Source organism: Herbiconiux daphne (assembly GCF_024979295.1).
GTDB lineage: Bacteria > Actinomycetota > Actinomycetes > Actinomycetales > Microbacteriaceae > Herbiconiux > Herbiconiux daphnes.
In genome coordinates this window covers 57,672-169,965 of record NZ_JANLCJ010000006.1, presented here as the reverse complement: position 1 = coordinate 169,965, position 112,294 = coordinate 57,672, and the positions used below count along the sequence as shown (strand labels likewise).

The 112,294-nt window shown below is 68.9% G+C and carries 113 protein-coding genes, 3 tRNA genes and 1 pseudogene (2 of these 117 only partly in view); 60 read left to right on the top strand and 57 right to left on the bottom strand.

Annotated elements, in window-relative coordinates:
* Positions 1-202: the beginning of an ATP-dependent DNA helicase gene (locus N1032_RS16860; protein WP_259540344.1), read on the bottom strand. It extends 1,073 nt beyond the left edge of the window; only the first 202 of its 1,275 coding nucleotides appear in the window; the start codon lies at positions 200-202; the stop codon falls past the left edge of the window.
* An 89-nt stretch (positions 203-291) separates the two neighbouring features.
* Between N1032_RS16860 and N1032_RS16855 the strand changes: the two genes are divergently transcribed.
* On the top strand, positions 292-1,323 hold the full coding sequence (locus N1032_RS16855; RefSeq protein ID WP_259540343.1) for a hypothetical protein: 1,032 nt from the start codon (positions 292-294) through the stop codon (positions 1,321-1,323).
* Position 1,324: 1 nt separating this feature from the next.
* Here the strand turns inward: N1032_RS16855 and N1032_RS16850 are convergent, their stop codons facing one another.
* The 14 genes from N1032_RS16850 to N1032_RS16785 form a co-directional block, all read right to left on the bottom strand.
* A complete protein-coding gene (locus tag N1032_RS16850; RefSeq protein ID WP_259540342.1) occupies positions 1,325-3,295 on the bottom strand; it encodes a bifunctional copper resistance protein CopD/cytochrome c oxidase assembly protein in 1,971 nt (656 codons plus the stop codon).
* Positions 3,296-3,381: 86 nt separating this feature from the next.
* Entirely contained in the window at positions 3,382-3,669 is a 288-nt protein-coding gene (locus tag N1032_RS16845; RefSeq protein ID WP_022897485.1) for an HU family DNA-binding protein, read from the bottom strand.
* Between the two features lie 104 nt (positions 3,670-3,773).
* Complete coding sequence (rpsN, locus tag N1032_RS16840; protein WP_259540341.1) at positions 3,774-4,079, bottom strand: 30S ribosomal protein S14; 306 nt, start codon at positions 4,077-4,079, stop codon at positions 3,774-3,776.
* A gap of 3 nt (positions 4,080-4,082) precedes the next feature.
* Positions 4,083-4,250 (bottom strand): 50S ribosomal protein L33, encoded by a 168-nt coding sequence (gene rpmG, locus N1032_RS16835; RefSeq protein ID WP_022897487.1) that lies wholly within the window; start codon positions 4,248-4,250, stop codon positions 4,083-4,085.
* A complete protein-coding gene (gene rpmB / locus N1032_RS16830; RefSeq protein ID WP_259540340.1) occupies positions 4,250-4,486 on the bottom strand; it encodes a 50S ribosomal protein L28 in 237 nt (78 codons plus the stop codon). Before rpmB ends, rpmG begins: the two co-directional genes overlap by 1 nt.
* 160 nt (positions 4,487-4,646) lie before the next feature.
* Positions 4,647-5,045, bottom strand: coding sequence for a Fur family transcriptional regulator (locus N1032_RS16825; protein ID WP_259540339.1), 399 nt, complete (start codon positions 5,043-5,045; stop codon positions 4,647-4,649).
* The gene (locus N1032_RS16820) at positions 5,042-5,902 is read right to left on the bottom strand and encodes a metal ABC transporter permease (protein WP_259540338.1); all 861 of its coding nucleotides are present in this window, start codon (positions 5,900-5,902) and stop codon (positions 5,042-5,044) included. Before N1032_RS16820 ends, N1032_RS16825 begins: the two co-directional genes overlap by 4 nt.
* The gene (locus N1032_RS16815) at positions 5,902-6,858 is read right to left on the bottom strand and encodes a metal ABC transporter permease (RefSeq protein WP_259540337.1); all 957 of its coding nucleotides are present in this window, start codon (positions 6,856-6,858) and stop codon (positions 5,902-5,904) included. The genes N1032_RS16820 and N1032_RS16815 overlap by 1 nt, the downstream gene beginning before the upstream one ends.
* Positions 6,859-6,863: 5 nt before the next feature.
* On the bottom strand, positions 6,864-7,703 hold the full coding sequence (locus N1032_RS16810; protein ID WP_259540336.1) for a metal ABC transporter ATP-binding protein: 840 nt from the start codon (positions 7,701-7,703) through the stop codon (positions 6,864-6,866).
* Between the two features lie 4 nt (positions 7,704-7,707).
* Positions 7,708-8,748 carry a metal ABC transporter substrate-binding protein gene (locus N1032_RS16805; protein WP_259540335.1) on the bottom strand — a complete coding sequence of 347 codons (1,041 nt, stop codon included), beginning with the start codon at positions 8,746-8,748 and terminating at the stop codon, positions 7,708-7,710.
* 62 nt (positions 8,749-8,810) lie between these two features.
* A complete protein-coding gene (locus N1032_RS16800; RefSeq protein ID WP_259540334.1) occupies positions 8,811-10,214 on the bottom strand; it encodes a dihydrolipoamide acetyltransferase family protein in 1,404 nt (467 codons plus the stop codon).
* A 33-nt stretch (positions 10,215-10,247) separates the two neighbouring features.
* Positions 10,248-11,270 (bottom strand): alpha-ketoacid dehydrogenase subunit beta, encoded by a 1,023-nt coding sequence (locus tag N1032_RS16795; RefSeq protein WP_259540333.1) that lies wholly within the window; start codon positions 11,268-11,270, stop codon positions 10,248-10,250.
* Positions 11,267-12,391, bottom strand: coding sequence for a thiamine pyrophosphate-dependent dehydrogenase E1 component subunit alpha (locus tag N1032_RS16790; RefSeq protein ID WP_259540332.1), 1,125 nt, complete (start codon positions 12,389-12,391; stop codon positions 11,267-11,269). Before N1032_RS16790 ends, N1032_RS16795 begins: the two co-directional genes overlap by 4 nt.
* A 3-nt stretch (positions 12,392-12,394) precedes the next feature.
* Positions 12,395-13,480, bottom strand: coding sequence for a histidinol-phosphate transaminase (locus N1032_RS16785; RefSeq protein WP_259540331.1), 1,086 nt, complete (start codon positions 13,478-13,480; stop codon positions 12,395-12,397).
* A gap of 112 nt (positions 13,481-13,592) precedes the next feature.
* Here N1032_RS16785 and N1032_RS16780 point away from each other — a divergent pair, with 112 nt between their 5' ends.
* Positions 13,593-14,600, top strand: coding sequence for a TolB family protein (locus N1032_RS16780; protein ID WP_259540330.1), 1,008 nt, complete (start codon positions 13,593-13,595; stop codon positions 14,598-14,600).
* A 385-nt stretch (positions 14,601-14,985) separates the two neighbouring features.
* Positions 14,986-15,939: a cell wall-binding repeat-containing protein gene (locus N1032_RS16775; RefSeq protein WP_259540329.1), complete on the top strand. Its 954-nt coding sequence runs from the start codon at positions 14,986-14,988 to the stop codon at positions 15,937-15,939.
* Between the two features lie 19 nt (positions 15,940-15,958).
* Here N1032_RS16775 and N1032_RS16770 read toward each other — a convergent pair whose 3' ends face one another.
* Positions 15,959-16,549, bottom strand: coding sequence for a GNAT family N-acetyltransferase (locus N1032_RS16770; protein ID WP_259540328.1), 591 nt, complete (start codon positions 16,547-16,549; stop codon positions 15,959-15,961).
* 50 nt (positions 16,550-16,599) lie between these two features.
* On the opposite strand from N1032_RS16770, the gene N1032_RS16765 reads away from it, so the two are divergent.
* From N1032_RS16765 to purB, 3 genes are all read left to right on the top strand, one after another.
* Positions 16,600-17,001 carry a phage holin family protein gene (locus tag N1032_RS16765; RefSeq protein ID WP_259540327.1) on the top strand — a complete coding sequence of 134 codons (402 nt, stop codon included), beginning with the start codon at positions 16,600-16,602 and terminating at the stop codon, positions 16,999-17,001.
* Positions 17,002-17,101: 100 nt separating this feature from the next.
* Positions 17,102-17,632 (top strand): low molecular weight protein-tyrosine-phosphatase, encoded by a 531-nt coding sequence (locus N1032_RS16760; RefSeq protein WP_259540326.1) that lies wholly within the window; start codon positions 17,102-17,104, stop codon positions 17,630-17,632.
* 25 nt (positions 17,633-17,657) lie between these two features.
* Positions 17,658-19,046 carry an adenylosuccinate lyase gene (gene purB / locus N1032_RS16755; RefSeq protein ID WP_259540325.1) on the top strand — a complete coding sequence of 463 codons (1,389 nt, stop codon included), beginning with the start codon at positions 17,658-17,660 and terminating at the stop codon, positions 19,044-19,046.
* 103 nt (positions 19,047-19,149) lie between these two features.
* Here the strand turns inward: purB and N1032_RS16750 are convergent, their stop codons facing one another.
* Genes N1032_RS16750 through N1032_RS16740 form a run of 3 tightly spaced genes read right to left on the bottom strand, consistent with a single transcriptional unit; the run spans position 19,150 to position 22,139 of the window.
* Positions 19,150-19,398, bottom strand: a complete 249-nt coding sequence (locus N1032_RS16750; protein WP_259540324.1) for a DUF687 domain-containing protein — start codon at positions 19,396-19,398, stop codon at positions 19,150-19,152.
* Positions 19,395-19,976 carry a hypothetical protein gene (locus N1032_RS16745; protein WP_259540323.1) on the bottom strand — a complete coding sequence of 194 codons (582 nt, stop codon included), beginning with the start codon at positions 19,974-19,976 and terminating at the stop codon, positions 19,395-19,397. The genes N1032_RS16750 and N1032_RS16745 overlap by 4 nt, the downstream gene beginning before the upstream one ends.
* A gap of 39 nt (positions 19,977-20,015) precedes the next feature.
* Positions 20,016-22,139 carry an MMPL family transporter gene (locus N1032_RS16740; RefSeq protein WP_259540322.1) on the bottom strand — a complete coding sequence of 708 codons (2,124 nt, stop codon included), beginning with the start codon at positions 22,137-22,139 and terminating at the stop codon, positions 20,016-20,018.
* A gap of 73 nt (positions 22,140-22,212) precedes the next feature.
* Between N1032_RS16740 and N1032_RS16735 the strand changes: the two genes are divergently transcribed.
* A complete protein-coding gene (locus tag N1032_RS16735; RefSeq protein ID WP_259540320.1) occupies positions 22,213-22,734 on the top strand; it encodes a MarR family winged helix-turn-helix transcriptional regulator in 522 nt (173 codons plus the stop codon).
* A 53-nt stretch (positions 22,735-22,787) separates the two neighbouring features.
* Here the strand turns inward: N1032_RS16735 and N1032_RS16730 are convergent, their stop codons facing one another.
* From N1032_RS16730 to rpsF, 6 genes and pseudogenes are all read right to left on the bottom strand, one after another.
* Positions 22,788-23,015 (bottom strand): hypothetical protein, encoded by a 228-nt coding sequence (locus tag N1032_RS16730; RefSeq protein ID WP_259540319.1) that lies wholly within the window; start codon positions 23,013-23,015, stop codon positions 22,788-22,790.
* Between the two features lie 10 nt (positions 23,016-23,025).
* Complete coding sequence (gene dnaB, locus N1032_RS16725) at positions 23,026-24,396, bottom strand: replicative DNA helicase (protein WP_259540318.1); 1,371 nt, start codon at positions 24,394-24,396, stop codon at positions 23,026-23,028.
* A gap of 402 nt (positions 24,397-24,798) precedes the next feature.
* Complete coding sequence (rplI, locus tag N1032_RS16720; protein WP_259540317.1) at positions 24,799-25,251, bottom strand: 50S ribosomal protein L9; 453 nt, start codon at positions 25,249-25,251, stop codon at positions 24,799-24,801.
* 12 nt (positions 25,252-25,263) lie between these two features.
* Positions 25,264-25,527: a 30S ribosomal protein S18 gene (gene rpsR, locus N1032_RS16715; protein ID WP_022895757.1), complete on the bottom strand. Its 264-nt coding sequence runs from the start codon at positions 25,525-25,527 to the stop codon at positions 25,264-25,266.
* A gap of 33 nt (positions 25,528-25,560) precedes the next feature.
* Positions 25,561-26,088, bottom strand: a complete 528-nt coding sequence (locus N1032_RS16710; protein WP_259540316.1) for a single-stranded DNA-binding protein — start codon at positions 26,086-26,088, stop codon at positions 25,561-25,563.
* Positions 26,089-26,213: 125 nt separating this feature from the next.
* Positions 26,214-26,558: pseudogene (gene rpsF, locus N1032_RS16705) on the bottom strand (30S ribosomal protein S6); the annotation flags it as partial.
* A gap of 159 nt (positions 26,559-26,717) precedes the next feature.
* Here rpsF and N1032_RS16700 point away from each other — a divergent pair.
* The 3 genes from N1032_RS16700 (at position 26,718) to N1032_RS16690 (ending at position 29,889) form a co-directional block, all read left to right on the top strand.
* Positions 26,718-27,932 (top strand): glycosyltransferase, encoded by a 1,215-nt coding sequence (locus N1032_RS16700; protein ID WP_259540314.1) that lies wholly within the window; start codon positions 26,718-26,720, stop codon positions 27,930-27,932.
* On the top strand, positions 27,929-28,717 hold the full coding sequence (locus tag N1032_RS16695; protein WP_259540313.1) for a PIG-L family deacetylase: 789 nt from the start codon (positions 27,929-27,931) through the stop codon (positions 28,715-28,717). The genes N1032_RS16700 and N1032_RS16695 overlap by 4 nt, the downstream gene beginning before the upstream one ends.
* A 95-nt stretch (positions 28,718-28,812) precedes the next feature.
* Positions 28,813-29,889 carry an inositol-3-phosphate synthase gene (locus N1032_RS16690; RefSeq protein ID WP_259540312.1) on the top strand — a complete coding sequence of 359 codons (1,077 nt, stop codon included), beginning with the start codon at positions 28,813-28,815 and terminating at the stop codon, positions 29,887-29,889.
* Positions 29,890-30,010: 121 nt separating this feature from the next.
* On the opposite strand, the gene N1032_RS16685 is transcribed toward N1032_RS16690, so the two are convergent.
* Complete coding sequence (locus N1032_RS16685) at positions 30,011-31,444, bottom strand: CCA tRNA nucleotidyltransferase (protein ID WP_259540311.1); 1,434 nt, start codon at positions 31,442-31,444, stop codon at positions 30,011-30,013.
* A gap of 147 nt (positions 31,445-31,591) precedes the next feature.
* On the opposite strand from N1032_RS16685, the gene N1032_RS16680 reads away from it, so the two are divergent.
* From N1032_RS16680 to N1032_RS16655, 6 genes are all read left to right on the top strand, one after another.
* A complete protein-coding gene (locus N1032_RS16680) occupies positions 31,592-33,985 on the top strand; it encodes a DUF6049 family protein (RefSeq protein WP_259540310.1) in 2,394 nt (797 codons plus the stop codon).
* The gene (gene murJ / locus N1032_RS16675) at positions 33,978-35,594 is read left to right on the top strand and encodes a murein biosynthesis integral membrane protein MurJ (protein WP_259540309.1); all 1,617 of its coding nucleotides are present in this window, start codon (positions 33,978-33,980) and stop codon (positions 35,592-35,594) included. Before N1032_RS16680 ends, murJ begins: the two co-directional genes overlap by 8 nt.
* Positions 35,595-35,687: 93 nt before the next feature.
* Positions 35,688-36,656 (top strand): thioredoxin-disulfide reductase, encoded by a 969-nt coding sequence (gene trxB / locus N1032_RS16670; protein WP_259540308.1) that lies wholly within the window; start codon positions 35,688-35,690, stop codon positions 36,654-36,656.
* Positions 36,657-36,716: 60 nt separating this feature from the next.
* Complete coding sequence (gene trxA / locus N1032_RS16665) at positions 36,717-37,040, top strand: thioredoxin (protein ID WP_259540307.1); 324 nt, start codon at positions 36,717-36,719, stop codon at positions 37,038-37,040.
* 125 nt (positions 37,041-37,165) lie between these two features.
* Positions 37,166-38,485, top strand: a complete 1,320-nt coding sequence (locus tag N1032_RS16660) for an aminotransferase-like domain-containing protein (protein WP_259540306.1) — start codon at positions 37,166-37,168, stop codon at positions 38,483-38,485.
* Positions 38,486-38,489: 4 nt separating this feature from the next.
* A complete protein-coding gene (locus N1032_RS16655; RefSeq protein WP_259540305.1) occupies positions 38,490-39,458 on the top strand; it encodes a D-alanine--D-alanine ligase family protein in 969 nt (322 codons plus the stop codon).
* A gap of 77 nt (positions 39,459-39,535) precedes the next feature.
* On the opposite strand, the gene N1032_RS16650 is transcribed toward N1032_RS16655, so the two are convergent.
* The 8 genes from N1032_RS16650 to rpmH all read right to left on the bottom strand — a co-directional run bounded on the left by N1032_RS16650 (position 39,536) and on the right by rpmH (position 44,661).
* Positions 39,536-40,516 carry a ParB/RepB/Spo0J family partition protein gene (locus tag N1032_RS16650; RefSeq protein ID WP_259540304.1) on the bottom strand — a complete coding sequence of 327 codons (981 nt, stop codon included), beginning with the start codon at positions 40,514-40,516 and terminating at the stop codon, positions 39,536-39,538.
* Positions 40,506-41,420 carry a ParA family protein gene (locus N1032_RS16645; protein WP_259540303.1) on the bottom strand — a complete coding sequence of 305 codons (915 nt, stop codon included), beginning with the start codon at positions 41,418-41,420 and terminating at the stop codon, positions 40,506-40,508. The genes N1032_RS16650 and N1032_RS16645 overlap by 11 nt, the downstream gene beginning before the upstream one ends.
* A 113-nt stretch (positions 41,421-41,533) precedes the next feature.
* The gene (gene rsmG, locus N1032_RS16640) at positions 41,534-42,157 is read right to left on the bottom strand and encodes a 16S rRNA (guanine(527)-N(7))-methyltransferase RsmG (protein WP_259540428.1); all 624 of its coding nucleotides are present in this window, start codon (positions 42,155-42,157) and stop codon (positions 41,534-41,536) included.
* 83 nt (positions 42,158-42,240) lie between these two features.
* On the bottom strand, positions 42,241-42,876 hold the full coding sequence (locus N1032_RS16635; RefSeq protein ID WP_259540302.1) for a Jag family protein: 636 nt from the start codon (positions 42,874-42,876) through the stop codon (positions 42,241-42,243).
* Complete coding sequence (gene yidC, locus N1032_RS16630; RefSeq protein WP_407933048.1) at positions 42,873-43,841, bottom strand: membrane protein insertase YidC; 969 nt, start codon at positions 43,839-43,841, stop codon at positions 42,873-42,875. The genes N1032_RS16635 and yidC overlap by 4 nt, the downstream gene beginning before the upstream one ends.
* A gap of 8 nt (positions 43,842-43,849) precedes the next feature.
* Entirely contained in the window at positions 43,850-44,158 is a 309-nt protein-coding gene (gene yidD, locus N1032_RS16625; RefSeq protein WP_259540301.1) for a membrane protein insertion efficiency factor YidD, read from the bottom strand.
* Complete coding sequence (gene rnpA / locus N1032_RS16620) at positions 44,155-44,493, bottom strand: ribonuclease P protein component (protein ID WP_259540300.1); 339 nt, start codon at positions 44,491-44,493, stop codon at positions 44,155-44,157. The genes yidD and rnpA overlap by 4 nt, the downstream gene beginning before the upstream one ends.
* Before the next feature lie 30 nt (positions 44,494-44,523).
* Positions 44,524-44,661 carry a 50S ribosomal protein L34 gene (gene rpmH, locus N1032_RS16615; protein ID WP_055810406.1) on the bottom strand — a complete coding sequence of 46 codons (138 nt, stop codon included), beginning with the start codon at positions 44,659-44,661 and terminating at the stop codon, positions 44,524-44,526.
* Positions 44,662-44,903: 242 nt separating this feature from the next.
* Here rpmH and dnaA point away from each other — a divergent pair, with 242 nt between their 5' ends.
* The 11 genes from dnaA (at position 44,904) to N1032_RS16560 (ending at position 56,865) form a co-directional block, all read left to right on the top strand.
* A complete protein-coding gene (gene dnaA, locus N1032_RS16610) occupies positions 44,904-46,469 on the top strand; it encodes a chromosomal replication initiator protein DnaA (RefSeq protein WP_407933047.1) in 1,566 nt (521 codons plus the stop codon).
* Positions 46,470-46,827: 358 nt separating this feature from the next.
* Complete coding sequence (dnaN, locus tag N1032_RS16605; protein WP_259540298.1) at positions 46,828-47,973, top strand: DNA polymerase III subunit beta; 1,146 nt, start codon at positions 46,828-46,830, stop codon at positions 47,971-47,973.
* 56 nt (positions 47,974-48,029) lie between these two features.
* Entirely contained in the window at positions 48,030-48,917 is an 888-nt protein-coding gene (gene gnd / locus N1032_RS16600; protein WP_259540297.1) for a phosphogluconate dehydrogenase (NAD(+)-dependent, decarboxylating), read from the top strand.
* Positions 48,918-48,936: 19 nt separating this feature from the next.
* The gene (gene recF, locus N1032_RS16595) at positions 48,937-50,118 is read left to right on the top strand and encodes a DNA replication/repair protein RecF (RefSeq protein WP_259540295.1); all 1,182 of its coding nucleotides are present in this window, start codon (positions 48,937-48,939) and stop codon (positions 50,116-50,118) included.
* Positions 50,111-50,599 (top strand): DUF721 domain-containing protein, encoded by a 489-nt coding sequence (locus N1032_RS16590; RefSeq protein ID WP_259540294.1) that lies wholly within the window; start codon positions 50,111-50,113, stop codon positions 50,597-50,599. Before recF ends, N1032_RS16590 begins: the two co-directional genes overlap by 8 nt.
* A gap of 136 nt (positions 50,600-50,735) precedes the next feature.
* The gene (gene gyrB / locus N1032_RS16585; protein WP_259540293.1) at positions 50,736-52,709 is read left to right on the top strand and encodes a DNA topoisomerase (ATP-hydrolyzing) subunit B; all 1,974 of its coding nucleotides are present in this window, start codon (positions 50,736-50,738) and stop codon (positions 52,707-52,709) included.
* Between the two features lie 78 nt (positions 52,710-52,787).
* On the top strand, positions 52,788-55,349 hold the full coding sequence (gene gyrA / locus N1032_RS16580) for a DNA gyrase subunit A (RefSeq protein ID WP_259540292.1): 2,562 nt from the start codon (positions 52,788-52,790) through the stop codon (positions 55,347-55,349).
* Positions 55,342-55,749 carry a DUF3566 domain-containing protein gene (locus tag N1032_RS16575; RefSeq protein ID WP_259540291.1) on the top strand — a complete coding sequence of 136 codons (408 nt, stop codon included), beginning with the start codon at positions 55,342-55,344 and terminating at the stop codon, positions 55,747-55,749. The genes gyrA and N1032_RS16575 overlap by 8 nt, the downstream gene beginning before the upstream one ends.
* A gap of 71 nt (positions 55,750-55,820) precedes the next feature.
* Positions 55,821-55,894: transfer RNA gene (locus N1032_RS16570), tRNA-Ile, on the top strand.
* A 29-nt stretch (positions 55,895-55,923) separates the two neighbouring features.
* Positions 55,924-55,996 (top strand) — tRNA-Ala (locus tag N1032_RS16565).
* A 134-nt stretch (positions 55,997-56,130) separates the two neighbouring features.
* A complete protein-coding gene (locus tag N1032_RS16560; RefSeq protein ID WP_259540290.1) occupies positions 56,131-56,865 on the top strand; it encodes a hypothetical protein in 735 nt (244 codons plus the stop codon).
* Between the two features lie 67 nt (positions 56,866-56,932).
* Here the strand turns inward: N1032_RS16560 and N1032_RS16555 are convergent, their stop codons facing one another.
* Positions 56,933-57,484, bottom strand: coding sequence for a hypothetical protein (locus N1032_RS16555; RefSeq protein WP_259540289.1), 552 nt, complete (start codon positions 57,482-57,484; stop codon positions 56,933-56,935).
* Between the two features lie 143 nt (positions 57,485-57,627).
* On the opposite strand from N1032_RS16555, the gene N1032_RS16550 reads away from it, so the two are divergent.
* Complete coding sequence (locus N1032_RS16550) at positions 57,628-58,167, top strand: peptidylprolyl isomerase (RefSeq protein WP_259540288.1); 540 nt, start codon at positions 57,628-57,630, stop codon at positions 58,165-58,167.
* 31 nt (positions 58,168-58,198) lie between these two features.
* Positions 58,199-59,041, top strand: coding sequence for a rhomboid family intramembrane serine protease (locus N1032_RS16545; RefSeq protein WP_259540287.1), 843 nt, complete (start codon positions 58,199-58,201; stop codon positions 59,039-59,041).
* Between the two features lie 130 nt (positions 59,042-59,171).
* On the opposite strand, the gene N1032_RS16540 is transcribed toward N1032_RS16545, so the two are convergent.
* On the bottom strand, positions 59,172-59,438 hold the full coding sequence (locus N1032_RS16540; RefSeq protein WP_259540286.1) for a cell division protein CrgA: 267 nt from the start codon (positions 59,436-59,438) through the stop codon (positions 59,172-59,174).
* A gap of 103 nt (positions 59,439-59,541) precedes the next feature.
* Here N1032_RS16540 and N1032_RS16535 point away from each other — a divergent pair, with 103 nt between their 5' ends.
* From N1032_RS16535 to N1032_RS16525, 3 genes are read left to right on the top strand one after another with little or no spacing between them, the layout of a single operon-like run.
* Positions 59,542-60,363, top strand: coding sequence for a class E sortase (locus tag N1032_RS16535; protein ID WP_259540285.1), 822 nt, complete (start codon positions 59,542-59,544; stop codon positions 60,361-60,363).
* 3 nt (positions 60,364-60,366) lie between these two features.
* Complete coding sequence (locus N1032_RS16530) at positions 60,367-60,528, top strand: hypothetical protein (protein WP_259540284.1); 162 nt, start codon at positions 60,367-60,369, stop codon at positions 60,526-60,528.
* Positions 60,525-61,163, top strand: coding sequence for an anthranilate synthase component II (locus tag N1032_RS16525; RefSeq protein ID WP_259540283.1), 639 nt, complete (start codon positions 60,525-60,527; stop codon positions 61,161-61,163). The genes N1032_RS16530 and N1032_RS16525 overlap by 4 nt, the downstream gene beginning before the upstream one ends.
* 33 nt (positions 61,164-61,196) lie before the next feature.
* Here N1032_RS16525 and pknB read toward each other — a convergent pair whose 3' ends face one another.
* From pknB to N1032_RS16490, 7 genes are all read right to left on the bottom strand, one after another.
* The gene (gene pknB, locus N1032_RS16520; protein WP_259540282.1) at positions 61,197-62,897 is read right to left on the bottom strand and encodes a Stk1 family PASTA domain-containing Ser/Thr kinase; all 1,701 of its coding nucleotides are present in this window, start codon (positions 62,895-62,897) and stop codon (positions 61,197-61,199) included.
* A 73-nt stretch (positions 62,898-62,970) separates the two neighbouring features.
* Positions 62,971-64,719 (bottom strand): serine/threonine-protein kinase, encoded by a 1,749-nt coding sequence (locus N1032_RS16515; protein WP_259540281.1) that lies wholly within the window; start codon positions 64,717-64,719, stop codon positions 62,971-62,973.
* Entirely contained in the window at positions 64,716-66,167 is a 1,452-nt protein-coding gene (locus tag N1032_RS16510; protein WP_259540280.1) for a peptidoglycan D,D-transpeptidase FtsI family protein, read from the bottom strand. The genes N1032_RS16515 and N1032_RS16510 overlap by 4 nt, the downstream gene beginning before the upstream one ends.
* A gap of 4 nt (positions 66,168-66,171) precedes the next feature.
* Positions 66,172-67,584, bottom strand: a complete 1,413-nt coding sequence (locus N1032_RS16505; protein ID WP_259540279.1) for an FtsW/RodA/SpoVE family cell cycle protein — start codon at positions 67,582-67,584, stop codon at positions 66,172-66,174.
* A complete protein-coding gene (locus N1032_RS16500; RefSeq protein WP_259540278.1) occupies positions 67,584-68,921 on the bottom strand; it encodes a PP2C family protein-serine/threonine phosphatase in 1,338 nt (445 codons plus the stop codon). Before N1032_RS16500 ends, N1032_RS16505 begins: the two co-directional genes overlap by 1 nt.
* Positions 68,922-68,924: 3 nt before the next feature.
* Positions 68,925-69,530, bottom strand: a complete 606-nt coding sequence (locus tag N1032_RS16495) for an FHA domain-containing protein FhaB/FipA (protein ID WP_259540277.1) — start codon at positions 69,528-69,530, stop codon at positions 68,925-68,927.
* A gap of 9 nt (positions 69,531-69,539) precedes the next feature.
* Positions 69,540-70,313, bottom strand: a complete 774-nt coding sequence (locus N1032_RS16490) for an FhaA domain-containing protein (RefSeq protein ID WP_259540276.1) — start codon at positions 70,311-70,313, stop codon at positions 69,540-69,542.
* Positions 70,314-70,522: 209 nt separating this feature from the next.
* On the opposite strand from N1032_RS16490, the gene N1032_RS16485 reads away from it, so the two are divergent.
* Both N1032_RS16485 and N1032_RS16480 read left to right on the top strand, forming a co-directional pair.
* Positions 70,523-70,606 (top strand) — tRNA-Leu (locus N1032_RS16485).
* Between the two features lie 89 nt (positions 70,607-70,695).
* Positions 70,696-71,808, top strand: a complete 1,113-nt coding sequence (locus N1032_RS16480) for a hypothetical protein (RefSeq protein ID WP_259540275.1) — start codon at positions 70,696-70,698, stop codon at positions 71,806-71,808.
* On the opposite strand, the gene N1032_RS16475 is transcribed toward N1032_RS16480, so the two are convergent.
* The 3 genes from N1032_RS16475 to N1032_RS16465 are packed head-to-tail and all read right to left on the bottom strand — an operon-like array spanning position 71,769 to position 74,739.
* Positions 71,769-72,608, bottom strand: a complete 840-nt coding sequence (locus tag N1032_RS16475; protein WP_259540274.1) for a hypothetical protein — start codon at positions 72,606-72,608, stop codon at positions 71,769-71,771. The two genes, N1032_RS16480 and N1032_RS16475, sit on opposite strands and share 40 nt — an antisense overlap.
* Positions 72,609-72,657: 49 nt before the next feature.
* Entirely contained in the window at positions 72,658-73,434 is a 777-nt protein-coding gene (locus N1032_RS16470) for an alpha/beta hydrolase (RefSeq protein WP_259540273.1), read from the bottom strand.
* A gap of 15 nt (positions 73,435-73,449) precedes the next feature.
* Positions 73,450-74,739 carry a hypothetical protein gene (locus N1032_RS16465; RefSeq protein ID WP_259540272.1) on the bottom strand — a complete coding sequence of 430 codons (1,290 nt, stop codon included), beginning with the start codon at positions 74,737-74,739 and terminating at the stop codon, positions 73,450-73,452.
* Positions 74,740-74,902: 163 nt separating this feature from the next.
* On the opposite strand from N1032_RS16465, the gene N1032_RS16460 reads away from it, so the two are divergent.
* On the top strand, positions 74,903-76,171 hold the full coding sequence (locus tag N1032_RS16460; protein WP_259540271.1) for a choice-of-anchor D domain-containing protein: 1,269 nt from the start codon (positions 74,903-74,905) through the stop codon (positions 76,169-76,171).
* A 71-nt stretch (positions 76,172-76,242) separates the two neighbouring features.
* Here the strand turns inward: N1032_RS16460 and N1032_RS16455 are convergent, their stop codons facing one another.
* Positions 76,243-76,914, bottom strand: a complete 672-nt coding sequence (locus N1032_RS16455; protein ID WP_259540270.1) for an HAD hydrolase-like protein — start codon at positions 76,912-76,914, stop codon at positions 76,243-76,245.
* A 58-nt stretch (positions 76,915-76,972) separates the two neighbouring features.
* On the opposite strand from N1032_RS16455, the gene N1032_RS16450 reads away from it, so the two are divergent.
* Positions 76,973-78,145 (top strand): SLC13 family permease, encoded by a 1,173-nt coding sequence (locus tag N1032_RS16450; RefSeq protein ID WP_259540268.1) that lies wholly within the window; start codon positions 76,973-76,975, stop codon positions 78,143-78,145.
* Positions 78,146-78,243: 98 nt separating this feature from the next.
* Here the strand turns inward: N1032_RS16450 and N1032_RS16445 are convergent, their stop codons facing one another.
* The 3 genes from N1032_RS16445 to N1032_RS16435 all read right to left on the bottom strand — a co-directional run bounded on the left by N1032_RS16445 (position 78,244) and on the right by N1032_RS16435 (position 80,741).
* Positions 78,244-78,645 carry an SseB family protein gene (locus N1032_RS16445; protein WP_259540267.1) on the bottom strand — a complete coding sequence of 134 codons (402 nt, stop codon included), beginning with the start codon at positions 78,643-78,645 and terminating at the stop codon, positions 78,244-78,246.
* A 70-nt stretch (positions 78,646-78,715) separates the two neighbouring features.
* Positions 78,716-79,411: an endonuclease NucS gene (gene nucS / locus N1032_RS16440; RefSeq protein ID WP_259540266.1), complete on the bottom strand. Its 696-nt coding sequence runs from the start codon at positions 79,409-79,411 to the stop codon at positions 78,716-78,718.
* 94 nt (positions 79,412-79,505) lie between these two features.
* Positions 79,506-80,741: an MFS transporter gene (locus tag N1032_RS16435; protein WP_259540265.1), complete on the bottom strand. Its 1,236-nt coding sequence runs from the start codon at positions 80,739-80,741 to the stop codon at positions 79,506-79,508.
* Positions 80,742-80,806: 65 nt separating this feature from the next.
* Here N1032_RS16435 and N1032_RS16430 point away from each other — a divergent pair, with 65 nt between their 5' ends.
* From N1032_RS16430 to N1032_RS16420, 3 genes are all read left to right on the top strand, one after another.
* A complete protein-coding gene (locus tag N1032_RS16430) occupies positions 80,807-81,865 on the top strand; it encodes a LacI family DNA-binding transcriptional regulator (protein ID WP_259540264.1) in 1,059 nt (352 codons plus the stop codon).
* Between the two features lie 155 nt (positions 81,866-82,020).
* Complete coding sequence (locus N1032_RS16425) at positions 82,021-83,694, top strand: MFS transporter (protein WP_259540263.1); 1,674 nt, start codon at positions 82,021-82,023, stop codon at positions 83,692-83,694.
* Between the two features lie 41 nt (positions 83,695-83,735).
* On the top strand, positions 83,736-84,569 hold the full coding sequence (locus N1032_RS16420) for an MBL fold metallo-hydrolase (RefSeq protein ID WP_259540262.1): 834 nt from the start codon (positions 83,736-83,738) through the stop codon (positions 84,567-84,569).
* A gap of 79 nt (positions 84,570-84,648) precedes the next feature.
* Here N1032_RS16420 and N1032_RS16415 read toward each other — a convergent pair whose 3' ends face one another.
* Positions 84,649-85,977 (bottom strand): MATE family efflux transporter, encoded by a 1,329-nt coding sequence (locus N1032_RS16415; protein ID WP_259540261.1) that lies wholly within the window; start codon positions 85,975-85,977, stop codon positions 84,649-84,651.
* Positions 85,978-86,119: 142 nt separating this feature from the next.
* Between N1032_RS16415 and N1032_RS16410 the strand changes: the two genes are divergently transcribed.
* From N1032_RS16410 to N1032_RS16390, 5 genes are all read left to right on the top strand, one after another.
* Positions 86,120-86,548, top strand: a complete 429-nt coding sequence (locus tag N1032_RS16410; RefSeq protein ID WP_259540260.1) for a DUF6325 family protein — start codon at positions 86,120-86,122, stop codon at positions 86,546-86,548.
* A gap of 82 nt (positions 86,549-86,630) precedes the next feature.
* Complete coding sequence (locus tag N1032_RS16405; RefSeq protein ID WP_310795958.1) at positions 86,631-86,981, top strand: SHOCT domain-containing protein; 351 nt, start codon at positions 86,631-86,633, stop codon at positions 86,979-86,981.
* A 284-nt stretch (positions 86,982-87,265) separates the two neighbouring features.
* Positions 87,266-88,360, top strand: a complete 1,095-nt coding sequence (locus tag N1032_RS16400) for an ABC transporter ATP-binding protein (protein WP_259540258.1) — start codon at positions 87,266-87,268, stop codon at positions 88,358-88,360.
* Between the two features lie 104 nt (positions 88,361-88,464).
* The gene (locus N1032_RS16395; protein WP_259540257.1) at positions 88,465-90,492 is read left to right on the top strand and encodes a M13 family metallopeptidase; all 2,028 of its coding nucleotides are present in this window, start codon (positions 88,465-88,467) and stop codon (positions 90,490-90,492) included.
* A 67-nt stretch (positions 90,493-90,559) separates the two neighbouring features.
* Entirely contained in the window at positions 90,560-91,531 is a 972-nt protein-coding gene (locus N1032_RS16390; protein WP_259540256.1) for a serine hydrolase, read from the top strand.
* Between the two features lie 12 nt (positions 91,532-91,543).
* On the opposite strand, the gene N1032_RS16385 is transcribed toward N1032_RS16390, so the two are convergent.
* On the bottom strand, positions 91,544-92,491 hold the full coding sequence (locus tag N1032_RS16385) for a LysR family transcriptional regulator (protein ID WP_259540255.1): 948 nt from the start codon (positions 92,489-92,491) through the stop codon (positions 91,544-91,546).
* 81 nt (positions 92,492-92,572) lie between these two features.
* Between N1032_RS16385 and N1032_RS16380 the strand changes: the two genes are divergently transcribed.
* Positions 92,573-93,673 carry an aminotransferase class V-fold PLP-dependent enzyme gene (locus N1032_RS16380; RefSeq protein WP_259540254.1) on the top strand — a complete coding sequence of 367 codons (1,101 nt, stop codon included), beginning with the start codon at positions 92,573-92,575 and terminating at the stop codon, positions 93,671-93,673.
* A gap of 94 nt (positions 93,674-93,767) precedes the next feature.
* Here N1032_RS16380 and N1032_RS16375 read toward each other — a convergent pair whose 3' ends face one another.
* From N1032_RS16375 to N1032_RS16365, 3 genes are all read right to left on the bottom strand, one after another.
* On the bottom strand, positions 93,768-94,196 hold the full coding sequence (locus tag N1032_RS16375) for an NUDIX hydrolase (RefSeq protein ID WP_259540253.1): 429 nt from the start codon (positions 94,194-94,196) through the stop codon (positions 93,768-93,770).
* Between the two features lie 65 nt (positions 94,197-94,261).
* Entirely contained in the window at positions 94,262-95,608 is a 1,347-nt protein-coding gene (locus N1032_RS16370) for a glutamyl-tRNA reductase (RefSeq protein ID WP_259540252.1), read from the bottom strand.
* A gap of 46 nt (positions 95,609-95,654) precedes the next feature.
* Positions 95,655-96,911: a hypothetical protein gene (locus tag N1032_RS16365; protein WP_259540251.1), complete on the bottom strand. Its 1,257-nt coding sequence runs from the start codon at positions 96,909-96,911 to the stop codon at positions 95,655-95,657.
* Between the two features lie 142 nt (positions 96,912-97,053).
* On the opposite strand from N1032_RS16365, the gene hemE reads away from it, so the two are divergent.
* The 9 genes from hemE to N1032_RS16320 all read left to right on the top strand — a co-directional run bounded on the left by hemE (position 97,054) and on the right by N1032_RS16320 (position 104,636).
* On the top strand, positions 97,054-98,193 hold the full coding sequence (hemE, locus tag N1032_RS16360; RefSeq protein ID WP_259540250.1) for a uroporphyrinogen decarboxylase: 1,140 nt from the start codon (positions 97,054-97,056) through the stop codon (positions 98,191-98,193).
* Positions 98,194-98,195: 2 nt separating this feature from the next.
* Positions 98,196-99,689 carry a protoporphyrinogen oxidase gene (gene hemG, locus N1032_RS16355; protein ID WP_259540249.1) on the top strand — a complete coding sequence of 498 codons (1,494 nt, stop codon included), beginning with the start codon at positions 98,196-98,198 and terminating at the stop codon, positions 99,687-99,689.
* An 82-nt stretch (positions 99,690-99,771) separates the two neighbouring features.
* On the top strand, positions 99,772-100,206 hold the full coding sequence (locus N1032_RS16350; protein ID WP_259540248.1) for a YtxH domain-containing protein: 435 nt from the start codon (positions 99,772-99,774) through the stop codon (positions 100,204-100,206).
* Positions 100,203-100,610 carry a phage holin family protein gene (locus N1032_RS16345; protein ID WP_259540247.1) on the top strand — a complete coding sequence of 136 codons (408 nt, stop codon included), beginning with the start codon at positions 100,203-100,205 and terminating at the stop codon, positions 100,608-100,610. The genes N1032_RS16350 and N1032_RS16345 overlap by 4 nt, the downstream gene beginning before the upstream one ends.
* Positions 100,607-100,909: a DUF3618 domain-containing protein gene (locus N1032_RS16340; RefSeq protein ID WP_259540246.1), complete on the top strand. Its 303-nt coding sequence runs from the start codon at positions 100,607-100,609 to the stop codon at positions 100,907-100,909. Before N1032_RS16345 ends, N1032_RS16340 begins: the two co-directional genes overlap by 4 nt.
* 35 nt (positions 100,910-100,944) lie before the next feature.
* On the top strand, positions 100,945-101,688 hold the full coding sequence (gene hemQ, locus N1032_RS16335; protein WP_259540245.1) for a hydrogen peroxide-dependent heme synthase: 744 nt from the start codon (positions 100,945-100,947) through the stop codon (positions 101,686-101,688).
* Entirely contained in the window at positions 101,685-102,851 is a 1,167-nt protein-coding gene (locus N1032_RS16330) for a ferrochelatase (protein WP_259540244.1), read from the top strand. Before hemQ ends, N1032_RS16330 begins: the two co-directional genes overlap by 4 nt.
* A complete protein-coding gene (gene hemC, locus N1032_RS16325; RefSeq protein WP_259540243.1) occupies positions 102,832-103,848 on the top strand; it encodes a hydroxymethylbilane synthase in 1,017 nt (338 codons plus the stop codon). Before N1032_RS16330 ends, hemC begins: the two co-directional genes overlap by 20 nt.
* Positions 103,845-104,636 (top strand): uroporphyrinogen-III synthase, encoded by a 792-nt coding sequence (locus N1032_RS16320; RefSeq protein ID WP_259540242.1) that lies wholly within the window; start codon positions 103,845-103,847, stop codon positions 104,634-104,636. The genes hemC and N1032_RS16320 overlap by 4 nt, the downstream gene beginning before the upstream one ends.
* 36 nt (positions 104,637-104,672) lie before the next feature.
* On the opposite strand, the gene N1032_RS16315 is transcribed toward N1032_RS16320, so the two are convergent.
* A complete protein-coding gene (locus N1032_RS16315) occupies positions 104,673-105,305 on the bottom strand; it encodes an alpha-ketoglutarate-dependent dioxygenase AlkB (protein WP_259540241.1) in 633 nt (210 codons plus the stop codon).
* 107 nt (positions 105,306-105,412) lie between these two features.
* On the opposite strand from N1032_RS16315, the gene N1032_RS16310 reads away from it, so the two are divergent.
* The 6 genes from N1032_RS16310 (at position 105,413) to N1032_RS16285 (ending at position 111,017) form a co-directional block, all read left to right on the top strand.
* Positions 105,413-107,122, top strand: coding sequence for an FAD-dependent oxidoreductase (locus tag N1032_RS16310; RefSeq protein ID WP_259540240.1), 1,710 nt, complete (start codon positions 105,413-105,415; stop codon positions 107,120-107,122).
* A 56-nt stretch (positions 107,123-107,178) separates the two neighbouring features.
* The gene (locus N1032_RS16305; protein ID WP_259540239.1) at positions 107,179-107,808 is read left to right on the top strand and encodes an ArsR/SmtB family transcription factor; all 630 of its coding nucleotides are present in this window, start codon (positions 107,179-107,181) and stop codon (positions 107,806-107,808) included.
* Between the two features lies 1 nt (position 107,809).
* On the top strand, positions 107,810-108,046 hold the full coding sequence (locus N1032_RS16300; protein ID WP_259540238.1) for a hypothetical protein: 237 nt from the start codon (positions 107,810-107,812) through the stop codon (positions 108,044-108,046).
* A 111-nt stretch (positions 108,047-108,157) separates the two neighbouring features.
* Positions 108,158-109,156, top strand: a complete 999-nt coding sequence (gene hemB, locus N1032_RS16295; RefSeq protein WP_259540237.1) for a porphobilinogen synthase — start codon at positions 108,158-108,160, stop codon at positions 109,154-109,156.
* Positions 109,153-110,529 carry a glutamate-1-semialdehyde 2,1-aminomutase gene (gene hemL, locus N1032_RS16290; RefSeq protein WP_259540236.1) on the top strand — a complete coding sequence of 459 codons (1,377 nt, stop codon included), beginning with the start codon at positions 109,153-109,155 and terminating at the stop codon, positions 110,527-110,529. The genes hemB and hemL overlap by 4 nt, the downstream gene beginning before the upstream one ends.
* 113 nt (positions 110,530-110,642) lie before the next feature.
* Entirely contained in the window at positions 110,643-111,017 is a 375-nt protein-coding gene (locus N1032_RS16285; RefSeq protein ID WP_259540235.1) for a hypothetical protein, read from the top strand.
* Positions 111,018-111,386: 369 nt separating this feature from the next.
* Here N1032_RS16285 and N1032_RS16280 read toward each other — a convergent pair whose 3' ends face one another.
* A protein-coding gene (locus tag N1032_RS16280) for an MDR family oxidoreductase (protein ID WP_259540234.1) crosses the window boundary here: on the bottom strand, positions 111,387-112,294 show its 3' portion. 88 nt of this gene lie beyond the right edge of the window; 908 of the gene's 996 nt are visible here — the last part of the coding sequence; its start codon lies beyond the right edge, outside the window — the gene reads right to left on this strand; it ends in the stop codon at positions 111,387-111,389.

Sequence of the window (112,294 nt, the reverse complement as noted above, 5' to 3'; positions counted from 1 at the left end):
GGATGGTCTGCCCGCCCACGTTCAGCGCGGCGACACCGGTAGGCGCCGAGATCACGAGTTGCTTCTCGGTGTTCCACGACAGGTGGTTGAGCAGGGTCGACTTGCCGGTGCCCGCCCGGCCCGTCACGAACACGTGCTTGCGGGTGCCCTCGATCAGCTCGAACACCCGCTGCTGCTCGGCAGAGAGAGTGGGGCGCACCATCGGGGGCAATCCTTTCGCGGGGGCGGAGGCAACACCCCAATGTACCTGCCGCGCGAGGCCCGGATCGGGGGCCCGCCTAAACTGTGCACATGAGTTCGGCGGACGGGGACGAGCGCACCGCGCTCCACCGCTCCATCGTGATCTGGGCGGGGATCTTCCTGCTGACGGTCGCGGCCGCGTTCTCGGCCGTCGGCATCCTGAACCGCGAGCTGTTCAGCGCCTCGGCGTTCGTGCGCATCTACCTCCACACGCTCGCGCAGCACGACGTCGCCGGCGCCCTCGACATGCCGGGGGTCGATCTCGCCACCGACGACGAGCCCGGCACCGGCGAGGCCGCCCTGGTGTCACCGGATGCGATCGGCACCGTCACCGACATCCACGCGGTGAGCGACACCGAGATCGCGCCGGGATGGCACCGCATCGTCTACTCCTACACACTCACCGGGCTCGATCAGCGCACGGCGCGAGGGCAGACGGAGTTCGACGTCGAGCAGAGCGGCACCAGCTGGCTGTTCTTTCCCGAGTGGCAGTTCCGTCGCGCGCCGACCGCGACGCTCGGCGTCACCGTCTCGCACGCGGGCGAGTTCACCGCCGGCACCGCCGAGGTGGCGACATCCGACCCCGCCGCCTTCCACGCCACCGAGCGCTACCAGGTGCTCGTGCCGAGCCTCTACGTGCTCTCGCACGACTCGGAGTACCTCGGGGCGAGGCCGGTGTCGGCCGCCGTCACCGCCACCTCGAGCACGGTGAGCGCGATCGTCGACGTGCAGCCGACCACCCGCTTTCTCGACCGGGTGCAGAACACGGTCGACGACTTCCTCGACGACTGCGCCGCCCAGCCGGTGCTCTATCCGCCCGGCTGCCCGTTCGGGCAAGACGTCAACGACCGCATCGCCTCCGACCCGGCCTGGTCGATCGAGCACTACCCGACGCTCACGATCCTGGCCGGGCAGAACACCTGGGTGGTGCCGAACGCCGCGGGCAGCGCACGCATCGCGGTCGACATCCGCTCGCTCTACGACGGAACCGTGACCACGCTCGACGCGTCGGTGCCGTTCGACGTGACCTTCTCGCTCAGCATCCAGCCCGACAACTCGATCACGTTCGCCCCGCGGGCCTGACTCATCTCGACTGGCCGTCGTGCGCGGCGAGCCGCTCGAGCATGGCGTTGTACTCGCCGAGCTCGGCCTCGCCCGTGCGGTCGGCGTTGCGGTCGCGCCGCTTCGTCTCCTTCTTGTCGCTGCGGCTCCATTGCACCGCCACGACGAGGGCGAGGATGAAGGTGGGGATCTCGCCGATGCTCCACGCGATGCCGCCGCCCGACTGCTGGTCTTCGATCGCGCTCGGCCCCCACGCCCGCCCGGTGGCGCCGAGCCAGTCCGAGAGCAGCAGCCCGGTGCCGCTCATCAGCGCGAGACCGAAGAAGGCGTGGAAGGCCATCGTGCCGAGCAGCAGCAGCAGCCGGAACGGGTAGGGCAGCTTGTAGGGCACCGGGTCGATGCCGATCAGGGCCTGCACGAACAGGTAGCCCACGATCAAGAAGTGCACGATCATCCACTCGTGCCCGATGTGGTCTTCGGTCGCCCAGCGGAACAGCGGGGTGTAGTAGAAGGCCACCAGGCTCGTGGCGAACAGCACGCCGGCGACGATGGGGTTGGCGATCACCGTCGCCACCTTCGAGTGCACGGCGAGCAGGATCCACTCGCGCATGCCGCGGCTGCCGTCGTCGCGCTTGCGGATGGCGCGGAGCGCCAGGGTGACGGGCCCGGCGGGCACGAGCAGCAGCGGCACCGCCATGCTGAGCGTCATGTGGCCGAACATGTGCGCGCTGAACAGGAACTTCTCGTAGACGTTCAGCCCGCCGTTGGTGACGTAGAACAGCAACAGGATGCCCGCAATCCAGAACACCGTGCGATACCACGGCCACCTGTCGCCGCGGCGGTGCAGTCGCACGACGCCCGCGGCGTAGAAGAAGATGGCGAAGGCGCACACCAGCACCCAGATCAGGTCGAAGTTCCACTGCGTCAGGAAGTTCTCGACGGTGAGCTCGGGCGGCAGCGGCGAGCCGGTGAGGATCTCGGCGGCCGTCGGCGTGGTCGGCACCGTCTCGGGCACCGGGGTGGCGGTGCGGGCCAGGGCCGCCGCGAAGCCGGTCGCGATGCCCATGAAGCCGAGTTCGGCCACGATCAGCCACCAGAAGTGCCGGCGCCGCCCGGTGTCGCCGAGCTTCTTGATGACGTATCGGCGGTGCAGGGCGCCGAACACGCCGAGGGCGATGAGCGCGCCCACCTTCACCAGCACGAGCAGCCCGTAGGGGGTCAGCAGCCGGTCGAGCGAGCCGATCCGCAGTTCGGCACTGACATAGCCGGATGCCGCCACCACCACGAAGCACACGATGGCCACGCTCGAGTACCGCCCGACGATGTCGACGAGCCGGGTGTTGTCGAGCTGGCGGCTGAGCAGCGCGATCACCACGAGCCCGCCCAGCCAGGCGGCGGCGAAGATGAGGTGCAGCCCGAGGGCCGTGATGGCCGCGTCGTGGCCGGTGGCTCCGGCGGCGTGGCCCTGCTGCGCCATCGGCACGAGGGAGGCCACGGCGACGAGCCCCACGAAGAAGAGCGCCGTCTGGTTGCGCACCGCGAAGCAGAGCACGGTGACGACCGCACCGATCAGCGTGGTCTGCAACCAGGCCTGGCCGAGGGCGATCTGGGTGAGGAACTGCCCGAGGCCCTGGCTGAAGGCGTCGTCGAAGCTGAGCGCACGCGCCGTCACGCTGAGGTAGCTGAAGAACCCGGTGAACGCGGCGGCGACGGTGAAGACCGCGGCCGAGCCGGCGGCGACGTCGAGCGACCGTCCGTAGGCGGGCGTGTCGGCGGGAATGGCGAACAGCACCAGGCCGATGGCCCCGATCATGCCGGCCGCCGAGATGTTGACGACCATCGACGAGATCGGCAGCCCGAAGCGCACGACGGCGCCCGGGTCTTCGAGCAGCTGCGGTGCGGCGCCACCACCGATCGCGAGCGCTGCGAGGAGTGCGACGAAGGCAACGGCCACCAGCGTGGCCGGCCCGGTGATGCGAACGACTCTCAGCACCTCATTACCTTACGCGTCGGTTCCTGGGCTTAAACACGGAAGGGCGACGACCGAAGTCGTCGCCCTTCCGGCGTCTGGCGGGGCTACTACTTGGCAGCAGCCTTCAGCTTCGAGCCGGCCGAGATCTTCACGGAGTGGCCCGCGGGGATCTCGATGGTGGCGCCGGTCTGGGGGTTGCGGCCGGTGCGGGCAGCACGCGAGGTGCGCTCGACAGCGAGCCAACCCGGGATCGTGACCTTGGTTCCCGAGGCAACCGAGTCGGCCAGCGTGGAGAAGAGAGCGTCAAGAACCTCGTTGACGGAAGCCTGCGTCTGGCCGGAAGCGGCGGCGACGGCTGCGACGAGCTCGGTCTTGTTGAGTGACTTGTCAGCCATTTAAGGTGTCCTCCTCGGACCTTTTCGCTACGGGTGTAGCTGTTTACATGGAACGGTCCCGGCCACCAGGGCCAGTTCGGTTGGTCGGTACGACCGTGGGTAATTTACCAGCTGGACTTCGTAATGCCCGGCAATTCGCCCCGGTGCGCCATATCGCGGAAACGCACACGCGAGATGCCGAACTTCGTCAGCACACCACGGGGGCGGCCGTCGACGGCGTCGCGCGAGCGCACGCGGATGGGCGATGCGTTGCGGGGCAGCTTCTGCAGGCCGAGGCGGGCGGCTTCGCGCTCGTCGTCGGTCGATGCGGGGTTGACGAGGGCCTTCTTCAGCTCGAGGCGCTTCGCGGCGTACCGCTCGACGATGACCTTGCGCTGTTCGTTACGGGCGATCTTGCTCTTCTTAGCCATGTGTTACCGCTCCTCTCGGAAGTCGACGTGCTTGCGGATGACCGGGTCGTACTTCTTCAGCACGAGACGGTCGGGGTCGTTGCGGCGGTTCTTCTTGGTCACGTAGGTGTAACCGGTGCCTGCCGTCGAACGGAGCTTGATGATGGGACGGACGTCTTGCTGCTTTGCCATTAGATCTTCACCCCACGAGCGAGAATGTCTTTGACCACGGACTCGATGCCACGGGCGTCGATGACCTTGATGCCTTTGGCGGACACGTTGAGGGTGACGTTACGGCGAAGCGACGGCACGTAGTACGTCTTCTTCTGAACGTTCGGGTCGAAGCGGCGCTTGGTGCGCCGGTGCGAGTGCGAGATGTTGTGACCGAAGCCGGGAACGGCTCCTGTCACTTGGCACACTGCTGCCATTGTTTCCTCCATTGGTTACCGTGAGACGAGTGCCTCACCCAAGATAACTTGTCGGCAAGGTGCGCCATTTCGGGCACCTCACAATGGGCGGAGGATTCCACCCAACCTGGCTATCTTAGGCCAGGCGCCTCGTCACGGCAAATCAGCCCTGTGACGGCGATCAAGATGCGGCGGGCACCGTCGGCACGCACGCCGAGCAGAACCCGAAGATGTCGACCACGTGCTCGGGCCGGCTGAAACCGTGCAGGCTCGCGGTCTTCTGCGCCCAGGCCTCGACCTCGTCGGCCTCGATCTCGATCGTGAGCCCGCAGCTGCGGCAGATCAGGTGATGGTGATGCGCCATCGAGCACGCCCGGTAGAGCGCCTCGCCCTCGGGCGACTGCAGCGAGTCGGCCTCGCCCTCCTGGGCCAGATCGGCGAGGGCGCGGTAGACCGTCGCCAGGCCGATCTGCGACCCGGAGCCCTTGAGCGACGAGTGCAGGCCCTGCGCGCTGACGAACCCCATCTGGGTGCCGAGCGCGCTGCGCACGGCTTCGCGCTGCCAGGTGTTCCTCTTCACGGCCGCACCACCTCACTCACCACGGGCATCCCGGCCGGGGACGCGCCTTCCCCCGCCGATCGACTCAACCGTAGCTGGCGAAGCTTCGAGATTCCTAGGGCGAGCACGAAGAACACAGCGGCCGTGAGCGAAACGGCGGCGCCGGCCGCGACGCCGAGCGACCGCGACGCGAGCACGCCGATCACGCCCGAGAGCGCCCCGATCACCGGCGCGATCACGAAGATCTGGGTCGTCGTGCGCGCCACCAGCCGGGCCGCGGCGGCCGGCGCAGCCACCAGGGCGAGGGCGAGGATGGCGCCGATCGCCGGCATCGTGGTGACCACCGTGATCACGATCAGGCCGAGGGTGACGACCTCGATGACCCACTCCCGGTAGCCCGCCACCCGGAAGCCGAGCGGATCGAGGGTCGAGAACAAGATCTCCTTGCCGGTCAGCAGCAGGGTCACCACCGCCACCAGCAGCACGACGACCGCCGCGACGAGGTCGGCGTCGGTGGTGGTGAGGATCGACCCGATCAGATAGCTGTCGACGTGGATCGGCAGGTCGGGAAAGAACGCCTGCAACCACACGCCGAGCGCGAACCCCGCGGTGAGCACGACTCCGGATGCCACCTGCGAACCCTGCCGGCCCACTCGGCCGATCAGGGTCATCGCCACGATCAGCACCACGCTCGAGGCGACGGCTCCGATCATGATGTTCACGCCGAGCGCCGCGGCCAGCACGGCGCCCGGGAAGGTGGCGTGGGTCAGCGCCTGCGTGAAGAACGCGCGGCGGCGCAGCACGACGACCGCGCCGACCAGCCCGCAGAGCACCCCGATCACGATCGCGATGAGCAGTGCCCGCTCGAAGTACCCCATCAGAGCACCGCCCCAGCGCCGCGGTGATGGTCATGGTCGTGGTGCAGCCGGTCGTCGACCTCGTCGCCGAGCTCGCGAGAGGGCACCGGCGCACCCGCCCGCCGTCGTGCCGCGGCATCCGTCACCACCCGGCCGACCAGCACCACGAGGTAGGCGGCCACGATCGTGAGCACCACGGTGGCCCCGCTCGGCGCCGTGATGCCGGCGTCGACGCTCAGCGCGAACGACAGGCAGAGGCCGATCCAGCCGAAGAGGGCGGCGAACGCGGCCGCGATGGCGAAGATGGCGCCGAGGCGGCCCGCCACCAGACGGCCGACCGCGCCCGGCACGATCAGCACGGCGAGCACGAGCAGGTTGCCGACGGCGTTCGAGGCGGCCACCACCACGAGGGCGATCGCCACGTTGAGCACCAGGTCGAGCGCGAGCACCCGGTAGCCGGCCGCCGCCGCTCCGTCGGCGTCGAACGCGCGGAACACCTGGCCCTTCAGGGTCACCACCACGAGCGCCAGCGCGATGCCGCACACCACGATCGTCTGCACCAGGTCGGCGTCGGTGACCGTGAGCAGGCGGCCGAAGAGCAGCTGATCGAGTTGGCCCACGTAGTCGCTCTGGGTCGACACCACGATGATGCCGATCGAGAACATCGCGGTCAGCACGATCGCGGTCGAGGCGTCCGACGTCGCCGCTCGGCGCGCGAGCAGGGTCAGCACCACCGCCGCCGCCACGGCCGCCACCACCGCGCCCACGTAGAGTCCGCTGCGACCGGCCACCACGAAGCCGATCACGAGGCCCGGAAACACGGCGTGCACCAGCCCGTCGCTGACGAACTCGAGCGAGCGCAGGTTCACCAGCACCCCGATGAAACCCGCGACCACGCTCAGCACCAGCAGCACCCCGAGCGCCTTCGCCATGAACGGCAGGGCGAACGGGGTGAACAAGAAGTCGACGACATCCATGATCGTCAGCGGCTTCCGTCGGGCCCGGGGGCGGCGGCTCCGGATGCCCCGGACCCGTCGGTCGCGGGAGGCACCCGTTCGACCACGCCCGTCCACGCCGGCACCCCCTGGGCGCCGATCTCGACGTCGCTGAAGGTGTTGTGCACGTTGGGCAGGGTGAGCACGCTCTCGCGGTCGCCGAACGCGACCTGCCGCCCGTTGAGCAGCAGCACCCGGTCGCAGACGCGGCGGGCGAGGTCGAAGTCGTGCGTCGACACGAGTACGGCGACCCCGTCGCGCTTCAGCTCGAGCAGCGTGGCGATGAGGGCCGCACGGTTGGTCTGGTCGAGGCCGTTGAACGGTTCGTCGAGCAGCAGCAGCTTCGGTCGCGACACGATAGAGCGGGCCAGGATGCCGCGCTGCTGCTGACCACCCGACAGGTCGCCGAACCGCACCCGCGCGCGTTCGGTGAGGCCGACTGCCGCGATCGCCGAGGCGACGGCGGCGCGGTCGGCGGCACCCGGCATCCGGAACCAGCCGATGGAGCGGTAGCGGCCCATCATCACGACCTGCTCGAGCGTGACCGGGAACTGCGGGTCGAGGTCGTCGTGCTGCGGCATGTAGCCGATGCTCGAGGCGTAGCGGCGCAACGAGGTGAGTCCGGCGACCTCGATCGAGCCCGCCACGAGTGGCACGGTGCCGAGGATGCCCTTGAGCAGGGTCGACTTTCCGGCGCCGTTCGGGCCGATGAGGGCCACCGCCTCGCCGGGCGCCACCTGCATCGTCACCCCCTCGAGCGCGATGCGGGCGCCGTAGGCGAACGAGGCGTCGTGCAGCCGCAGCACGGGGGCGGCACGCTCGGTCATCGCGTCAGTCTTCCAGGTCTGCCGGCACCGCGCTCGGGGTGGCGCCCCACGACGAGAGGATCACGGTGGCGTTGTGCAGCTGCGAGGCGATGTAGGTCGCGCCGTCGCTGCCGGCCGGGCCGAGCGAGTCGCCGTAGAGCGCCTCGTCGCCCGAGTAGACCTTCACCCCGGCTTCGGCGGCGATCGTGTCGGCCGCCTTGGGCGAGATCGACGCCTCGGAGAAGATGGCTTTCACGCCGGTCTGCTTCACCTTCGCCACGAGCGCGTCGATCTCGGCGGCGCTCGGTTCGGCGTTGTCGTCGAAGCTCGGAATGATCGAGCCCACGTAGGTGATGCCGTAGGCCGACACGAAGTAGCCGAAGGCGTCGTGGTTCGACACCAGCAGGCGCTCCTCGGCGGGCACCTGGTCGATGTTGCTGCGGATCCAGTCGTCGAGCTCGGTCAGTCTGCCCTGGTAGGCCGAGGCGTTCGCGGCGAACGCGGCCTCTTGAGCCGGGCCGGCCTTTTCGAGGCCGTCGGCGATGTTCTGCACCATGATGACGGCATTGGAAGGGTCGGTCCAGATGTGCGGGTTGCCGGCCGCGTGGTCGTGGGCGTCGTCGTCGGTGTGGGCGGTCTCGTCGTCGTGGCCTTCGTCGTGCCCTTCCTCGTGCTCTTCCTCATCGGCCGCGTCGTCGGTGAGCGCGATGCCGGTGCTCGAGTCGATGGTGACGCCGTCGAAGCCCGACGCCGAGATGGCGTCGTCGAGCCACTCCTCGAGGCCGGCGCCGTTCACGACGAGCACGTCGGCCGAACCGAGGGCCGCGAGGTCGGCGGGCGACGGGTCGTAGCTGTGCGCGCTCTGATTCGGCTGGATGAGCTGCGTGACGGATGCCGCCGACCCGGCCACCTCGCGGGTGAAGTCGGCCACCTGGGTCGTGGTGGCCACCACCGAGAGGCCGTCGGCAGCAGGGGTGGAGCCCTGCGAGGGCGACGACGCGCACCCGGCGAGCGCGAGGGCGGCAGCCGCGGCCAGGGCGGGCAGGAGGAGGACGTGCTTCTTCACGTGTGGAGCCTGTCTGATTCGGGGACGGCTCCACGTTAGCTAATTGATAATGATTTTCAAAATCAGTCGAGCAGCAGTGCCGGCTCCTCGATGATCGATGCCACGTCGGCCACGAACCGGCTCGCGACGTCGCCGTCGACCACGCGGTGGTCGAAACTCGCGCCGATGGTGGTGACGAACCGCGGCCGCACCTCGCCGTCGACGACCCACGGCTTCTGCTTGATCGTGCCGAGGGCGACGATCGCCACCTCGCCGGGGTTGAGGATGGGGGTGCCGGTGTCCATGCCGAACACGCCGATGTTGGTGACCGTGATGGTGCCGTCAGCCATGTCGGCCGGCGAGGTGCGGCCCTCGCGCGCGGTGAGCGTCAGCTTCTCGAGCGACTCGGCGAGCCTCAGCATCGAGAGGTCGTGGGCGTCTTTCACGTTCGGCACGATCAGGCCGCGCGGGGTGGCCGCGGCCACGCCGAGGTTCACGTAGTTGCGCACGATGATCTCCTTCTCGGTGAACGCCGAGTTGACCATCGGGTTGCGCCGCACCGCCCAGATGATGGCCTTCGCCATGATGAGCAGCGGCGACACCTTGACCCCCGCGAAGTCGGGCGAGGTCTTGAGCCGCTTGACGTATTCCATCGTGCGCGTGGCGTCGACGTCGACGAACACCGACACGTGCGGGGCGGTGAACGCGCTCGCCACCATCGCCTTGGCGATCTGCTTGCGCACGCCCTTCACCGGAATGCGCTCCTCGCGCACCGGCGCCCACTGCGGGGTCTCGATGTTGTGGAACACCTTGGCCTGATCGGCGTGACGGATGACGTCGTCGCGCGTGATGTCGCCGATCACGCCCGTGGGGGTCACTTCGTTGAGGTCGACGCCGAGGTCTTTGGCGAGCTTGCGGATGGGCGGCTTCGCGATCACCGGCACGCCGGGGATGGGCTGATGGATGCGCGCGAGCCGCTGCGTCGGGCGCTTCGCCTCGGGCGCCTCGCCGATGGCGGGCACCGCGGCGCGGGCGCCGGCGCGACCGGTGCGGCGGCTGGCCACCTGTCCCTTGATGCCGTAGCCCACGAGCACGGCCCCGGGCTTCTCCTCGTCGCGCGCGACCTTCTCAGCCGTCGACGCGAGCGTCTGCGTGGCGGTGAGGTCGGCGGCCGCGGCGACGGCCGGGGCGGCCGGCGGCAGGTGGTGATCGACCACGGGGGGCGGCGGCGGCGCTTCCTGCCCGTCGGTGGCGGTGACGGCGATGATCGCGGTGCCGACATCCACGGTCGTGCCCTCGTCGACGAGAAGGCCCTCCACCGTGCCGGCGAACGGCGACGGCAGCTCGACGAGCGACTTGGCGGTCTCGATCTCGACGATCACCTGGTTGATCTCGATGGTGTCGCCGGGGGCGACCTTCCACGAGACGATCTCGGCCTCGGTCAGGCCCTCACCGACATCCGGCAGGTGGAACTGCGACGTGGTCATGCGCTGATCTCCTTCTGGTCGTTCACGCGCACGTCAGTACGCCATCGCCCGGTCGACTGCCTCCATGACGCGGTCGGCGTCAGGCAGGAACAGCGTCTCGAGTTTCGCGGGCGGAAAGGGCGTGTCGAAGCCCGAGACCCGCAGCACCGGGGCCTGCAGCGAGTAGAAGGCGCGCTCGCCCACGGTGGCGGCGATCTCCGAGCCGACGCTCGCGAAGCCGGGGGCTTCCTGCGCCACCACCAGGCGGCCGGTCTTCGACACGGAGTCGATGATCGGGCCGTAGTCGACGGGGCTGAGCGAGCGCAGGTCGATGACCTCGGCGCTCACGCCTTCTTCGGCCGCGATCTCGGCGGCCTGCATGAGAACACTCACCATCGCGCCATGGGCGAGCAGGGTGACATCCGTTCCCGTGCGCACCACGCGGCTGGCGTGCAGCGGCGCGGCGGTGCCGGCGAAGTCGACCAGGCCCTTGGGCCAGTAGCGGCTCTTGGGCTCGAAGAACATGACGGGGTCGTTCGAGGCGATGGCCTCCTGGATCATCCAGTAGGCGTCGTTGGGGGTCGACGGGCTCACGAGTCGCAGGCCCGCGGTGTGCGCAAAGTAGGCCTCGGGGCTCTCCTGGTGGTGCTCGACGGCGCCGATGTGGCCGCCGTAGGGCACCCGCACCACGACGGGCATCGAGAACGCGCCGCCGCTGCGGTTGGTCAGCTTGGCCAGCTGCGAGGTGATCTGGTCGAAGCCGGGAAAGATGAAGCCGTCGAACTGGATCTCGCACACCGGCCGGTAGCCCGCCATCGCGAGCCCGATGGCCGTGCCGATGATGCCCGACTCGGCGAGCGGGGTGTCGACCACGCGGTCTTTGCCGAACTCGGCCTGCAGGCCCTCGGTCACCCGGAACACGCCGCCGAGCGGGCCGATGTCCTCGCCCATCAGCAGCACCTTGGGGTCGTCGGCGAGCGCCTGGCGAAGGCCGGCGTTCAGCGCCTTGGCCATCGGCAGCTCTTCGACGCGGGCGGCGGGGCGCGCGGCGGGCGCGCTGGTCTCGATGGAACTCATGCCTGCTCCTCTTCGAACATCGCCTCGTAGCGTTCGAGCCAGAGCTTCTGCTCCTGCATCACGGGGTGCGGCTCGGAATAGACGTTGTCGAACATCGTGGCGGGCGCGGGCGGCGTGAGCGCCAGCGTGCGATGCCGGATGTCGGCCGCGAAGTCCTCGGCCTCGATGCGCACCTCGTCGAAGAACGTGTCGCCCTCGCCGAGCGAGCGCAGGTACTTCTCGAACCGGATGATCGGGTCGCGCGAGACCCAGAAGTTGTGCTGCTCGAGGTCGTGGTACTTGGTGGGGTCGTCGCTCGAGGTGTGCGCGCCGATGCGGTAGGTGAGGGCCTCGATGAATTGCGGGCCCTTGCCGCTGCGGGCGTCGTCGAGGTGCTTCGCGCTGACCGCGTAGCTCGCGAGCACGTCGTTGCCGTCGATCTGCACGCTCGGGATGCCGAAACCGCGCGAGCGCAGATAGAGCGGAGTGCGCGACTGCACCGTGACCGGCACCGAGATCGCCCAGTGGTTGTTCTGCAGGAAGAAGACGTTGGGCGTCTGGCTGGAGGCCGAGAACACGAACGCCTCGCTGACGTCGCCCTGCGAGGTGGCGCCGTCGCCGAAGTAGCAGAGCACCGCGGCATCCACGTCGTCGTCGCCGGTGCCGACCACGCCGTCGCGCTGGAGGCCCATGGCGTAACCGGTGGCGTGCAGGGCGTGCGAGCCGATCACGAGGGTGTAGCCGTGGAAGTTGCCGTTGGTGGGGTCGGTCGGGTCCCAGCCGCCGTGGGTGTTGCCGCGCAGCAGTTCGACGACCGCGAGCATGTCGATGCCCCGGATGAGGCCGACCGCGTGCTCGCGGTAGGAGGGGAAGATGTGGTCCTGCGGCTTGGCGGCGAAGGCGGAGCCGACCTGGGCGCCCTCTTGACCGTGGCTCGGAACCCAGAGGCCCATCTGCCCCTGGCGTTGCAGGTTGGTGCCCTCTTGGTCGAAGCGTCGCACGATCGCCATCTGGCGGTAGAACTGCCGCAGGTCGTCGTCGGTCAGCCGGTCGAGGTAGGAGGAGTACTCCCCGGCGGATTCGGTGGGGGCGAGTTCGCCCTCTGCGGAGAGGAACTGAACCGTGGGCGTGGTGTCTGACACCTGCTACCTCCCGATGATCTCTTGCGAAGCGTATAGGAGTTTCTGCACAGACTCCTCCTCGCCGATCGTGACTCTCACGCCGTCGGGGAGGTAGGCGCGGGCGATGATGTCGTGCGAACGGAACACCGCCATCGCCTCGTCGGTGCGGGCCCCGGTGGGGAACCAGACGAAGTTGCCGTGGGGGCGGGGAACATCCCACCCCTGCTCGACGAGCGCGTTCCAGACCTGGTCGCGCCGAGCGACGATGTTCGCGACCCGCTCGTGCAGTTCGTCGGCGCGATCGAGCGAGGCCACGGCCGCGGTCTGGGCGTGGTCGGTGAGGCTGAGCGGCATCACGGTGGTGCGGGCGGCGGCGAGCACGGCGGTCGGGCCGATGCCGTAGCCGATGCGCAGGCCCGCAAGGCCGTAGGCCTTCGAGAAGGTGCGCAGCATGACGAGATTGGGGTAGCGGCGCACGAGCTCGCGGCCCGACACCGCTTCGGGGTCGGTGACGAACTCGGCGTAGGCCTCGTCGAGGATGACGAGCACGTCGCTCGGCACCGCGGCCATGAACACCTCGAACTCGGTTTTGGTGACGACGGCCGAGGTGGGGTTGTTGGGACTGCACACGATCACGAGGCGGGTGCGGTCGGTGACAGCGGCGGCCATCGCCACGAGGTCGTGCCGGTGATCGGGCGTGTTGGGCACGGGAACCGCGGTGGCGCCGGGCAGCACCGTCATCCACGGGTAGGCCTCGAACGACCGCCAGGAGTAGACGACCTCGTCGCCCTGGCCGGCGGCCGCGAGCGTGAACTGCACGAGCAGGGCCACGGATCCGGCGCCGACGATCACCTCGTCGGTCTCCACATCCCACGAGGCGGCGAGGCGCGCGGTGATCTCTCCCGCCGAGGCGTCGGGGTAGCGGTGCATCCGTCGCGTCACGGCGTCGACCGCGTCGAGCACCCCGGGCAGCGGGTCGAACGGATTCTCGTTCGACGACAGCTTGAACCCGGTGGCCGCGGCCTCGCCCTGCTTGTAGGCGGGCAACGCCACGATCTCGGGCCGCAGCCGCACGGGGCTGCCGGCCGGCGTCAGGGGAGCGGAAGTCATCCCTCCATCCTATTTCGCCCTACGAAAGCGCCTCGGGCATATGTCGGGCCCGCCACTCGTCTTCGGTCGATTCTCTTGGAGTATTCATCACTTTGGCCTACGATCTGCTTCCATGACCTATCCTCACTTATTCCGCTTGGCTTCTTCGGCGCGGGTTCTCGTCGTGACGGGAGCGGTGATCGCGGCGATCGCGGCCACGATCGTGGCGCCTGGCTCGGCCGCCCAGGCGGCGGCTCCCGGCCCATCGCAGACGCAACTGGTCAGCGTCACGCCGTCGACGCCGGCGACCGGTGGCAACCGGGCGAGCAGTGACAACGATGCAACCGGTGCACCATCGATTTCAGGCGATGGGCGTTATGTCGCCTTTTCGTCATTCGCAAGCGACCTCACCGCAACCGCGGTGCCCGTGGGCTCCAGCCAGATCTACTTGCGTGACACCGTCGCCGGCAGTACTCGTCTCATCAGCGCCAGCGCTGCCGGGGTCGCCGGAGATCGTCAATCCTTGTTTCCCTCGATTTCGGCCGACGGGAACCGGATCGCCTACGTGTCGTTCTCGACGAACATCACTCCCGGCTACACGGCGGGCCCACCACAAGCCCTCTTGTTCGACAGGGTCTCCGGGTTGACCACGGTCGTCAGTGTCTCGAACGCCTCGCCGCTCGTCCTCGGCGACGGAGCCACTCAAACCGTCGCGATCTCGGCCGACGGTGATGTCGTCGCCTTTGAATCGAATTCGACGAACCTCACGAACGATGACTCCCGCGGCCAGATCCAAGCGTTCACCCGCACGATCTCGACTGGAGTGACCGAAATGGTGAGCTTGGATACATCGTGGGCCGGGCCGGCCGGGGCCGAGAGCGGAGTGCTTACCGGGGCAGGGAGCCTCGCGATCAGTTCGGATGGCGGAATCGTCGCGTTCCTTTCATCGTCCAAGCTCTCATCCGTCGACAATCGAAGCTATTACGAGGTGTACCTTCACACACCAGGCTCTAGAACTCCAGAAATCGCCAGTCTTGACGTCGCGGGTCTGGCAGCGGCGAACGATCACGTCACGTACGTGTCTCTCCGGGGATGGTCGATTGGTGGCCTTCTCATCGAAGGCCACCAATCTGACTCCTGACTCAATGCGGGGGGGAACGACAGCGATCTTCGTGCGGGATCTACGCGCGCAGTCCACCCGGCTCGAATCGCGTGACTTCACAAACGCCTCACCGGCGGATTATGAGTCATTTGCCCCTGTACTCTCTGCCGATGGCGAGCACCTGATCTTCGTCACATCCTCGAAAAATCTCACGCGCGACGGCTCGACGTTCCCGACGGATCCGCCATCGCTACTGCAAGTCGTGAGTCGAGACCTGCGGATCGGCCAAAATGATGTGGTCAGTCGCCCGGTCTCAGGGTCAGGTGCAGGCGACCTCACTTCCGCTCGACCAGCCGTCAACAGCGACGGAACGTTCGTAGCCTTTGCATCACTTGCTCGTAATCTCGTCCCTGAATCCCTTCCTGTGAACGTCAGCCAGGTGTACGTGCGGAACACCGCCGCCTCGCACGACGTGATCCGCATCGGCGGTGCGGATCGCTATGACGTCTCCGCTGCGGTATCGGCAGATCGGTTCATGCCCGATCTTCTGAATAAGGTGTTCGTGGCTTCAGGTGCTGTCTTCCCCGACGCGCTCTCCGCTTCCGCAGCGGCCGGCGCTCTCGGCGGCCCCGTGCTTCTCGCGACTCGGGACGCTCTTTCCCCGACCGTGGAGGCGGAACTCACAAGGTTGACCCCCGACACCATCTACGTGCTCGGCGGGACGAATACCATCAGTGCTGCCGTCGAGGCGCGACTCAAGGACTTCGCCTCGGTGTCGGTGCAACGGCTCGGGGGCGCCGACCGGTTCGAGGTGTCGGCCGCGATCTCCGCAGCACTGTTCACGCCCATGGTGCCCGTCGCGTATGTCGCATCGGGCGAGACCTTCCCCGATGCCCTGTCGGGGTCCGCGGCCGCGGGTCAGGGGAAAGGGCCGGTGCTCCTGACCTCGAGAACCAGCACGTCGAAGGCGGTCACCGATGAACTGACGCGGCTTCAGCCGAAGAAGATCGTCGTGCTGGGTGGAGAGAACACCATCGCGAGCTCTGTGCTGACCTCCTTGCAGGCGGTCGCCCCGACATCGAGGATCGGCGGCGCCGACCGCTTCGAGGTGTCGGCCGCGGTGTCGGCGTCGGTCTTCGCGCCGAACACCGAGACGGTCTACGTCGCATCCGGAGCGGTCTTCCCCGACGCCCTGTCGGGTTCGGCGGCCGCGATCCGAAGCGGATCGCCTGTGCTGCTCGTGCTCAACGACCGCGTGCCCGCATCCGTCGCCGCAGAACTCCGGCGGCTGAAGCCGAACCGGGTTGTGCTCCTGGGAGGCACGGCGACGGTTTCCGACACCGTTATGAACGACCTCAAGGCGATCATCTCCGAGTGATGCTGGCGCGAGGCGAGGGCTAGCGGGCCGAGCCGCCGGCGCGGCCGGCCCGCCACTCGTCTTCAGTGAGGGCGAAGACGAGGTCGTCGGTCCACTCGCCCTTGAAGAAGGTGGCGCTGAGGTGCACGGCCTCCTGGCGCATGCCGAGGCGACGGAGCAGGCGAGCGGATGCCTCGTTGCGGGCGTCGAGGCGGGCGATCACGCGGTGCAGGCCGAAGCTCTCGAACGCGAGCTTGAGCACGGCGCGGGCGGCTTCGGTCGCGTAGCCGTGGCCGGCCATGTCGGCGGCCATCGCGTAACCGAGCTCGCCCCGGGCATCCGTCTCGCTGTCGTATTTGAGCAGCACCTCGCCGATCACGCGGCGCGTCTCGCGCACCTCCATCGCGAGCACCAGCCACTGGCCCGGCTCGAAGACGGTGCCCTGGCGAGTGCGGGAGGCGAGGGCTTCGCGCGTCTGCTCGGGGGTGCGCACCGGCCAGGGGATGTAGCGCACGACCTCGGGGTCGGAGTGGTAGATCGTGAGGTCGTCGAAGTCGCCGAGGCGGTGCGGGCGCAGGGCGAGGCGTTCGGTGAGAACGGGGTAGTGCGGCGCCCAGGGGATGTGGACCATGCAACGATTCTCTCTCGCGGCGGCGTGGCCGGAAGTGGGATAGTGAGTGCATGCGCAGATTCCTGGTGTCCCTGGTCGCGAACGCCATCGCCCTCTGGCTCACGACCCTGATCGTGGCGGGGGTGAAGGTCGACGCCTTCGGCACCGACGACGGCGTGCTCTCGACCGTGCTCACCTACCTGTTCGTGGCGCTCATCTTCGGTGTCGTCAACGGCATCATCGGCACGGTCATCCGGGTGGTCGCGTTCCCGCTCTACATCCTCACGCTCGGGCTGATCTCGCTCGTCGTGAACGCCCTCCTGCTGCTGCTCGCCGGCTGGATCTCGTCGCTGTTCGGCTTCGGCCTCACGGTCGACGGCTTCTGGTGGGCCGTGCTTGGGGCCCTCGTGCTCGCCATCCTCAGCGCGATCATCGGCGCCATCCTGCGGCCCCTCGCCGGCGACCGCCGCTAGCGCCCGACCACCGCAGGCAGCTCGCCACCGTCGGCATCCGACCACCGCAGGCAGCCCGCCGCCTACCGGCGCGCCGCCGCCGGGTGCGACAATGGGTTCCATGCCCCGCGACCCCGATGAGCCCCTCGACGGCGCGTTCCGCATCTGCATGGTGTGCACGGGCAACATCTGCCGGTCGCCGATGGCCGAGATCGTGCTGCGCGATCTGGTCGAGAAGGCGGGCCTCAGCGATCAGGTGATCGTGAGTTCGGCGGGCACGGGGGAGTGGCACGTCGGCGAACACGCCGACCCCCGAACGGTCGCCGCCCTCGAGTCGCACGGCTTCGACGGCCAGCAGCATCGGGCGCGGCAGTTCGACCCCGACTGGTTCGACTCGCTCGACCTCGTGGTGGCCCTCGACCGCAGCCACGAGCGCGTGCTGCGCTCCTGGGCACGCTCCGACGACGACCGGGCCAAGATCCGGTTGCTGCTGAGTTTCGATCCCGAGTTCGCGGGCCGCTCCGACGTGCCCGACCCCTACTACTCCGACGCCGCCATGTTCGACTCCGTGCTCAGCATGGTCGAGAAGGCCAGCCGCGGGCTGTTCCGTCAGCTCGAGCCGGCATTCCACCGGTCGCGCCTGGCCCTCTGACCACCCAATCCGACCGAAAGCCCGCATGTCTCCTCTGCCCCCTCAGCCCATCAGCCCCCTCGACGGCCGCTACCGCCCCGCCGTCGCCGAGCTCGGCGAGTTCCTCTCCGAAGCCGGGCTCAACCGGGCCCGCGTGCACGTCGAGATCGACTGGCTGCTCTACCTCACCGATCATTCGATGTTCGGTTCGCAGCCCATCGACCCCGAGCTGTCGCGCAAGTTGCGCAGCGTCATCCAGGATTTCGGTCAAGACGACATCGACCAGATCGCCGCGCTCGAAGCCACCACCAAGCACGACGTCAAGGCGGTCGAGTACTACGTGCGCCGCAAGCTCGCCGATCTCGGCCTCAACGAGATCGCCGAGCTCACCCACTTCGGCGCCACGAGCGAAGACATCAACAACCTCTCCTACGCGCTCACCATCCGCGAGGCCGTCACCGAGGTCTGGATGCCGGCCTTCGACGCCGTCATCGCCCGCCTCCGGGCCCTGGCCGTCGACCACCGCGACGACGCCATGCTCGCCCACACCCACGGTCAGCCGGCCACGCCCACCACCATGGGCAAGGAATTCGCGGTGTTCGTGCACCGGCTCGAGCGCGTTCGCGCTCAGATCGAGGGCACGGAATACCTAGGCAAGTTCTCGGGCGCCACCGGCACCTTCGCGGCCGACCTCGTGGCCGACCCGAGCGCCGACTGGCAGGCCGTGGCGCGCGGCTTCGTCACGTCGCTCGGCCTCACCTTCAACCCGCTCACCACCCAGATCGAGTCGCACGACTGGCAGGCCGAGCTCTACAACCGCATCAGCCATGCCAACCGCATCCTGCACAACCTGGCGACGGATGTCTGGACCTACATCTCGATGGGCTACTTCACCCAGATCCCCGTGGCCGGCGCCACCGGCTCGTCGACCATGCCGCACAAGATCAACCCCATCCGGTTCGAGAATGCCGAGGCCAACCTCGAACTCTCGAGCGCCCTGCTCGACTCGCTCGCGGCGACGCTGGTCACCTCACGCCTGCAGCGCGACCTCACCGACTCCACCACACAGCGCAACATCGGTGTGGCGCTCGGGCATTCGCTGCTCGCGCTCGACAACATCCGTGGCGGCCTGGGGCAGATCGCCCTGAACCGCGACGTGCTCGCCCGCGATCTCGACGAGAACTGGGAGGTGCTCGGCGAGGCCATCCAGACGGTGGTGCGCGCCGAGGTCACGGCCGGCCGCTCGTCGATCGCCGACCCCTACGCCCTGCTGAAAGAGCTCACCCGCGGCCGCCGCATCGGTCAGGCCGAACTGGTGGAGTTCGTCGAGGGCCTCGACATCGGCGACGACGCGAAGGCCCGCCTGACGGCGCTGACCCCCGCCGGCTACACGGGCCTCGCGAGCGCCCTGGTCGACCACATCGCCCCAGCATGACCCCGCCCCTGAACCCGACCCTCCTTCCGCCGAGTTGCGCCAAAATGCCCTTCTCCCCAGCACTGAAGGTCACTTTGGCGCAACTCGGCAGAGAGAGGCGGGGTTAGGAGTGGGGGGTGTCGCGGGGGTCGTCGTCGATCTCGTGCTGCTCGAGATCGTTGGGCTTGATCGACAGCGAGAACATCGCCATCACCACGAGCGTCACGATGAACGCGATGCCGAAGAACACCACGGCCAGAATCGGCTGCCGGGTCGACAGCAACACGACCAGCCCGACGAACACGGACAGCACGGCAGACAGAACGAGCAGTTCGACCGGCTTCAGCCGATCGCGCCTCGAGGGTTGGTTCACGATGTCTTTCTTGTGGTTCGGGTGACGGGCGCCGCCTGGGTGCCCCAGCGCAATGAGAGCCCCGCGATCACGAGGAACAGCCCGATGATGGCCGTGTAGGCGCCGAAGATTCCCACGGCGAACACCGGATCGGTGGGGAAGAAGATCAGCACCAGCGCGAACACCACCGTCAGTCCGCCCACCACGGCCCAGTCGCGCGAGGCGGGGTTCTTGGTGTTGCGGAGGCCGGCGTAGAGCTCGAGGAACCCGCAGATGGCCGAGTTCATGGTGGCGCAGAACAAGAAGAAGCCGAGCCCGCCCGAGTTGAAGCCCAGGGCGATCGCCCCGAACACGACACCGGAGATGCCCTGGATCACGAAGTTCACGCGCAGCGACCGCTCGGTGAGCGTGCGCCACGACAGTGCCCCGACGAGGATGCCCGACACGACCGCGAAGACGCCGTAGGCCAGCAGGCCGCTCTGCGCCGAATGGTTCGAGTTGAAGGTGATGACCAGCGCCGTGATCACGAACGGGATCGCCCGAGCCACGGGCACGCCCCAATAGGGCGACCGCGCAAGAGTGCGGGGTGAGTCGGTCACTCCGGGGGCCTCGATTCAGTGGGAACGCGTGCCTCTAGTTTATTGCGCTGCGCCTGAGTGCCTCGCGTGCGCCCGTCGTGCGGGGTGCGACGGCCACCAGAACGCCTCTCCGGTGAGGAAGACGAGCGCCGGCACGAGCACCGTGCGCACCACCAGCGTGTCGAGAAGCACGCCGATGCACACGATGACTCCGATCTGCGTCAGCGCTACGACGGGCAGCACCCCGAGCACCGCGAAGACGGCGGCCAACAGGATGCCGGCACTCGTGATCACCCCGCCGGTCGACGAGAGGGCGCGCACCATGCCCTCCCGGGTGCCGTGCCGCCGGGCCTCCTCACGTGCCCGGGTGACCAGGAAGATGTTGTAGTCGACGCCGAGCGCCACGAGGAACAGGAACGCGAACAGGATGACGTTGGAGTCGAACGCCGCGAAGCCCAGCAGGTTCTGGAAGATGACGTTCGACGCCCCGAGGCTCGCGAAGAACGTCGCCAGCACGCTCGCGATGAGCAGCACCGGCGCCACCAGTGAGCGCAGCAGCAGCGCCAGGATGGTGAACACGATCGCCAAGATCAGCGGGATGATGAGCGCCTGGTCGGCCGCGGCCGCCGTGTTCGTGTCGAGCGCGGTGGCGTCGCTGCCCCCGACGAGCGACTCACCGGCGCCGCTGCCGGCGCCGCCACCCGCCTCCGCGTAGGCCGCGCGCAGCGCCTCGATCGTCGCGAACGTCTCATCGCTCTCGGGCTCGCTCGCCAGCGACACGTCGAGCCGGGTGAGACCGCCGGCGCTCTCGCCGGCCCGCACCGACTCGACGCCGTCGACTCCCTCCGCGATGGCGGTGGCGTCGGCCACGGCGGCATCCGGGGTCAGCACGACCGTCTGACCGGTGAGCCCGGCCGAGAACGACTCGTCGACGACGCGCTGGGCGACCACCGACTCGGGGTCACCGATCAGCTGATCGGTCTGCGACAGCCCGACCCGGTAGCCCGAGAGTCCGAGCGCGAGCACCCCGATTCCGAGGGTGGCGACGATCGCCACGATGCCGGGGCGCTTCGAGACGCCTCGGCCGAGGCGCATCCAGAGTCCGGGTCGCGCGGCGGCGTGATGGTGCCCGGCCGCGGCATCCGCTGAGCCCCCGGATGCCGCCCGCGGCACGAACGGCCAGAACAAGCCGCGCCCGCACACCACGAGCGCCGCCGGCAGCACGAGCAGGGCGAACAGGATGGCGATGACCACCCCGATCGCACACGCGAAACCGAGCGCGCGGTTGCCGGCGAGCTGCGCGAACAACAGTGTCACGAGACTCAGCGCGACGGTGCCGCCACTTGCGGCGATGGCCGGGCCCGCGCTCGTCACCGCGGTGAGCATGGCGCGGTGACGGTCGCTCTCGTGGGTGAGCTCCTCGCGATAGCGGGCAACGAGCAGCAGGGCGTAGTTGGTCCCGGCGCCGAACACGAGCACCGACAGTATGCCGCCGATCGAGGCGTCGATCACGATGCCGAGGGGTTCGGCGAGACTCGTCACCACGACCCGCGCCAGACCGTCGGCGAGCCCGACGACGGCGAGCGGCACGATCCAGAGCACCGGGCTGCGGTAGGTGATGATGAGCAGCACGGCGACGACGATCACGGTGACGAGCAGCAGCCGGAAGTCGGCACCGGCGAAGGCGCCGGAGATGTCGGCCTGAAACCCGACCGGGCCGGTGAGCTGGGCGGTGAGCCCGTCGGGCAGGCCCGCCGAGGCGTCGGCGCGCAGGCCCGCGGCGGTGGCCTCGATGTCGTCGTCGGCCTCGTCGCCGTCGAGTGGCACCACGACGAGCGCCGCGGCTCCGTCGTCGCTGAACTGGGGCACGACGGCCTGCGGGGCCATGGAATCGTCGGCGAGCGTCGCGGCGGCGGCACTGATCGCGTCGCGATCGGCCTGCGTCAGAGCGTCGCCGCCTCGGCTGTAGACGAGGATGCCGGCGGTGCTCTCGGCGGAGGGGAACTCCTCGAGCAGAGCATTCACCCGCGCGGACTCGCTCGACTCGGGCAGCCCCGACGGCGGAAAGCTGTCGCTCGATCCGCTCGGCAGCAGGGCGAACAGCAGCGCCACGGCCACGACGGCGAGGCCCAGGGAGACCCACGCGGTGCGTCGAGCGCTCACGAAACGGGCGATCGAACGCATCCGTCCTCCAACGATTCAGTCCACGGCTTTATCGCTAAGCAACTTAGCTACCTATTGGATTAGCATGTCAGTCATGGCGCACGCTCGCAACTCGCACGACGACGAGGTCACCGCTGCCTGGTCGCGTGACGAGCTGGCCGAGCACGTGCCGGATGCGAACTCCATCAACAACGCGCTGCACGAGATCAACACGCTCTCGCGGGCGTTCGAGCGGCGCCTCGGCAACGTGCTCACGGTCAACCAGACCGATCTCGCCGCGATGGAGCACCTCATCCAGGAGGGGCCGCTCACCCCGAGCGAGTTGGCTGCGCGGCTCAACGTGTCGACCGCGGCGAGCACACTCGTGGTCGACCGCCTGGTGGCCCTCGGCCACGTGGAGCGGCACCGCCACGAGCACGACCGCCGCAAGATCGTCGTGGTGCCGTCGCGGGCATCCGTCAATCGGGCGGTCGATCAGCTGATGCCGGTCATCCTGGGCATCTCCGCGCTCGTCGACGACCTTCCCGAGAACGACAGGACGGTCGTCGAAGGCTTTCTCGAGCGGGTGATCGGCGTCTACAGCCGAGCCGTCGCGGCACCGCTCGACGGCGACTGACCGCGCGCCCGAGCTGCGGCGCCGTGGCACACCGCAGCGGCACCCAGCGGTGCTCACGGCTCGCGGTGCGACATCCGCTCGATCACGCGCGGCGCGATGACGAACAACGAGATCGTGCCGATCACCGCTCGCAGCAACGCGAACAGCAGCACCCACCAGCCCACGCCGTTACCCGCCACGAGGTAGCCGACCCCCACCGCGGCCAGCACCACGTCGAGCACGTAGGGCACCCGCAGCCAGAACAGCAGCCGGCGGGTCGGGTCGATGCCCGTGGAATCCATGCCCTCCAGGCTACGCCGCGGGCATGTCGGCGAAGCGGGAGAAGTGGCCGTGGAAGCCGACCGTGATGGTGGCCGTGGGGCCGTTGCGGTGCTTGGCCACGATGAAGTCGGCCTCGCCGGCGCGCGGGTTGTCTTTCTCGTAGGCGCCCTCGCGGTGCAGCAGGATGACCATGTCGGCGTCTTGCTCGAGCGAGCCCGATTCACGCAGGTCGCTGATGGCGGGCTTCTTGTCGGAGCGCTGCTCGGGACCACGGTTGAGCTGCGACAGCGCGATGACCGGCACCTGCAGCTCCTTCGCCATGAGCTTCAGCGCTCGTGAGAACTCCGAGACCTCCTGCTGGCGGCTCTCGACCTTCTTGCCGCTCGTCATGAGCTGCAGGTAGTCGATCACCACGAGCTTGAGGCCGACCTTCTGCTTCAGCCGGCGGCACTTGGCGCGGATCTCGACCAGCGTCATGTTGGGGCTGTCGTCGATGTAGAACGGGGCGTCGTTGATGCGGCCGCGCGTCGAGGCCAGCGTCGTCCAGTCGCGGCCCTCGATGCGCCCCTTGCGCATGCTCTGCAGGGGCACGGATGCCTCGGCCGAGAGCAGGCGCATCGCGATCTCCGAGCGCCCCATCTCGAGCGAGAAGAAGATCGACGGCATGTCGTGCTTGATCGATGCCGCGCGGCAGAAGTCGAGCGCGAGCGTCGACTTGCCGAGCGCCGGACGCGCGGCCACGATGATCATCTGCCCCGGGTGGAAGCCGTTGGTGAGGTTGTCGAGATCGGCGAAGCCGGTGGGCACACCGGTCATCTGGCCGTCTTTGCCGGCGGCCGCCTCGATCTCGTCGATGGCCGCCGTGACCGCCACGGTGAGCGGAACGTAGTCTTCGACCTCGACGCCGCCGTTGACGGCGTAGATCTCGGCCTGCGCGTTGTTGACGAGGTCGGTGACCTCGCCCTCGCTCGCGTAGCCCATCTGCACGATGCGCGTGCCGGCCTCGACGAGACGCCGCAGCACGGCCTTCTCGCTGACGATCGAGGCGTAGTAGCCGGCGTTCGCGGCCGTCGGCACGAGGCTCGTGAGCGTGTGCAGGTATTCGGCGCCGCCGGCCCGGTTGAGCTCCCCGGTCTTGGTGAGCTCGTCTGTGACCGCGATGACGTCGGTCGGCTCGCCGTGGGAGTAGAGGTTGAGGATCGCCTCGAAGATCACCTCGTGCTTGGGAATGTAGAAGTCGACCGCCCGCATGACCTCGACCACGTCGGCCACCGCGTCTTTGCTCAGCAGCATGCCGCCCAGGGCGCTCTGCTCGGCGAGCAGGTCGTGCGGCGGAGTGCGGTCTCCGGCGCGCGACTCCGGTCGCTGTTCTCCGGCGAGACCGAGGTGGGCGATCGACACTGTGACTCCTGATCTGCCGTGGGAACGGCGCACGACGGTATGCACCATTCCTAGCCCCGACGGCTGACATCGGGTTCCCCCTGGGGTGCTGCCCAAGACTAGGAACGCTGCCTCACTCCACACAAACAGCCTTGTGGATAAGGGTGTGGAATGTGTGCGCGAAACGCCGGGACTGGTGTGTGTAATCTGTGGACTGGCCTGTGGAGAACCGGTGGGGTTTTGGTCGAAATAGGTGCTTGACCAGGGTATCCTGCATTCCACACACTGTGAGTCGAGACATCCTTCGACCAACGCTTGAATGTTGGTTTTGGGCCGCGAGCCTGTGTACAGAGTTGGGGAAATCTCGGCGCGAAAAAGGGGCGCCAAGCGCCGTCAGGCTCTTGACACCCCTTCTCGATGTGACTACTTTGCTGCGACCACCTGGAGGGTGATCGTGGCGGAGAGGTCGTCACGAAGGCGCACGGTGGCCTCGTGGGTTCCCGTCACCTTGATGGCGTTGGGGATCTCGATCTTGCGCTTGTCGAGCGACCCGATGCCGGCGGCGGAGACCGCGTCAGCGATGTCGGAGGTCTTGACGGAGCCGAAGAGGCGCCCGCCCTGGCCGGCCTTGACGACGAGCTTGACGGTGGCGTTCTCGAGCGTCTGCTTGAGGTGCTGGGCCTCTTCGATCGTGGCGAGCTCACGAGCGGTGCGAGCCGCCTTGATCTGCTCGATCTGCTTCTCGCCACCGCGGCTCCACGCCACGGCGAAGCCCTGCGGGATGAGGTAGTTGCGAGCGAAGCCGTTCTTGACGTCGACGACGTCGCCGGCCGACCCGAGTCCGGTCACCTCGTGGGTGAGAATGAGTTTCGACATGGTTGCTGCTCCTTAGCGGCCCGAGCCGGCGTAGGGCAGAAGTGCCATTTCGCGGGCGTTCTTGACGGCACGGGCGATGAGGCGCTGCTCCTGGACGGAGACTCCCGTGATGCGGCGGGCGCGGATCTTTCCACGCTCCGAGATGAACTTGCGAAGGGTCGCAACGTCCTTGTAATCGATGACTCCGACGCGAATGGACTTCGCGGGAGCGGCGTTCTTCGCGCCTTTGGCACCGCGGAGCGGCTTGCGGCGGTCGCCGCTTGACTTTCCAGCCATGGTTTTACTGTCCTGTTCTGAAAGAAGAGAAGTTTAGAAGGGGGTGTCGTCGGCGTAGCTGCCGGGAGTGTTCCAGACGTCGCCGCCGGTGCCTGCGGGGCCCGAGGGTGCGCTGGCTGCCCAGGGCTCCTCGACGGCACCCTGGCCGCCGCGCTGACCGCCGCCGAAGCTGCCGCCACCGCCGCCGGCGCCACCACTGGTGGCGCGAGTGACCTGTGCGGTCGCGTAGCGCAGCGAGGGGCCGATCTCGTCGACCTCGAGCTCGATCGAGGTGCGCTTCTCGCCCTCTTTCGTCTCGTAGGAACGCTGCCGCAGACGGCCGGTCGCGACGACGCGGCTTCCCTTGGTGAGCGATCCGGCGACGTGCTCGGCGAACTCACGCCAGACACTCGCGCGCAGGAACAGAGCCTCGCCGTCTTTCCAGTCGTTCGACGCGCGGTCGAAGGTGCGAGGAGTCGAGGCGATCGTGAAGTTCGCGACCGCGAGCCCGTTCTGCGTGTAGCGCAGCTCGGGGTCGGCGGTGAGGTTGCCCACCACGGTGATGACGGTTTCGCCGGCCATGAGGCTTACTCGCTCGCGGTCGCGGCGGCCGTTGCAGGAGCGGCAGCAGCCGCAGCCGGCTTCGCAGACGCAGCCTTGACGGCGGCGGCCGGAGCAGCCGAGCTCGGAGCCGAAGCGGCCGGAGCGGCAGCCTTCGGGTTGGCTGCCTTGCGGGCGGCCTTCTCTTCGGCGAGCTTCGACGCGGCGGCGACCTGGGCGATGGCCTCTTCGGCACGCAGCACCTTGGTGCGCATGACCGCTTCCGACAGCTTCAGCTGACGGTCGAGTTCCTTCGTGGCGTCGGCCGACGCGGTGAGGTTGACGACGGCGTAGATGCCTTCGGTCTTCTTGTTGATCTCGTAGGCGAGGCGACGGCGGCCCCAGATGTCGACGTTGTCCACGGTGCCACCATCGTTGCGGATGACGTTGAGGAACTTGTCGAGGCTCGGTGCCACGGTGCGCTCGTCGATCTCTGGATCGAGGATCACCATGAGTTCGTACTGATGCGTCACAAACCCACCTCCTTCGGACTAGAACGGCCACAGACGATCTGTGACAGGAGGGTTATGCATCTGTCTCGCACCCGCGTGAGGAATCCCACTGGGCACAAGACAACTTCCTTACCCTACCAGATGTGTGAAAGTGAGGGAGTGAGTTTCCGCGTCGCCCTCGTCTCGCTGCACACGTCTCCGACGGCGCATCCGGGCGCGGCAGACGCCGGGGGGATGAACGTCTTCCTCGTCGGTCTCGCCGAGGCGCTGGCCGCACGCGACATCGAGGTCGAGCTGATCAGCCGCGCCACCTCACCGGGCGAAGCGGATGCCGCATCCGCCACCACCCCGCAGGGCGTGCCGGTGCGCTTCCTCCCCGCGGGGCCGCTCACCGCCGTGGCCAAGAACCGGCTGGTTCCCTTGGCGGGCGCCTTCGGACGCGCACTGTCGGCCCTGCCGCGGTTCGACATGGTGCACTCCCACTACTGGCTCTCGGGTCTCGCGGCCCTTCCGGTCGCCGAGGCCTGGGGCGCGCCGCACGTGCAGAGCCTGCACACGGTGGCCGCCGTGAAGAACGAGCAGCTCGCCGACGGCGACTCTCCCGAATCCGCCGAACGCCTCGACGGCGAACGGATGCTGACCCGCTCGTCGGCTCTCACCATCGCCGCCACGGCTGCCGAGCGCGACGCGATCGAACGCGCGTATGGGGCGCCCGCACACCGCCTCGTCGTCGTCGCTCCTGGTGTCGACACCGGGCTCTTCCACCCCGGGCCCCGGAAGGCGCCCGGCCGGCCGATCGCGGTGATGCTCGCGCGCATCCAGCCGCTCAAGGCGCCCGACCTCGCCATCGCCGCGATCGCCGCCATCCCTGCCGAGCGGCGCCCTCGGCTCGTGATCGCCGGTGGCACGAGCCCCGGCCACGACGACTACGCCGGTCGTCTGCGTCGACAGGTCGAGCATCTGGGTCTCGCCGCCGACGTGACGTTCTTGCCGCCCCAGTCGCGCGCGGCGACCGCGGAGCTGCTCCGCGTGGCCTCGGTGCTGCTGGTTCCCTCATTCTCCGAGACCTTCGGCCTAGTCGCCCTCGAGGCGGCGGCGAGCGGAACGCCCACGATCGCGTTCCGCACGGGCGGCCTCGCGGAGTCGGTGGTCGACGGGGTCAGCGGCATCCTTCTGCCCACCAGAGACCCGGATGCCTGGGGCCGGGCCATCGACGCCCTGCTTCACGACCCGACACGCCTGGCGGCACTCTCGGCCGGCGCTTCAGCGCACGCCGAGCGTCACACCTGGGCCCGCGCGGCCGACGAGACCGCCGCTCACTACGAGCGTCTGCTCGCCGGGAACGCGACCGAGATGAAGGAGCCTGACCTGTGAACGCACTGCCTGACCCGGCGCCGCTTGTGCGAGCCTTCGGCGACGCACCGGTCTTTCTGCACGCCCACCCCGACGACGAGTCGATCTCGACCGGCGGCACGATCGCCGCACTCATCGAGGCCGGCGCGACCGTCACGGTGCTGACCGGCACCCGGGGAGAGCGGGGCGAGGTGGTGCCCGGAGAACTGCACGGCCTCGAGGGCACCGACGAGCTCGCTCCCCACCGGGTGGACGAACTCGCCGCGGCTCTTGCGGCGCTCGGCGGCCCCCGGCACGCGTTCCTCGGCGAGGCGCCGGCGCGAGCGCCCGGGCTCCCGGCACGGGAGTATTCCGATTCCGGCATGCGCTGGGGAGCCGACGGATTCGCCGAGCCCGCCGACGATGCGGCACCGCACTCCCTGAGCCTCGCTCCCCTCGGCGAGGTCGTCGACGACGTTCTCGCCGCGGCCGGCCGTCCCACCGCCGTCGTGAGCTACGACCCTGTAGGCGGCTACGGGCATCCCGACCACGTGCGCATGCACTACGCCGCACTCGAGGTGGCGCGGCGTCTCGGTATCCCGTTCTTCGCCATCGTCGAGCCGCGGGTCGAGGCGCGCGTCGAGGCGCCGTCCGGGCTGCCGGCCGGCCGCGAGCTGACCGTCGAACTGGGCGACCTCGTCGCCACCAAGATCCGCGCGATGGCGGCCCATCGAACGCAGCTCACGATCGACGGCCCCGACTTCGTGCTGAGTGGTGGGCAGCGGCATCCGGTGGCCGTGGTCGAGCGGTTCCGCCGAGTGACCTGAGGCACCGATGCCGAGGCTCTCCGCTGCTGCGGATAGAATCGTTGAGTTTTGACAACGAATAACCCGACGACAACAAAACAAGAGGGCTGCAGCGAATGAGCATCAAGGTCGCGATTGCGGGAGTGGGCAACTGTGCGAACTCACTCATCCAAGGAGTGACGTACTACGCCGATGCCGATGAGTCCGAGGCGATTCCGGGGCTCATGCACACGCGCTTCGGCGCCTACCACGTGGGCGACATCGAGTTCGTGGCGGCGTTCGACGTCGACGCCGCGAAGGTCGGCGTCGATCTGGCCGACGCCATCTGGGCGAGCGAGAACAACACCCTCAAGTTCGCCGACGTCGCGCCCACGGGCGTCACCGTGCAGCGCGGACCGACCCTCGACGGCCTCGGCGAGTACTACGTCGAGATGATCGACGAATCCGACGCCGAGCCGGTGGATGTCGCGGCCGCCCTGCGCGCATCCGGTGCCGAGGTGCTCGTGTGCTACCTGCCCGTCGGCTCCGATGACGCGGCGAAGTTCTACGCCCAGGCCGCGCTCGACACGGGTGTGGCGTTCGTGAACGCCATCCCGGTGTTCATCGCCTCCGACCCGGAGTGGGCGGCGAAGTTCGTGGCGGCGGGGCTGCCGATCGTCGGCGACGACATCAAGAGCCAGGTCGGCGCCACCATCACCCACCGCGTGCTCGCCCGGTTGCTCGAGAGCCGCGGCATCAAGATCGACCACACCTACCAACTCAACGTGGGTGGCAACATGGACTTCAAGAACATGCTGGAACGCCGCCGACTCAACTCGAAGAAGATCTCGAAGACCCAGGCCGTGACGAGCAACATCGACATCGACCTGCCCGCCGACGACGTGCACATCGGCCCGAGCGACCACGTGCCGTGGCTCGACGACCGCAAGTTCGCCTTCGTGCGCCTCGAGGGTCACGGGTTCGGCGGCGCCCCGATGAGCTTGGAGTACAAGCTCGAGGTGTGGGACTCGCCGAACTCGGCCGGCGTCATCATCGACGCCGTGCGCGCGGCGAAGGTGGCGCTCGACGCCGGCATCGGCGGCCCGATCGAGTCGGCGAGCGCCTACTTCATGAAGTCGCCCGCCGTTCAGCTGCCCGACGACGTCGCGCGCGCCGCCCTCGAGCACTTCATCGCGGCGAACACCCCCGCCTGACGCCCCGCTCCCGCGGCCTCGCCCGCTCGCTCGGGAGGCCGATCCACCTTCCGGAGGCCACAACGGCCTCCCGAAGGCTGCCGGCCACCCGATGGCCTCCCGAGGAGAGAAGAACCCGCCGCTACCCCTCCGAGCGCGCCGCCCACCACGCGAGCAGCCGCTCGGTGGCCTGCTGCTCCGAGAGCGGCCCCTCGTCGAGCCGCACCTCCAGCAGGTAGGCATAGGCCTCGCCGACCACGCGCGACGGCGGGATGCCGAGGATCGCCATGATCTGCTCGCCGTTGAGGTCGGGCCGAACGGCCGCCATCTCCTCCTGCGCCGCGAGCGTCGTGATGCGGTCTTCGAGGTCGTCGTAGGCGAAGGCCAGCTGGTCGGCCTTGCGCCGGTTGCGGGTGGTCACGTCGGCCCGGGTGAGGATGTGCAGGCGCTCGAGCTGGTCGCCGGCATCCCGCACGTAGCGGCGCACGGCCGAGTCGGTCCACGCGCCGTCGGAGTAGCCGAAGAACCGCAGATGCAGTTCGATCAGCCGGCCGACCGCGGCGATGGTGTCGTTGTCGAACCGCAGCGCCTTCAACCGCTTCTTGGCGAGCTTCGAGCCCACCACGTCGTGATGATGGAAGCTGACCTGGCCGCCGGGCTCGTTGCGCTTGGTGGCGGGCTTTCCGATGTCGTGCAGCAGGGCCGCCAGCCGCAGCACGAGGTCGGGCGGCGACCCCGGATGCCGCGACTTCTCGAGATCGATGGCCTGATCGAGCACGGTCAGACTGTGTTGGTAGACGTCTTTGTGGTGATGGTGCTCGTCAGCCTCGAGCCGTAGCGCGGGGATCTCGGGAATGATCAGCTCGGCCAGCCCGCTGTCGACCAGCAGCTCGATGCCCCGGCGCGGCGCATCCGTCTTTAGCAGTTTCGAGAGCTCGTCGTTCACCCGCTCGACCGACACGATGCCGATGGAGTCGCGCATCTCCGAGATGGCGACCGCCGCGTCGACCGACACCGTGAAACCGAGCTGAGCGCTGAACCGGATGGCGCGCAGCATGCGCAGCGGGTCGTCGCCGAATGACACCTCGGGCGTTCCCGGGGTGCGCAGCACGCCCGCCACGAGGTCGTCCATGCCGTGCGACGGGTCGACGAGCACGAGCTCGGGCACGCGCAGGGCCATCGCGTTCACGGTGAAGTCGCGGCGCCGCAGATCGCCCTCGAGGGTGTCGCCGAACGACACCTCGGGCTTGCGGCTCTTGTGGTCGTACTCATCCGAACGATATGTCGTGATTTCGACGCTCTCGCCGTCGATGCGCGCCGCGATCGTGCCGAAAGCGCGCCCGACGTCCCACTGCGCCTGCGAGATCGGCGTCACGATGGCCAGAATCTGATCGGGCGTGGCATCCGTCGTGAAATCGAGGTCGGTGATCGCGCGGCCGAGGAACGCGTCGCGCACCGGCCCGCCCACCAGCGAGAGCTCGTGGCCGGCTTCGGCGAACGCCGCCGCGAGTGTCGCCACAGGACCACTCGCCGCGAGCTTCTCGAGGAATTCGAGGGACTGCTGAACCGGCTGCACCGATCCATTTTAGCCGGGGCTCGCGCCGGGCCACGGCGGTTGGCGGTTCTCCCAGGCCTGTTCTTCTAGAATCGCGTGTATGGATGCGGCCGCCGACGTGCGTGCCCACGACCACCTATGAACTCATCAGCGCGACGATTGTTCCGAGTGGCGCCCGCGATCGCAGTCAGCGCGCTGCTCGCCGGTGCTGTGCTCGCGACCCCGCTCGCGGCCTGGGGTTCGTCGCTCGCCGACACGACCCCCGCGCCGTCGGCGACCAGCTCGCCCGCCCCCACTGATTCCGGTGCCGATGCCCCGACGTCGGCGACGGATGCCGCGGTCTCCGCCGTCTCGCTGGCCCTTGCGCCGGCCGGCAACGGCGTGGTCGGCCCCGGGGCCGACCTGACGCTCACGTTCGAGATGACGAACCCCGGTCTCGAGACCATCGACGGCGGCTCGGTCGACATCGTGATCGACCGGTCGGAGCTCGACGGCACCGGCGCCTACAGCACCTGGCTCGACGGCGAATCGGCCGAGACGACCGTCACGGCCGAGAACGGCACGGCCACCGGCACCACGACCAGCCCCGCGACCGGCACCACCGCCTCCACCGACGCGTCCACCCTGGTGACCGTGGCGACCACCCCCCTGCCGCCCGGCGGCTCCCACACTCAGCAGCTGACCGTTCCCGCCGCCGACCTGCAGCTCGACGCCTGGGGCGTCTACGGCGTCGGCGCGACCCTCTCCGTCGACGGCGCCGTCGTGGGCGCTGCCCGCTCGACCATTGTCTACGACGACGGCACCACCCCCGCGCCTCCCGTCGCCGGCGTGACGGTCATCGCACCGATCACGAGCCTGCCGAGCAGCACCGGCCTCATTCCGGCTGCCGCGCTCGAGGCGGCCACCAACGAGGCCGGCAGCCTCACGCGAGAACTGGATGCCGTGGTCGACCGCCCGGTCACCCTCGCGGTCGATCCCCGCATCATCGTGTCGATCCGGGCACTCGGCTCCACCGCGCCCGCCTCGGCCGTGGCCTGGCTGGAGCGCCTCGACGCGGCCTCGAATCCCGTCATCCCGCTCACCTTCGCCGACTCCGACATCGCCGGCGAGCACCAGGCCGGCGCCCCCGCCGTGCTCGCCCCGACATCCTTCGCCTACGCCCTCGACCCGGCGAACTTCACCGACGTCGACGAGCTCATCGAGCCCACCGCCACCGCGACCCCCACGCCGACCGTCACGGCGTCACCGGGCGCCGAGCCCACCCCGACCCCCGCCCCCGTGGCGGTGCCGACCCTCGAGCAGCTGACCGACTGGGACTACACGAGCACCTCGATCGCCTGGCCGCGCAGCGGCTCCGTCGTGGCCGACGACCTGCCGTTCTTCGCGCAGTCGGGCCTCACCACCAGCATCGTCGACTCCGCGCAGCTCGTGGCCGCCTCGGGCGCCGGCGACCCGGTCGACGCGAGCGTCACGGCGGGCGATCAGAACGTGCTCGTCGCCGACCACAGCGTGTCGCTGGCGTTCCAGAACGCCCTGGCCGCGTCGAGCGACACCCGCCGGGGTGAGGCCCTCGCCGAGCTGTCGGGTTCGCTGGCGATCGCCGCCCGAGCCGGCACCGAAGCATCCGGCACCGACTCAGCTGGCACGGACGCAGCCGGCACAGACGCAGGCACCGACCCCCGCCAGGTGCTCGCCGTTCTCGACCGCAACGCCATGAACCTCGGCTCGATCGATCAGGCGCTCAGCGTGATGCAGTCCCTGGCCTGGGCCACCCCCGCCCCGCTCGACTCCCTGCTCGCCACGACCCCCACCCAGGTGGTCAGCGTGCTCGACGCCCCGGAATCCGCCGAACGCGTGGCCCAGATCGCCAACCTGCTGGGTGGTTCGCAGCGCATCGACGCCTTCTCGTCGGTGCTCACCGACCCGCTCGTGCTCACCGGCGAGAGCCGCGCCGACCTGCTCGCCCTGCTGTCGAACAGCTGGACCCCCAACGAAGGCGGCTGGAACGTCGCCGTGCAGGCCAACCTCGACGCGACCGCCACCACGCTCGCGTCGGTGCAGGTGATCGACGGCTCGAGCATCAACCTGCTCGCCAACCAGGCCAACCTGCCGGTCACCATCAGCAACGAGCTGCCCTATCCCGTCACCGTCGTGCTGCACGTCACCCCCTCGAACGGCCGGCTCGTGGTCGAGAAGAGCGACGTCGAGGTCACGATCGAGGCCAGCTCGCGCAAGGGCGCCCAGATCCCCGTCGAGGCGGGCGTGGCGAACGGGCCGGTGACACTGAGTTTCCAGCTGCTGAGCCCCACGGGCGTTCTGCTGTCGACCCCGTCACCGGTGGTCGTCAACGTCAGCGCCGACTGGGAGACCTGGGGCACGGTGATCGTGGCTGTGCTGGTGGTCGCGCTCTTCGGGTTCGGCATCGTGCGCAACATCCTTCGCCGTCGCAAGCGGCATCGCGACGGAGATCCGGATGCCGCCGATGCCGAGCCCGACCCCAACGCGCCGATCTCCCCCGAACCGGCACCGCCGGCTGTCGCCGTGCGGGAACCGCATGAGTAGCCCGAGCATCGGGCGATCGAGCGCGCTGCTCGCCTCGGGCACCATCGTGTCGCGGGTGATGGGCTTCGTGCGCACGATCATCCTGGCCCAGACGATCGGTGTCGTCGGCAGCGCGAGCGCCGACGCCTTCGCGGTGGCGAACCAGCTGCCCAACAACATCTACGCCATCATCGCCGGGGGCACCCTGAGCGCCGTGCTCGTGCCGCAGATCGTGCGCGCCATGCTGCACTCCGACGGCGGCAAGGGCTACATCAACAAGCTCCTCACCATCACGATGGTGATCCTCGGCGGCACGACGCTCGCCGCGACGCTGCTCGCCCCCGTGCTCGTCACCATCTCGGCCGCGGCCATGAACGGCGAGCAGCGGGCGCTGGCCATCGCGTTCGCCTACTGGTGCCTGCCGCAGATCTTCTTCTACGGCCTCTACACGGTGCTCGGCGAGGTGCTCAACGCCAAGAACGTGTTCGGTCCGTTCACCTGGGCGCCCGCGCTCAACAACGCGATCTCGATCATCGGGCTCGTCGTGTTCATGGTGCTCTTCGGTGCCGACCCCGACGGCGAGCGCCAGGTTGCCGACTGGACGCCCGACAAGATCGCGGTGCTCGCGGGGTTCACCACGCTGGCGGTCGTGGCGCAGGCCCTCGTGCTGTTCCTCTCGTGGCGCCGGGTGGGCATCCGCTACCGCCCCGACTTCGCCTGGCGCGGGGTGGGCCTCGGCTCGGCCGGCAAGCTCGCGGGCTGGACCTTCGGCATGCTGCTCGTCACCCAGGCCGCCGGGCTGGTCGAGACCAACGTGGCCGTGCTCGCCTCGGGCAACGACTCGTCGGTGGCGGCAATCCAGAACGCCTGGCTCATCTTCATGCTGCCGCACTCGCTCGTGACGGTGTCGATCGTCACCGCCTACTTCACCAAGATGAGCGGTCACGCCAACCGCGGTGAGACGCCGCAGCTGCGCGCCGACGTGTCGGCCGCCATCCGCACCACCTCGTTGTTCATGGTGCTCGCGATGTTCCTGCTCATGGTGGTGGCCTACCCGTTCACGAGCCTGTTCAACCGCAGCTTCTTCGGCACCTCGTCGATGGGCGACGTGCTGATCGCGTTTCTGATCGGGCTCATCCCATTCACCGTGCTCTTCGTGCTGCAGCGGGTGTTCTACTCGCTCAGCGACACCCGCACGCCGTTCTTCCTGCAGGTGCTGCAGGCGTCGATCTTCACCGTTCTGGCCCTCGGCTGCGCGTTCCTGCCCGACGAGTGGATCGCCGTGGGCCTCGCGCTCGCCCTGTCGTTCGCCACCGGCATCCAGACTCTCGTCGCCGCCGTCATCATCAGGCGCCGCCTGGGCGGCACGGGTGGAGCGGCCGTGCTGCGCAGCTTCGGGCGGTACTTCGCGGCCGCCATCCCGGCCTCGATCGCGGGCTACCTGCTGCTGCTCGCGCTCGGCGGCACCACCGAGGGCGGCTTCGCGGTGTCGCGCTACCTGCCCGCCATCCTGTCGATGGCCGCCATCGGGGCCGTGATGCTCGGGGTCTATCTCGGTGCGCTGTTCCTGCTGCGCTCCCCCGAACTCTCGGATGCGCTGGGGCCCCTGCGAGCCCGCTTGAAGCACTGATCCCGCGGAATAGACCGCGGTTAGGATGTGTTGTAACGGACAAGTGAGCGCACCAGAAGTGTGCCCATCATTCATCCTCAGGAGCGGAACGACATGCGCGAGATCATCATCATCGGGTCAGGGCCCGCGGGTTTCACGGCGGCGATCTATGCGGCACGTGCCGGTCTCAAGCCCTTGCTGCTCGCCTCGAGCGTCGAAGCCGGCGGTGAGCTGATGAACACGACCGAGGTCGAGAACTTCCCCGGCTTCCCCGAGGGCATCCAGGGCCCCGAGCTCATGATGAAGCTGCAGGAGCAGGCCGAGAAGTTCGGCACCGAGGTCATCCTCGACGACGTGACGAGCGTTCACCTGGAAGGCGACGTCAAGACCGTCGAGACCGGCTACAGCGGCACCTTCGAAGCCCGCTCGGTGATCTTCGCCACCGGCTCCGCCTACCGCAAGCTCGGTCTGCACGACGAAGAGCGCCTGTCGGGCCGCGGCGTCTCGTGGTGTGCCACCTGCGACGGCTTCTTCTTCAAGACCAAAACGATCGCGGTCGTCGGCGGTGGCGACTCCGCCATGGAGGAGGCCACCTTCCTCACCCGCTTCGCCGAGAAGGTCTACGTCGTGCACCGCAAAGACTCGCTGCGCGCCTCGAAGATCATGCAGGAGCGTGCCTTCGGCAACGACAAGATCGAGTTCGTCTGGAACTCCGAGGTCGTCGGCATCTCGGGCGAGAATGCCGTCGAGGCGCTCAACCTGCGCGACACCGTCACCGGCGAACTGAGCGAGCTTCCGGTGCAGGGACTGTTCGTCGCCATCGGCAACGACCCCCGCGTGCACCTCGTGCACGGCCAGCTCGACCTCACCGCCGACGGCACGATCGCCGTTCAGGGCCGCTCGTCGAAGACCAACCTCTCCGGCGTGTTCGCCGCCGGCGACGTGATCGACCCGCACTACCGCCAGGCGGTCACCGCCGCGGCGTCGGGCACGGTCGCCGCCCTCGACGCCGAAGAGTTCCTCGCCGCGCTCGACCAGGCCGAGGCGGAGCTGCACGCAGACGACTTGGTGCCCGCCAAGTAGAACGACCCCGCATCGGGATGCCCGGTGCGGCCCCAGACTGACCACACGAAAGAAGGAATGATGTCCAACGCCAAGGCTGTTTCCGACGCCAGCTTCGATGCCGACGTCCTGAAGTCCGACAAGACGATCCTGGTCGACTTCTGGGCCGAATGGTGCGGCCCGTGTCGCGCCGTCGCCCCGATCCTCGACCAGATCGCCGCCGAGCACAGCGACAAGATCGAGATCGTCAAGCTCAACGTCGACGACAACCCGCAGACCGCCATGAAGTACCAGATCACCTCGATCCCGGCACTCAAGGTCTACAAGGGCGGCGAGGTCGTGAAGACGATCATCGGCGCCAAGCCGAAGGCGGCCCTCGAGGCCGACCTGGCCGCGTTCATCTAAGACGCAGCAACTCCCCTGAGCCGGCCTCACGGCCAGTTCCTCTCGAGTGGCCCGCCGCATCCGTGCGTCGGGCCACTTTTGCATGTCATACGATTGAATTTCGGTCAACGTCGGGATGTACGTCAGTGAGCAGTCAGAACCCCCCACTTTCCGCGGGTAACAACCTCGACCCGTGGTACTACAACTACGCCGAGCGCACCGCCGGCCTCGCGGCATCCGAAGTGCGTGCCCTCTTCGCCGTGGCCTCCCGACCCGAGGTGGTCTCGTTGGCCGGAGGCATGCCCGCCGTGTCTGCGCTGCCGCAAGAGCTCGTGATCGACTCGATGAACAGAGTCATGCGTGAGCAGGGATCGGTCGCGCTGCAGTACGGCTCGGGGCAGGGTGTTCCGGCGCTGCGCGAGCAGATCCTCGACGTCATGGCCATGGAGGGCATCCGCGCGAGCGCCGACGACGTCGTGGTGACCACCGGGTCGCAGCACGCCCTCGAGCTGGTGACGAAGCTCTTCATCGACCCCGGTGACGTGGTGCTCGCCGAGGGGCCGAGCTACGTCACGGCGATCGTCATCTTCCGGTCGTTCCAGGCCGAGACCCACCACGTGGCGATGGACGAGCACGGCATGATCCCCGAGTCGCTGCGCGAGAACATTGCGCGCCTCAAGGCGGCCGGCAAGAAGATCAAGTTCCTCTACACGATCCCGTCGTTCCAGAACCCCGCCGGCGTGACCCTGAGCTGGGAGCGACGACTCGAGATCCTCGCGATCGCGAAGGAGAACGGCATCCTCGTTCTCGAAGACAACCCCTACGGCCTGCTGCACTTCGATGCTCCCCCGCCCCCGGCACTGCGCTCGGTCGAGCAAGACGGAGTCATCTATCTCGGCACGTTCTCGAAGACGCTCGCGCCCGGCTTCCGGGTGGGCTGGGCGCTCGCGCCGCACGCCATCCGCGAGAAGCTCATCCTCGCCAACGAGGCCGCCGTGCTCTCGCCGAGCTCGTTCAGCCAGCTCGTGATCTCGGAATACCTCGACACCATCGACTGGCGCGCTCAAGTGGACCGTTTCCGCGGGGTCTACAGGGAGCGAAAAGATGCCATGATCGGGGCTTTAACCGAATACCTGCCCAATCTGAAGTGGACCGACCCCGACGGCGGTTTCTACGTCTGGCTGACCCTTCCGCCCTACCTCGACTCGAAGCAGATGCTCCCCCGTGCCGTGAAGGAACTGGTCGCCTACACTCCCGGCACCGCGTTCTACGCCGACGGCGGGGGTCGCAACAACATTCGTCTGTCGTTCTGCTACCCGACGCCGGAAGCGATCCGGGTCGGCATCCGTCGTCTGCAGAATGTGATCAACGGCGAGATCGATCTGCTCGAGACCTTCTCGGCCACGGGACCGCTCGAGACCGTGCGCGACCGCAACTTCTCCGCACCGCCCCCGAACCTGGATTGAACTGATGAGCGAATCGAACTCCCCCCGCACCGTCGTCGTTCTCGCCGGCGGCATCTCGCATGAGCGCGACGTGTCGCTGCGCTCCGGCCGTCGGGTGGCCGACAGTCTGGTCGAGCGTGGGCACCGCGTGATCCTGCGCGATCCGGATGCCGGACTGCTGCAGTTCCTCGACGAGACCCGGCCGGACGTCGTCTGGCCGGCGCTGCACGGCGCGAGTGGCGAAGACGGCGCTCTGCGGGCGTTGCTCGACATGCTCGACATCCCCTACGTCGGATCGCAGCCCAACCCTGCGCGGCTCGCCTGGCACAAGCCCACGGCGAAGGTGCTCGTGGAGCGCGCCGGGTTCGCGACCCCTCGGTCGATCACCCTGCCGCGCGACACCTTCCGCGAGCTGGGGGCGACTCAGGTGCTCGCGCGCGTCGCGGCGGCGCTCGGGGACGACCTCGTGGTGAAGCCGGCCATGGGCGGCTCGGCTCAGGGAGTCGGCGTCATCGACACGGCCGACGATCTACCGCGCGCCGTGGTCGACGCGTACACCTACGGTGAGGTCGCCCTCATCGAGCAGCGCGTGCGGGGTGTCGAGGTGTCGGTGGGCATCATCGACCTGGGCGACGGGCCGTTCGCGCTTCCGGCGGTGGAGATCGAGCCGACATCCGGGGTGTACAGCTTCGAAGCCCGCTACAACGCCGGCGAGACGCGGTTCTACGCACCCGCGCGACTCGACGATGACATCGCCGCCACCGCGCAGCAGACGGCGCTGGCGATTCACGAGGCGCTGGGGCTGCGACACATCTCGCGTGTCGACCTGATCGTCGACGCCAGCGGCGTGTCGTGGTTCCTCGAGGCCAACGTGCTGCCGGGGCTCACCGAGACCTCCACCGTGCCGCAGGGCATCATCGCGGCCGGCTTCACGCTGGGCTCGGTCTACGAAACCCTCAGCGAGGTTGCGATCGCCTCGTCTGCTCGCTCGTAGCGAGGCCGAAGCGGGAGATGTTTCACGTGAAACATCATGAGCCCCGAAACCGCTTCAATGAACGGGGCGCCGATGTTTCACGTGAAACGTGGGCCGCTGCCCGTAGGAACCGCGCCGAAGCCGTCTTCGCCCAACTCGGCGAGGATGCGGTTGAGATCCTGGATCGTCGCGAAGTCGATCACGATCTGACCCTTGGCCCGGCCCAAACTCACGCGCACGCGGGTGTTGAGACGGTCGCCGAGTCGCTCGCCGATCTCGTCGAGATGCCCGCGCTTGGTGCCTGCCGTGGTCTTCGCTCGTGATTGTTTCGGCGCCGACGAGGCCAGCGCCTCCGCTGCACGCACCGAGAGGTCTTCGTTCACGATCTTGTCCGCGAGTTTGGTCATCGCGTCGACATCGCCCACCGCGAGCACCGCGCGGGCGTGACCTGCGCTGAGAACGCCGGATGCCACGCGGTTCTGCACCGCCGGAGGCAAGCGCAACAGGCGAAGAGTGTTGGTGATCTGAGGGCGGGAGCGCCCGATGCGCTCAGCCAGCTGGTCTTGGGTGATGCCGAAGTCATTGAGCAGCTGCTGGTAGGCGGATGCCTCTTCCAACGGGTTGAGCTGCGAGCGGTGGAGGTTCTCGAGCAGCGCGTCGCGCAGCATGTCTTCGTCGGCCGTGTCTTTGATCACCGCGGGAATGGTGTCGAGGCCGGCCTCTTTGGTCGCGCGGAGGCGGCGCTCGCCCATGACCAGCTCATACTGCTGATCGGAGCCGTCTTCGCGGGGGAGTTCACGCACGACGATCGGCTGCAGCACGCCGATCTCACGCACCGAGTGCACGAGTTCCGCGAGATCCGCCGCGTCGAACACGCTGCGCGGCTGCTTCGAGTTGGGCACGATGCTGTTCGGGTCGAGCTGTGCCAGCCGCGCGCCCGGAACGGCCACCAGGTCGGTGCTGGGAGCCGGGGCGTCGAAGAACACGTCGACCGGCCGGGATCCCTCTACGCGGGGCTCGTCGGTGGGGATCAGGGCGCCGATGCCACGACCGAGACCGGCTCTCTTCTTAGTTGCCACGATGAGAAGCTCCTCGTTCTGCTATTTCTGCGGCTGCCTCCAGGTAAGAGACCGAGCCGGGGGATCCGGGATCGAAGCTGATGACGGTCTGCCCATAACTCGGCGCCTCGGAAATGCGCACGGAACGGGGGATCACCGCCGACAACGTCTGTTCGGGGAAGTGGGTGCGCACATCCTCCGCCACCTGGAACGCCAGGCGCGTGCGCCCGTCGTACATGGTGAGCAGAATGGTCGAGACCGCGAGCGTCGGGTTCAGGTGCCGCTCGATCAGGCTGATGTTGTTGAGCAGCTGGCTGAGACCCTCGAGCGCGTAGTACTCGCACTGAATCGGGATCAGCACCTCCCGCGCGGCCACGAAAGCATTGATGGTGAGCAGGCCGAGCGACGGTGGGCAGTCGATGAACACGTAGTGGAAGCCGGCGCCGGCTTCCTCCATCTGCGCCAGGAAGCGGTCGAGGCTGCCGCGGAGCCGCTGTTCGCGCGCCACCATCGGCACCAGCTCGATCTCCGCGCCGGCCAAGTGGATCGTGGCCGGCAGGCAGAACAGATTGTCCGACTCCGGGCTCTGCTGCACGATGTCGGCGATCGACTCGTCGTGGATGAGCACGTCGTAGACACTCGGTTTGTCGCCGCGGTGATCAACACCGAGCGCGGTCGATGCATTGCCCTGGGGGTCGAGATCGATCACGAGCACACGAGCGCCCTCGCGGGCCAGGGCGGCCGCGAGGTTGACGGTGGTCGTGGTCTTACCCACGCCGCCCTTCTGGTTCGCGACGGTCAACACCCGCGGCGTCGACGGAAGGGGAAACTCTCGCATGGCCAGTCGCCGCTTTCGTTGAGACAGGTCTGCAAGCTCGCGAGCCAGCGGAGTCGACGCATCGAAGGCGGTTGCATCACTGGTCATTCACAAAATCCTGTCGGTATGTTTCACGTGAAACATGGGGGGAGCGCGGAGCCCGAACGGACGTCTTGATCGTATCGAACTACTCTGACACCGCAGTCACCGGCACGGCCCACTCACGGAACCCGGGCGCGAATCACGCGGGTGATGTCGACACCAACGGATGCCCCGACCTCGAGCACCTCGACGTCAGTGAGCTTGTACTTGCGAATGGCCTTCTCAGCGGCCTCGATCTCTTTCGCCGCACCCGCGCCCTTCATCAGCACCATCTCGCCGCCACGCTTCAGCAGCGGAGCGGCGAGCGGGATCAACTTGCTGAACGCGCTGACGGCACGGGCCGTCACTTGATCGAGTCGGTCGTGCAGCTTCAGGTCTTCTGCACGCGCCCGTAGCACGGTGACGTTATCGAGACCGAGCAGCTTCCGCTGCTCTTCCAGCCAGGCCACGCGGCGCTCCATCGGTTCGATCAGGGTGAACTCGACGTCAGGCCGTGCGATCGCCAGCACGATGCCCGGCAGGCCCGCACCACTGCCGATGTCGCCGACGGTGCCGGGCCGAAGCAGGGGAGCGACCACGGCACAGTTGATGATGTGCCGACTCCAGATGCGGGGAAGTTCGAGCGGACCGATCAGGCCGAGCTCCTCACCACGCGCCACGAGGTCGGCCGTGAACGCCCGCGCCAACGCGATCCGGTCGCCGAAGATCGCGGCCGCGGCAGCGGGCTCGCTCTCGATCGCGATCGGAGGGTCGGTCTCGCTCGCCGAAGACGAGTCGGGCCGAACCGCCGAGGCCTCGTGGTCGTCGCTCAATGTTTCACGTGAAACTACGCGGGGGAGACCACGGTGTGACGGTCGCGGCCTTCGCCCTCGGACTCCGACGCGAACCCGCGCGACGCGACGATGTCGTGCACGAGCTTGCGCTCGTAGGACGACATCGGCTCGAGGTGCGCCGACGACGACCCGGCCTCGATCTGCGCGATGGCGCCATCGACGAGCTTCTCGAGCTCACGCTGGCGCTGCTCACGACTGCCGCCCACGTCGAGGATCAGTCGCGAGAACTCACCGGTGCTGGTCTGCACGGCAAGCCGGGTCAACTCCTGCAGGGCCGCCACCGTGTCGGGGCGGGAAAGGATGCGCAGGTTACTCTCGCCCGAGGCGTTCACGGAGATGTAGGCGCGGCCGTCGGTCACCTCGATGTCGATGTCACCGTCGAGATCGCAGATGTCGAGCAGCTCTTCGATGTAGTCGGCCGCGACGTCGCCCTCGTCGTCGAGACGTGTCTGGGCGGCATCCGTCACCGGCGAATCCGTCGACTCAGCTGCATTCGACTCAGCAGCATTCGAGGCAGCGGCATTCGACTCACCGGCACCCACCGAAGCTGCACCCGACTCAGCCACACCGGCTTCAGCGCCGACCGACTCGACGTCGACCGACTCGGTGGTCTCGGTCACATCACTCATTTCTTGTCCCCCTGCTTCTTGGCCCGGTTCTTGTTCACGGGCTGCTGGCGCTGTGTCGTCTTCGGTACTTCGGGAATGGACTCGATGGCCGGGGCGCCCTTGGTGGGCTCCAGCTTGCCCTTCTTGGCCAGACGGGCCTCGCGGGCCTTGGCTGCCTCACTGCCCGGCGTCGGCATGTTGCGGATGACCAGGAACTGCTGACCCATGGTCCAGAGGTTCGAGGTGAGCCAGTAGAACATGACACCGAGGGGGAAGGCCACACCCGAGAACACGAACACCAGCGGAAGGATGTAGAGCAGGATGCGCTGCTGCTTGAACATGGGGCTGTTCTTGGCTTCGGGCGACTGGTTCTTGGCCATGATCTGCAGCTGCGTGTAGAACTGCGACGCCGTCATCAGCACGACCATGAGGCCGGCGATGAGCATGACCTGCCAGGGGCCGCCCGCGTTCCAGGCGCCGATGAAGGTGTCGTGCAGGGGAGCGACGCCGAACAGCGTCGCGTCGCCGAACTGCTTGCCGAGCTCCGCGTTCAGCGGGCCGACGCCGGCCAAGCCCTTCTGGGCGTTGTTGAGCACCGAGAACAGGCTGAAGAAGATGGGCATCTGCAGCAGCAAGGGCAGACAGGACGCGAGCGGGTTGGTGCCGGTGCGCCGGTAGAGCTCCATCGTCTCGCGCGACATCGCCTCGCGCGAGAACTGGTCTTTCTTGCCCTTGTACTTGTCTTGAATTTTCTTCAGTTGTGGCGCGACCTCGAGCATCTTGCGCTGACTCTTGATCTGACGCACGAAGATCGGGATGAGCGCGGCACGCACCACGAGCACGAGGCCCACGATCGAGAGCACCCAGGTCAGACCCGCGGCGGGGTCGAGACCGATGAAGGTCCACAGGTAGTGCCAGGCGACGAGGATCAACTCGACGACCCACTTGATGGGCCAGAGGATCGTGTCGAGGAACGGAATTTCCATGGGTGAGGTTAGCCCTTTCCGTGGCTAGCTACGACGAAGCCGAATGGCGTCAGCTGGTATTTGGGGCGACGCACGGGCGGCACGTCATCGACGCCGCCTTTCGCCCAGGGATGGCACCGGGCGATGCGATAGACACCCATCGCCGAACCGACCACCACTCCACGCTGCTGGATGGCTTGAAGCGTGTAAGAAGAGCACGAGGGGTAATAGCGGCAGACATCCCCATATAGAGGAGAGATCACCGCTCGATAACCTCGGAGCAGGAGCACCGCCAGATTGCGGGGGAGCAGCACGATCGCGGTCACCACCGACTTCATGCGAGCACTGATCCTTTTCTGAGAGAACGCGAAAGTTCTTCGAAGAGTACGCCGTAAGGCTGAGACCCAGCTTCAGGCAGAGCCCGCACGACCACCTCGGTGCCCGGAGCCACCTGCGGAAGAAGGGCGAAGCTCGCCGCCTTGAGCCGGCGGCGCACCCGATTGCGCACCACGGCGATGCCGACCGACTTCGCCACTATGAACCCGAAACGCGCATCCGACGAATCGGATGCGCGAATGTAGGTGACCGTGTTCGGCCCGACGAATTTCACACCCCGTCGCACCGTGCCGCGATAGTCGCGGCCGTGCGTGATGCGATTGACTCTGGCCAGCACCGCGATCGTCAGATCGGCGTCAGGCGCGAATCACGCAGAGAGCTCGGTGCGGCCCTTGCGGCGACGAGCCGAAAGGATCGAACGGCCCGCACGCGTGCGCATGCGCAGACGGAAGCCGTGAACCTTCGCACGGCGGCGGTTGTTCGGCTGGAAAGTTCTCTTGCTCATAATGATCTCCGGTGTCCGGCAGGCAATCCAAGGAAAGAATCCAAGAACGGCCCATCGTGAAGTAAGGGGTGTGGCGGAACCCACACAAGTCAACTGATTAAAACTACGGCCTGAAAGCGCTCTGGTCAAACCGGATCAGCACAAAGGATCCATTATCCACAGGCTGTGGACAATATCTGTGTATGACACGCGTACAGTCAATACAGCGAACTTGCCCTGCAGCATGGCAGTCACTAGCTTAGGTGCCTACAGTTACTAACAGGCCGGCGGGGGCGCACAGAAACGGCTCTGGGTCGAATCATCGAGTTCGGCAACGCAATTCACGTTCGACAGGAGTTCCATTGGCTGACGGTGCCGGTTCAACGGAGGACAACTGGCGGACCGTGCTCCAGGTGCTCTCCACCGACGAGCGGATCACACCGCAGCTGAAGGGTTTTCTCGGTCTCGTGGTACCGAAGGGCATCCTCGGCGGCTCCTTCTATCTCGAGGTGCCGAACGACTTCACCCGCGACATGCTCGAGCAGCGCGTGCGGCCCTCCCTTCTCTCCGCCCTCGGCACTCTCGACCCCCAGCTCGATGTCAGCAGCTTCTCGGTCGTGGTCAATCCCGACATCGACGGCTACGAGACCGTGACCGTGGCCGATCACCAGCCGGCGGGCGCCGAATCGACCGGCGGCGGAGGAGGAGGCGGAGCGCCGAGCGCGAGCTACGTCGAGTCGGTCGCCCCTCCGGTGCAGGAGACCGTGGGCCCGCTGCGCAACAACGACACCCGCCTGAACCCCAAGTACAGCTTCGACAACTTCGTCATCGGCGGCTCGAACCGCTTCGCCCACGCCGCGGCGGTCGCGGTGGCCGAGGCGCCGGCGAAGGCCTACAACCCCCTCTTCATCTACGGCGACTCGGGGCTCGGCAAGACCCACCTGCTGCACGCCATCGGCCACTACGCCATCTCCCTCTATCCCGGGGTGCGCGTGCGCTACGTGAGCTCCGAGGAGTTCACCAACGACTTCATCAACTCGATCGCCAACAACCGCGGCGCCGCCTTCCACAGCCGCTACCGCGACATCGACCTGTTGCTGATCGACGACATCCAGTTCCTGCAGGGAAAGGCCGAGACGCAAGAGGCCTTCTTCCACACCTTCAACACCCTGCACGACCACAACAAGCAGGTCGTCATCACCTCCGACCTGCCGCCGAAGCACCTGACCGGCTTCGAAGACCGGATGCGCACCCGCTTCGAGTGGGGCCTGATCACCGATGTGCAGACGCCCGACCTCGAGACCCGCATCGCCATCCTGCGCAAGAAGGCACAGAGCGAGCGGCTGCGGGTGCCCGACGACATCCTCGAGTTCATGGCCACCAAGGTCTCGAGCAACGTGCGCGAGCTCGAGGGCACGCTCATCCGCGTCACCGCCTTCGCGAGCCTCAACCGCACGCCGGTCGACATGGCCCTCGTGCAGACCGTGCTGAAAGACCTGATCACCCTCGACGACGACAACATCATCGCGCCGGTCGACATCATCAACCACACGGCCGAGTACTTCAAGCTCTCGGTCGACGACCTCTACGGCTCGAGCCGCTCCCAGGCCATCGCCACCGCCCGCCAGATCGCCATGTACCTCTGCCGCGAGATGACGAGTCTCTCGCTGCCGAAGATCGGCCAGCTGTTCGGCGGTCGCGACCACACCACGGTGATGTACGCAAACAACAAGATCGGCAAGCTGATGACCGAGAAGCGGTCGATCTACAACCAGGTCACCGAGATCTCGAACCGCATCAAGCACAATCAGCGCTACAAGAGCGCGTGACGCGTCGAGTTTCCACACATTGTGAAAAGGTTGTGGATAACCGCGTCCACGATGTTGATCAGTCACCTCGACGTGTGGATTCGTTCAGATCGGGTTCAGCCACCGGATGCCCGAACCGACAGCCGTTACACACGAGTTCTACAACTCACACGCGTGTAGTTCAGCATCGCGTCGCGGTATTAACAGGGTTATCCACATATCCACAGGCGTTAAGACCATTAAGGATTAACTCTTCAATGAAAATGACATCCCACAACCTTTCGAGGTGTGGATCATCCGGACTCGCCCGATCGACGAGACGCCCGCAGCAGATAACATGGACGGGCCCAGGGTCTCTAATGCCGACAGAGGTGACTTCGTGAAGTTCCAAGTAAACCGAGACGTCTTCAGCGAAGCAGTGTCGTTCGCCGTGAAGCTCTTGCCGCAGCGCACCACGCTCCCGATCCTGAGCGGCGTGCTGATCGAAGCGACGGATGACGGGCTGACGCTGTCGTCGTTCGACTACGAGGTCTCTGCACAGACGCAGATCGCCGCGGATGTCGAGGAGCCCGGCGTCATCCTGGTCTCGGGCCGCTTGCTGTCGGACATCGCGAGCCGGCTGCCGAACGCGCCGGTGAACTTCTCGACCGAAGACTCGCGCATCATCGTCAGCTGCGGCTCGGCGCGGTTCACCCTGCTGAGCATGCCGGTCGAGGAATACCCGACCCTGCCGCAGGTGGGCAAGGAGTCGGGCCTGCTGCCGGCCGACCAGTTCGCCGCCGCGGTGTCGCAGGTGGCCGTGGCCGCCTCGCGCGACGACGTCACCCCCGTCATCACGGGCGTGCAGCTCGAAGTCACCGAGAACAGCATCTCGCTCGTGGCCACCGACCGCTATCGCGTGGCCGTGCGCAACATCGACTGGGATTCGAACGACTCGGGCCTGCAGACAGCGACCGCCCTGGTTCCCGCCCGCACGCTGCAGGAGGTCGGCAAGACCTTCGGCAACGCCGGCACCATCTCGGTGGCCATCACCAACAGCGACGACCGCGAGCTGATCGCGTTCAAGGCCGATCGCAAGACCGTCACCACCCTGCTGATCAAGGGCAACTTCCCGCCCGTGAAGCGCTTGTTCCCCGAGACGGTCGACAACTACGCGGTCATCAACACCGCCGACCTGATCGAGGCCACCAAGCGTGTCTCGCTGGTTCTCGAGCGCGAAGCGGCGCTCCGGTTCACCTTCACGATCGACGGGGTCACGCTCGAGGCCATCGGCTCCGAGCAGGCCCAGGCCTCCGAGTCGATCGACGCCCTGCTCACCGGCCAAGACACGGTCGTCTCGCTGAAGCCGCAGTTCCTGCTCGACGGGCTCGGAGCCGTGCACTCCGAATTCGTGCGCATCTCGTTCACGAAGACCGACAACCCCAACAAGCCGGGGCCGGTGCTCATCACGAGCCAGTCGTCGAAAGACCAGCCCGGTTCCGACGACTACAAATACCTGCTGCAGCCCAACCTGCTGCTTCGCTAGGCCGGCCCGGGTCATCCTCCCGGTCGCACCCCAGTCACTCATTCAAGGAGACGGTCATGAACATTGGACTCATCGGTCTGGGCAAGATGGGCAACAACATGCGCGCCCGCTTGCAGAAAGCCGGGATCGATGTCGTGGGTTACGACACCAACCCCGCGGTGAGCGATGTTCCCGACCTGGCCGCTCTGGCCGCCGCGCTGCCGGCTCCCCGCATCGTCTGGATCATGGTGCCGGCCGGCGCCATCACCGACAGCGTCGTGCACGACCTCTCCGAGGTCCTCACCGAGGGCGACCTCATCATCGACGGCGGCAACTCCAAGTTCACCGAAGACTTCAAGCACTCCGAGTTGCTCGTGCCCAAGGGCATCGAATTCATGGATGCCGGCGTCTCCGGTGGGGTCTGGGGCCTCGAGAACGGCTACGGCCTCATGGTCGGCGGCACCGCCGAGAACGTCGAGCGCGCGATGCCGGTCTTCGACGCGCTGCGCCCCGAGGGCCCCCGCGACGAGGGCTTCGTGCACGTCGGCGAGGTCGGTGCGGGCCACTACGCCAAGATGGTGCACAACGGCATCGAGTACGGCATGATGCAGGCCTACGCCGAGGGCTACGAGCTGCTCGACGCCCGCAACGACATCATCAAAGACGTCACCGGCACCTTCAAGGCCTGGCAGCGCGGCACCGTCGTGCGTTCGTGGTTGCTCGACCTGTTGGTGCGCGCTCTCGAGGCCGACCCCGAGTTCAAAGACATCGCGGGCTACGTCGAAGACTCCGGCGAAGGCCGCTGGACGCTCGAAGAGGCCATCGAGCACGCGGTGCCGATGCCGGCGATCAGCGCGGCGATCTTCGCGCGGTTCGTGTCGCGCCAAGACGACTCGCCCTCGATGAAGGCCGTCGCCGCCCTGCGCAACCAGTTCGGCGGCCACGCGGTCAAAGAGCTCGACTGACGGCCTTCATCGCACAGGCGTGCTAGTCCGGCACCTCAGTCTCACCGACTTCCGCAACTACAAGACCGCCGAAGTCACGCTCGAGCGCGGCCCCAACCTCTTCGTGGGCAGCAACGGGCAGGGAAAGACGAACCTGGTGGAGGCCCTGGGGTATCTCAGCACCCTCGGGTCCCACCGGGTGTCGAACGACCAGGCGCTCATCCGCGGCGCCGAGGATTCCGCCATCGTGCGGGCTCGCCTCGAGCACGACGGCCGGGAACTCCTCGTGGAACTGCAGCTGAACCGCTCCGGCGCCAACCGCGCCCAGGTCAATCGCGCGGCCATCAAACCCCGCGAACTGCCGCGTTACATCTCGACGGTGTTGTTCGCCCCCGAAGACCTGGCCCTCATCAGAGGAGAGCCCTCCACGCGGCGCCGGTTCATCGACGCGCTCCTGGGGGCGAAGTCGCCGCGTCTGCTGGGAGTGTTCGCCGACTACGACCGGGTGCTCAGGCAACGCAACGCGCTTCTCAAGTCGGCCCGCGCATCCGGATTGAAGGATGCGACGCTGCCGACGCTCGAACTCTGGAACGAACGGCTGGTGGAGCTGGGCGCCGAGATCATGTTCGAGCGCATCGGCATCGTCGACGCGCTGGGCCCGTTCGTGCGTGAGGCCTATCAGGCGGTGGCCGGTTCCGACCAGGAACCCACTCTCGACGTGGTGCTCAGCATCCTGTCCGATCACCCCGAGGCCGACTCCGACGTGGGCGGCCCCGAGACGACGGAGGTGCCGGCCGACCGGCTGAGCCGCGAGGGGCTGGCCGACGCCTTCCGCGCCGCCCTCGAGAAGGTGCGCCGCGCCGAGCGCGATCGGGGCATCACGCTCTGCGGTCCGCATCGCGATGACATCCTGTTCCGGCTCAACGACCTGCCGGCCAAGGGCTACGCCAGCCACGGTGAGTCGTGGTCGTTCGCGCTCGCACTGAAACTCGCCTGCGCCGAGCTGCTGCGCGCCGATTCGGTGACCGGAGACCCCATCGTCATCCTCGACGACGTGTTCGCCGAACTCGACCAGCGCCGTCGGGGCCGGCTCGCCGACGCCGTGAAGGACTACGAGCAGGTGCTCATCACCGCCGCCGTCTTCGACGACGTGCCCGAAGAGCTCACCGCCCATACCGTGCGCATCTCGGCCGGCACTATCGTGGACGCATCCGATGACTGAATCGCAGAACGTCTACCTGCGCCTCAAGGCCGCGTTCGGGGATCCGACCTCCCGCGCCGCGAAATGGCGCGCACGCAAGACCCGCGACCGAGGGGGCGACGACGCGAGCGTTCCCTACGGCGTCGGTCGCGACCCCCATGGCCTCGGCGACATCATGTCGTCGCTCTCGACCGAACTCGGCTGGACGTCGTCGCTCGCGAAGTCCGACCTGCTGCTGGCGTGGAGCGAGATCGCGGGCCCGGAGACCGCCGAGCACAGCCGGCCGATCGGCATCACCGACGCCGTTCTCACCGTGCAGTGCGATTCCACGGCCTGGGCGACGCAGCTGCGCCACATGCGCGTGCTGATCATGACGACCATCGCCCAGCGCTACCCGGAAGCCGGCATCGAGTCGATCCGCTTCGAAGCGCCCCATGCCCCATCCTGGAAACGGGGCTCCAGATCGATTCCAGGGCGGGGCCCTCGCGACACCTACGGTTAACAGGGCAAATGTGGTCATCCGGTCGTAAATAATCGCTCACAGCGGCATATGGCGGCCGTTTCCCACCCTTCGTTTGATAGAATTAAGGGTCGTCTTGCCCGGCCGTTGGGCACGACACTGAGGAGCCCATTTCTATATGTCTGAATCGGACAAGGTCCACCCTGACAACGAGTACGGCGCGGACCAGATCCAGGTTCTTGAAGGTCTCGAAGCGGTGCGGAAGCGCCCCGGCATGTACATCGGTTCCACGGGCCCCAGAGGTCTGCACCACCTTGTGTACGAGATCGTCGACAACTCCGTCGACGAGGCGCTCGCGGGCTACGCCACCCACATCGAGGTCGTCATGCGCAAAGACGGTGGCATCACCGTCACCGACAACGGCCGAGGAATCCCGGTCGACATGCACCCGACCGAGAAGAAGTCGACGGTCGAGGTCGTTCTGACCGTGCTGCACGCCGGCGGCAAGTTCGGCGGCGGCGGGTACGCCGTGTCGGGTGGCCTGCACGGCGTGGGCAGCTCCGTGGTCAACGCCCTCAGCCGCGAACTCGACGTCGAGGTGCGCCGGCAGGGCAACGTCTACCGGCAGAGCTACCGCATCGGCGTTCCGCAGGCGCCGCTCGAGATGGGCGAGTCGACCACCGAGACCGGAACCCGCACCACCTTCTGGCCCGACGGCGACATCTTCGAGACCACCGAGTTCGACTTCGAGACGCTCCGCGCGCGGTTCCAGCAGATGGCCTTCCTCAACAAGGGCCTCAGCATCACGCTCACCGACGAGCGCGGTGGCGAAGACGGCGACGGCGACGACGTGGTGGTGACCTACCTCTACCAGAACGGCCTGAAGGACTACGTCGAATACCTCAACCGGTCGAAGAAGGCCGAGCTGGTGAACGACGAGATCATCTCGTTCGAGCAGGAGGACACCGAGCGCCGCATCGCCCTCGAGGTCGCGATGCAGTGGACCACCGGTTACACCGAGAGCGTGCACACCTACGCCAACACGATCAACACCCACGAGGGCGGCACCCACGAAGAGGGCTTCCGCGCCGCGCTCACGACACTGGTCAACAAGTACGCGCGCGAGAAGAACATCATCAAGGAGAAAGACGACAACCTCTCGGGCGACGACGTGCGCGAGGGTCTCACCGCGGTGATCTCGATCAAGCTCGCCGAACCGCAGTTCGAGGGCCAGACCAAGACGAAGCTCGGCAACACCGAGGCGAAGTCGTTCGTGCAGCGAGTGGTCAGCACCGAGCTCACCGACTGGTTCGACCGCAACCCCGTGCAGGCGCGCGACATCATCCGCAAGGCGATCCAGGCATCCCAGGCCCGGCTCGCCGCCCGCAAGGCACGCGAGCAGACCCGCCGCAAGGGGCTGCTCGAGGGCGGCGGCATGCCCGGCAAGCTCAAGGACTGCTCGAGCCGCGACCCCGCGCGCAGCGAGATCTTCATCGTGGAGGGCGACTCGGCCGGCGGTTCCGCCATCCAGGGCCGCAACCCCGAGACCCAGGCCATCCTTCCGCTGCGCGGCAAGATCCTCAACGTCGAGAAGGCGCGGCTCGACCGCGCGCTCGGCAACAACGAGGTGCAGGCGATGATCACGGCGTTCGGCGCCGGCATCGGCGAAGACTTCAACGCCGACAAGGCGCGCTATCACAAGATCGTGCTGATGGCGGATGCCGACGTCGACGGCCAGCACATCACGACCCTGCTGCTCACCCTCGTGTTCCGCTACATGCGGCCGCTGATCGAGCTGGGCTACGTCTACCTCGCGATGCCGCCGCTCTACCGTCTGAAGTGGACCAACGCGCCCCACGAATACGTCTACTCCGACGCCGAGCGCGATGCGCTGCTGATCGACGGCCAAGCCGCCGGCAAGCGCATCCCGAAAGAGAACGGCATCCAGCGCTACAAGGGCCTCGGCGAGATGGACTACCGCGAGCTGTGGGACACCACGATGGACCCCGACACCCGCACCCTGCGCCAGATCACGCTCGACGACGCGGCGGCGGCCGACGAGATCTTCTCCACCCTGATGGGCGAAGACGTCGAGTCGCGGCGCAACTTCATCCAGAAGAACGCGAAAGACGTTCGCTTCCTCGACATCTGATTCGCCCGAGACGGATGCCGCGGCATCCGTTTCTCTTCATGACCACGCGAACCACGACCACGCGAAATTGAGACCTCAATGACAGACGAATCCACTCCGGAGTTCGCTCAGGCGCCCGACGCGTTCGGAGCGACCACCGATCGCATCGAGCAGGTCGACCTGCAGCTCGAGATGCAGCGCTCCTACCTCGACTACGCGATGAGCGTCATCGTCGGGCGAGCGCTGCCCGACGTGCGCGACGGCCTGAAGCCGGTGCACCGCCGCGTGATCTACGCGATGTACGACGGCGGTTACCGCCCCGATCGCGCGTTCTCGAAGTCGGCGCGTGTCGTCGGCGAAGTGATGGGGCAGTTCCACCCGCACGGTGACGCCTCGATCTACGACACCCTCGTGCGCCTCATCCAGCCCTGGAGCCTGCGCTACCCGCTCGCCCTAGGGCAGGGCAACTTCGGGTCGCCGGGCAACGACGGCGCCGCGGCCCCGCGATACACCGAGACGAAGATGGCCCCGCTCGCACTCGAGATGGTGCGCGACATCCAGGAAGAGACCGTCGACTTCCAGGACAACTACGACGGCCGCACCCTCGAGCCGGTCGTGCTGCCCTCGCGGTTCCCCAACCTGCTGGTCAACGGCTCGGTGGGCATCGCGGTCGGCATGGCCACGAACATCCCGCCGCACAACCTGCGCGAGGTGGCCGCCGGCGCGATCTGGTATCTCGAGAACCCCGACGCGACCCGGGAAGAACTGCTCGAGGCGCTGATCCAGCGCATCAAGGGCCCCGACTTCCCGACCGGCGCGCAGATCCTCGGCGTCAAGGGCATCCACGACGCCTACCGCACCGGCCGCGGCTCCATCACGATGCGGGCCGTGGTCAGCGTCGAGGAGCTGCAGGGGCGCACCTGCCTCGTGGTCACCGAGCTGCCCTACCAGGTGAACCCCGACAACCTGGCGATCAAGATCGCCGACCTGGTGAAAGACGGCAAGCTCGCCGGCATCGCCGACATCCGCGACGAGACCTCGGGCCGCACCGGCCAGCGACTCGTCATCGTGCTGAAGCGCGACGCGGTGGCCAAGGTGGTGCTCAACAACCTCTACAAGCACACGTCGCTGCAGGAGAACTTCGGCGCCAACATGCTGGCGATCGTCGACGGCATCCCGCGCACCCTGCCGCTCGACGGCTTCATCAGCGAATGGGTCGCCCACCAGATCACGGTCATCGTGCGGCGAACCCAGTTCCGTCTGCGCGAGGCCGAGGCCCGCATGCACATCCTGCGCGCCTACCTCAAGGCGCTGGAGGCCCTCGACGAGGTCATCGCGCTCATCCGCCGGTCGCCGACCGTCGAAGAGGCCCGCGACGGCCTGATCGACCTGCTGTCGATCGACGAGCTGCAGGCGCGCGCCATCCTCGAGCTGCAGCTGCGCCGCCTGGCGGCGCTCGAGCGGCAGAAGATCCAGGAGGAGTCGGATGCGCTGCAGCTGAAGATCGACGAATACAACGTCATCCTGGCCAGCCCGGCGCGCCAGCGCGAGATCATCGTCGAAGAGCTCACCGAGATCGTCGACAAGTTCGGCGACGACCGTCGCACCGAGATCATGTTCGGCTTCGACGGCGACATGAACGTCGAAGACCTCATTCCCGAAGAGGAGATGGTGGTCACCGTCACGCGCGGCGGCTACGTCAAGCGCACGCGCAGCGACAACTACCGCAGCCAGCACCGAGGCGGCAAGGGCGTGAAGGGCGCGCAGCTGCGGGCCGACGACGTCGTGGAGCACTTCTTCGTCACCACGACGCACCACTGGCTGCTGTTCTTCACGAACACCGGGCGGGTCTATCGCGCCAAGGCCTATGAGCTGCAGGAAGCCGGGCGTGACGCCAAGGGCCAGCACGTCGCGAACCTCCTGGCACTCGCTCCCGAGGAGCAGATCACCCAGATCCTCGACATCCGCGACTACCAGGCAGCGAAATATCTCGTGCTCGCCACCAAGGGCGGCCTGCTGAAGAAGACGGCGCTGACCGAGTACGACACCAACCGTTCCGGCGGCATCATCGCCATCAACCTGCGTGACGACGACGAGCTCGTCTCGGCGCTGCTGGTCGAAGACGATTCCGACGTGCTGCTGGTGTCGAAGAAGGGCATGTCGATCCGCTTCACGGCGAACGACGAGACCCTGCGACCGATGGGTCGGGCGACATCCGGAGTCATCGGCATGAAGTTCCGGGGTGGCGACGAGCTGCAGGGCGCGTCGGTCGTCTCCGACGAGGGATTCGTCTTCATCGTCACCGAGGGTGGCTACGCGAAGCGCACATCGGTCGACCAGTACCGGCTGCAGGGGCGCGGCGGCCTGGGCATCAAGGTGGCCAAGCTGCAGGATGCGCGAGGCGATCTGATCGGCTCGCTCATCGTGGGCGAGGACGACGAGGTGCTTGTGGTTCTTGCCAGCGGCAAGGTGGTACGCTCTGCCGTGGCCGAAGTACCGGCCAAGGGACGCGACACGATGGGCGTGGTCTTCGCCCGCTTCGCGGATGACGACCGTATCATCGCGGTGGCCAAGAACTCCGAACGCAACCTCGAGTCGGAGCTCGAAGAAAGCGCAGACGACGAGACTGCGCCTGGAGAGGATGTAACGACGGATGAGTAATCTTGGCGACAAATTCGCGAAGAAAACGGCAAGAGTCGCCACGACGAAGCAGGTGCGTCTGAAGCTGGTCTACATCGACTTCTGGTCGGTGCTGAAGATCTCCTTCCTTCTGGCGATCATCCTCGGCATCATCACGATCGTCGCCAGCTTTCTGATCTGGTCGGTGCTCAACCAGACCGGTGTGTTCGACAAGGTCAACGTGCTGCTGCAGGACATCGCGGGCGCCGGCAACTTCGACCTGTTCGACTTCGCGTCGCTGCCGCAGGTGATGGGCTTCTCGGTCGTCGTCGCGGTGCTCAACGTGATCGTCATCACGGCGCTCGGAGCCATCTGGGCGGCGCTGTACAACCTGGCGGTGCGCATCACCGGAGGCGTGATGCTGGGCTTCACCAACAAGTAGTGCTGCTCGTCGCTCCGGCGATTCGCAGAACAGACCATCGGTAGGGTAATCTCGACTCTGGTCAAAAAAACGGGGCTATAGCTCAGGCGGTTAGAGCGCTTCGCTGATAACGAAGAGGTCCAAGGTTCAAGTCCTTGTAGCCCCACGTGAGATCTTCACAAGAGGTCTCCACCCGGGGCCTTAGCTCAGTTGGTAGAGCGCCTGCTTTGCAAGCAGGATGTCGGGAGTTCGATTCTCCCAGGCTCCACTCGAACTGATAAATATTCGGGTATCATTCCGAACGTGCCACTCCACTACGAATTCACGGGCGAGACGCGAGTCAACTCAGTTGGAGTGAGGGTGCACCGCATTCGATCCACCCGCCGCCTCCGGAATTCTTCTGTGCCGCGCGGATCGATCGGCGGCTGGCTAGAATCGCTGTTCGTCGGCGATGATGCCCGCCTGTCCGGTGACGCCTGGGTCGCCGATGAGGCAGAGGTCTACGGCAACGCGCGGGTGCGCGACGACGCGAGAATAGCGGACTGCGCTCAGGTCTTCGGCCACGCACGAGTAGCGGGTTCGTCTTTCGTCAGCGGACGAGCTCGTGTGTTCGATCGAGCTTGCGTGCTCGATCTGGCGGAGGTCAGCGGCGACGCCGTGATCAGCGGCTTCGCATGGATCTGCGAAGGCGCCGAGGTGCATGATCGTGCGCGGGTGTCCGATTACGTGCGGGTGTTCGGCCGAGGTGTCGTCGACGACGACGCCCGCGTGTTCGGCAGTGCGCGTGTCTCCGACGAAGCGCGGGTGAGTGGTCTCTCAAGGCTGGGCGGAACGGCGCGTGTCACCGGGAGTGCGCTCATCGGGGGCACCGCGGAGATCACCCGCGCCGACCACGTGCTGCTCGTCGAGCCGGTCGGAGACGGTGCAGCGACACTTGCGCTCTATCGCACGAAGGGTGGAGGGACGATGGTCTCGATGGATCGTCGCGTACGCAACTCACTGCACGAGTTCGCGGAAGAAGTCCCTCCTCGGTCGCGTGCCGCGATCAATGCGCTGTGGAACGAGATGACGTCCACCTGGACGGAGGACCGTCCTTACCGCGACCGATTCGATCGCGATGACGACAGTTCGTGGTGAAAGAGGCCGCGCACCAAAGACAGAAGCCCCGTGCATCTGCACGGGGCTTCGTCGTCGAGGTGAGAGATCAGCTCTCGGGATTGGTCTCGGGCTCGGGGTCTTCGTCGGCGATCCAGAGCTCGTCGTCGGCCCGGAAGGTCTGCCACAGGGCGTAGCCGAGGCCGACGGCCGTGACCACGCCGAGGGTCACGACGACGACCAGTCCGGCCTTCGATCCACCCGACTTGGGGGCGGACTTCTCGAGCGACTTCGCCGCCTTGCCGGCCTTCTTGCCGGCCTCTTTCAAGAACTCGGGGCTCTTCGACGACTGCAGCACGGCCGCGGCCGAACCCAGCGTTCCGGCCAGGGCCGGCAGCACGTCGGTCGTGAAACGGTTCTTCACGGTCTCACCCGCGAGCTTCACCTCGGCGGCCTTGCGGCTCACCGCGACGGCACCGCTGTCGACGGCGGACTTCACACGGGGCTTCACTTCTTCATCGGCCAGGTAGCTGGCCTGTTTTCCTGCCTCACGCAGGATCTCGTTGGCACGGTCGAGCACGGCCTGCTGGTCGACCCACAGGTCTTCTGCCGTTCCCTTCAGGCGCTTGAGCGCCTTTTGACGCTTGCGGGAAAGACTCATAAGAAACCTCCATCGGCGAGAGCACGGTCACTGTCATCTTGCCACGCAATGCAGTGGCGCAGTAGTTCGGCCCACTGATCATCCACTTCGCAAACCCTGGGCCTTCACTGGATGCTTCGCGCCCGTGTGCGAGAATTGTCATCATGCCCGCACATACCCACGTCGCCACCCTCACCACCAACCACGGCCCGATCGTGGTGAACCTCTACGGTCACCAGGCACCGAAGACCGTCAAGAACTTCATCGGCCTCGCCAACGGCGAGATCGAGTGGACCGACCCGAAGACCGGTCAGCCCACCAACGACCGCCTCTACGACGGCATCGTGTTCCACCGCATCATCCCGGGCTTCATGATCCAGGGCGGCGACCCGCTGGGCAACGGCACCGGCGGCCCCGGCTTCAAGTTCGACGACGAGATCAGCCCCGAGCTCGACTTCACCCAGCCCTACATCCTCGCGATGGCCAACGCCGGCATCCAGGGCGGCAAGGGCACCAACGGTTCGCAGTTCTTCATCACCGTCGGCCCCACCACGTGGCTGCAGGGCAAGCACACCATCTTCGGCGAGGTGGCGGATGACGCCTCCAAGCGCATCGTCGACAAGCTCGCCGGTGTGGCGACCGACGCCTACGATCGTCCGCTCGACGAGGTCGTGCTCGAGAGCGTCACCGTCGAGGCCGTCTGAGCCTCTTCGTTCTCGCTGGAGCGGTCGACCGATGACCACGGTCCCGGATTCGTCGAACAACTACTGCTATCGGCACCCCGGCCGGCAGAGCTTCGTGCTCTGCCAGCGCTGCGGGCGCACCATCTGCCCGGAGTGCCAGGTGCAGGCGGCGGTGGGCGTGCACTGCGTGGAGTGCGCCCGTCAGGATCGGCGTGAGGCGCCGCGGGTGAACCGCGGCCGGCCGGCGTTCCTGCGCAACCTCACGGGCCGTGAGGCGCCGGTGGTGACCTACGTCATCATCGCGCTCTGCGTGGTGGTGTTCCTGCTGCAATACCTCCCCGGCGTCACGTCGGCCCTGCAGTTCGCGGGGCTCTACGTCATGCCCTCCACGGGCATCCCCGTGGAGCCGTGGCGCATGCTCACCTCGGTGTTCCTGCACGGCTCGATCCTTCACCTGCTGTTCAACATGTACACGCTGTTCGTGTTCGGCAGCGCGCTGGAACGCATGCTGGGAAAGGGCCGCTACATCGCCCTCTACCTGATCTCGGGCTTCGGCGGCTCGGTGGCGGTGGCCCTGCTGGCCGATCCCCGTCAACCGGTGGTCGGCGCATCCGGAGCCATCTTCGGCCTCATCGGCGCGTACTTCATCATCAACCGGCACCTCGGCGGCAACAGCGTGCAACTGCTGGTGCTCGTGGCGATCAACCTGGTCTACGGATTCGTGGTGCCCGGCATCGCCTGGCAGGCACACGTCGGCGGCATCATCGCCGGCGCCGTGGTGGCACTGATCTATGTGCGCACCAGGGCCATCCGTCAGAAGGGCCTGCAGATCGCCCTGGTGTCGGCGGTGTCAGCAGCGCTGGTCGGCCTGACGGTCGTCGCGGCCGTCGTCTGATCCCTGAGCGCCTGGTCTCCGAGCGTCTGATTCCCGAGTGTCCTATTCCACAGGGTTATGCACAGCTGTGGACTTATCCACAGCGGTTTCCACATTGGGGATAATTACAGCGGTGTAATTAGACCCGAGGTCAGCGCCAGCGAGTGGTCATGATGAACCCGATGAAGGCGATTCCGAACCCGATCAGGATGTTCCAGCTGCCCAGGTCGGGAATGGGAAAGACGCCCTGGCTCACGTAGAACACGATGATCCAGAGCAGACCCACCAGCATGAAGCCGAACATGACCGGCTTGAACCAGACCGGGTTGGGGTTCTTCGCGGAGTCATCACTCGCCGAGCGCTGAATGTCGCGCGAACGGCGGGCGACCTCGTTCGTGGGTGCTTTGTCTCGAGCCATGCCGACGATTCTAACGGGGTTTCATCCACAGTTCTCCACCGGTTCTCCACAGGGCAACGGTCTCGGGGCGGCTGCACAGCAACGGTCTCTTAGGATTGGTCACATGAGCGAGCAGCCGGAGACGGCGCCCGAGGGGGCACAAGCGCCGATGAGGCGCCCGCGCAAGAAGAAACGGGGCGTCTTCTCCCGCATCGTGGGGGTTTTCGGTGAACTCCTCATCACGGCGGGCGTGCTCGTGCTGCTGTTCCTCGGCTGGCAGTTCTCGCTCAACGGCATCATGCTGAGCAACCAGCAGGCGTCGGATGCCAGTTCCCTCTCGCAGTCCTGGGCCAGCGACACCCCGGCAGCCCCCGCCTCCACGCCGTCGCCCTCGGCCTCGGCCGCTCCGACGACCGCGCCCTCGTTCCAATACGGCGACCCGCCCCAGCTGGCGACGCCGTCGAACGCGCAGGAGTTCGCGGTGATGTACGTTCCGCGCTTCGGCTCCGACTTCAAGAAGACCATCGCCGAGGGCGTCGATCCGCGATCGGTGCTGAACAACGGCGGCGCCGGGCACTATCCCAGCACGCAGCTGCCCGGCCAGGTCGGCAACTTCGCCATCGCCGCCCACCGCGACGGGTGGGGCAGCCCGTTCCTCAAGATCAACGAACTGCAGCTGGGCGACTCCATCTACATCGAGACGCAAGACGGCTGGTTCACCTACACCTTCCGCGACCTCGAATACGTCACCCCGTTCGGCGTCGGCGTGATCGATCCCGTGCCCCAGGCCGCGGGCACCGCGCCGACCGATCGCCTCATCACGCTGACGAGCTGCAACCCGCTCTACATCGCGTCGGAGCGCATCATCGCCTACGGCGTTCTGACCGACTGGCAACCGCGATCGGCCGGAGCCCCGGCAGAGATCGCCGGACTCGTGGGGGCATAACCGATGTATGCAGCTCTCTGGCACATCCTGCCCGGCCCGATCTGGGTGCGCATCCTCATTCTCGTCGTGCTCGCCGCGGCCGTGCTGTTCGTTCTCGCGTTCTGGGTGTTCCCGTGGATCGACGACTTGACCGCACCGGTTCAAGAGGTCACGGTAGACCAATGACCCGCGTGCTCGTCATCGACAACTACGACAGCTTCGTCTACACCCTCAACGGCTATCTGCAGCAACTCGGGGCCGAGACGACCGTGGTGCGCAACGACTCGTTCGACGCCTCCGACGCGGCGGCCACCATCGCCGACTACGACGCGGTGCTGCTCTCGCCCGGCCCCGGCAAGCCGTCCGACGCCGGTGTCTCGATTCCCGTCGTCTTCGCGGCGCTCGAGTCGAACACACCGTTGCTCGGCGTGTGCCTCGGCCACCAGGCGATCGCCGAGGCGCTCGGCGCCACGGTCACCAACGCCGAAGAACTCATGCACGGCAAGACCTCGGTGATCCGCCACGACGACGACCCGTTCTACGACGGCGTTCCCGACGGTTTCACGGCGACGCGCTACCACTCCCTCGCGGTGGTCGACGGCACCGTTCCCGACTCCCTCGTGGTGACCTCGCGCACCGAGGGCGGCGTCATCATGGGCGTGCGGCACGTGACCGCTCCCGTCTACGGCGTGCAGTTCCACCCCGAGTCCGTGCTCACCGAGGGCGGCTACAAGATGCTCGGCAACTGGCTCGCCACCGCCGGCCTCACCGACGCGCCCGCGAAGGCCGTCGAACTCAACCCGCTGCTGCGCGCCGTCTGAGCCGCGGGGCGGGCGCGCTCCGCGGCTGCGGGCTCAAGCGCCGGTGCAGTAGCGGATCTCGATCTGCGACTTCTGCATGGCGTCACCGGCGGCGATCGACTGGCTCGACACCGGGTTGGCCGGCGCGGTCTTGCAGCCTGGATCCTGCTGCACGCTGACCTGCAGCAGGATCTTGGTGAGCGCGTCGCTCGCGACGTCGATCGGCTGGCCCGTGACATCCGGAACCGTCACGAGCCCACTCGACACGACGATGTTGATGGTGTCGCCCTTGAACGCCTGTGCACCCACATCGGGATCGCTGCGGATGACCACGCCGTCGGGCACGTCGGCGGAGTTCTCCTTGATGGTCTGCCCCACCGTGAACTCGGCGTTCGTGATGGCGGTGGCGGCATCCGCGGCGCTGGTTCCGGCGAGCGGCGGCACCGCGACCGCCTCTTTGCCGCGTGACACGTTGACGTTCACGACGGTGCCCGGGCTCACGATGGTGCCGGCCGCCGGATCGGTGTCGACCACCTGGCCCTCGGGAATCGAGTCGCTGTAGACGTCGAAACGCGCGGTCACCAGATCGAGCTGCTGCAGCGTGGCATCCGCCGCGTCATAGGTCTGGCCGGTGACGGTCGGGATCTCGCGCGACGTCGACGGCAGCTCGTCGCTCGGCTGGAGCGTGAGCACCCAGAACACGATCGCCACGAGGATGACGGCGACCGACGCGATGCCCGCCCAGATCCACACCACCGGCGGCCGCGACTGCGTGCGCACCGAGTATTCGTCGTCGCCGGCGAGCTGGGTGAGAGCGGAGTCTGTGCCCTGCGTGAGGCTGGGCGGGGCGCCGAAGAGCGAGGACTGGAAATCGTCGGAGGGAACCCGCTTCGACGGGATCTTTCCGGCGCCGGCGATCTCGAGGTCGGTGCGGAACTCGACCGCGCTCTGGAACCGCGCGAACCGGTCTTTCGCGAGGGCGTGCAGCACCACCTGATCGATGGCGGGCGACACCTGCGGGTTGATGCGCGACGGCGCGACAGGCATCTCGCTCACGTGCTGGTAAGCCACGGCCACCGGGGTCTCCCCCTTGAACGGCGGCTCGCCGGTGAGCATCTCGAACAGCACCACGCCGGTGGAGTAGAGGTCGGTGCGGGCGTCGACCGACTCACCGCGGGCCTGCTCGGGCGAGAAGTACTGGGCCGTGCCGAGGATGGCCGTGGTCTGCGCCACCGTGGCCGAGGAGTCGGAGATGGCCCGGGCGATGCCGAAGTCCATCACCTTCACCTGGCCGCCGTGGGTGACCATCACGTTGCCGGGTTTGATGTCGCGGTGCACCACGCCGGCGCGGTGGGAGTATTCGAGCGCCGTGAGGATGCCCTCGGTGATGCGGATGGCCTCGGCCGAGTCGACCGGCCCCTGCCGGATGAGGTCTTTGAGAAGCACGCCCTCGACGAACTCCATCACGATGAACGGCACGATGCCCTCGAAACCGCCGGGCTCGGCCACCCGCTCCTCGCCCGCGTCGAACACGCGCACAATGGTGGGGTGCGCCATGCGCGAGGCGGCCTGGGCCTCCTGGCGGAACCGCGTGCGGAACACCGGGTCGCCCGCGAGCGACGACTTGAGCAGCTTGATGGCGACCTGGCGCCCCAGGCGCTCGTCGCGCCCGGAGTACACGTTCGACATGCCGCCGCGGTCGATCAGTTCGCCCAGGCGGTAGCGCCCGGCGAGAAGACGGTTGTCGTCGGTCACTGTTGCTGCTCCTGGATCGATGTCGTGAAAGGTCGCGGGTCGCTCACCGGTGGCCGGGTGCTGGCGGCCGCTGTCAGTTGTTGCCCTGCGGTGCGTTCGAGGGCACGCCGGCCGCCGAGGTCTGCAGCGTCAGCGCGGGCGAGAAACCCGACGCCGAACCCGTGCAGGTGACGTTGTACTTGATCTCCATCGTCTGACCGGCGGATGCCGCGGCCTGCAGCGTCGCCGCGTTGCTCGTTCCCGGCTCGATCGTGACCGTCGCGTTGGTGGCCTCGATGGAATAGCCCTCGAGCGTGGTTCCCGACGGGCAGCTGTACGACGTCCAGTTGACGACGAAGGTCGCGCCCGGTGTCACGGTGCCGTCGGGGTTCACGCCGGTGGAGGCGGTGGGCGCGCTCGAGGGCGACGGCGGAACGATCACGTCGGTGTAGACGGTGAGATCGATCGTCTGGCCCTTCTGCACGTTGCCGACCGGAGTGGCCTGGTAGACGAAGTCGACCTGATCGGCGCTCGGCGCCGCGTTGCCCGGAACCCGGTTGGCGCTGAGGCCCTGGGCCGAGAGGATCGCGGCGGCGTCGTCGAACGATTTGCCCTTGAGCTCGGCCTCGGAGACGACGACGGTGTTCGACGTGGGGGTGATCGACGGCGTCGGCGTGGCGGACGTCGGGGTGACCGAGGGGGTCGACGACGTCGTGGTGGGGGTCGCGGGCGTGTTGCTGCCGCTGGCCTGCAGCACGAGGGTGACGATGGTGCCCACGAGCACGAGCCCGAGGATGATGATCAAGACGATGAGCGGCCACGTCCACGGGCTGCGCTTCTTCGGCTCGTCGGCCACCTCGCCGCCCGGCGGAGTGGGAGGAGGGCCGGCCGGTGTGTTCGGGGTCGAGAGCACCGTGGTGGCCTGGGTCGGCGAACCGGGCGCGGCCATCAGGCGGGTGGCCATGGTGGGCGGCGGGGGCTCGCTGCCGAGAACCGCCGGCACCGCGGCCGCCGCGGAGGCGATGTCGCCCCGGCGGAGCGCCATGGCGGCACGGGCCAGGTTGCCGGTCGACGACGGGCGGTCTTCGGGCTTCTTGGCGATGCACGAGAGAACGAGGTTGCGCACGGGCTCGGCCACCGTCACCGGCAGGTCGGGCGGGGTCTCGTTGATCTGGGCCATGGCGATGGCCACCTGCGACTCGCCCGAGAACGGGCGCTTGCCGGCGAGGCACTCGTAGGCCACGATTCCGAGCGAGTAGATGTCGGTGGTGGGCGATGCGGGCTGGCCGCTGGCCTGCTCGGGCGAGAGGTATTGCACCGTGCCCATCACCTGGCCGGTGGCCGTGAGCGGCACCTGGTCGGCGATGCGGGCGATGCCGAAGTCGGTGATCTTCACCCGGCCGTCGGGGGTGATCAGCAGGTTGCCGGGCTTGATGTCGCGGTGCACGAGCCCGGCGGCGTGAGCGGCCTGCAGGGCGAGGGCGGTCTGGGCGACGATGTCGAGAACGCGGTCGGTCGACAGCACGTGCTCGCGCTCGAGGATGGTCGAGAGCGCTTCGCCCGGAACGAGCTCCATCACCAGGTAGGCGCTGCCCTCTTCTTCGCCGTAGTCGAAGACGTTGGCGATGCCCTCGTGGTTGACCAGGGCGGCGTGGCGGGCCTCGGCGCGGAACCGCTCGAGGAACCCCGGGTCGCCGAGGTACTCGTCTTTCAGGATCTTGATGGCGACGGTGCGGCCGATGACGAGGTCGGTCGCCTTCCAGACCTCACCCATACCGCCGATCGCGATGCGACTGGACAGCTCGTACCGGCCACCGAAGGTCACCCCTGCTGTGGGTCTCATTTACTCAGCACCGCCTCTAGTACTCGTTTTGCGATCGGCGCGGCCAATTCGTTTCCGGAACCGGATTGGCCCAACCCACCGCCATCTTCCACGACCACTGCGACGGCAACCCGAGGGTTGTCTGCGGGAGCAAAACCAGTGAACCACAGGGTGTAGGGATCGCCTTCCCCGTTCTCGGCAGTCCCGGTCTTACCGGCCACACTGACCCCGTCTATTCTTGCATTAGTCGCCGCGCCGTTATCGACTGCCTCCACCATCAGCTGGGAAAGTGTCGAAGCTGTTATAGAAGTCAGCGGGGTGGAGAGTTCCTTCGCTTCGAAGGTCTCCAGCACGCTGAGATCCGGGGCCTGGATTCGGTCGACGAGCGTGGGCGTCATGATCGTTCCGCCGTTCGCGACGGCCGCCGAGAGCATGGCCACCTGCAGCGGAGTCGCCACGTCGCTGCCCTGGCCGAAGGCCGAGAGCGCGAGCTGCGCGTCGTCGAGGCCACGGGGGTAGAGGCTGGTCGAGACATCCATCGGCACGCTGAGCTCGCTGCCGAAACCGAAGGCGTTCGCCATGTCGGCCAGCGGCGACTCGCCCATCTCGACACCGAGTTCGGCCATCGGGATGTTGCACGAGAGCACGAACGCGGTCGCGATGGTGACGGTGTCGCCGCCGCCGCAGGTGCCGCCACCCGCGTTGCTCACGGTGCGGTCGCTGCCGGCCAGGGGCAGGCGCGCCAGGTTGGGTTCGGTGTGGTCGACGGGCAGGCCGGCGTTCTGCAGAGCCGCCGACGTGGTGACGATCTTGAACGTCGATCCGGGAGGGTTGAGGTCGTTGATGGTCTTGTTGATGAGCGGGTCGCCGGGGGCGCCGAGCAGGGTGTCGTAGGTGTCGAGCACCTGCTGGGTGTCGTGCACGGCGAGGGTGTTCGGGTCGTAGTCGGGCTTCGATACCATGGCCAGGATGCGCCCGGTCGACGGCTCGATGGCGACGACCGCTCCCTGGTAGGAGCCGAGCGCGTCGTAGGCCGCCTGCTGCACCACGGGGTCGATCGTGAGCTCGACCGAGGCGCCCTGCGGGTTCTGGCCGGTGATGATGCGGTTGAGGTAGTCGAGGAACTGCGAGTCGCTCGTGCCGCTGAGGTAGTCGTTGAGCGACTGCTCGATCTGGCTCGAGCCCTGGCCCAGCGTGTAATAGCCCGTGACCGCGCTGTAGAGCGGACCCTGCGGGTAGGTGCGCTGGTATTTGAACTCGTCGTCGGTCGGCACCGACTCGGCGATCGGCTGACCGTCGACGAGGATGGCGCCGCGCTCGGTGTCGTAGCTGGCGTAGATCGTGCGTGCGTTGCGCGCGTCGTCGGCGAGCGCATCCGCTTGGAAGAACTGGATGATCGTCGTCGAGACGAAGAGGGTGACGAACATCAGGAGCACCACGATGGTCACGCGCTTGAGTTCACGGGTCACGGGTCTAGATCACCAGCCTTGGCTGATTGCGAACTGTGTCCGACAGGCGCAGCAGCAGCGCGACGATGATCCAGTTGGCCACGAGCGACGAGCCGCCGGCGGCCATGAACGGTGCGGTCAGGCCGGTGAGCGGGATGACCCGGGTGACGCCGCCGATGACGATGAAGCACTGCAGGGCCACCGTGAACGAGAGCCCGACGCCGAGCAGACGGCCGAAGTCGTCTTGACCGGCGAAGCTGATGCGGAAGCCGCGCGAGATGAAGAGCAGGTAGAGCGCCAGGATGGCGAACATGCCCGCGAGCCCGAGCTCTTCGCCGATCGACGCGATGACGTAGTCGCTCTGGGCGAGGGGCGTGATGTCGGGCCGGCCCTCGCCGAGCCCGGTGCCGATGAGCCCGCCGTTCGCGAGGCCGAACAGGCCCTGCACCAGTTGATAACTGCCGCCCTGGGCGTCGTAGATGGCCGGGTTGAAGGCGTCGAGCCAGTTGGTGAAGCGGTCGTTGACGTAGACCAGCACCTGGCCCGCGATCACCGCGCCCGCGAGGAAGAGCCCGACGCCGAGCACCACCCAGCTGGCCCGGCCGGTGGCGACGTAGATCATCACCACGAACAGCCCGAAATAGAGCAGTGCGGTGCCGAGGTCGCGCTGGAAGATGATGATCGCCATCGACAGCGCCCAGAGCACGAGGATGGGCCCGAGATCGCGGGCCCGCGGAAAGCGCAGCCCCAAGAACTTCGTGCCCACCATCGACAGGCTGTCGCGGCGCGACACGAGGTAGCCGGCGAAGAACACTGCGAGGGCGATCTTCGCCACCTCACCGGGCTGGAACGAGAAGCCGCCGAAATGGATCCAGACCCGCGCGCCGTTGATCTCCTGGCCGATCACGGGCAGCATCGGCAACAGCAGCAGGATGGCCGCCACGAGCATGGCCAGGTAGGTGTAGCGCTGCAGCACCCGGTGGTTGCGGATGACCAGGATCACGACGAGGGCGAGGGCGATCGCCAGCCCGCTCCAGACCACCTGGCGCACGGCCGTGCTCTCCCACCCGGTGAGCTTCTCGGCGATGTCGATGCGGTAGATGATGGCGATGCCGATGCCGTTCAGCAGAGCGGCGATCGGCAGGATGAACGGATCGGCGTTCGTGGCCACGAATCGCAGCGCGACGTGGAGGCCCAGCACGAGCACCGCGAGACCGGCGCCGAGGGTGAACACGGTCATGTCGGCGTAGCCGAGGGCGCCGAACTGCACGAGCACCACCGCGAAGGCGTTGACGGCGCACACGAACAGCAGCAGGAACAGCTCGAGGTTGCGCAGCTTCTGCGGCACGCGGATGCGACGGATGCCGCGGCCCGGCGTGGGCGTCGGTGCATCCGTCGTCGCGGTGGGGCCGCCGTTCGTCACGGCGCCGTTGGTCATCAGGGTGCCCCGGTTTCGGTGGGCGCGGGGGTGGGCGCGGTCGTCGGCGTCGGCGTGCCGGTCGACCCGTCGGTTCCGGAGCCTGACTCGGCGCCGCTCGCGGCCGAGTCGCTCAGGCGCTTCACGATCTCGAGCGCTTCGGTGACCGACTCGGCGCTGATCGTGTTCTCGACCTGGCGCTGGGTGAACGGCGGCAGGTCGTCGGTCTGGATGTCGGTCTGCTGGAACACGTGCGAGAGCGCGATCGGGCCCACGCTCTGCTGCACGCCCTGGAAGATCGCGACCGTGCCGTCGGACTCGCCCACGAAGAAGCGCGTCTGGGTCCAGCGGTAGCCGGCGAAGAGTCCGCCGGCGACGAGCGCGAGCACGATCAGCACCGACACCAGCCAGGTGACCTTGCGGCGCCGGCTGCGGCGGCGGTCTTCTTCGATCAGCTCGTCGAGGTAGTCCTCGGAGCCCGGTTCGAAGTGGCTGGGCTCCGACGAGGCGGGGCTCCGCGGGTGCAGTCGCAGCCCGGGGATGCGCGAGGTGCGCCGGCCGACGGTCTGCTCGAATGCGATCGGCTGCGCGGCCGACCCCACGATGACGGGGGTGACCTCGGGCGACTCGAACGACTGGTGCACGTCGACCACGACGACGGTCACGTTGTCGGGAGCCCCGTGGTCGAGGCTCTCCTTGATCAGCGCGTTCGCGGCATCCTTCGGCGCGATGTTGTTCTTGAGGATCTTCTCGATGTCGTCGAACTCGACCACGCCGCTGAGGCCGTCGGAGCAGAGCATCCAGCGGTCGCCGGGGCGGGTGTCCATGACCTGCAGGTCGACCTCGGGGGCCGCGTCGACGTCGCCGAGCACCCGCATCAACACCGAGCGGCGCGGGTGGGTCTTCGCCTCTTCCGGGGTGATGCGGCCGGAGTCGACGAGTCGCTGCACGAAGGTGTGGTCGACCGTGATCTGGGTGAGGGTGTCGTCGCGCAGGCGGTAGACCCGGGAGTCGCCGATGTGGGCGAGCGCCACGCTGTGGCCCACCCGCACGAGAGCGCTGAGCGTGGTGCCCATGCCGGTGAGCTCGGGATGCTCGTAGACCGTCTCGGTGAGCACCGCGTTCGCGGCGACGATGGCGTCCTGCAGGGCGAACTCGGCGTCGACGGCGGAGTTGTAGTGGCCGTCGATCTCGGCCAGGCGCTTGAGGGCGAGGGCGCTCGCGACGTCGCCGCCCGCGTGCCCGCCCATGCCGTCGGCGACGGCGAACAGGGTCTCGCCGGCGAAGCCGGAGTCCTGGTTGTTGGAGCGGATCTTGCCAACGTGGGATACGGCCGCGCTCACGGTCACAATCGCCACAGGCTACCGCCGCAACTCGAAGCTCGTCGCGCCGATTCTGATCGGCGTGTTGAGTGGGATGTGCACGGGGGCCGAGACCCGCTGGCCGTCGAGGAAGGTTCCGTTCGTGGAGTCGAGGTCTTGGATGACCCACTCGTCGCCCCAGATCATGAGGCGCGCGTGATGGGTGGAGGTGTAGTCGTCACGGATCACGACGCTCGAGTCCGACGAGCGGCCGATGGTGAGCGGCTCGTTGCCGAGCGGGATCTCGCTGCCCGACTTCGCGCCCGAGGTGATGACCAGCCGGCTCGCGTTGCTCGTGGTGGCGTGCGGGGGCCCGCTCAGCTCGGTGCCCGGTGCCGGCACGAAGGTCGGCACCTTGGGAGCCGGGGTCTGCGGGGCCGGTGCGGCGGGGGCGACGGATGCCGCGGCTCCCGCGCCGGCGCCGGCCGATGCGGCACCGGGGGCGCCTGCGGCCGCGACACCGGCTGCCGCCGGCGCGGCATCCTTCAGCTTGCGCACACGCTGCCCGAAAAGGTCGGACCGCATCGCGTACACCACGATGAAGATGAACACCCAGAGCAGCGCCAGGAACGCCAGCTGCAGGATGAGGAGGGTCAGTTCGCTCATTGTCGCCGCCTACCGCCAGAATCCGCCGGGATCGAGGGGAGGGCGTTCGGGGTCGTTGCTCGGCATGCGGGTGGTGGGAGCGCCGCCGCGGGAGTCGGCGTAGCCGCGGGCGGCCGGCTTCGACTGGGCGACGATGCGGAAGACGATGGTGGTGCGCCCGATCTGGATGACCGAGTCGGGCTCGATGTTGGCGCGCTGGAAGGGCTGGCCGTTCAGCTGCGAGCCGTTGGTGGAGCCGAGGTCGCGGGCCTGGGCGTGCGCGCCGTCCCAGAGGATCTCGACGTGCTTGCGGCTCGTGCCGGTGTCGTCGATGGTGATGTCGGCGTCGCTGCCGCGGCCGATGATGGTGCGCGACTTGGTGATGGGATGCCGCTTGCCGGCGATGTCGAGCACCGGAACCCAGCTCACGTTGCCCTGCTCGTTGGAGGAGTCGATCTGCACGACGCCGGTGGTGAGCTTGCCGTCGTCGACCAGGTCGATGGTGACGGGGCCGGCGAACTGGAAGCCCTGCTGGGCGGCGTGCTGCACCACGATCTGGTTGAGGTCGTCGAGCAGGGTCTGACCGATGCCGGTCATGCGCTGGTAGTCGCTCGAGGCGAGGTGCACCCGGAAGCTGTTGGGCACGAGGATGCGGTCGCGTGAGACCACCGCCGCCTTGGTGTCGAGCTCGCGCTTCAGCGCGGAGGAGATCTCGACCGGCTGGAGCCCCGAGCGGAAGGTCTTCGCGAAAGCGCCGTTGACGGCGCGTTCGAGACCTTTCTCGAAGTTGTCCAGTATTCCCACGTCTCTCCCGATCTCCTTGCTCGAACCCGCCTGCGGTTATGTGGATGGGATGCCTCGAGTTGTAAAGGCGTGAATGCTACGTCGATGTTACTTGTCTTGCGTGTTAATGCACTCTCAGGCCGGTTCGGGGGCCACGCGGCATCCGGTTCGCCGACGGCGCGGCATCCGGTTCGCGCGTGTTCGTTCGGCGTGCTAATCTCTCCTAGTTCGCGCGAGTGGCGGAATTGGCAGACGCGCTGGCTTCAGGTGCCAGTGCCCGCAAGGGCGTGGGGGTTCAAGTCCCCCCTCGCGCACGAACGATCTCAATGGCTGCGACTGGATCCGGCTTCGGCCGGGCCAGATCGCAGAGCCGCCGGGGGGCGCGGGATCGGGGGTTCTCATCGTGTCGTTCGAGACGCAGGGTTCGGGCCAGGGTCACGGTTCGGGTTCGGGTTCGGGCACAGCCTCGCCTCGCGGCGGTCGCACCATGCTCTTCGTGTGGATCGGCGTCGCCTTCGTGGTGGTTCTCGCGCTCGTGGCCGGTGTGCTCACCTGGGTGGCCGTGTCGACGGCGACCGCGCGCAACGCGCCGGAGAAGGCGGTCGACGCCTATCTCTCGGCCGTGGTGGAGGGCCGTGCCGAAGACGCCGTGGCGTTGGCGGGCGGAGTGCCGAACGGCGCGCTCGACGCGCTCGTCACCGACGAGGCCTACTCCGCGGCGGGCGACCATGTGACGGGCTACACGCTCGGCCGGGCCGCGATCGATGACGACGGCGCCACCGTGGTCGCCCAGATCGAGCAGGGCGATCGCCGCTACGAGCAGACGTTCCACCTCGGCCGCGTGGGTAAAGAGGTGCTCGTGGTCGACACCTGGGCGCTCGACCCGCAGGAGCTGGGCTACCTGACGGTGGCCTTCGACGGGCCGGCCGGCGCATCCGTCGTCGTGAACGGGCAGACCGTCGACGCGTCGCCCGACGAGATCGTGTCGCGGCCGCTGATCGCTCTGCCGGGCAGTTATGTGGTGGGCTCGGAGTCAGGGGACGACGAGGTGGCGATCGGCGAGGACTCGGTGACCGTGACCTCACTCTCGGCCGCGGGCGACGGCGGGGTGGCGGATGCCACGCTCACGGCGTCGCTGACCGACGCCGGTGTGGCCGGCGGACAGGCCGCGGTCGACGCCTACCTCGACGCGTGCGTGGCGCAGCCCGTGATGGCGCCGGTGGGCTGCGACTTCTATGCCGAGCCCGAGGCCGGTGAGACGGTGACCAACCTGGTCTGGAGCATCGCGACCCGGCCCACCTTCACCATCGGCGGGTGGACGCCCGACGGGTGGGAGGTGCTGCCCGCGACCGGCGGAACCATCTACGCCGACGGCGACTTCACCAACGCCGAGGGCTACGGCACGGTGCGCTACACGCTCTCGAACTACGTCTACAGCGGGGTGCTCAACCTCGTCGACGGCGTGATGACGTTCACCTACACGGGGTCGAACAGCCCGGCGGGGTCGGGGGCGTAGGCGGTCGGGGTCGCGGTCGGCTCGTCGACTGAGTCGCGGGCACAGTGCTCTGACGACGGCACCGGCATCTCGAGAGGATAGCGGTGGGGCGACTCGTCAGTCATGGGCCAGAACCCGTAGCCCAAGCACAGGTAGGCGTCGGAGACGCTCGTCGGCGTCTCGACCAGCGGATGACTCGCCGGCAGGGAGATCACGGTGCCATTGCTCAAGGTCACCTCCAGGTCATGGGTCAGAGCCACGCGGATCGGTCCGCAAGCGTCGTGCACGTTCTTCAGCTGCCCTTCCCCGTTCTCGAAGTAGACCTCGACGGCTGCCGCCTCACCGGCGGCCAGCACGAGGGTGCCTGACTCGATCGCATCCGAGAACGGACCGTTCAGCCGCAGATAACGGGTCTTCGCCTCGATGAAGAAGGAGCCGGCCCGGTCGCACGATCCGTCATCGAGGTCGAGCAGGATGTGTGTCTCGAGCACCGTCACCGGCGTTCGCCCGTCGTTGCTGATGACGGTCCAATACGCGACGACATCGTGCACCACGCCGTGCAGTGAAGAAGAAGCGGATTCGAATTGCTGCGTGAGACGTGACCGCTCGGCCGAGTCGGTCGCGATGGAATTCGCCTCCGAGGCCAAGGTGATCGACGACAGCGAGACGACGAGTGCCGCGGCAGCGATGGCCAGGCCGATGAGTTGACTCGCTTCCACCACGACCCGCCACGGCGTTGACGTCGCGGCCGAGACCGGGGACCTCGCCGTCTTCGTCGCAGCGACCGAGCGGTCGTGTCTCCTCTTGGCCTTCTTTCTCACCCATGCCCCTCTTCGACGCGCGCACCCAGACGTCAAAAGCGACGTATGCTCAGCTTATGATGAAGGGCGTGAGGGCCGCGGTGAGGGCGGCGCGCATGTCGGGGTCGGAGATGGTGGCGGTGCCGTCGCCGGGCTGCAGGCCGTAGTCGCCGAAGCGGGCGTGGTTGGCGCCCTCGATCTCGACGAAGGTCGTGTCGGCGGGCAGGTCGGCGCGTGAGGCGTCGATCTTCGCCGGGGTGCTGAGGCCGTCGTCGCTGCCCGAGATCGAGAGCACGGGCTTGCCGAGCGAACGGATGTCGCCGGCGCAGTACGAGGCGAAGAGCACCAGGCCCGTGACCTCGTCGTCGGCCGCGTACTGGCACGCCTTCACGCCGCCGAGCGAGTGGCCGCCGACGAACCAATCGGTGACGTCGGGGGCCAGGGCGGTGAAGTCGCTGAGGGGGCGGAACTCGGCGATCGCGAAGTTGAGCACCGGGCGCACGATGACGACGGTGGTGCCCTGCTCGACCAGTCCGCTCAGCTTGTAGGCGTAGGCGAGCGGGTCGACCTTGGCGCCCGCGAGGAACACCAGCCCGGTGCCGTCGGCGGCCACCGGGGCGTCGGGGGTCGGCGTCATCACCACCGATCCGTAGCTCCAGTCGACGTCGATCGCGTCGTCGGCGGCGACCTGCTGCACCGGTTCCAGCGTGGCGGGGTAGGTGATGTTGGCGTAGACGAGGAAGGCGCTGACCGACGCGACCAGCGCTGCCGCGACGGCCACTGCCGCGACCCGCAGCCGGGGGTGGGCGCGGCGGGAGGCACGCGGCATCCGAGTGGTTTCAGACATGTTCGACCCCGATTCTCAGGATGCGCCGGCGCCGGCGTCGTAGCGGGCGAGGGCGTCGGCGTCGGTCGCCAGGGTCGCCGCCCGGCGCGCGCCGTCGAGGGCGGCCACGGGATCGGCTTCGAGCCGGGCGAGCTGTAGTTCGCGCTCGGCGGCGGCGAGGCGGGTGCGGGCGTCGGGCCCCACGCGGCCGCGTCGGCCGGAGATGTAGGCGCTCGCCGTCTCGATGTGGCTGGAGGCGATGGCGATGGCGCCGACGAGAGCAGCGCGGGCGGCGTCGAGACGCTGCTGCGCGCTGCGGGCGACCGCGAGGGTGTCGTCGAGCCGGGCGGATGCCTCGCTCAGAGCCTCGGCGTCGGCGAACGGGTCGCGGGCGGCGCGCGCCGTGACCTTCGCGACCAGCGATTCGAGGCGGCTGCTCGCCTCGACGATCAAGGCGGTCGCGGCGGCGTCTTCGACGGTGTCGCGCAGGCGGGCCGCCTCGGCGAGCTGGCCACGGGCGGCCTGGATGGCGGCATCCGTCTCGGCGCGTGCGGTGGCGAGGGCGGCCGGGGTGCGCTCGACGGCATCAAGAAGGGCCGTGCCCCGCCGCACGTCGGACTCGGCCTGCTGCACGAGCTTCGACACGGGCGCGAGGGGATCGGCCTGGAGAGCGCGTTCGGCTTCGGTCGCCGCCTGCTCGGCGCGCTCGAAGGCCTCCGACGCGGCGGCGGTGTCGTTGTCGGCGGCGGAGAGGGCGCTCGGTGCGTAGGCCCCCCTCAGGTCGTCGAGCTGGGCGGAGGCCGCCTCGATGCGGTGCCGGGCGGCGGCGACATCCTGGTGCACTCGCTTCACGGCGGCCGGCGCGGCGGTCTCGAGCCGGCGCTGCTGCTCGAAGGACCGGGACTGGGTGGTGACCAGCGCCAGGGCGGAATCGCTGAGCGCGAGGATGCGCTTGCTCCAGTCGCGCCGCTGCTGGTCGGAGTCGGGATGCTCGTCGTCGAGACGCTGCTTGAGCGCGAACGCCTCCGACGCACGCGAGCGGGCGGTGACGATGGCGTCGGCGAAGGCGCGCGTGCTCTCCTCGCCGAACTCGGCGAGGGCGAAGTCGTGCTCTTCTTCGGCCGAGCGGATGGCGTCGTCCATCTGCACCAGCTGGATGTTGGCGCTGCGCACGAGGTCGTCGACCGGAACGCGGGCCGGGGCGCGACCGATCTCGGGCGCGATGCGGCGGCGAGCCCGTCGTCTCAGGGCGGCGAGCCCCACGATCAGCGCCACGATGACGACACCGAAGACGATGAAGCTCGGGATGAGGGAGAAATCGCCCATAGAGGAATAGTAAGGAGCGCGGATGGGAGGTGGCGGGGTGCCGGGGGGTGTCGGGACCTGAGTAGTAATTGCTCATAACGCTCTGGGGGTGATCGCCGGGATCGTGGGTTGTTCCCCGACTCGTCGTCGCGGACGATGCCCGATGCGAAGCGAAAGAGCCCCCATGAACCAGAAGCCGACGTTCCCCAGCCGACCGGATGATGGCCGCGGCGTGCGCGCCAGGGTGGACCGGCTTCTCTCGGTGCTGGTCACCGTTCTGGGCGTGGCTGCGGTGAGCGTCGGGGCCGTGGGGCTGTCGGCAGTGGCCGCGGGGCCCGCGGCGGCTGTCTCGGCCCCGGTGGCGGTGCCACTCGTGTCGGTGCCGCTCGCCGCGCCGGTCGCTGTTCCCCTCTCGGTGGTGCGGGCGCCGGGCGACGCGACCTCGGTGTCGATGCCGGGGCGCACCCCCGACTTCGGCTGGGTCAAGACCGGCAAGACCGTCTCGCGCACGATCGACCTGCTGAACGACGGCACCGACGGCATCATCATCGATCCCGGGCCGCTCAACGCGCTGACCACGCCGTTCGCGCTCGTGGCGACGACCATCGTGGCCGGCGACGAGATCGAGCCGGGCGAGACGCGCAGCGTGAGCGTCACCTACACCGCCGGAGCGATCGGCACCACGCCGCTGCAGAAGATCACTCTCGTGCTGCAAGACGCGGATGCGCCCGGCGAGACGACGTTCGACCTCGATTTCCGGGGTGAGTCGCGGGCCACCGAGCGCGGTGCGTTCGATCTCACCACGACGACGGGTGCCACCACGGCCGACTTCGGGTCGGTCGCGGTGGGGCAGTCGGTGACCAAGTCGTTCCGGGTGACGGTGCGCGGCATCGACCCGCTGCGCTTCGAACCGGCGACCATCGAGGTGCGCACCTCGGCCGGCATGCCCATCGGCACCATCACCGTCACGGCGTCGTCGTTCGGCACCGGCGTCACCCTCAATCCCGGCGACACCGGAACGTTCGATCTCACTTTCCGGCCGACCGCCGCCGGATCGTTCCCGGGCACGCTCAGCGTGCTCGCCCGCACCGTCGGAGACCCCGAGGCGCCGAGCGTCACGATGACGATGCCGGTGGTGGCGGCGGCTGTCGTGCCGACCCCGACGCCGACTCCCACCCCGTCGCCCACGGGAACGGCCACTCCTGCACCGACCGGCGCACCGACGTCGACGCCCCGCCCCGGTGGCAGCGGCACGGGTTCGGGCACCGGTTCGGGCTCGGGCGTGGCCGGCTCCGGCGGCTCGTCGGTGATCGGTCGCGGCGGCCAGAGTCTCGCGCAGACCGGCGCTGAGCAGGCTTCCGGCGTCGCCGGTGGCGCGCTCGGCGTGCTGCTGTGCGGCGCCGCCATCGTGCTGAGCGTTCGCGGGTCGAAGCGCAAGGGCGAGGCGCGCTAGAAGAAAGGTTCCGGCTCGTCGCGACGCGCCACGTCGCGGCGGGCCGGTTCGCGCCTACGGTGGCCGGTTCGCTACAGCAGCAGGTCGCGCAGCTGGTCGACGGAGTGCACCACCGCGATCGCGCCGACGGCTTCCGCAGGGGAGCCATAGCCCCACTCGACCATGATGGCGGGAACGTTGTTCTCGGCGGCCCCGATGATGTCGTGCTCACGGTCGCCCACGAGCACGAGGTTCGACAGGTCGACCTCGAGGTCGCGGAGTCGTCGGAGGGCTTCGGCGACGACATCCGCTTTGGCGCTTCTGGTCTCGTCTTCTGACGAGCCGCAGATCACCGTGAAGCAGCTGTCGATCTCGAGGTGCTCGAGGATGCGGATGGCCTGAGTCTCCGACTTGGACGTCGTGATGGCCAAGGGGATGCCCCGGTCGTGCAGCAGCCGCACGAGGCCGAGCATTCCGGGATAGACCGCGGCGTCGTCTTGCGGGCCCTCGCTGGCCGCGAGACCACGGTAGACCGTGAGCGCTTCGCGCGCTTCGACCTCGTTCATCGACGCAACGTCGCGGAACCCGTCGAGGATCGGCGGGCCCACGAACGCCACCAGCTCGGCGGGCAGCGGCACGGGCCGGCCCATCGCCTGCAGGGTTCGCGAGAGTCGGCCGATGATGCCGGGGGCGGAATCGGTGATGGTTCCGTCGAGGTCGAACAGGACGCACGACCACGGCTTGGACGGGTTTTTGCGGGTCACCCGAGTCATCCTATGGTCGAGCGGCGTGGCATCCCCAACCCGCATAGACTCACCGACGATGCACGAGAACGCCACGCGGCGGGTCGGACCGATCCTCACCGCCCTCCTCCTGATCGCGGCGGTCGTCGTCGTGATCACCGGAGTGCTGCCGCGAGACGACTTCTTCGCGCTCGCGGGCCGGGTGAGCCCTGTGCTCGCCTTCGTGATCGCCATCACGGTCGTCGCCGAACTCGCCAGCGCGGCGGGCGTGTTCACGGCGCTCGCCGAACGACTGGCGGTGTGGGGCCGAGGGCGCATCTGGCTGCTCTGGGCCTTCGTGCTCGTGCTCGCCATCGTCTGCACGGCGTTCCTGTCGCTCGACACCACCGCCGTGCTGGTGACTCCGGTGGTGATCGTGCTCGCGCTGCACATCGGGGTCTCGCCGGTGCCGTTCGCGCTCGCCGCGGTGTGGCTGGCGAACACCGCCTCGCTGTTCCTGCCGGTCTCGAACCTCACCAACCTGCTCGCCGCGGCCTCGTTCGACGGTGGAACGGCGGGTTTCATCGCGGCCGCGTGGGCGCCCGCGCTCGTGGGCGTGGTGCTCAGCGTCGTCATCCTCTCGGTGGTGTTCCGCCGCTCGCTCCGTGGCCGGTTCGAAGCACCAGCCCGCACCCCCATCGACGACCGGCCGCTGCTCGTCTACTCGGCCGTCGTCGTGGTGGTGCTGCTGCCGATGCTCGTCTCGGGCATCCCTGTCGAGATCGTCGCCGGCGCGGCCGCCGTGCTGCTGCTCGCCGCGTTCCTCGTGCGCGACCGGGGCGCCATCCGCCTCTCGTTGATTCCGTGGCAGGCGCTGGCCATCGCGGTCGGCCTCTTCGTGCTCGTCGAGGCGGCCCATGCCCACGGGCTCGAGAATCTGCTGTCGACGGTGTCGGGAACAGGCGAGGATCCGCTCAGCCTGCTGCACCTCGCCGCCGTGGGCGCTCTCGGCGCGAACGCCATCAACAACCTTCCCGCCTATCTCGTGCTCGAGCCGCTGGCCGACAGCCCGCTGCGACTGGTCGCGCTGCTGATCGGCGTGAACCTCGGGCCGCTCGTCACGCCGTGGGCCTCCCTCGCCACGCTGCTCTGGCATCAGCGCGTGACCGCGCTCGGCGTCACCATCTCGTGGCCGAAGTTCATGGCGCTCGGGGTGATCGCGGTGGTGCTCATCGTGCCGGCGGCGACGCTGACGCTCGCGTTCGTGGGCTGAGGCCGCCGCGACGGCGGCGAGGGTGCCCGTCGCGCCCGTTGTGCTCGTGCGCGCCGTTCCTGACGGGCGTGCGCAGACAGAAGGGGCGCGAAGAGCGGTCAGGCGAGCACGTAATCGCGCTTGACGACCTGCCCGATGCTGCCGACGTCGAACTGCACGGCCACGAAGTCGGCCGTCTCGATCAGCGCCAGCGCGTCGGCCGCCGGCAGGATCATCGCCTGCGCTGTGGCCCGCTGGTCGTCGGGCACCGCCGCGCGCAGTTCGGCGACCGAGGTGAACAGGGGCAGCACCAGTTCGCCCGCGGTCGACAGGATGGTGCGCACGCGCGGATCGGCGGCATCCGTCGTTCCCGTGATGTCGACGACGAGTGCGCCGGTGCGCATCGCCTTCAGCAGGGCGTCGAGGGTGGTGCGATTCGGCAGGGCACCAAAGGCCTCGAGCGCCTTGCGCAACGGGCGGTTGACGTAGGACTTGGGGAATGCGGGTGCTCGACGGGCCACGCGACCAGCCTACGCGGCGACCACGCGGGGTTGCGGGCCCGAGACTGCGCGGCTGGTCGCGGGACGCTCTCTAGAAGAGGCGGCTGTCGGCGTCGTCGAGGCCGCGCATGGCGTCGTAGTCGAGCACGACGCACCGGATGCCGCGATCCTGAGCGAGGGTGCGCGCTTGCGGCTTGATCTCCTGGGCCGCGAACACGCCCTGCACGGGCGCGAGGTGCGGATCGCGGTTCATCAGCTCGAGGTAGCGGGTGAGCTGTTCGACGCCGTCGATGTCGCCGCGGCGCTTGATCTCGACAGCCACCGCGGCACCGGCCGAGTCGCGCGCGAGGATGTCGACCGGCCCGATCGCGGTCATGTACTCGCGGCGCACGAGGGTGTGGCCGTCGCCGAGCAGGGTGATCTGCTCGGCCAGGAGCTTCTGCAGATGGGCCTCGACCCCGTCTTTCACGAGGCCCGGGTCGATGCCGAGCTCGTGTTCGGAGTCATGCAGCACGTCGTAGAGCGACACCACGAGAACATCGTCGGTCTTCTTCTGGGTGACCTTCCAGATCTGGGTGATGCCGGCATCCGTCTGCGCCTCGTCGGGCTCGAGCATGGTGACCGTGCAGGGCGGGCTCATCCAGTTGAGGGGCTTGTAGGAGCCGCCGTCGGAGTGCACCAGGATGCTGCCGTCGCTCTTCAGCATCAGCAGGCGTTTCGCGAGCGGAAGATGGGCGCTCAGCCGGCCGGCGTAGTCGACGGAACAGGTGGCAATGACGAGACGCACCAGTAGAGCGTAACGCTCCGGGCGGGGCCCGTCAGGCCGGGTGGGCTGCCCGTCGGGCGGAGAGGGCTGCCCGTCACGCGGAGGGAGCTGCCCCTCAGGCGGAGACGGTGGGGCGCACGCGGCGGCTGCGCTCGCGGGCTGCCGGCGAGAACAGCCCGGCCAGGGCCACGAGCACCAGCACGAGCAGTAGCGCGTGCAGGATGCCGAAGTGGTTGCCGAGCACGCCGAGCACGGGCGGGCCGACGAGGAAGGCCACGTAGCCGATGATCGCCACGGCGCTCACCCGCGCGGCCGACTGCTTCGGGTCGTCGGTGTCGGCCGCCGCCGACATGCCCACCGGGAACCCGAGCGAGCAGCCTAGCGCCCAGAACGCGGCGCCGACGTAGGCGATCCATGGCACGGGCGCGAAGATGAAGGCCAGGATGCCGAGGAACCCGAGCAGCGCGCTCACCCGCAGCACCGGCACACGCCCGAAGCGGTCGAGCACGGGCCCGCCGGCGACGCGGCCGACGGTCATCGACACCGTGAACAGGCCGAAGATGATCGCGGCGGTGGTGTTGCTCTGGTCGTAGCCGTCGACCACGGCGATCGCGAGCCAGTCGTTGGCGGAGCCCTCGGCGAAGGCCATGCCGAGCATGATCACGCCGATCGCGAGCAGGCGCACGTCTTTCCAGACCGCGAGGCTCGCCACGAGGCGCTGCCGGAACGGCTCCTTCGGTGCTGCCAGACCCGGGTCGTCGGCCTCGACCCCGCGGGGCACGTAGCGGATGGCGACGAGCACGCTCACCACGATGATGACGGCGATGACGGCCAGGTGCACGGCCACGTCGATCGAGAGGGCCGAAGCGAGGGCCCCGAGGCCGGCGCCCGCGACGGTGCCGAAGCTGAAGAAGGCGTGCATGAGGGGCATGAGGGTCTTGCCGATGGCCTTCTCGGCCGCGGCGCCCTCGACGTTCATCATCACGTCGACCGACCCGTTGCCGAAGCCGAAGGCCGCGAGGCCGACGCCCACCACGACGGCCGACGAGAACACCGAGGTGCCGAGGCCGATCACGACCGTGCCCCCGGCGACGATGCTGAGCGACAACACCATGCCGGCGCGCGCGCCGACCCGCAGCATCACAGGCGGGGCGGCGATGAGACCGATCACCGACCCCGCCGACATCGCGAAGATGAGGATGCCGACCTGTGCCGTGTCGAGACCCAGGTGGTCGCGCACGGCAGGCAGCCGCGCGACCCAGCTGGCGATCGAGATGCCGCTGAGCGCGAAGACCACGAAGATCGCGTTGCGCCAGGCGAGCAGCTGTCGTCGGGTGAGGGTCTCCGCCATGGGGTCCGTTCGGGTGGGGGGTGTCGAATCGATTCGATCGAATCGATTCGACTACACTAGCAATCGTGTTCACCCCTGAGCAACCGCGATCGACGCTCTCCGACGTCGCGAAGCTCGCCGGCGTCTCGGCCTCGACCGCGTCGCTCGCCTTCAGTGGCGCCGGCCCCGTATCGGAGTCCACCCGGCGACGGGTGATGGATGCCGCGACGACCCTCGGCTACTCGGGCCCCGACCCGCGGGCGCGATCGTTGCGCCAGGGCCGCTCGGGTGTGGTGGGCATCGTGTTCGACGAACGGCTGCTGTTCGCCTTCCGCGACCCGGTGAACATCGCGACGCTCGACGGCATCGCCTCGGGGCTCGGGGTCGACAGCAATGGCCTGCTGCTGATGACCGAGACCGGAGCGGTGGGGGGCGGCATCCGGTCGGCCGCCATCGACGCCGCCGTGCTCATGGGCTGCAGCCCCGTGCTCACCGAGATCGTGTCGTCGTTGCGGCAGCGCGCGATCCCGCTCATCTCGATCGAGGGCGGCGGGCTCGACGGGGTGGTCGACATCGCCCTCGACAACGCGGATGCCTCGGAGCGCCTGGCCCGGCACCTGCACGATCTCGGCCACCGTCGGGTGGCGGTGATCTGCCTGGCCACCGATTCCGAGCGGGAGACCGGCCAGCTGACGCCCGAGCGCGAGGCGGTCATGACGACGGTGGTGACGGCCGATCGGCTCGAGGGCACGCGGCGCGTCTTCGCCGACCTGGTTGCCTACTCGGCGGGCTACAACCTCGTCGAGGAGGGTGCGGTGGCAGCGCGGGCGCTGCTCGACGTGCCCGCCGAACAGCGGCCGACGGCGATCATCGCGCAGAGCGACCTGCTGGCCGCGGGAGCGTTGCAGGCGGCGGAGGAGCTCGGGCTGAGTGTGCCAGGGCAGCTGAGCGTCGCGGGATTCGACGGGGTGCGCATCGACGGACTCACCGCCCACGACCTCACCACGATGGTGCAACCGGCGGCCGAGAAGGGGCACGCGGCCGGGGTGGCGGTGGCGGCGTTGCTGGCCGGTGACGAGGTGCGGTCGGAGCTGTTCCGGTGCGAGCTGCATGTCGGCGACACGACGGGGCCGGCCGGCGGCTGAGGCTCGGTGCCGGGCCGGGGGCGTCGGCGAGTCCTGCACCGCGAGGTGAGTTCGAGCGGCCGTGCACAAACGGGTCAGACGGCGGGAATGCCACTGTTCGGGTGCACTACTGTCGTGCTCAGGCGATGCGGGGTGGGTGGGCCGGGGAGGATGCCATGGGCGTGGTGAGGGGTTCGGATTCGAGCGCGGGTGGAGCGGCCGGTGGGGCGACGGCGGCCGGCGTCACCGGTGGTGGAGCCGCCCGGGTGGTGGGCACGGCACCCGCGCGCGGTGGGTTGGTGCTGGTGGCCCTGATTCTCGCGTCTGGGGTCGCGAACCTCAACCTGTCGGTGGCCAACGTCGCCCTCCCGTCGATCGGCGAGGCCTTCGACGCGTCGCAGACCGCCCTCAACCTGGTGGCCGTCGGCTTCTCGCTGGGTCTCGCGGGGTCGGTTCTCTACCTCGGCGCGCTCGGCGACCGCTACGGGCGAAAACGCATGCTCGTGCTGGGCCTCGCCCTGAGCATCCCGGCCGCTCTGCTGGCCGCGTTCGCGCCCTCGGTCGAGGTGCTCTTCCTCGCGCGCGTGTTCGGCGGCATCGCGGCGGGCATGGCCTACCCCACGACGTTGTCGTTGATCGCCGCGCTGTGGAGCGGGCCCAAGCGGGTCGCTGCCATCGCGCTGTGGTCGGGTCTCGGCGGCGCCATCTCGGCGCTCGGGCCGCTGGCCTCGGGTTGGCTGCTCGGCATCTTCGACTGGGGCTCGGTGTTCCTGATGACGCCGCCGCTCGCGGCGATCACGCTCGTGCTCGTGCTCGTCGTCGTTCCGGCGAAGGTGAACGAGAACACCGAACCGGTCGACAATCTCGGTGGAGTCCTGTCGGTGGTGCTGGTGGCGTCGCTCGTGCTGGCGATCAACTTCGCCGCGGTGCCCGGCGCCGGCGTGCTGGCGATCGTGCTCGGGTCGATCGCGGTGGTGGCGGGGGTCGGCTTCGTGCTGCGGCAGCGGCGGGCCGCGAATCCGCTCTACGACCTGCAGGTCGCGGCGCGGCGCACGTTCTGGGTGGCGGCGGTGGGCGGCATCATCGTGTTCGGCTCGCTGATGGGTGCGATGTACATCGGTCAGCTCTTCCTGCAGAACGTGCTCGGCTACACGGCGCTCGAGGCCGGGGCGTCGATCCTGCCCGCGGCGCTGCTGCTCATTCTCGCCTCGCCGGTGTCGAGCCGGCTGGTGATCCGGTTCGGGGCCCGCGTGGTGTTCCTGCTCGGGTTCGCCTTCTGTCTGCTCGGGTTCGTCACCATGTTCGTCTTCTGGGATGTCGGCGTCGGTTATCTGCCCGTCGGTGTGGGCTACGCGTTCGTCGGGGCGGGGGTGGGTCTGGCCGGACCGCCGGCGTCGCGGTCGCTCACCGACTCGGTGCCGGTCTCCCGCGCGGGCATGGCGTCGGGCACGTCCGATCTGCAGCGCGACCTCGGCGGGTCGATCATGCAGTCGGTGCTCGGGGCGATCCTCACCGCCGGATACGCGACCGCCATCGCCCGGTCGGTCGCCTCGGCGCCGGCCGACGTGCAGAGCCAGATTACCAGCGGCATCCAGGCCCAGCTGCAGAAGTCGTTCGACGGAGCCATCTCGATCGCGAAGCAATACCCGCAGTACTCCGACGGCATCGTCGCGGCGGCGCGGCAGTCCTTTCTCGACGGCGCCGACTGGGCCTACGCGACCGGCATCCTCACGATGGTGATCGGCGCGGTGGTGGTGCTCGTCTTCTACCCGCGTCGAGACCGTGAGCACGAACTCTTCCGCTCCTATGCCAGTGGCGGTGCCGGCGACAGTGGTGGGAGTTCGACCTGAGGTGGCACGCCTAGGGCCGCGGGCACCGGGAGAATGGAGGCATGCGACTCACTGTGCTCGGAACGGCCACGCCCTATCCGCGCCCGGGCAACGCGTGCTCCGGATATCTGCTCACGAGCTCGGTCGCTCCTGAGACCGAAACCGCGCCGGAGAACGAAACCGCGCCGGAGACCGACGCCGCCGCGAAGGCACGGCCCACCGCACAGACCACCGTCTGGCTCGACGCCGGCACCGGCACCCTGGCTGAACTGCAGCGGCACACCGAGATCGCCGAGCTCGACGCCATCTGGGTGTCGCACCGGCACGCCGACCACTCCGCCGACCTTCTCGTCGCCTACTACGCGCTGCGGTTCGCCGAGCGCGCGCCGGCGGCGCCGATTCCGCTGATCGCGCCCGAGGGCATGCTCGAGCGCCTCGCCGCGTTCCTCGGCCCGAATTCGGTCGCCGAGCTCCCTCGAGTGTTCGAGCACCGCCCGATGAGCGGATTCGGCGACGCCGAGTTCGGTGACCTGCGCCTCGAGTGGGGTCCGGTGCAGCACGGCGTGCCCGCGTTCGGCCTGACGGTGCTCCAGGCCGGCCGCCGGTTCGCCTACTCGGGCGACTCCGCACCCTGCCTCTCGCTCGACGAGATCGCCGACGACGCCGACACCCTCCTGCTCGAAGCGGGCTACGACCACCCGGCCGCGGGAGGCGAAGCCCCCGCGCACCACACGCCCGAAGACGCGGGCCGCACCGCCGCTGCCGCCGGGGTGAAGCGACTCGTGCTGACCCACATCGCGGGCACCGTCACGGCCGACGAGGTGGTGGCCCGGGCAGCCGCCCACTTCGCCGGCGAGATCGTCGTGGCCCGCCCCGGCGACCACTTCACCATCTGACGCGCAGTCCGTCCATCACCGAGGGCCAGCCCTTCCGTCGCCGACGGCAAGCCCTTCCGTCAGCGACGGGATGCCGCCATCAGGGCGCCGCCGCCGGCGCACCCGTCACGATCCACCGCGACCCCCGCGCCCGCAGCCCCAGGGTGACGGCCCGCGCCCCGATGTACCCGAACCCGAACGCCGCCCACAACCAGCCCAGCCCCGCCGCCCCCGCGGGCTGCAGCACGGCGACCGCGGCGAGCAGAGGCGCATACACCGCCAGGTTCACCAGACCTGTCACCGCGAGATACCGCGCATCACCCGCGCCGATCAGCACGCCGTCGAGCACGAACACATATCCTCCGAGAGGAATGCCGGCCGCCATCACGAACAGGCACACGGCCAGCGCGGCCTGCACCGACGCATCCGGGCTGAACACCGCCCCGGCGAACGGCGCCAGCACCGCCAGCACCACACCGAGCACGACCCCCGAGAGCACTCCCCAGCGAATCAGCCGCCGGGTCACCGCATGCACCCGCTCGACCTGCGAGGCGCCGAGCCCGTGCCCGATCATCGCCTGCCCGGCGATGGCCAGGGCGTCGAGAATCAACGCGAGCGTCGCGAACACCGTCATCGCGATCTGGAACGCCGCGAGCTGCACCACCCCGAGCGACGACGCCACGACCACCGAGGCGAGCAGCGCCGCGCGCAGACTCGCGGTGCGCAGCAGCAGCCAACCGCCCGCCGACGCGGCACCGGTGACCCCGTCGAGCCCCGGTCGCAGCGAGACCCCGGATGCCCGTGCCGCACGCACCGCGATCACCACGTAGACCGCGGCCATGCCCCATTGCGCGATCACCGTTCCGGCGGCCGAGCCCGCGATGCCCCACCCGGCACCATAGATGAGCAGGGCGTTGAGCGCCGCGTTGGCCGCGAAACCGGCGACCGCCACGACGAGCGGGGTGCGCGTGTCCTGCAACCCGCGCAGCAGCCCGGTCGCGGCGATGACGAGGAGCATGCCCGGCAGCCCGATGAGCGAGATCGTGAGATAGGTGGTGGCCTCACCCTCGACCGCGGCGGTGCTGCCGAACAACCCGACCACCCCGGATGCGAGCGGCCAGCCCACGAGCGCGAGCACGACACCGACGCCGAGCGCCAGCCACATGCCGTCGATGCCCGCCGTGATGGCGCCCGGGGTGTCGCCCGCACCGAGCCGCCGGTCCACGGCCGGCGTGGTGGCATAGGCCAAGAAGATCAGCAGGCCCACCACCGTCTGCAGCACCGCGCTCGCCACTCCGAGCCCGGCGAGCGGGTCTTGCCCGAGATGTCCCACGAGCGCCGTGTCGGTCAGCAGGAAGAGCGGCTCCGCCACCAGCGCCCCGAGCGCCGGCACCGCCAGACGCAGGATGTCGCGGTCGATCGTCTGCACCCCTTCAGCCTAAGCAGCCCACCCCGTCGTGGCCCGCCCGAAGCACCCTGGCCCTCGCCACGCGGGACTGGTAACGTGCCGATCATCGGCCCGCACGGTGCACCAGCACCCCGCCGGAGGCCGATCCGACGAGAAGGTCACGATGTCCGATTTCACTTACGGTCCGGTCGAACTGATGCTCATCGGTTTCGAGGGCGAGCGCCCCGGCCCCGAGATCGTCGACGCCTTCCGAGACGTGGTCGACGCCGGAACGGTGCGGCTGCTCGACCTGCTCTTCGTCACGCGCTCGCCGGAGGGCGTCGTCACCGTGCTCGAACTCGAAGACGCGGGCGACGCGGTCGGCCTCGACGACTTCGCGCTCGAGGCGACGGGGTTGGCCTCGGTCGACGACATCGAAGAGCTCGCGGCCGAGATCCCGGCCGGCTCGTCGGCCGCGCTGCTCGTGATCGAGCTCACCTGGGCGAAGCGGCTCGCCTCGAAACTCGCCGCCGGCCGGGGCCTGGTGCTCAGCACCGAGCGTATTCCCGCGCCCGTCGTCAACGAGGTGCTCGCGGCCATCGCCGTCGAGTAGAGCCGCCAGCCGCGAGCCGAGCCGAGAGCTCACCGCAGACACGAGCCGAGAGCTCACAGCAGACAGGAGTCAGACGATGCCGATGTTCAGACGAATGGGTCGCCCCGGGTTGATCGGGCTCGCGGCGCGCACCGCCGTCGTGGCCGGAACGGCCACCGCGGTCAGCGGCGGCATGCAGCGCCGCGCGCAATCGCGGGCCGAAGAGCAACAGCAGCAGGAGGCCTACGCCGCCCAGCAGCAGCAAGACCAGATCAACGCCGCCGCCGCGGCTGCCGTGGCCGGCCAGCAAGCGCAAGCCGCGCCGGCCCCCGCCGCCGCTCCCGCCGGCGGCGTCGACATCATCGCCGAGCTGCAGAAGCTCGCCGCCCTCAAGGCCCAGGGCCTCCTGAGCGACGACGAGTTCACGGCAGCCAAGGCCAAGCTGCTCGCCTGACGCCGCCTCCGCGGCATCCCATCCCCTTTCCTCGACCAGCTCTCCTCGAGCAGCTTTCCTCGAGCAGCTTCCCTCGAGTTGCGCCAAATTGACCCAAAGCACCACGGGGATGGGCATTTTGGCGCAACTCGGCGATGAGGAGCGAGGAGCCACGCGGGCGTTCGCTCGAAGCTGCCAGTTGTCCCCCAGAATAGGGAATCGACTCCGACACCTGTAGGTTGCACCTGACGTACCTCACAACGGACCGTCCGGCACGTACCTGCCGGTGAAGGAGAAGGACAACGATGGCTTCTGTAACGTTCGACAAAGCGACGCGCCTCTACCCGGGATCGACGATCCCCGCGGTCGACGCATTCGACCTCAGCGTCGCCGATGGCGAGTTCCTCGTGCTGGTGGGCCCCTCTGGCTCCGGCAAGTCGACCGCCCTGCGCATGCTCGCCGGGCTCGAGGAGGTGAACGACGGCCGCATCCTGATCGGCGACCGTGACGTCACCGACATCCCGCCGAAAGACCGCGACATCGCGATGGTCTTTCAGAACTACGCGCTCTACCCGCACATGACCGTGGCCGAGAACATGGGCTTCGCCCTGAAGATCGCCGGCGTCAACAAGGAGGAGCGCGCCAAGCGCGTTCTCGAAGCGGCCAAGCTGCTCGACCTCGAGCCCTACCTGGCGCGCAAGCCGAAGGCCCTCTCGGGTGGTCAGCGTCAGCGCGTCGCGATGGGCCGCGCGATCGTGCGGAGCCCTCAGGTGTTCCTCATGGACGAGCCGCTGTCGAACCTCGACGCGAAGCTGCGTGTGCAGACGCGCACCCAGATCGCGTCGCTCCAGCGCCGCCTGGGCGTCACCACGGTCTACGTCACCCACGACCAGACCGAGGCGCTCACCATGGGCGACCGCATCGCCGTGCTGAAGGACGGCGTGCTGCAGCAGGTCGGCACCCCGCGCGACCTCTACGCCAACCCGAACAACGTCTTCGTGGCGGGCTTCATCGGCTCGCCGGCGATGAACCTGTTCCCGGCCGACGTGGTCGACGGCGGCATCAAGTTCGGCACCGCGACGGTTCCGGTCGAGCGCTCGCTGCTCGCCAGCGCCGGGTCGGCCGTCACCGTGGGCGTGCGCCCCGAAGACGTGGTGGTCTCGCCGAACGCCGGTGAGGGCCTGACCGTCACGGTCGACCTGATCGAAGAGCTCGGCGCCGACGGCTACCTCTACGGCCACTCCGAGGTCGAGGGCAAGCGCACCGACCTCGTCGTGCGCGTCGACGGCCGCGTGCACCCGAACCTCGGCGACACGCTCTACGTCACCCCGAAGCTCGGTCACGTGCACGTGTTCGACCAGACCTCGGGCCTCCGCCTCGGCGGCGCCGTCGTCGACTAGACACTCCGCACCACGCGAGAAGTCGAAAAGGGTTCCAAGGCTCCGGCTTTGGAACCCTTTTTCGACTTCTCGGCGCAGGGCTCGCACCTGCGTAGAGTTGTCGGGTGACTGAATCCGGAATCGACACGACCGAACTCGACCCCGACATCCGCGCGCAGGACGACCTGTTCCGTCATGTCAACGGCAAGTGGATCGCCCGCACCGAGATCCCCGAGGACAAGGCGCGCTACGGCTCGTTCTATGTGCTCGCCGAAGAGGCCGAGAAGGCCGTGCGCGACATCATCCAAGAGTCCCAGAACGCGCCGGAGGGCACCGAGGCCCGCAAATTCGGCGATCTCTATGCGAGCTTCATCGACGAAGAGCGCATCGAGGCGCTCGGCGCCCGACCGATCGCCCCGCAGCTCGCCCTCGTCGACGCGATCGACGACCTGCGCTCGCTCGCCACGACCCTGGGGCGCCTCGAGCGCGAGGGCGTGCCGGGGCTGCTGCGCCTGTTCGTCGACAACGACCCCGGCAACCCCGAGCGCTACCTGGTGTTCGTCGAGCAGGGCGGAATCTCGCTGCCCGACGAGAGCTACTTCCGCGACGAGAAGTTCGCGTCGGTGCGGGAGGCCTACCTCGGCCACATCCAGCGCATGTTCGAACTCGCCGGCCTCGACGACGCCGCCGCGAGGGCGCAGCGCGTGTTCGACCTCGAGACCCTGATCGCCTCGTCGCACTGGGACAACGTGCGCACCCGCGATGCCCAGGCCACCTACAACCTGCTCACCTGGCCGGAGTTCACCGACCTCTCGGGCGATGCCGCGAACATCCCGGATGCCGACGGCGACGACACCGAAGACGACGACGACGCCGAGATCTCGCTGTTCGAACTCTGGCGCGAGGGTCTCGCGGCCCCCGAGAGCGTCTTCGACGAGCTCGTGGTGCGCGAGCCGAGCTTCATCACCGGCGTCGCCGAGGCGCTCACCGGAGCATCGCTGGACAGCTGGAAGGACTGGCTCGCCTGGCAGGTCATCCACGGCGCCGCCCCCTACCTCTCGAGCGCTTTCGTCGAGGAGAACTTCGACTTCTACGCCCGCACCCTCACCGGCACCCCGAGCATGCGCGCCCGGTGGAAGCGCGGTGTCTCGCTGGTCGAAGGCGCCATGGGAGAGGCCGTCGGCCGCATCTACGTCGAGAAGTACTTCCCCGACACCGCGAAGGCGAGCATGGACGTGCTCGTCGGCAACCTGATCGAGGCCTACCGCGACTCCATCACCACGCTCGAGTGGATGAGCCCGGCCACCCGCGAACGCGCCCTCGACAAGCTCGCGAAGTTCACTCCCAAGATCGGGTTCCCCGCGAAGTGGCGCGACTACTCCACCCTCGCCATCGACCGCGACGACCTCATCGCGAACGTGCGTGCGACGAGTGAGTTCGAGTTCCAGCGCGAGCTCGGCAAGATCGGCAAGCCGCTCGACCGCGACGAGTGGTTCATGACCCCGCAGACGATCAACGCCTACTACAACCCCGGCTTCAACGAGATCGTCTTTCCGGCCGCCATCCTGCAGTACCCGTTCTTCGACGAGACCCGGGATGCCGCGGCCAACTACGGCGCGATCGGTGCCGTGATCGGGCACGAGATCGGCCACGGGTTCGACGACCAGGGGTCGCGCTTCGACGGCGACGGCCGCCTCACCGACTGGTGGACGGCCGACGACCGCGAGGCGTTCGAGAAGCTCACCTCGTCGCTCATCGCGCAGTACGACGCGCTGGCCCCCGAGCAGGTTCCCGACCACCACGTCAACGGCGCCCTGACCATCGGCGAGAACATCGGCGACCTCGGCGGCCTCGGCATCGCCTGGAAGGCCTACCTGCTGTCGCTCCGCGGCCCCGACGGCGAACCGCAGGAGCCGCCGGTGATCGACGGCCTCACCGGGGCGCAACGGTTCTTCCTCTCCTGGGCCCAGGCCTGGCAGCAGAAGTCGCGCGACGCCGAGGTCATCCGGCTGCTCTCGATCGACCCGCACTCGCCGAACGAGTTCCGCTGCAACCAGATCGTGCGCAACATCGACGAGTTCTACGATGCTTTCAACGTCGATTCAAACGACAAACTCTGGTTGAACCCAGGTGAGCGTGTGACGATCTGGTAGTAGGCCATGAGCGGGGGTCGCTCTGCGGCCCGCTGTCACGCCACCAGCCCAAGGAGGTCGTCTGAGCATGCCGGATTCGATACGCCGACGCGCACGATCTGAGCGGGAAGAGATCGCGCCCCGGGGCCGGCGGTCGGACTCGATCGACAACGACGGCGGAATCTTCCGCAAGGGGTTCGCGTCGCTGACCGAACTGGCGCTCTCGGGCGTGCAGGTGACGGCCTGCGCCGTCGACCTCGAGTCGGGCAAGGTGCTGTTCTCGGTCGACGACCACCTCTCGGTGCCCACGGCCTCGATCGGCAAGGTGCTGCTGCTCATCGAGGTGGCCGCGCGCATCTCGGCCCGTGACGGGAGGGCGACGGATGCCGGCACGAGCGCCGCGAAATCGGTGCGGCCGGCACCCGGGGCCGAGGCCCTGAGCATCCTGAACCGCACCGCGCAGGACTCGGTCGGCGATTCGGGTCTCTGGCAGCACCTGCAGGTTCCGGCGCTGCCGGTCGCCGATCTCGCGGCCCTGATCGGCGCCACGAGCGACAACCTCGCCACCAACGTGCTGCTGCGCCGCATCGGTCTCGACGCCGTGCGGGCCCGCGCCGAGTCGCTCGGCCTCAAGCGCACCCTGCTGCTCGACATCGTGCGCGACGAGCGGGGCCCGGATGACGCGCCTCAGCTCTCGGTCGGCTCGGCCCGCGAGCTCGCCACCCTCTTCCGGCGCCTCGCCCGCGGCGAGATCGTCGACGAGACCACGAGCGCTCTGGTGCGCGGCTGGCTGAGCCTCGGCAGCGACCTGTCGATGGTGGCCGGCGCCTTCGGGCTCGATCCGTTCGCGCACGTCGGCACCGACCACGGCATCGCGCTGTTCAACAAGACCGGCACGGATGCCGGCATCCGCTCGGAGGCGGGCGTGGTGACGGGCCCGCGCGCAGGGGTCGCCTATGCGGTCACGATGCGGTTCAACGATGCCGCACTGTCGGGCCGGCTCGCGGTGCTCGAGTCGATGCGCACGCTCGGCACCGACTTTCTCGAATACGTCTTCTGAGTCGCGGGCGGCCTAGGCCGCGGTGGACCGCAGCAGGCGCAGGGTCTCCCGCACGGCGGGGATGTGGTCGGCGCCCGGACGCGTGACGGCCACGATGACGCGGTGGTCATGCCCCGTCGTGGGCAGCGCGACGACTCCGGCGGGCACGGGCGACGCGGTGAGCGCGAGCGCCGGCAGCAGTGCCACGCCGAGGCCGGCTGCGACCATGCTCATCACGGCGACGAAGTTGTCGGTCTCGAAGGCGATGGCGGGCGCGAAGCCGCTGCGCGCGCAGGAGTCGAGCAAGTGGCTGCGGCAGCGCGGGCACCCGGCGATCCAGTTCTCGGCGCGGAAGTCGGCGAGGTCGACGCGGTGCGCGGGGGCGGCATCCGTCACCCCGGGGTGACCCTCCGGTGCCAGCAGCAGGATGTCGTCGCGCATCAGGCGATGCACGACCAGCCCGTCGGCGCTGTCGTGGAACGGGTCGTTGCGGTCGGCGGGGTGATGGAACGCGATCGCGATGTCGCTCAACCCGTCGCGCACCCCGGCGACGGCCTCGGGCGGTTCGGCCTCGAGGTAGGTGAACTGCACGCCGGCGTGCTCGGCGCCCATCACCTGGATCAGCCGCGGAACGATGGTCGACGACGCCGACGGAAAAGCCGACAGCCGCACCCGCCCGGCGCGCAGGCCCGCGAGATCGGAGAGCTCGCCCGCGGCCGAATCCAGTGCCGTCAGCACGGCGCCGGCGTGACGGGCGATGACCTCCCCGGCGTCGGTGAGCCGGATGCCGCGGCCCGACCGGGTCACGAGCGGCATGCCGAGGCGCGCCTCCACCCGTCTCAACTGCTGGCTGACGGCGGGCTGGCTGAAGCCGAGCACGGCGGCGGCGCGGGTGATGGAGCCGTATTCGGCGATGGCGGCGATGACCCGCAGTGTCTGTGAGTCGAGGTCGAACGCGCTCGCCGGCGGAGTGAGGGTCATGCACAAACCATAACGCGAGGTTATGCCGACCATGCGATGCTGGGCGTTGTCGAATGAATCGTGCTCCGTCACGCTAGGAGCATGGTGCTGAGCGCGGTCGTCGGAGCGGAGCCCGCCGCGAGCGAGCCCGAGCTGCTCTCGGTGGCGGAACTCCGCACCCACTTCTCCGTGCGCCCGGGCTACCTCGCCGCCTGCCTGATCGGCGTGCCGCCCCGGGAGTCGGTGCAGGCTCTCACGGCCGACCTCGCCACCTGGGAAGAGGGTCATCGGCAGCCCGCGGTCTACGGCGCAGCGGTCGAGCGCGCGCGGGCCGCCTTCGCGCGGCTGGTGCACGTGTCGGCCGACGAGGTGGCGGTCGGGTCGCAGGCATCCGTGTCGGTCGCCATGATCGCGGCCTCGTTGCCCGAGGGCAGCGAGGTGCTGGCGGTTGAGGGCGACTTCAGCTCGATGGTCTACCCGTTCCTGGTGCAGCAGCAGCTCGGCCGCATCTCGGTGCGGTGCGTTCCGCTGGCCGAGCTCGCGGGCGCCATCCGGTCGACGACGACTCTGGTGTCGTTCTCGCTCGTGCAGTCGGCGACGGGCGAGATCGCCGACGCCGATGCGGTGCTGGCCGCGGCCGCGCGGTGCGGCACGGCCACCCTCTGCGACACCACGCAGGCGACGGGCTGGATGCCGGTCGACGCGAGGCGCTTCGACGCCACCGTCTGTCACGCCTACAAGTGGCTGTGCTCGCCCCGGGGCGCGTCGTTCATGACCGTGCGGCCCGATTTCGCCGCCCGGCTCGCTCCCATCGCCGCTGGCTGGTACGCCGGCGACGACGTGTGGGGGTCGTGCTACGGCCCCGGCATGCAGCTCGCCGCCAGCGCCCGCCGGTTCGACGTGTCGCCCGCCTGGCCGGCCTGGATCGGCACCGCCCCCACCCTCGAGCTCTTCGCGGCTGCCGACATCGCGGCCGTGCAGCGGCACACGGTGGGCCTCGCCGACGAGCTGTGCCGTCGGCTCGACGTGCCCGAAGCGCACAGCGCGATCGTGACCTGGCCCGATGCCGACGGACGGGCGATCGCCGCCTTGACCACCGCGGATGTCGCGGCCTCGGCGCGCGCCGGGCGGGCGCGGGTGGCGTTCCACCTGTGGAACGACGAGGCCGACGTCGACCGCGTCTGCGCGGTACTCGGGGCGTAAGGGGCCCGAGGCTCAGTCGACCGGCACAGGCGACCAGCCTCAGTCGACGAGGCCCAGTCGGCCAGCCTCAGTCGACCAGCCCAGTCGACCGGCCTCAGTCGACGAGGTCGAGCGCGACCAGCCGGCGCAGGGTCTCGGCGCCGGCGGGCGGACAGCGGTGCTCGTCGGCCGAGGTGACCCAGTGCAGGGCGTCGACCTCGCTCGAGGCCACGGGGGTGTCGCCCGTGGAGCCGGCGAACACCTGCATCTCGACCAGTCGGCCCTCGGGCTCGCCATGGGCCTGCACCGAGACGGTGAACAACGGGCGCAAGCTCGCCGGGTCGACCGTGACGCTCACCTCTTCGAACGCCTCGCGCGCAGCGGCCTGCTCCGCGGTCTCACCGGGGTCGATCTTGCCGCCCGGCATGTAGTGCACGTCGCGGCCCCGCGCCGTCACCATGAGCAGCCGCCGGTCACGGATGAGCGCCAGCGCGGCCACCCGGATCGGCGCGAGCGTCTCTCCCGGCAGGCGGTTCGTGGTCACGCGGAGGCACCTCGAGGGGCACCGTCGGGCGCGGTCAGCGCGTGCGGCCGCGGCATCCGCTCGCCTCAGCCCTCGGCGGAGCGTCGGTAGTGCTCGAGCGACACCGCGTCGGGCGAGTGCTGGTCATCGGCTGCGGCAGCGGCGGTCGCGGCACGCTCGGCGGCGGCGGATCCCAGCCCGAACAGCGTCTCGACGGCGGCGAACACCTCGTCGGCGCGGCCGTCGCGGGCGAGCTCGCGGGCACGCACCGAGGGGGAGTGCAGGATGACGCCCACCAGGTGGCGCAGGGCGCGCTCGGTGCTCTCGGCCGACTCGCCGCGCGACCGCGAGCGGTCGATCTCGGCGTCGAGCAGGTCGAACAGGTGCGAGCGCAGGGCGACCACCGCGGGGGTCACGGCGGCCTCGGCCTTGCCGGCGCGGTATTCGGCGGCGGCCTGGTCGACGAGGGCCCGGGCATCCGACTCGGCGTTCAATTCGTCGAGGGGGGCGTGCAGGCTGATGGTCTCAAGGTCGAGCAGTTCGGTGCCGGCGACCGAGGCGACCGAGGGGTCGACGTTGCGGGGCAGCCCGAGGTCGATCACGAGACGCCGGGGCAGCGCGCCGGGCAGTGTGACGGCGGTCTCGAGATGCGCGGCGTCGAGCACGACCGTGTCGGCGGTGCTGCAGGTGATCACGACGTCGGCCGTGGCGATGGCGTCGAGAAAACCGTCGGCGGCCACCGGCTCGAGGCCCTGCTTGGCCGCGAACACGACGGCCCGGCCTGAGGGCGAGAACACCCGGATGTCGCTGACTCCGCGGTCGCGCAGGTTCGCGAGCGTGACGCGCGCGTATTGCCCCGTGCCGACCAGGAGCACCCGGGTCTGGGCCCAATCGGTGACGCGGCTCTCGGCCAGATCGAGGGCGAGGCGCGCGAGTGAGCGGCCGGCGCCACCGAGACCGGTCTTCGTCTTGACGCCGCGCGAGGTGTGCGAGGCGCGCTGGAAGAGCCGCTCGAGGTCGGACGACGTGGTGCCTTCGACCCGGGCGGTGCTGAGCGCACGCTTGACCTGGCCGGCGATCTCGTCTTCACCGACGACGACCGACTCGAGCCCCGACGACACGGCGAACAGGTGGTCGGCCACGTTGTCGCCGCACAGCACGGTGAGCGAGTCACGCAGCTCGCCGACATCCGTTCCCGACGCGCTGCTGAACGACTCGGCCGCCTCTTCGACCGCGAGCGAGATGCCGGCGGTGACGGGCTCATCGATGTCGAGGTAGGCCTCGAAGCGGTTGCAGGTGGCCAGAACGACCGCGCCCTGCACGAACGAGCTCTGCGCCACCAGGTCGCGGGCGACGTCGGCGGTGCCCACCGACAGCTTCTCGAGAAGATCGAAGCTCGCGTTCCGGTGGTTCGCGGTCAGGCAGATGAGCACTGGGTAATTGTACGCCCGCCGAGCATGTGCCCCGACTGAACACCGGTCAATCCCAGAGCACCACCGGGGTCTCGCTCGCCATGTCGACCGACGGCTGGCCGAGCGACGGCCCGAAGAGCAGGTCGCAGGTGCCGGTCTCGCCGTTCTGCGAGCACTGCGCCGACACGTCGATGCCGCCGATGAACTCGCCCTGGGCGAGCGTGGGGTTGTCGTAGCTGAGCGTCGGTTCGAGCGAGTCGATGGTGGTGCTGCTGTCAGCCGTGAGCGAGCGCGTGATGGTGCCGTCGGTGAGCACGGTGCCATCGTCGAGCGTGGCCGGAAGGTCGAGCCCGCAGCCGGCGGCGAGCGTGGTCGACGCGATGCAGGCGTCGACGGCCGAACGCACGAGCGCGCGGAACTGCTGCGTGGCGGCATCCGTCAGCACCGGATCGATGCCCTGGAGGTCGACGGTGCCGAACGGCTCGGTGGCCAGCACGACGGTCTCGCCCGAGAGCGCGAAGTTCGGCAGGGTCGTCGCGAGCTGGTAGGCGCCCGGGAACACCTCGAACTCGTCGCCCTCGGCGGGCTGCCCGTTGACGGTGAAGCCGAGCCCGTCGAACTTCGACACCGACAGATACGACGTGCCGCCGGTGACCTGCCAGACGCCGTCGTCGTCGTAGTCGAGCACGCCGAACTCGCTCTGCACGGGGGTGTCGCCGAGACGATAGGCCACGGTGACGTCGCCCGAGCCGTTGCCGACGGTCTCGTCGAGCACCTCGATCTCGCTGATCGGGGCGAGGGCCACGGATGCCGCGAGCACCTCGTCGGTGAGCAGGGTGTCATCGCTCGGCGCGGAACTCAGCAGCGCGAGTGCCGCGTCGGCGTCGCCCTCGGAGAGCGCCGTGAGGTAGTCGGTGACGGCGTCGGAGGGCGAGGCCGATGCCCCGCCGGTGCCGTCGCCCGAATCGCCGGCGTCGCTGCCGCTCGAGGACACGAGCGCGCGCACCACGACGAGCACGATCACGAGCACCACGATCACGACCACGGCGATGCCGCCGGCCACGATGCCGATGATGGCTCCGGTGCCGAGCCCGCGCTTGGGCGGCGGTGCGGCGGAGTAGGGCGGGTAGGCGCCGGGCGGGAGCGGCTGGCCGGGGGCAGCCTGGCCGAGCAAGGGTTGGCTGTGAAGGGGTTGGCCGGGCGTCGGTGGAACCGAAGCGCCCGCCTGCCCCAGCGACTCGGGCAGCGGCGGCAGCCCCTGCGATGCGTTGTCGCGCGTCGCCTCGTTCGGCTCGTCGTTCTCAGGTCGTCGGTCGTCGGTCATGCAGGCCCCCCGGTTCGCCCCCTTGTCTACCACTGTTCCGCTCGGCTCCGTCGCCGCGAGTCGCGCAGACCTAGTGCCCTGACCCCCGCCCCCAGAGCCCCGCGCCCGCCGGCGCCCCAGCCCCTCGCCGTAGGATGTTCCGGTGACTCTGCCCGCGACGCATCCGCTCTCCGACGGCCGCACGGCCGACGCTCCCCTCGTCACCACCTACCGGGGCACGCGCGGACCGGTCACCCCGGTGTGGTTCATGCGGCAGGCCGGCCGCTCGCTTCCCGAATACCGTGAGCTCCGCGTCGGCACCCGCATGCTCGACGCCTGCCTCGACCCCGAGCTCGCGAGCGAGATCACCCTGCAGCCCGTGCGGCGCCACCACGTCGATGCGGCCATCTTCTTCAGCGACATCGTCATTCCGCTGCGGCTCGCGGGCGTCGACGTCGACATCGAACCCGGTCGTGGGCCGGTGCTCGCGAGCCCCGTTCGAACGGCGGCGGATGTCGCGAACCTGCCGTCGCCGGCGGGCGCCGACTTCTCGGCCATCGAGGCGGGCGTGGCCCGCACCGTCGCCCAGCTCGGCTCGACGCCGCTGATCGGTTTCGCCGGAGCCCCTTTCACGCTCGCCGCCTACCTCGTCGAGGGCGGTCCGTCGAAAGACCACCTGCGCGCCCGCACCCTCATGCACGCCGACCCCGACTCGTGGGCCGCGCTGCTCCGCTGGGCGGCCGAGGTCACCGGGCGGTTCCTGCGCGCGCAGGTGCTCGCCGGAGCGAGCGCCGGCCAGCTCTTCGACTCCTGGGTCGGCTCGCTCTCGAAGGCCGACTACGTGCAGCGCGTCGCCCCGCACTCCGCCGCGGCGATCAGCCACATCACCGACCTCGGGGTGCCCACCGTGCACTTCGGCGTGGGCAGCGGCGAGGTGCTGAAGCCCATGCACGACATCGGCGTCGACGTGATGGGCGTCGACTGGCGCATCCCGCTGGATGTCGCCTCCGAACGACTGGGCGGCGGCGTGACCCTGCAGGGCAACGTCGACCCCGCACTGCTCGCCGCGCCATGGCCGGTGCTCGAGGCACATGTGCTCGACGTGCTCGAGCGAGGGCGTCGCGCCCCGGCCCACGTGCTCAACCTCGGTCACGGAGTGCCGCCCGAGACCGACCCCGACGTGCTGACCCGCATCGTCGAGCTCGTGCACGCCCAGGGGAACGCGCCCGAGGCTCCTGAGCACGCGCCCGCGCCCGTTGTCGAGCCAGCGCCGACATCCGGCGCCGCCCGCGAAGGCCGCTGACCGTGGCCGACCCGCAGCCCGTCGACGTGGTGGTGATCGGCGGCGGCGTCGCCGGCCTCGTCGTCGCCCGCCAGCTGGCCCATCTCGGGCAGTCGGTGGTGGTGGTCGAGGCGCGCGACACCCTCGGCGGCTTCGTCGCCACGCACGAGGTCGCCGGCGTGCGCCTCGACTCCGGCGCCGAGAGCTTCGCCACCCGCAAGGGCACCGTGGCCGCCCTCGCGACCGACGTCGGTCTCGCCGACGCGATCGTGACGCCGAACCCGGCCGGGGCATGGGTCGCCTGGAACGGCGGATCGGCGCCGCTGCCGGCAGCCGGCATCCTGGGCATTCCCGGGGTGCCGCTCGCCGACGACGTGCGCCGGGTCATCGGCTGGCGCGGCGCCCTGCGTGCCTACCTCGACCGTCTGATGCCGATCGTGCGAGTGCGCCCCGAGACCGATCTCGGCGACATCGTGCGCCGCCGCATGGGCCGGCTCGTGCTCGAGCGGCTCGTGCTGCCGGTGGTGGCGGGCGTGCACTCGGCCGACCCGTCGGTGGTCGACGTGCACACGGTCGCGCCCGGGCTCACCCAGGCGATGACGACCCAGGGGTCGCTCTCGGGCGCCGTGATGGCGTTGCGTGAGCAGGCGCCCGCGGGGTCGCAAGTGCAGGGCATCGCGGGCGGCATGTTCCGGCTGATCGAGGCGCTCGAGGCCGACTGCCGCTTCTTCGGGGTGCAGTTCCGCACCGGCACCCGGGTGGCCGCCATCGCGCGGTCGACGGATGCCGCGGGAGAGCCCTCGGGCTTCACCGTCGACACCGAGCCCGCCGACTCCGCCATCACGGGCCCGGATGCCGCAGAGACCCTCCAGGCGCGCGCGGTCGTCGTGGCCACCGGCTTCCGGCCCGGGCTCGAGCTGCTCGGCGAGGCGGGGCTCGCCCAGGCGCTTGCGGCCCCCGAGGAGTGGCCCGACCCGGCGTCGGTCACTCTCGCCACCCTGGTGATCGACGACGCCCGGCTCGACGCGCGCCCGCGCGGCACCGGCGTGCTCGTGGCGCCCGGAACCCCGGGGGTGACGGCGAAGGCGATCACCCACTCGAGCGCGAAGTGGGAGTGGCTGGCCGACTCGCTGCCGGCGCACCGGCACGTGTTGCGCCTGTCGTACGGGCGGCGGAACGCGGCATCCGCCGACTCCGTCGACACGAGCGACGGGCAGGTGGTCGACCGGGAGACCGCGGTGCAGGATGCCTCGGCGCTGCTCGGCGTGCCCCTGGCCGACGCCGACGTGGCCGGTTTCGCGGTCACCCGGTGGGACGACTCGCTCGCCTTCGCGACCGTCGGCCACAAGGCCCGGGTGCGGCAGGCGCTCGACGCTGTCGCCGAGGTGCCCGGGCTCGAGGTGGTGGGCGCGTGGGTGTCGGGAACGGGGCTCGCGGCCACCGTCGAGCACGCGCGTTCCACCGCGTCGGGGCTCGCGGCCGAACTGCGGGGCGACCGCCGCATCGACGGGGACTGACGCGTCCGCCGCGCCATGCGGCCTCAGAGTCAGGGGACTACGCTTGTGGCTGACCCTGCACTCGCGATCGATCGGAGTTCACATGCGCGGAAAGATCATCTTCGTCGTCGGGCTGGCAACCGGGTACGTGCTCGGAACGCGGGCCGGACGCGAGCGGTACGAACAGATCAAGGCGGGCGCGGCGAAGGTGTGGAACACGCCCACCGTGCAGTCGGGCGTGCACACCGTGCAGGAGTTCGCCGGAGCCAGGGTCGACACCGTGAAGGCAGATCTTTCGCAGAAGGCGCGCAACGCGCTCGCGGCGCTGATCGGGCGCGACCCGCTCACCGGGCCGCAGCAGTCGACGGCCGCGAGCAAGGCCGGGTCGACGCGAGCCAAGCCGGTGACCAAGCCCGTCGCGGCCGCCGCCACGAAGCCGGCGACTCCCGCCACGGCCAAGCCCGCGACGCCGAAGCCCGCTGAGCCCGAAGCCGCGGCCGAGCCCGCAGATGAGAACAAGGAAGAGAGCGACAAGTGACTGAAGAACGCGACAAACGAGCGCGTCGTTCGCTCGTCTCGCTCTTCGCCGAGCTGCCGACGCTGATCATCCAGCTGCTCAAAGACGAGATCGAGAACCTCAAGCGCGAGCTCACCGCCCGCCTCGCCAAGCTCGGCATCGGCATCGGCCTGTTCGTCTTCGCCGCGTTGCTGGCCTTCTTCGCCCTGGCCACCCTGATCGCCGCCGCCGTGCTCGGCATCGCCACCGCCCTGCCCGCCTGGCTCGCTGCCCTCATCGTGGCCGGCGGCCTGCTGCTGGTGGCCGTCATCCTGGTGCTGATCGGGCTGTCGTCGGTGAAGAAGGGCCTGCCGGTCGTGCCCGAAGACGCCATCACCAGCATCAAGAAAGACATCAACACGGTCAAGGGATTGGGTCAGCCATGAGTGACGTCGCGAAGCCCACGAGCGCGGATGCCGCGAAACCCGCCGCACCCCAGCGCAGCAAGGCCGAACTGCACGCCGACATCGAGAAGACACGGGCCGACCTCAAGGCCACCCTCGACGCCATCGAGTTCAAGCTCAACGTGCCGAAGCAGGCCCGCCATGCGGCCCATCGGCTGAAGAGCAGCATCAATCGCTTCCGCGCGCAGAATCCGGTCGGATTCACCGCCGCCGCGGTCGGCGCCGTGGCAGCGGTGGGGGCCGCCGCGGTGCTCGGCTTCCGGTTCGCGTCGAAGAAGTAGTTCCACCATCACCGCACCAATCACGAAGAAGGATCATGACTGACCCGACAGTCGAAGACGCTCAGGCGTTCGTCACCCGCGATGTCGAAGATTCCGAGACGGTCCCCGCCGTCGGCTACACGCTCTGGGCGGTGTTCCGCCGCAACCCCGAGGAGTCGCTGGGGCTCGACGGCACCGACGTGCCCGACGCCATCGGCCAGCTCGACGACGCGATCGTGTCGATCGAAGAAGAAGACGTCATGCTGCGGGGCCTCTACGACGTCTCCGGCCTGCGCGCCGACGCCGACGTGATGGTCTGGCTGCACGGCAGCGCGCCCGAGACGCTGCAGTGGGCACTGCGCCAGTTGCGGCGCACCCGCGTGTTCGCGCCCCTGCTGCCCACCTGGAACGCGATGGGCGTTCACCGCGACGCCGAGTTCTCGGCCAACCACCTGCCGGCCTTCATGCGCGGCAAGGAGCCGGCCGCCTGGCTCACGGTCTACCCGTTCGTGCGCTCCTACGAGTGGTACCTGCTGCCCGAAGACGAGCGGCGTGCCATGCTCGCCGACCACGGCCGCAAGGGCTCGCAATACCGCTCGGTGCTCACCAACACGGTCGCCTCGTTCGCGCTCGGCGACTACGAGTGGATCCTGGCCCTCGAAGACGATGAGCTCACCAACCTGGTCGACCTGATGCGCCACCTGCGTGCGACGGATGCCCGCATGCACGTGCGTGAGGAGGTTCCGTTCTTCACCGGCCGGCGCATCGCCACGGCGGAGATCGTCGAGGTGCTGCAATGACCCTCGTGCGCGACGCCAGCCCGGCGGCGGCCGACGGGCCGGAGCACGTCACCGAGCCCACCGCCTACGACGCCATCCTGCTCGCCTCCTTCGGCGGACCGGAGGGGCAAGACGACGTCATCCCCTTCCTGCGTAACGTCACACGCGGCCGGGGCATCCCCGACGAACGGCTCGAAGAGGTCGCGCACCACTACCGCGCCTTCGGCGGCGTGAGCCCCATCAACGACCAGAACCGCCGGCTGAAAGCCGCGCTCGAGGCCGAGCTGGCCGACCGCGGCATCGATCTGCCGGTGCTCTGGGGCAACCGCAACTGGGATCCCTACCTGCGCGAAGCCCTAATCGACGCCGGCGAACGCGGCTACCGATCGCTCATCGCCATCGCGACGAGCGCCTACAGCTCCTACTCCAGCTGCCGTCAATACCGCGAGGACTTCGCCGCGGCCCTCGACGAGACCGGCCTCTCGGGCACGATCACCATCGACAAGGTGCGGCAGTTCTTCGACCACCCCGGTTTCGTGCAGCCGTTCATCGACGGCGTCTTCTCCGCGATCGCCGAGTTCGAGCAGCGCTTCGAGGGCATCGACGTGACGCGTGAGATCGAGGTGCTGTTCACGACGCACTCGATCCCGAGCGCCGACGCCGAGCGGTCGGGGCCTGCTGCGCGCGGGTTCGGGCCCGAGGGGGCGTATGCCGCCCAGCACCGTGCGGTGGCCGAGGTCGTGATGGCCGCGGCGACCGGGGGCGTCGACATCCCGTGGCAACTGGTCTACCAGTCGCGTTCCGGCCCGCCGACCCAGCCGTGGCTCGAGCCCGACATCAACGACGCCATTGCCGAGCTGCCCGCCCGCGGAGTGAAGGCCGTCGTTATCGTGCCGCTCGGTTTCGTGAGCGACCACATGGAAGTGATGTGGGATCTCGACAACGAGGCGCTCGAGTCGTGCGAGGAGCACGGGCTCGCCGGCATCCGGGTGCCCACCCCCGGCGTCGACCCGAACTACGTCTCCGGTCTCGTCGACCTCGTGCTCGAGCGCGTCAACGGCACGCCCGTCGACGACCGCGCCTCGCTCACCGACCTCGGCCCCTGGTATGACGTGTGCCGCCCGGGGTGTTGCGAGAACGTGCGGCTGGGCTTCAAGCCCGCCGATGCGGGGCTGGCCCCGTGACCACCAGGGTGAGGAAAGCAGCGTGACGACGGCCCTTCGCATCGCCACTCGTGGCAGTGCACTCGCGCGCGCCCAGACCGGCCTGGTGGCGGCGGCGCTCACCGAGGCCACCGGCGCCGAGATCGAGATCGTCATCATCACCTCGGAGGGCGACCGCTCGAAGGAGTCGCTCGCGAGTCTCGGCGGCACCGGGGTGTTCGCGAGCGCCCTGCGCGAAGCGCTCGTGGCGGGTGACTGCGACCTGATCGTGCACTCCCTCAAAGACCTGCCGACCGCGCCCTACCCGGGCCTCGTGATCGGGGCGGTTCCGGAGCGCGAAGACGCGCGCGACGCCCTCTGCACGCGGGAGGGTCTGACCCTCGACGAGCTGCCGGAAGGTGCGCGGGTCGGCACCGGGTCGCCTCGCCGCGTCGCCCAGCTGCTCAGCCTGCGGCCCGATCTCACGATCGTCGACATCCGGGGCAATGTCGACACCCGGCTGGGCCGGCTGACCGACGGAGATCTCGACGCCGTCGTGCTCGCGTCAGCGGGGCTCGGAAGGCTGGGTAGGCTAGACGCAGCAACCGAACTCTTCGCACTCGACCTCTGGCCCACCGCGCCGGGGCAGGGTGCGCTGGCGATCGAAACCCGAGAGGGAGACAGCATTCCCGAGTTGTTGAGCATCGAGCACACGCCGACGCGCACGGCCGTTCTCGCCGAGCGCTCGGTGCTGGCTGCGCTGGAAGCCGGATGCGCCGCGCCGGTGGGCGCGACCGCGACCGTGCACGGCGACGAGCTGCGCCTCTCGGCCACGGTGTATCAGGCCGACGGCGAGGCCGAACTCGGCTGCGAACGCTCGGCGGAACTGCTCGGCGACGACCACCTCGTGGCCGAGCTGCTCGGTCAGGCCGTGGCGGCCCAGCTGCTCGAAGACGGCGCGGCCGAACTGGCCCCCGTCGGCGGCGCGGCCGCGAACGGCGGCCACGGCGAAGACTACTGGCCGGGCGGGTCGGAATGACGGCATGGTCGCAGCGGCCGCTCGGCGGCTGGCGCATCCTGGTTCCGCGTGGCGGCCCGTGGGGGCACGGCGTCGCGGCCGATCTGCGTGCCGTCGGCGCGAAGCCCATCGTGGCGCCGATGATCAACTTCGCCCCCACCGAAGACGCCGAGACGCTGGAGCGCGCGCTCGAGGCACTGGCGGCCGGCTCGTTCGACTGGCTCACCATGACCAGCGCCACGACGGTCGACGTGCTGACCGCCCATCAGGCCACCGTGCCGTCGTCGACCCACATCGCCGCGGTCGGCGAGACCACGGCCGCGGCGCTCATGGCCGCCGGCTACACGGTCGACCTGGTGCCGCCCGAAGACAACTCGGCGAAGGGCCTGCTGCGCGAACTGAAGCGATTCGAGCAGTTCGGCCCCGAGCTGCGCGTGCTCACCTTGCGCAGTGACATCGCGAAGCCCGTGCTGACCGAGGGCCTCATCAAGCGCGGCCACACCGTGGAATCGGTGGTGGCCTATCGCACCATCGGCGTGGAGGTCGATCCGCAGATCCGCGCCGACATCGCCGCCGGGGCGATCGACGCCGTCATGGTGACCTCGGGGTCGGTGGCCGAGCAGGTGCAACTGCAGCTCGGCCCGATTCCCGAGAGCACCCTCGTCGCCGCGATCGGCCCGCGCACCGCCGAAGACGCCCGGGCCTACGGCCTGCGCGTCGACGTGATCGCCAAAGGCCGTTCGGCCGAGTCGCTCATCAACGCGGTGATCGAGGTGGCGAACGCTCGCCGAGCCGCCGTCGACTCCTGAGCCGGGGCCTCTCGCCCGCGTCGGCCACACCGGCGGTCACTTCGGCCACACCGGCCGGAACTGCACGCTGATGCGCGGCCCCACCGCCTGCTTCGTCTTGAGGATGGCGTGCTCGTGGGTGCGCTGGCAGCTGCCGCCCATCACCACCAGGTCGCCGTGGCCCACCGGGAAGCGCAGCGTCTCGCCCCCGCCTTTCGGCCGCAGCGAGAGCGTGCGCGCCGCCCCCACCGACACGATGGCCACCATCGTGTCGCGGTCGATCGTGCGGCCCACCCGGTCGCCGTGCCAGGCGACGCTGTCGTCGCCCGTGCGATAGAAGCACAGACCCGCGGTGTCGAACACCTGGCCGGGTGGCCGGCCGTAGTAGTCGTTGAGGGCGTGCTGCGCCCGTGTGAGCACCGTATCGGGATAGGCAGCACCCGAGCCGAAGTGCGACACCAGCCGGGGCACGTCGACGACCCGGTCGTACATCTCGCGGCGGTCGGCGTGCCACGGCACATCCACCGCGAGCCGTTCGAACAGCGCGTCGGAGTTCGTGACCCAGCCCGGCCGCAGGTCGACCCACGCGCCGGCGTCGAGCATGGTGCGTTCGACGGTGCCCGGCAGTTCTTCGAGCTCGGGGTCGGCGTCGATGTCGTCGAAGAGCGAGGTCTGGAAGTCGAGATTCATGGAAGACAGCTTAGCCATATTCGAACATATGTTCGAAGAGTGTTCGTGTCGCATGCGTTCGACGAATACACGATGACCGCGACACGCGCTTCGCCTAGGGTTGCCGCATGACGACCCCCGATCCCGAGCTGAACGCCGAGCCCGACCCCATTCCGGATGCCGACCCCCGACAGTCGGTCGGCCCCGAGCTCGACCCCGCCCAGCTCACCCGGCTGCGCGCCTACGGCACGCCGGCCGAGGTCGCGGAGGGCGACATCCTGTTCCGCACCGGCGACCGCAGCTACGACCTCGTCGTGATCGAGACCGGGCGCGTCGACATCGTGCGCGAGGCCACCCGCGATGCCCCCGAGAGCGTGATCGTGACGCACGGGCCAGGCCGCTTCCTCGGGGAGCTCAACCTGCTCACCGGTCAGACGGTGTTCGTGACCGCGCGGGTCACCGAGGGCGGGCGCATCCATCGCATCGCCCCCGACCGCTTCCGGGTGCTGATGGCCGAAGACGGCGAGCTCTCCGACGTGATCCTGCGCACCCTTCTCGCGCGTCGCCGGCTGCTGCAGGAGAGCGAGGCGCAGCGCAGCCTCGAGATCATCGGCACCCCGCTCTCGAGCGCTTCGCTCGCTCTGCGCACCTGGGTGGCGCGGCTCGACCTGCCGCACCTGTGGTTCGACTCGGAGTCGATGGCCGGCATCGCGCTCATGCGCACGACGTCGGTGGCGGCATCCGATCTGCCGGCGGTGCTGCTGCACGACCGCATCCTGCGGAACGCGACCCCGGGCGAGGTGGCCGAGCAGCTGGGGCTCAGCTACCAGCCGCAGTCGCGCGACTCGGTCGACCTCGCGGTGATCGGCGGCGGCCCGGCCGGGTTGGCAGCCGCTGTCTACGGGGCGTCGGAGGGGCTGCGCACCGTGCTGCTGGATGCCGTGGGCCCGGGCGGCCAGGCGGCGGCGAGCTCGCGCATCGAGAACTACCTCGGCTTTCCGAACGGGCTGAGCGGCGCCGACCTCACCGGCCGAGCTGCCGTGCAGGCCGTGAAGTTCGGCGCCCAGCTGTTCAGCCCGTGCGAGGTCGTGGCCCTCGACACGGGCGCCGATCGGCTGCTGCTCTCGCTCTCCGACGGCACCGAGGTGTCGGCGAAGTCGGTGGTGATCGCCTCGGGGGCGCGTTATCGCGCGCTGCCGCTCGAGCGCTGGGCCGACTTCGAGGGCGCGGGCATCTACTACGCGGCGACGGCGCTCGAGGCCCGGGAGTGCGGCGCGCGGCCGGTGGCCGTGGTGGGCGGGGCGAACTCGGCCGGTCAGGCAGCCCTCTATCTCGCGGGGCTCGGCAGCCGCGTGTGCCTGGTGGTGCGCGGCGACGATCTCTCGGCCGGCATGTCGAACTACCTCGTCGAGCGGCTGAAGGCCGACGAGCGGGTGGCCATCCACGTCGGCGCCGAGGTGACGGGGCTCGAGGGGGGAAGCTCGCTCGCGACGATCGAGGTCACCCATCGCGCCACCGGAGAGACCAGCCGGCACGAATGCCACGGGCTGTTCTGCTTCATCGGCGCCCGGCCGGCGACCTCGTGGCTGACGGGCGTGGCGGTCGACGAGAACGGGTTCGTGCGCACCGACGGGGCGCTCGCGGCCGACGACCTGGGTGAGGCCTGGGACGTGCTGGGGCGGCATCCGCTGCCCTTCGAAACGAGCGTGCCGGGAGTGTTCGCCGCCGGCGACGTGCGGCTCGGCTCGATGAAGCGGGTGGCGGCGGCCGTGGGCGAGGGGGCGAGCGCGGTGGCCTCGGTGCACGTGGCGATCGGATCGGCGGGGGTGCGCGCCTGATCGCGAACCGCAAAGAAACATTTGCAAAGTAGTCTTTGCAACGGTATCTTTGCATTATGGACGACGAGAGAGAACCCGAACCCCGGCCCGCGGGCCGTCGCATCGACATGACGTCGTTGAAGGGTCTCGCGCATCCGCTGCGGGTGCAGATTCTCGACGCCCTGTCGGTCTACGGTCCGCAGACGGCGAGCGGCCTGGCCGAGCGCCTCGGCGAGTCGAGCGGCTCGACGAGCTACCACCTTCGGCAACTCGCGCGGCACGATTTCGTGCGCGAGATCCCGGGCCGGGGCTCGGGCCGCGACCGCTGGTGGGAGCGCCCGCCCGGCGGCATCGAGCTCGATTCGCGTGCGCTGCCCGACACGGCGGCCGCGCGGGCCGCGAGCGACCTCGTCGAGTGGGAATGGGAACGTCAGCGGCAGGCGCTGTTCCACGACTTCATCCGCCGCCGCGACCAGGAGCTGCCGAAGGAGTGGGTGGACTCCAACATGGTGTCGACCATGAACGCGCAACTGACGGCCGAGCAGTTGCGCGAGGTCGTCGACGAGATCGAGGGCGTGATGCAGCGCTTCCTCGAGCGCCATCGCGACCAGCGCAACAACCCCGTGCCGGGCTCCCGGCCGGTGCAGTTCCAGTTCAACGCCTTCCCCGTCATGGACGGGGTCGAAGAGCCCAAGGAGAGTGAATGAGATGTCCACCATCACCCAGGCCGTTCGCTCGGGCCGGCCGCGGGGGCTGAGTCTCCTCGCCATCCGGTTCGGCATGCAACTCGTCGTGTGGGGGCGCCGGCGGGCAACCGCGGATGCCGGTCACGTCGCGTTCGAGGCCGAGTCGACCGGTGTGCGGCGCGAGCGTGAACTCGCCCGGCACGCGGCCGTGGCCGAGCGGGAGCGGGCGCTCGCGCAGAGCCGCATGATCATCCGCTGAGCAGGCGGGGCGGCATCCGGTGCCGTCGGTGGGGCCTGTGCCGCGGCATCCGGTGTCGTCGGCTGGGCCGCATCGACCTGACGGTCAGCGGGCCGATCTAAGCTGGAGTTCATGAACTCAGGCTCCTTTCCCGAGGTGCGCCCGCGCCGTCTGCGCAGCACTCCGGCCATGCGCCGGCTGGTCGCCGAGACCCGCATCGACCCGGCGCAGCTCATCCTCCCGCTGTTCGTGCGCGACGACATCGTCGAGCCGGTCGCCCTGCAGTCGATGCCGGGGGTCGTGCAGCACACGTTCGACAGCCTGCGCGGCGCGGTCACCGAGGCCGCCGAGGTTGGGCTGGGGGGCGTGATGCTGTTCGGCGTTCCGGCCGACTCGGCCAAAGACGCCGCCGGAACCGCGGCGACCGACCCCGACGGCGTGCTCAACGCGGCCACCCGGGTGGTGGCCGAGGAGGTGGGCGACGCGATCGTGGTGCAGACCGACCTGTGCCTCGACGAGTTCACCGATCACGGCCATTGCGGTGTGCTCGATGCATCCGGAGCCGTCGACAACGACGCCACTCTCGAGCGCTACCGCGACATGGCCATCGAGCAGGCGCGGGCCGGCTCGCAGCTGCTCGGCCTGTCGGGAATGATGGACGGCCAGGTCCAAGCGGTGCGCTCCGCCCTCGACGGCGAGGGGTTCGAGGGCGTGGCCGTGCTCGCCTACGCCGCGAAGTACGCGTCGGCGTTCTACGGCCCGTTCCGCGAGGCCGTGGGGTCGACCTTGCGCGGCGACCGCAAGACCTATCAGCTCGACCCGGCCAACCGGCGGGAAGGGCTGCGCGAAGCCGAGCTCGACGTCGCCGAGGGCGCCGACATCGTGATGGTGAAGCCGGCGCTGAGCTACCTCGACCTGGTGGCCGATGTGTCGGCGGCGGTTCCCGTTCCGGTCTGGGCCTACCAGGTGTCAGGCGAATACGCGATGATCGAGGCCGCCGCCGCCAACGGGTGGATCGACCGCGACCGCGCCATCCTCGAATCGCTCACCAGCATCCGCCGCGCCGGCGCCGAGGCCGTGCTCACCTATTGGGCGGTCGAGGTCGCTCGCGGCCTGAAGGGGCTCCGATGACCACCAGCAACGCCGAGCAGTTCGAGCGTGCCCAGCGATCCATCCCCGGCGGGGTCAACTCGCCCGTGCGGGCGTTCCGCTCGGTGGGCGGCACGCCGCGGTTCCTCGTGTCGGCGCGCGGGCCCTACGTCACCGACTCGGAGGGCGTCGAATACGTCGACCTCGTGAGCTCGTGGGGGCCCGCCATCCTGGGCCACGCGCATCCCGAGGTCGTCGCCGCGGTTCAGGATGCCGCCACGCGCGGCCTCTCGTTCGGCGCCACCACTCCGGCCGAGACCGACCTGGCTGAGCTCGTGCGCGAGCGCATCGTGGCGGGCGGCGTGCACCCGATCGAGAAGCTGCGGCTGGTGTCGACCGGCACCGAGGCGACGATGACGGCCATCCGGCTCGCGCGCGGCGTCACCGGGCGCGACGTGCTGATCAAGTTCGCCGGGCACTACCACGGGCATTCCGACTCGCTGCTTGCCGAGGCCGGTTCGGGGCTCGCGACCCTCGCCCTGCCGGCGTCGGCCGGGGTTCCCGCGGCCACCGCGGCCCTCACGATCGTGCTGCCCTACAACGAACTCGACGCCGTGCGCCGGGTGTTCGCCGATCGCGGCGACGAGATCGCTGCGATCATCGTCGAGGCCGCGCCCGCCAACATGGGCGTCGTGCCGCCGCGCCCGGGCTACAACGCGGCGCTCGCCGACATCGCGCACGCCCACGGCGCGCTGCTCATCGTCGACGAGGTGCTCACCGGTTTCCGGGTGGGCCCGGCCGGCTGGTGGGGGCTCGAGAACGCGGGCCCGCTCGCGGCGGAGCTGCCCGAGGAAGCACCGCACGGCGGCACCGTGCCGGGCTACGTGCCCGATCTCGTGACGTTCGGCAAGGTCATCGGCGGCGGCATGCCGCTGGCGGCGCTCGGCGGCCGGGCCGACGTGATGGACCACCTCGCCCCGCTCGGCCTGGTCTACCAGGCCGGCACCCTCTCGGGAAACCCGATCGCGGTGGCGGCCGGCATCACCACCCTGCGCCTGGCCGACGCCGACGTCTACGCGGCGCTCGACGCGACCGCCCTGACGGTGTCGACCGCGGTGTCGTCGGCGCTCGAGGCGGCCGGCGTCGCGCACAGCGTGCAGCGGGCCGGCAATCTATTCAGCTTCACTTTCGGGTCGTCGCGCGCGCCCCAGAACTACGCCGATGTGCAGGCGCAGCAGGCATATCGGTATGCCCCGTTCTTCCACGCGATGCTCGACGGGGGTGTCTCGTTGCCGCCGTCGGTCTACGAGGCCTGGTTCGTGTCGGCGGCGCACGACGAGGCCGCCATCGAGCGGATCGTCGCGGCGCTCCCGGGGGCGGCGGCTGCTGCGGCGTCGGCCGTCGCTCCCCGATGAGGCTTCGGTTCTCCGGGGTCATCCGGAGCTCTCGGGGCAGATTCCCGAATCGTTATATATCCCCGTCGGGCAAATCCTGCCGTTCTTCAGGCTGACCACGGCAGACTAGAAACATGGCCGTTCTCTTCGTCCACACCGATCGCCTCGAGATCCGCCTGACGCGCGCAGAAAAGATCCTGTCGTTCCGCCGCACCGACATCGTGGTGCCGCTCGAGAGCATCCGCTCGGCGGCACTCACCGACGATCCGTGGGTGTGGGTGCGCGGCATCCGGGCCCCTGGTGCGGCGATTCCGCTGACGCTGGCGGTCGGCACGTGGAAGTTCCACGACGGCAAAGACTTCTTGCTCGTGAAGGGAACGCGCACCTCGGTGGTCATCGACCTCGAGGAGCAGGAGTTCTCGCGCATCATCGTCACCACGTCGCACTCGATCGAGCTGCTGCGTGCGCTGCGCCTGCCGCCCCTGGAGGGCACCGAGATCATCGACTGAGGCGCGGGGCGGGCCGCCGCGCGCGGCGCCGCTGTCGCTGGTGCGGCCTCGTGGGCTCGGCGTCTCCGCGCGCCCGTTTTGGTGCGGCGCGCCGGTTAGGATGGGCGCGCACGCACACGATGGGCGCGATCGCTCGTGGGGCGAGCGTGCTGGGGTGGGTCGGGATGTCGGCGTCGGTTGCACCGCGGCATTGGTCGCGCCCGTTTGGACTCGGCGCGCCGGTCGCGATGGGTGCGGAGGGACAGAATGGGCGCGACCGGGCGGTGGTGAGCCGGGGGCGGGGCGAGCCGCGCAAGCCGGGCGGGCAGGGAGGGCCGTGCGAGTCGGGCGGGCGCGCCCGGGCGAGGCGAGTGGGGGCGAGGCCGCCGGTCAGGCGTTGACGTCGACGACGATGCGGCCCGCGACCCGGCCGGCGAGGATCTGCTCGGCTACGTCGAGGGCGCCGGCGAGCGGCACGGTGGTGGTCAGGGAGTCGACCTTGTCGAAGTCGAGTTCGGCGGCGAGGTCGGTCCAGGCGCGGGTGCGGAGGGCGATGGGCGCCTCGACCGAGTTCGCGCCGGTCAGCGTCACCGCCCGCAGGATGAAGGGCATCACGGATGCCGGCAGGTCGCCGCCCTGCGCGAGTCCGCACGCCACGACGGTGCCGCCGTAGGTGGTCTGCGCGAGCACGTTGGCGAGCGTGTGGCTGCCGACCGAGTCGATCGCGCCCGCCCAGACCTGGCTCTGCAGGGGCTTGCCGGGCTCGGAGAGGGTCGCGCGATCGATGATGCGGGCGGCGCCGAGGCCGGTGAGGTACTGCGACTGCTCGTCGGCACGACCGGTCGAAGCGGCCACCGAATAGCCACGGCCGGCGAGGAGCGAGATGGCGAACGAGCCGAGACCGCCCGCGGCGCCGGTGACGAGAACCTCACCCGACTCCGGCGTGACCCCGGCGTCTTCCAGCGCCAGCACGCCGATCATGGCGGTGAAGCCGGCGGTGCCGATCGCGGCCGCCCGCGCGGCCGACACGCCCTGCGGAACCGGCACCAGCGCATCCGGTCGCACCCGCCCTTTCTGCGCCAGGCCGCCGTGGCGGCTCTCTCCGGCGCCGTCGCCGTTCAGCACCACCAGGTCGCCGGCAGTGAACCGCGGCGACCGCGACGAGGTCACCCGCCCGACGATGTCGACGCCGGGAATCAGGGGCCACTCGCGCAGCACGCCGGGTCGCCCGGCCAAGGCGAGACCGTCTTTGTAGTTGATGCTCGAGAACAGCACGTCGAGATCGACCGCCTCGGGGC

What these genes read in the sequence shown, in the direction of transcription:
- N1032_RS16855 (WP_259540343.1), top strand. Translation starts at nt 292, where the DNA reads ATGAGTTCGGCGGACGGGGACGAGCGCACCGCGCTCCACCGCTCCATC.
- N1032_RS16845 (WP_022897485.1), bottom strand. Translation starts at nt 3,669, where the DNA reads ATGGCTGACAAGTCACTCAACAAGACCGAGCTCGTCGCAGCCGTCGCC.
- rpsN (WP_259540341.1), bottom strand. Translation starts at nt 4,079, where the DNA reads ATGGCTAAGAAGAGCAAGATCGCCCGTAACGAACAGCGCAAGGTCATC.
- rpmG (WP_022897487.1), bottom strand. Translation starts at nt 4,250, where the DNA reads ATGGCAAAGCAGCAAGACGTCCGTCCCATCATCAAGCTCCGTTCGACG.
- rpmB (WP_259540340.1), bottom strand. Translation starts at nt 4,486, where the DNA reads ATGGCAGCAGTGTGCCAAGTGACAGGAGCCGTTCCCGGCTTCGGTCAC.
- N1032_RS16820 (WP_259540338.1), bottom strand. Translation starts at nt 5,902, where the DNA reads ATGGGGTACTTCGAGCGGGCACTGCTCATCGCGATCGTGATCGGGGTG.
- N1032_RS16815 (WP_259540337.1), bottom strand. Translation starts at nt 6,858, where the DNA reads ATGGATGTCGTCGACTTCTTGTTCACCCCGTTCGCCCTGCCGTTCATG.
- N1032_RS16810 (WP_259540336.1), bottom strand. Translation starts at nt 7,703, where the DNA reads ATGACCGAGCGTGCCGCCCCCGTGCTGCGGCTGCACGACGCCTCGTTC.
- N1032_RS16800 (WP_259540334.1), bottom strand. Translation starts at nt 10,214, where the DNA reads ATGACCACGTCGCAGTTCCACCTGCCGGATGTCGGTGAGGGCCTGACC.
- N1032_RS16795 (WP_259540333.1), bottom strand. Translation starts at nt 11,270, where the DNA reads ATGAGTTCCATCGAGACCAGCGCGCCCGCCGCGCGCCCCGCCGCCCGC.
- N1032_RS16785 (WP_259540331.1), bottom strand. Translation starts at nt 13,480, where the DNA reads ATGACTTCCGCTCCCCTGACGCCGGCCGGCAGCCCCGTGCGGCTGCGG.
- N1032_RS16780 (WP_259540330.1), top strand. Translation starts at nt 13,593, where the DNA reads ATGACCTATCCTCACTTATTCCGCTTGGCTTCTTCGGCGCGGGTTCTC.
- N1032_RS16770 (WP_259540328.1), bottom strand. Translation starts at nt 16,549, where the DNA reads ATGGTCCACATCCCCTGGGCGCCGCACTACCCCGTTCTCACCGAACGC.
- N1032_RS16765 (WP_259540327.1), top strand. Translation starts at nt 16,600, where the DNA reads ATGCGCAGATTCCTGGTGTCCCTGGTCGCGAACGCCATCGCCCTCTGG.
- N1032_RS16760 (WP_259540326.1), top strand. Translation starts at nt 17,102, where the DNA reads ATGCCCCGCGACCCCGATGAGCCCCTCGACGGCGCGTTCCGCATCTGC.
- purB (WP_259540325.1), top strand. Translation starts at nt 17,658, where the DNA reads ATGTCTCCTCTGCCCCCTCAGCCCATCAGCCCCCTCGACGGCCGCTAC.
- N1032_RS16740 (WP_259540322.1), bottom strand. Translation starts at nt 22,139, where the DNA reads ATGCGTTCGATCGCCCGTTTCGTGAGCGCTCGACGCACCGCGTGGGTC.
- N1032_RS16735 (WP_259540320.1), top strand. Translation starts at nt 22,213, where the DNA reads ATGGCGCACGCTCGCAACTCGCACGACGACGAGGTCACCGCTGCCTGG.
- N1032_RS16730 (WP_259540319.1), bottom strand. Translation starts at nt 23,015, where the DNA reads ATGGATTCCACGGGCATCGACCCGACCCGCCGGCTGCTGTTCTGGCTG.
- rplI (WP_259540317.1), bottom strand. Translation starts at nt 25,251, where the DNA reads ATGTCGAAACTCATTCTCACCCACGAGGTGACCGGACTCGGGTCGGCC.
- rpsR (WP_022895757.1), bottom strand. Translation starts at nt 25,527, where the DNA reads ATGGCTGGAAAGTCAAGCGGCGACCGCCGCAAGCCGCTCCGCGGTGCC.
- N1032_RS16710 (WP_259540316.1), bottom strand. Translation starts at nt 26,088, where the DNA reads ATGGCCGGCGAAACCGTCATCACCGTGGTGGGCAACCTCACCGCCGAC.
- N1032_RS16690 (WP_259540312.1), top strand. Translation starts at nt 28,813, where the DNA reads ATGAGCATCAAGGTCGCGATTGCGGGAGTGGGCAACTGTGCGAACTCA.
- murJ (WP_259540309.1), top strand. Translation starts at nt 33,978, where the DNA reads ATGAGTAGCCCGAGCATCGGGCGATCGAGCGCGCTGCTCGCCTCGGGC.
- trxB (WP_259540308.1), top strand. Translation starts at nt 35,688, where the DNA reads ATGCGCGAGATCATCATCATCGGGTCAGGGCCCGCGGGTTTCACGGCG.
- trxA (WP_259540307.1), top strand. Translation starts at nt 36,717, where the DNA reads ATGTCCAACGCCAAGGCTGTTTCCGACGCCAGCTTCGATGCCGACGTC.
- N1032_RS16655 (WP_259540305.1), top strand. Translation starts at nt 38,490, where the DNA reads ATGAGCGAATCGAACTCCCCCCGCACCGTCGTCGTTCTCGCCGGCGGC.
- N1032_RS16645 (WP_259540303.1), bottom strand. Translation starts at nt 41,420, where the DNA reads ATGACCAGTGATGCAACCGCCTTCGATGCGTCGACTCCGCTGGCTCGC.
- N1032_RS16635 (WP_259540302.1), bottom strand. Translation starts at nt 42,876, where the DNA reads ATGAGTGATGTGACCGAGACCACCGAGTCGGTCGACGTCGAGTCGGTC.
- yidC (WP_407933048.1), bottom strand. Translation starts at nt 43,841, where the DNA reads ATGGAAATTCCGTTCCTCGACACGATCCTCTGGCCCATCAAGTGGGTC.
- yidD (WP_259540301.1), bottom strand. Translation starts at nt 44,158, where the DNA reads ATGAAGTCGGTGGTGACCGCGATCGTGCTGCTCCCCCGCAATCTGGCG.
- rpmH (WP_055810406.1), bottom strand. Translation starts at nt 44,661, where the DNA reads ATGAGCAAGAGAACTTTCCAGCCGAACAACCGCCGCCGTGCGAAGGTT.
- gnd (WP_259540297.1), top strand. Translation starts at nt 48,030, where the DNA reads ATGAACATTGGACTCATCGGTCTGGGCAAGATGGGCAACAACATGCGC.
- N1032_RS16590 (WP_259540294.1), top strand. Translation starts at nt 50,111, where the DNA reads ATGACTGAATCGCAGAACGTCTACCTGCGCCTCAAGGCCGCGTTCGGG.
- gyrB (WP_259540293.1), top strand. Translation starts at nt 50,736, where the DNA reads ATGTCTGAATCGGACAAGGTCCACCCTGACAACGAGTACGGCGCGGAC.
- gyrA (WP_259540292.1), top strand. Translation starts at nt 52,788, where the DNA reads ATGACAGACGAATCCACTCCGGAGTTCGCTCAGGCGCCCGACGCGTTC.
- N1032_RS16575 (WP_259540291.1), top strand. Translation starts at nt 55,342, where the DNA reads ATGAGTAATCTTGGCGACAAATTCGCGAAGAAAACGGCAAGAGTCGCC.
- N1032_RS16555 (WP_259540289.1), bottom strand. Translation starts at nt 57,484, where the DNA reads ATGAGTCTTTCCCGCAAGCGTCAAAAGGCGCTCAAGCGCCTGAAGGGA.
- N1032_RS16550 (WP_259540288.1), top strand. Translation starts at nt 57,628, where the DNA reads ATGCCCGCACATACCCACGTCGCCACCCTCACCACCAACCACGGCCCG.
- N1032_RS16545 (WP_259540287.1), top strand. Translation starts at nt 58,199, where the DNA reads ATGACCACGGTCCCGGATTCGTCGAACAACTACTGCTATCGGCACCCC.
- N1032_RS16540 (WP_259540286.1), bottom strand. Translation starts at nt 59,438, where the DNA reads ATGGCTCGAGACAAAGCACCCACGAACGAGGTCGCCCGCCGTTCGCGC.
- N1032_RS16535 (WP_259540285.1), top strand. Translation starts at nt 59,542, where the DNA reads ATGAGCGAGCAGCCGGAGACGGCGCCCGAGGGGGCACAAGCGCCGATG.
- N1032_RS16530 (WP_259540284.1), top strand. Translation starts at nt 60,367, where the DNA reads ATGTATGCAGCTCTCTGGCACATCCTGCCCGGCCCGATCTGGGTGCGC.
- N1032_RS16525 (WP_259540283.1), top strand. Translation starts at nt 60,525, where the DNA reads ATGACCCGCGTGCTCGTCATCGACAACTACGACAGCTTCGTCTACACC.
- N1032_RS16515 (WP_259540281.1), bottom strand. Translation starts at nt 64,719, where the DNA reads ATGAGACCCACAGCAGGGGTGACCTTCGGTGGCCGGTACGAGCTGTCC.
- N1032_RS16505 (WP_259540279.1), bottom strand. Translation starts at nt 67,584, where the DNA reads ATGACCAACGGCGCCGTGACGAACGGCGGCCCCACCGCGACGACGGAT.
- N1032_RS16495 (WP_259540277.1), bottom strand. Translation starts at nt 69,530, where the DNA reads ATGAGCGAACTGACCCTCCTCATCCTGCAGCTGGCGTTCCTGGCGCTG.
- N1032_RS16470 (WP_259540273.1), bottom strand. Translation starts at nt 73,434, where the DNA reads ATGTCTGAAACCACTCGGATGCCGCGTGCCTCCCGCCGCGCCCACCCC.
- N1032_RS16465 (WP_259540272.1), bottom strand. Translation starts at nt 74,739, where the DNA reads ATGGGCGATTTCTCCCTCATCCCGAGCTTCATCGTCTTCGGTGTCGTC.
- N1032_RS16460 (WP_259540271.1), top strand. Translation starts at nt 74,903, where the DNA reads ATGAACCAGAAGCCGACGTTCCCCAGCCGACCGGATGATGGCCGCGGC.
- N1032_RS16450 (WP_259540268.1), top strand. Translation starts at nt 76,973, where the DNA reads ATGCACGAGAACGCCACGCGGCGGGTCGGACCGATCCTCACCGCCCTC.
- N1032_RS16435 (WP_259540265.1), bottom strand. Translation starts at nt 80,741, where the DNA reads ATGGCGGAGACCCTCACCCGACGACAGCTGCTCGCCTGGCGCAACGCG.
- N1032_RS16425 (WP_259540263.1), top strand. Translation starts at nt 82,021, where the DNA reads ATGGGCGTGGTGAGGGGTTCGGATTCGAGCGCGGGTGGAGCGGCCGGT.
- N1032_RS16420 (WP_259540262.1), top strand. Translation starts at nt 83,736, where the DNA reads ATGCGACTCACTGTGCTCGGAACGGCCACGCCCTATCCGCGCCCGGGC.
- N1032_RS16410 (WP_259540260.1), top strand. Translation starts at nt 86,120, where the DNA reads ATGTCCGATTTCACTTACGGTCCGGTCGAACTGATGCTCATCGGTTTC.
- N1032_RS16405 (WP_310795958.1), top strand. Translation starts at nt 86,631, where the DNA reads ATGTTCAGACGAATGGGTCGCCCCGGGTTGATCGGGCTCGCGGCGCGC.
- N1032_RS16400 (WP_259540258.1), top strand. Translation starts at nt 87,266, where the DNA reads ATGGCTTCTGTAACGTTCGACAAAGCGACGCGCCTCTACCCGGGATCG.
- N1032_RS16390 (WP_259540256.1), top strand. Translation starts at nt 90,560, where the DNA reads ATGCCGGATTCGATACGCCGACGCGCACGATCTGAGCGGGAAGAGATC.
- N1032_RS16385 (WP_259540255.1), bottom strand. Translation starts at nt 92,491, where the DNA reads ATGACCCTCACTCCGCCGGCGAGCGCGTTCGACCTCGACTCACAGACA.
- N1032_RS16380 (WP_259540254.1), top strand. Translation starts at nt 92,573, where the DNA reads ATGGTGCTGAGCGCGGTCGTCGGAGCGGAGCCCGCCGCGAGCGAGCCC.
- N1032_RS16365 (WP_259540251.1), bottom strand. Translation starts at nt 96,911, where the DNA reads ATGACCGACGACCGACGACCTGAGAACGACGAGCCGAACGAGGCGACG.
- N1032_RS16350 (WP_259540248.1), top strand. Translation starts at nt 99,772, where the DNA reads ATGCGCGGAAAGATCATCTTCGTCGTCGGGCTGGCAACCGGGTACGTG.
- N1032_RS16340 (WP_259540246.1), top strand. Translation starts at nt 100,607, where the DNA reads ATGAGTGACGTCGCGAAGCCCACGAGCGCGGATGCCGCGAAACCCGCC.
- hemQ (WP_259540245.1), top strand. Translation starts at nt 100,945, where the DNA reads ATGACTGACCCGACAGTCGAAGACGCTCAGGCGTTCGTCACCCGCGAT.
- N1032_RS16330 (WP_259540244.1), top strand. Translation starts at nt 101,685, where the DNA reads ATGACCCTCGTGCGCGACGCCAGCCCGGCGGCGGCCGACGGGCCGGAG.
- hemC (WP_259540243.1), top strand. Translation starts at nt 102,832, where the DNA reads ATGCGGGGCTGGCCCCGTGACCACCAGGGTGAGGAAAGCAGCGTGACG.
- N1032_RS16320 (WP_259540242.1), top strand. Translation starts at nt 103,845, where the DNA reads ATGACGGCATGGTCGCAGCGGCCGCTCGGCGGCTGGCGCATCCTGGTT.
- N1032_RS16315 (WP_259540241.1), bottom strand. Translation starts at nt 105,305, where the DNA reads ATGAATCTCGACTTCCAGACCTCGCTCTTCGACGACATCGACGCCGAC.
- N1032_RS16310 (WP_259540240.1), top strand. Translation starts at nt 105,413, where the DNA reads ATGACGACCCCCGATCCCGAGCTGAACGCCGAGCCCGACCCCATTCCG.
- N1032_RS16305 (WP_259540239.1), top strand. Translation starts at nt 107,179, where the DNA reads ATGGACGACGAGAGAGAACCCGAACCCCGGCCCGCGGGCCGTCGCATC.
- N1032_RS16300 (WP_259540238.1), top strand. Translation starts at nt 107,810, where the DNA reads ATGTCCACCATCACCCAGGCCGTTCGCTCGGGCCGGCCGCGGGGGCTG.
- hemB (WP_259540237.1), top strand. Translation starts at nt 108,158, where the DNA reads ATGAACTCAGGCTCCTTTCCCGAGGTGCGCCCGCGCCGTCTGCGCAGC.
- hemL (WP_259540236.1), top strand. Translation starts at nt 109,153, where the DNA reads ATGACCACCAGCAACGCCGAGCAGTTCGAGCGTGCCCAGCGATCCATC.
- N1032_RS16285 (WP_259540235.1), top strand. Translation starts at nt 110,643, where the DNA reads ATGGCCGTTCTCTTCGTCCACACCGATCGCCTCGAGATCCGCCTGACG.